The sequence below is a fragment of the Stenotrophomonas sp. Nf1 genome (assembly GCF_003028475.1).
Lineage (GTDB): Bacteria > Pseudomonadota > Gammaproteobacteria > Xanthomonadales > Xanthomonadaceae > Stenotrophomonas.
Map to the genome: position 1 here is coordinate 282,740 of NZ_PYTV01000003.1, position 113,574 is coordinate 396,313.

The 113,574-nt window shown below is 68.2% G+C and carries 105 protein-coding genes and 1 tRNA gene (2 of these 106 only partly in view); 53 read left to right on the forward strand and 53 right to left on the reverse strand.

Annotation, left to right across the window (positions count from 1 at the left end):
* From C9412_RS07850 to C9412_RS07875, 5 genes are all read left to right on the forward strand, one after another.
* Positions 1–1,583 carry the 3' portion of an alkaline phosphatase gene (locus tag C9412_RS07850; protein WP_107231108.1) on the forward strand. It extends 124 nt beyond the left edge of the window, so only the last 1,583 of its 1,707 coding nucleotides appear in the window; its start codon lies beyond the left edge, outside the window; it ends in the stop codon at positions 1,581–1,583.
* Positions 1,580–2,125 (forward strand): WG repeat-containing protein, encoded by a 546-nt coding sequence (locus tag C9412_RS07855; protein WP_107231109.1) that lies wholly within the window; start codon positions 1,580–1,582, stop codon positions 2,123–2,125. Before C9412_RS07850 ends, C9412_RS07855 begins: the two co-directional genes overlap by 4 nt.
* Before the next feature lie 542 nt (positions 2,126–2,667).
* Positions 2,668–3,954 (forward strand): tRNA lysidine(34) synthetase TilS, encoded by a 1,287-nt coding sequence (gene tilS, locus C9412_RS07865; protein ID WP_258190107.1) that lies wholly within the window; start codon positions 2,668–2,670, stop codon positions 3,952–3,954.
* Between the two features lie 36 nt (positions 3,955–3,990).
* Positions 3,991–4,251, forward strand: coding sequence for an exodeoxyribonuclease VII small subunit (locus C9412_RS07870; RefSeq protein ID WP_006381978.1), 261 nt, complete (start codon positions 3,991–3,993; stop codon positions 4,249–4,251).
* Positions 4,241–5,119 (forward strand): farnesyl diphosphate synthase, encoded by an 879-nt coding sequence (locus C9412_RS07875; protein ID WP_107231111.1) that lies wholly within the window; start codon positions 4,241–4,243, stop codon positions 5,117–5,119. Before C9412_RS07870 ends, C9412_RS07875 begins: the two co-directional genes overlap by 11 nt.
* Before the next feature lie 77 nt (positions 5,120–5,196).
* On the opposite strand, the gene C9412_RS07880 is transcribed toward C9412_RS07875, so the two are convergent.
* Positions 5,197–5,568, reverse strand: a complete 372-nt coding sequence (locus C9412_RS07880) for a DUF4870 domain-containing protein (protein ID WP_040007321.1) — start codon at positions 5,566–5,568, stop codon at positions 5,197–5,199.
* An 87-nt stretch (positions 5,569–5,655) separates the two neighbouring features.
* Complete coding sequence (gene pmbA / locus C9412_RS07885; protein ID WP_107231112.1) at positions 5,656–7,023, reverse strand: metalloprotease PmbA; 1,368 nt, start codon at positions 7,021–7,023, stop codon at positions 5,656–5,658.
* Between the two features lie 68 nt (positions 7,024–7,091).
* On the opposite strand from pmbA, the gene yjgA reads away from it, so the two are divergent.
* On the forward strand, positions 7,092–7,679 hold the full coding sequence (gene yjgA / locus C9412_RS07890) for a ribosome biogenesis factor YjgA (RefSeq protein WP_107231113.1): 588 nt from the start codon (positions 7,092–7,094) through the stop codon (positions 7,677–7,679).
* Positions 7,680–7,720: 41 nt separating this feature from the next.
* On the opposite strand, the gene tldD is transcribed toward yjgA, so the two are convergent.
* Genes tldD through C9412_RS07910 form a run of 4 tightly spaced genes read right to left on the reverse strand, consistent with a single transcriptional unit; the run spans position 7,721 to position 15,209 of the window.
* The gene (gene tldD, locus C9412_RS07895; RefSeq protein ID WP_107231114.1) at positions 7,721–9,166 is read right to left on the reverse strand and encodes a metalloprotease TldD; all 1,446 of its coding nucleotides are present in this window, start codon (positions 9,164–9,166) and stop codon (positions 7,721–7,723) included.
* 57 nt (positions 9,167–9,223) lie between these two features.
* Complete coding sequence (locus C9412_RS07900; RefSeq protein ID WP_107231115.1) at positions 9,224–13,090, reverse strand: YhdP family protein; 3,867 nt, start codon at positions 13,088–13,090, stop codon at positions 9,224–9,226.
* Positions 13,091–13,120: 30 nt separating this feature from the next.
* Positions 13,121–14,608, reverse strand: a complete 1,488-nt coding sequence (gene rng / locus C9412_RS07905) for a ribonuclease G (RefSeq protein ID WP_107231116.1) — start codon at positions 14,606–14,608, stop codon at positions 13,121–13,123.
* Positions 14,601–15,209: a Maf family nucleotide pyrophosphatase gene (locus tag C9412_RS07910; protein WP_107231117.1), complete on the reverse strand. Its 609-nt coding sequence runs from the start codon at positions 15,207–15,209 to the stop codon at positions 14,601–14,603. The genes rng and C9412_RS07910 overlap by 8 nt, the downstream gene beginning before the upstream one ends.
* 129 nt (positions 15,210–15,338) lie before the next feature.
* Between C9412_RS07910 and C9412_RS07915 the strand changes: the two genes are divergently transcribed.
* From C9412_RS07915 to C9412_RS07930, 4 genes are all read left to right on the forward strand, one after another.
* On the forward strand, positions 15,339–16,076 hold the full coding sequence (locus C9412_RS07915) for an SIMPL domain-containing protein (RefSeq protein WP_107231118.1): 738 nt from the start codon (positions 15,339–15,341) through the stop codon (positions 16,074–16,076).
* Positions 16,077–16,293: 217 nt separating this feature from the next.
* Positions 16,294–16,944 carry an energy transducer TonB gene (locus C9412_RS07920; protein WP_107231119.1) on the forward strand — a complete coding sequence of 217 codons (651 nt, stop codon included), beginning with the start codon at positions 16,294–16,296 and terminating at the stop codon, positions 16,942–16,944.
* 190 nt (positions 16,945–17,134) lie between these two features.
* Positions 17,135–19,930 carry a TonB-dependent receptor gene (locus C9412_RS07925; protein ID WP_107231120.1) on the forward strand — a complete coding sequence of 932 codons (2,796 nt, stop codon included), beginning with the start codon at positions 17,135–17,137 and terminating at the stop codon, positions 19,928–19,930.
* A 106-nt stretch (positions 19,931–20,036) separates the two neighbouring features.
* Positions 20,037–21,458: a basic amino acid/polyamine antiporter gene (locus tag C9412_RS07930; RefSeq protein ID WP_107231121.1), complete on the forward strand. Its 1,422-nt coding sequence runs from the start codon at positions 20,037–20,039 to the stop codon at positions 21,456–21,458.
* A 50-nt stretch (positions 21,459–21,508) separates the two neighbouring features.
* Here C9412_RS07930 and C9412_RS07935 read toward each other — a convergent pair whose 3' ends face one another.
* The 9 genes from C9412_RS07935 to C9412_RS07975 form a co-directional block, all read right to left on the reverse strand.
* Positions 21,509–22,474, reverse strand: coding sequence for an alpha/beta hydrolase (locus C9412_RS07935; RefSeq protein WP_107231264.1), 966 nt, complete (start codon positions 22,472–22,474; stop codon positions 21,509–21,511).
* A gap of 141 nt (positions 22,475–22,615) precedes the next feature.
* A tRNA-Asn gene (locus C9412_RS07940) sits at positions 22,616–22,692 on the reverse strand.
* A gap of 22 nt (positions 22,693–22,714) precedes the next feature.
* On the reverse strand, positions 22,715–23,185 hold the full coding sequence (rlmH, locus tag C9412_RS07945) for a 23S rRNA (pseudouridine(1915)-N(3))-methyltransferase RlmH (protein ID WP_005418108.1): 471 nt from the start codon (positions 23,183–23,185) through the stop codon (positions 22,715–22,717).
* A 64-nt stretch (positions 23,186–23,249) separates the two neighbouring features.
* Complete coding sequence (rsfS, locus tag C9412_RS07950; protein ID WP_107231122.1) at positions 23,250–23,663, reverse strand: ribosome silencing factor; 414 nt, start codon at positions 23,661–23,663, stop codon at positions 23,250–23,252.
* Between the two features lie 58 nt (positions 23,664–23,721).
* Complete coding sequence (gene nadD, locus C9412_RS07955) at positions 23,722–24,387, reverse strand: nicotinate-nucleotide adenylyltransferase (protein ID WP_107231123.1); 666 nt, start codon at positions 24,385–24,387, stop codon at positions 23,722–23,724.
* 3 nt (positions 24,388–24,390) lie between these two features.
* Positions 24,391–25,428 carry a DNA polymerase III subunit delta gene (holA, locus tag C9412_RS07960; RefSeq protein ID WP_107231124.1) on the reverse strand — a complete coding sequence of 346 codons (1,038 nt, stop codon included), beginning with the start codon at positions 25,426–25,428 and terminating at the stop codon, positions 24,391–24,393.
* A 12-nt stretch (positions 25,429–25,440) separates the two neighbouring features.
* The gene (gene lptE / locus C9412_RS07965; protein WP_107231125.1) at positions 25,441–26,025 is read right to left on the reverse strand and encodes an LPS assembly lipoprotein LptE; all 585 of its coding nucleotides are present in this window, start codon (positions 26,023–26,025) and stop codon (positions 25,441–25,443) included.
* 136 nt (positions 26,026–26,161) lie between these two features.
* Positions 26,162–28,804, reverse strand: coding sequence for a leucine--tRNA ligase (gene leuS, locus C9412_RS07970; protein ID WP_107231265.1), 2,643 nt, complete (start codon positions 28,802–28,804; stop codon positions 26,162–26,164).
* Positions 28,805–28,909: 105 nt separating this feature from the next.
* Entirely contained in the window at positions 28,910–29,512 is a 603-nt protein-coding gene (locus C9412_RS07975; RefSeq protein WP_107231126.1) for a DUF998 domain-containing protein, read from the reverse strand.
* A 124-nt stretch (positions 29,513–29,636) separates the two neighbouring features.
* Between C9412_RS07975 and trxA the strand changes: the two genes are divergently transcribed.
* The 3 genes from trxA (at position 29,637) to C9412_RS07990 (ending at position 33,921) form a co-directional block, all read left to right on the forward strand.
* The gene (gene trxA / locus C9412_RS07980) at positions 29,637–30,494 is read left to right on the forward strand and encodes a thioredoxin (RefSeq protein ID WP_107231127.1); all 858 of its coding nucleotides are present in this window, start codon (positions 29,637–29,639) and stop codon (positions 30,492–30,494) included.
* A gap of 107 nt (positions 30,495–30,601) precedes the next feature.
* Positions 30,602–32,302 carry a FecR domain-containing protein gene (locus tag C9412_RS07985; protein ID WP_107231128.1) on the forward strand — a complete coding sequence of 567 codons (1,701 nt, stop codon included), beginning with the start codon at positions 30,602–30,604 and terminating at the stop codon, positions 32,300–32,302.
* Positions 32,299–33,921, forward strand: coding sequence for a CHASE2 domain-containing protein (locus C9412_RS07990; RefSeq protein WP_107231129.1), 1,623 nt, complete (start codon positions 32,299–32,301; stop codon positions 33,919–33,921). The genes C9412_RS07985 and C9412_RS07990 overlap by 4 nt, the downstream gene beginning before the upstream one ends.
* An 85-nt stretch (positions 33,922–34,006) precedes the next feature.
* Here the strand turns inward: C9412_RS07990 and C9412_RS07995 are convergent, their stop codons facing one another.
* Positions 34,007–34,423, reverse strand: a complete 417-nt coding sequence (locus C9412_RS07995) for a transposase (RefSeq protein ID WP_308811147.1) — start codon at positions 34,421–34,423, stop codon at positions 34,007–34,009.
* Positions 34,424–34,645: 222 nt separating this feature from the next.
* Here C9412_RS07995 and C9412_RS08000 point away from each other — a divergent pair, with 222 nt between their 5' ends.
* Positions 34,646–35,098, forward strand: a complete 453-nt coding sequence (locus C9412_RS08000; protein WP_107231131.1) for a DUF4442 domain-containing protein — start codon at positions 34,646–34,648, stop codon at positions 35,096–35,098.
* Positions 35,099–35,144: 46 nt separating this feature from the next.
* A complete protein-coding gene (locus C9412_RS08005; protein ID WP_107231132.1) occupies positions 35,145–35,861 on the forward strand; it encodes a hypothetical protein in 717 nt (238 codons plus the stop codon).
* Positions 35,862–35,869: 8 nt separating this feature from the next.
* Here the strand turns inward: C9412_RS08005 and C9412_RS08010 are convergent, their stop codons facing one another.
* On the reverse strand, positions 35,870–37,183 hold the full coding sequence (locus tag C9412_RS08010; RefSeq protein WP_107231133.1) for a hypothetical protein: 1,314 nt from the start codon (positions 37,181–37,183) through the stop codon (positions 35,870–35,872).
* Between the two features lie 76 nt (positions 37,184–37,259).
* Here C9412_RS08010 and C9412_RS08015 point away from each other — a divergent pair, with 76 nt between their 5' ends.
* From C9412_RS08015 to rnfB, 9 genes are all read left to right on the forward strand, one after another.
* The gene (locus tag C9412_RS08015) at positions 37,260–37,943 is read left to right on the forward strand and encodes a DUF502 domain-containing protein (protein WP_107231134.1); all 684 of its coding nucleotides are present in this window, start codon (positions 37,260–37,262) and stop codon (positions 37,941–37,943) included.
* Positions 37,940–38,725 carry a queuosine precursor transporter gene (locus tag C9412_RS08020; protein ID WP_107231135.1) on the forward strand — a complete coding sequence of 262 codons (786 nt, stop codon included), beginning with the start codon at positions 37,940–37,942 and terminating at the stop codon, positions 38,723–38,725. Before C9412_RS08015 ends, C9412_RS08020 begins: the two co-directional genes overlap by 4 nt.
* A gap of 94 nt (positions 38,726–38,819) precedes the next feature.
* Positions 38,820–40,760, forward strand: coding sequence for a DUF885 family protein (locus C9412_RS08025; protein WP_107231136.1), 1,941 nt, complete (start codon positions 38,820–38,822; stop codon positions 40,758–40,760).
* A gap of 16 nt (positions 40,761–40,776) precedes the next feature.
* Positions 40,777–41,847 carry a serine hydrolase domain-containing protein gene (locus tag C9412_RS08030; protein WP_107231137.1) on the forward strand — a complete coding sequence of 357 codons (1,071 nt, stop codon included), beginning with the start codon at positions 40,777–40,779 and terminating at the stop codon, positions 41,845–41,847.
* Complete coding sequence (locus tag C9412_RS08035) at positions 41,844–42,248, forward strand: VOC family protein (protein WP_107231138.1); 405 nt, start codon at positions 41,844–41,846, stop codon at positions 42,246–42,248. The genes C9412_RS08030 and C9412_RS08035 overlap by 4 nt, the downstream gene beginning before the upstream one ends.
* 411 nt (positions 42,249–42,659) lie before the next feature.
* Entirely contained in the window at positions 42,660–43,103 is a 444-nt protein-coding gene (locus tag C9412_RS08040) for a DUF2147 domain-containing protein (RefSeq protein WP_107231139.1), read from the forward strand.
* A gap of 103 nt (positions 43,104–43,206) precedes the next feature.
* Positions 43,207–45,288, forward strand: a complete 2,082-nt coding sequence (gene metG / locus C9412_RS08045) for a methionine--tRNA ligase (protein ID WP_107231140.1) — start codon at positions 43,207–43,209, stop codon at positions 45,286–45,288.
* Positions 45,289–45,358: 70 nt separating this feature from the next.
* Complete coding sequence (locus C9412_RS08050; RefSeq protein ID WP_107231141.1) at positions 45,359–45,949, forward strand: HAD family hydrolase; 591 nt, start codon at positions 45,359–45,361, stop codon at positions 45,947–45,949.
* A gap of 25 nt (positions 45,950–45,974) precedes the next feature.
* A complete protein-coding gene (gene rnfB / locus C9412_RS08055; protein ID WP_107231142.1) occupies positions 45,975–46,388 on the forward strand; it encodes an Rnf electron transport complex subunit RnfB in 414 nt (137 codons plus the stop codon).
* Between the two features lie 96 nt (positions 46,389–46,484).
* On the opposite strand, the gene C9412_RS08060 is transcribed toward rnfB, so the two are convergent.
* Entirely contained in the window at positions 46,485–46,832 is a 348-nt protein-coding gene (locus C9412_RS08060) for a RidA family protein (RefSeq protein WP_049426796.1), read from the reverse strand.
* A gap of 192 nt (positions 46,833–47,024) precedes the next feature.
* On the opposite strand from C9412_RS08060, the gene mprF reads away from it, so the two are divergent.
* On the forward strand, positions 47,025–49,589 hold the full coding sequence (mprF, locus tag C9412_RS08065; protein WP_107231143.1) for a bifunctional lysylphosphatidylglycerol flippase/synthetase MprF: 2,565 nt from the start codon (positions 47,025–47,027) through the stop codon (positions 49,587–49,589).
* 125 nt (positions 49,590–49,714) lie between these two features.
* On the opposite strand, the gene C9412_RS08070 is transcribed toward mprF, so the two are convergent.
* From C9412_RS08070 to C9412_RS08085, 4 genes are all read right to left on the reverse strand, one after another.
* Positions 49,715–51,061, reverse strand: coding sequence for an AcvB/VirJ family lysyl-phosphatidylglycerol hydrolase (locus tag C9412_RS08070; protein ID WP_308811146.1), 1,347 nt, complete (start codon positions 51,059–51,061; stop codon positions 49,715–49,717).
* Between the two features lie 78 nt (positions 51,062–51,139).
* On the reverse strand, positions 51,140–51,757 hold the full coding sequence (locus tag C9412_RS08075; protein WP_107231145.1) for a DUF998 domain-containing protein: 618 nt from the start codon (positions 51,755–51,757) through the stop codon (positions 51,140–51,142).
* Positions 51,754–51,942 (reverse strand): oxidoreductase-like domain-containing protein, encoded by a 189-nt coding sequence (locus C9412_RS08080; RefSeq protein ID WP_107231146.1) that lies wholly within the window; start codon positions 51,940–51,942, stop codon positions 51,754–51,756. The genes C9412_RS08075 and C9412_RS08080 overlap by 4 nt, the downstream gene beginning before the upstream one ends.
* Before the next feature lie 35 nt (positions 51,943–51,977).
* Positions 51,978–52,580 (reverse strand): hypothetical protein, encoded by a 603-nt coding sequence (locus C9412_RS08085; protein WP_107231147.1) that lies wholly within the window; start codon positions 52,578–52,580, stop codon positions 51,978–51,980.
* A gap of 229 nt (positions 52,581–52,809) precedes the next feature.
* On the opposite strand from C9412_RS08085, the gene C9412_RS08090 reads away from it, so the two are divergent.
* Positions 52,810–53,952 (forward strand): transglutaminase domain-containing protein, encoded by a 1,143-nt coding sequence (locus tag C9412_RS08090; RefSeq protein WP_107231148.1) that lies wholly within the window; start codon positions 52,810–52,812, stop codon positions 53,950–53,952.
* Between the two features lie 6 nt (positions 53,953–53,958).
* On the opposite strand, the gene C9412_RS08095 is transcribed toward C9412_RS08090, so the two are convergent.
* Entirely contained in the window at positions 53,959–54,294 is a 336-nt protein-coding gene (locus tag C9412_RS08095) for a zinc ribbon domain-containing protein YjdM (protein WP_107231149.1), read from the reverse strand.
* Between the two features lie 179 nt (positions 54,295–54,473).
* Between C9412_RS08095 and C9412_RS08100 the strand changes: the two genes are divergently transcribed.
* The 3 genes from C9412_RS08100 (at position 54,474) to C9412_RS08110 (ending at position 56,552) form a co-directional block, all read left to right on the forward strand.
* The gene (locus C9412_RS08100) at positions 54,474–55,835 is read left to right on the forward strand and encodes an Hsp70 family protein (protein WP_107231150.1); all 1,362 of its coding nucleotides are present in this window, start codon (positions 54,474–54,476) and stop codon (positions 55,833–55,835) included.
* Positions 55,836–56,064: 229 nt separating this feature from the next.
* Positions 56,065–56,358: a YkgJ family cysteine cluster protein gene (locus tag C9412_RS08105; protein ID WP_107231266.1), complete on the forward strand. Its 294-nt coding sequence runs from the start codon at positions 56,065–56,067 to the stop codon at positions 56,356–56,358.
* Positions 56,359–56,369: 11 nt separating this feature from the next.
* Entirely contained in the window at positions 56,370–56,552 is a 183-nt protein-coding gene (locus C9412_RS08110) for a hypothetical protein (RefSeq protein WP_005410566.1), read from the forward strand.
* A gap of 49 nt (positions 56,553–56,601) precedes the next feature.
* Here C9412_RS08110 and C9412_RS08115 read toward each other — a convergent pair whose 3' ends face one another.
* From C9412_RS08115 to C9412_RS08125, 3 genes are read right to left on the reverse strand one after another with little or no spacing between them, the layout of a single operon-like run.
* Positions 56,602–57,483 carry a DUF4097 family beta strand repeat-containing protein gene (locus tag C9412_RS08115; RefSeq protein WP_107231151.1) on the reverse strand — a complete coding sequence of 294 codons (882 nt, stop codon included), beginning with the start codon at positions 57,481–57,483 and terminating at the stop codon, positions 56,602–56,604.
* Between the two features lie 11 nt (positions 57,484–57,494).
* Positions 57,495–58,028 carry a hypothetical protein gene (locus C9412_RS08120; protein WP_107231152.1) on the reverse strand — a complete coding sequence of 178 codons (534 nt, stop codon included), beginning with the start codon at positions 58,026–58,028 and terminating at the stop codon, positions 57,495–57,497.
* On the reverse strand, positions 58,025–58,603 hold the full coding sequence (locus tag C9412_RS08125) for a sigma-70 family RNA polymerase sigma factor (RefSeq protein WP_032965935.1): 579 nt from the start codon (positions 58,601–58,603) through the stop codon (positions 58,025–58,027). The genes C9412_RS08120 and C9412_RS08125 overlap by 4 nt, the downstream gene beginning before the upstream one ends.
* A 125-nt stretch (positions 58,604–58,728) precedes the next feature.
* Here C9412_RS08125 and C9412_RS08130 point away from each other — a divergent pair, with 125 nt between their 5' ends.
* Both C9412_RS08130 and C9412_RS08135 read left to right on the forward strand, forming a co-directional pair.
* Positions 58,729–58,908, forward strand: coding sequence for a hypothetical protein (locus C9412_RS08130; RefSeq protein ID WP_057497409.1), 180 nt, complete (start codon positions 58,729–58,731; stop codon positions 58,906–58,908).
* A gap of 37 nt (positions 58,909–58,945) precedes the next feature.
* On the forward strand, positions 58,946–59,539 hold the full coding sequence (locus tag C9412_RS08135; RefSeq protein ID WP_107231153.1) for a mechanosensitive ion channel family protein: 594 nt from the start codon (positions 58,946–58,948) through the stop codon (positions 59,537–59,539).
* 530 nt (positions 59,540–60,069) lie between these two features.
* Here C9412_RS08135 and C9412_RS08145 read toward each other — a convergent pair.
* Together C9412_RS08145 and C9412_RS08150 are read right to left on the reverse strand one after the other, a co-directional pair.
* Positions 60,070–60,336: a DksA/TraR family C4-type zinc finger protein gene (locus tag C9412_RS08145; RefSeq protein WP_107231154.1), complete on the reverse strand. Its 267-nt coding sequence runs from the start codon at positions 60,334–60,336 to the stop codon at positions 60,070–60,072.
* A 106-nt stretch (positions 60,337–60,442) separates the two neighbouring features.
* A complete protein-coding gene (locus C9412_RS08150) occupies positions 60,443–61,000 on the reverse strand; it encodes a DUF2058 domain-containing protein (protein WP_107231155.1) in 558 nt (185 codons plus the stop codon).
* Between the two features lie 61 nt (positions 61,001–61,061).
* Between C9412_RS08150 and C9412_RS08155 the strand changes: the two genes are divergently transcribed.
* The 3 genes from C9412_RS08155 to C9412_RS08165 all read left to right on the forward strand — a co-directional run bounded on the left by C9412_RS08155 (position 61,062) and on the right by C9412_RS08165 (position 64,027).
* Entirely contained in the window at positions 61,062–61,562 is a 501-nt protein-coding gene (locus tag C9412_RS08155; protein WP_107231156.1) for a M48 family metallopeptidase, read from the forward strand.
* Positions 61,563–61,609: 47 nt separating this feature from the next.
* Entirely contained in the window at positions 61,610–62,308 is a 699-nt protein-coding gene (locus C9412_RS08160) for an RNA pseudouridine synthase (RefSeq protein WP_107231157.1), read from the forward strand.
* Positions 62,309–62,437: 129 nt separating this feature from the next.
* A complete protein-coding gene (locus tag C9412_RS08165) occupies positions 62,438–64,027 on the forward strand; it encodes a phospholipase D family protein (protein ID WP_107231158.1) in 1,590 nt (529 codons plus the stop codon).
* Between the two features lie 3 nt (positions 64,028–64,030).
* Here C9412_RS08165 and C9412_RS08170 read toward each other — a convergent pair whose 3' ends face one another.
* Complete coding sequence (locus tag C9412_RS08170) at positions 64,031–65,107, reverse strand: HDOD domain-containing protein (RefSeq protein ID WP_107231159.1); 1,077 nt, start codon at positions 65,105–65,107, stop codon at positions 64,031–64,033.
* Positions 65,108–65,384: 277 nt separating this feature from the next.
* Here C9412_RS08170 and C9412_RS08175 point away from each other — a divergent pair, with 277 nt between their 5' ends.
* Positions 65,385–66,482 (forward strand): Glu/Leu/Phe/Val dehydrogenase dimerization domain-containing protein, encoded by a 1,098-nt coding sequence (locus C9412_RS08175; protein ID WP_107231160.1) that lies wholly within the window; start codon positions 65,385–65,387, stop codon positions 66,480–66,482.
* Between the two features lie 44 nt (positions 66,483–66,526).
* Here C9412_RS08175 and C9412_RS08180 read toward each other — a convergent pair whose 3' ends face one another.
* Complete coding sequence (locus tag C9412_RS08180; RefSeq protein WP_107231161.1) at positions 66,527–69,373, reverse strand: autotransporter serine protease; 2,847 nt, start codon at positions 69,371–69,373, stop codon at positions 66,527–66,529.
* 182 nt (positions 69,374–69,555) lie between these two features.
* On the opposite strand from C9412_RS08180, the gene C9412_RS08185 reads away from it, so the two are divergent.
* The 3 genes from C9412_RS08185 (at position 69,556) to C9412_RS08195 (ending at position 71,729) form a co-directional block, all read left to right on the forward strand.
* Complete coding sequence (locus tag C9412_RS08185; RefSeq protein WP_107231162.1) at positions 69,556–70,731, forward strand: thiolase family protein; 1,176 nt, start codon at positions 69,556–69,558, stop codon at positions 70,729–70,731.
* A 122-nt stretch (positions 70,732–70,853) separates the two neighbouring features.
* Positions 70,854–71,195 (forward strand): hypothetical protein, encoded by a 342-nt coding sequence (locus C9412_RS08190; protein ID WP_004153024.1) that lies wholly within the window; start codon positions 70,854–70,856, stop codon positions 71,193–71,195.
* A gap of 123 nt (positions 71,196–71,318) precedes the next feature.
* A complete protein-coding gene (locus C9412_RS08195) occupies positions 71,319–71,729 on the forward strand; it encodes a hypothetical protein (protein ID WP_107231163.1) in 411 nt (136 codons plus the stop codon).
* A 286-nt stretch (positions 71,730–72,015) separates the two neighbouring features.
* On the opposite strand, the gene C9412_RS08200 is transcribed toward C9412_RS08195, so the two are convergent.
* Positions 72,016–73,653, reverse strand: a complete 1,638-nt coding sequence (locus C9412_RS08200) for an acyl-CoA dehydrogenase family protein (protein ID WP_107231164.1) — start codon at positions 73,651–73,653, stop codon at positions 72,016–72,018.
* 113 nt (positions 73,654–73,766) lie between these two features.
* Between C9412_RS08200 and C9412_RS08205 the strand changes: the two genes are divergently transcribed.
* From C9412_RS08205 to pdeM, 4 genes are read left to right on the forward strand one after another with little or no spacing between them, the layout of a single operon-like run.
* A complete protein-coding gene (locus C9412_RS08205) occupies positions 73,767–74,765 on the forward strand; it encodes a ligase-associated DNA damage response exonuclease (RefSeq protein ID WP_107231165.1) in 999 nt (332 codons plus the stop codon).
* Positions 74,762–76,369 carry an ATP-dependent DNA ligase gene (locus C9412_RS08210; RefSeq protein WP_107231166.1) on the forward strand — a complete coding sequence of 536 codons (1,608 nt, stop codon included), beginning with the start codon at positions 74,762–74,764 and terminating at the stop codon, positions 76,367–76,369. Before C9412_RS08205 ends, C9412_RS08210 begins: the two co-directional genes overlap by 4 nt.
* A complete protein-coding gene (locus C9412_RS08215; RefSeq protein ID WP_107231167.1) occupies positions 76,366–78,825 on the forward strand; it encodes a ligase-associated DNA damage response DEXH box helicase in 2,460 nt (819 codons plus the stop codon). Before C9412_RS08210 ends, C9412_RS08215 begins: the two co-directional genes overlap by 4 nt.
* Entirely contained in the window at positions 78,815–79,456 is a 642-nt protein-coding gene (gene pdeM, locus C9412_RS08220) for a ligase-associated DNA damage response endonuclease PdeM (RefSeq protein ID WP_107231267.1), read from the forward strand. The genes C9412_RS08215 and pdeM overlap by 11 nt, the downstream gene beginning before the upstream one ends.
* Before the next feature lies 1 nt (position 79,457).
* Here pdeM and C9412_RS08225 read toward each other — a convergent pair whose 3' ends face one another.
* The 9 genes from C9412_RS08225 to rlmD all read right to left on the reverse strand — a co-directional run bounded on the left by C9412_RS08225 (position 79,458) and on the right by rlmD (position 86,817).
* The gene (locus C9412_RS08225; protein ID WP_107231168.1) at positions 79,458–79,727 is read right to left on the reverse strand and encodes a hypothetical protein; all 270 of its coding nucleotides are present in this window, start codon (positions 79,725–79,727) and stop codon (positions 79,458–79,460) included.
* Positions 79,728–79,909: 182 nt separating this feature from the next.
* On the reverse strand, positions 79,910–81,178 hold the full coding sequence (locus C9412_RS08230) for an NAD(P)/FAD-dependent oxidoreductase (RefSeq protein WP_107231169.1): 1,269 nt from the start codon (positions 81,176–81,178) through the stop codon (positions 79,910–79,912).
* A 129-nt stretch (positions 81,179–81,307) separates the two neighbouring features.
* Positions 81,308–81,514 carry a cold-shock protein gene (locus tag C9412_RS08235; protein ID WP_005410590.1) on the reverse strand — a complete coding sequence of 69 codons (207 nt, stop codon included), beginning with the start codon at positions 81,512–81,514 and terminating at the stop codon, positions 81,308–81,310.
* A gap of 88 nt (positions 81,515–81,602) precedes the next feature.
* On the reverse strand, positions 81,603–82,349 hold the full coding sequence (locus C9412_RS08240) for an S-methyl-5'-thioinosine phosphorylase (protein WP_049430529.1): 747 nt from the start codon (positions 82,347–82,349) through the stop codon (positions 81,603–81,605).
* A gap of 81 nt (positions 82,350–82,430) precedes the next feature.
* Positions 82,431–82,985, reverse strand: a complete 555-nt coding sequence (locus C9412_RS08245; RefSeq protein ID WP_005410592.1) for a hypoxanthine-guanine phosphoribosyltransferase — start codon at positions 82,983–82,985, stop codon at positions 82,431–82,433.
* A complete protein-coding gene (gene nagZ / locus C9412_RS08250; protein ID WP_107231170.1) occupies positions 82,985–83,992 on the reverse strand; it encodes a beta-N-acetylhexosaminidase in 1,008 nt (335 codons plus the stop codon). The genes C9412_RS08245 and nagZ overlap by 1 nt, the downstream gene beginning before the upstream one ends.
* 162 nt (positions 83,993–84,154) lie before the next feature.
* Positions 84,155–84,850 carry a DsbA family oxidoreductase gene (locus tag C9412_RS08255; protein ID WP_107231171.1) on the reverse strand — a complete coding sequence of 232 codons (696 nt, stop codon included), beginning with the start codon at positions 84,848–84,850 and terminating at the stop codon, positions 84,155–84,157.
* A 113-nt stretch (positions 84,851–84,963) separates the two neighbouring features.
* Positions 84,964–85,449 (reverse strand): CYTH domain-containing protein, encoded by a 486-nt coding sequence (locus C9412_RS08260; RefSeq protein WP_107231268.1) that lies wholly within the window; start codon positions 85,447–85,449, stop codon positions 84,964–84,966.
* A gap of 33 nt (positions 85,450–85,482) precedes the next feature.
* On the reverse strand, positions 85,483–86,817 hold the full coding sequence (gene rlmD, locus C9412_RS08265; RefSeq protein WP_107231172.1) for a 23S rRNA (uracil(1939)-C(5))-methyltransferase RlmD: 1,335 nt from the start codon (positions 86,815–86,817) through the stop codon (positions 85,483–85,485).
* Positions 86,818–86,944: 127 nt separating this feature from the next.
* Here rlmD and C9412_RS08270 point away from each other — a divergent pair, with 127 nt between their 5' ends.
* Complete coding sequence (locus C9412_RS08270) at positions 86,945–87,673, forward strand: response regulator (protein WP_107231269.1); 729 nt, start codon at positions 86,945–86,947, stop codon at positions 87,671–87,673.
* 546 nt (positions 87,674–88,219) lie between these two features.
* Here the strand turns inward: C9412_RS08270 and recO are convergent.
* The 9 genes from recO to rpoE form a co-directional block, all read right to left on the reverse strand.
* Positions 88,220–88,939 carry a DNA repair protein RecO gene (gene recO, locus C9412_RS08275; protein WP_107231173.1) on the reverse strand — a complete coding sequence of 240 codons (720 nt, stop codon included), beginning with the start codon at positions 88,937–88,939 and terminating at the stop codon, positions 88,220–88,222.
* An 18-nt stretch (positions 88,940–88,957) separates the two neighbouring features.
* Complete coding sequence (gene era, locus C9412_RS08280) at positions 88,958–89,854, reverse strand: GTPase Era (protein ID WP_005410599.1); 897 nt, start codon at positions 89,852–89,854, stop codon at positions 88,958–88,960.
* Entirely contained in the window at positions 89,851–90,531 is a 681-nt protein-coding gene (rnc, locus tag C9412_RS08285; RefSeq protein ID WP_057498570.1) for a ribonuclease III, read from the reverse strand. The genes era and rnc overlap by 4 nt, the downstream gene beginning before the upstream one ends.
* Positions 90,521–90,904 (reverse strand): DUF4845 domain-containing protein, encoded by a 384-nt coding sequence (locus C9412_RS08290; protein WP_107231174.1) that lies wholly within the window; start codon positions 90,902–90,904, stop codon positions 90,521–90,523. The genes rnc and C9412_RS08290 overlap by 11 nt, the downstream gene beginning before the upstream one ends.
* Positions 90,905–90,956: 52 nt before the next feature.
* Positions 90,957–91,751: a signal peptidase I gene (gene lepB, locus C9412_RS08295; RefSeq protein WP_057498572.1), complete on the reverse strand. Its 795-nt coding sequence runs from the start codon at positions 91,749–91,751 to the stop codon at positions 90,957–90,959.
* 54 nt (positions 91,752–91,805) lie between these two features.
* Complete coding sequence (gene lepA / locus C9412_RS08300) at positions 91,806–93,599, reverse strand: translation elongation factor 4 (RefSeq protein WP_074899507.1); 1,794 nt, start codon at positions 93,597–93,599, stop codon at positions 91,806–91,808.
* Positions 93,600–93,779: 180 nt separating this feature from the next.
* Complete coding sequence (locus C9412_RS08305; protein WP_107231176.1) at positions 93,780–95,312, reverse strand: DegQ family serine endoprotease; 1,533 nt, start codon at positions 95,310–95,312, stop codon at positions 93,780–93,782.
* Positions 95,313–95,386: 74 nt separating this feature from the next.
* Positions 95,387–96,268, reverse strand: coding sequence for a sigma-E factor negative regulatory protein (locus C9412_RS08310; RefSeq protein ID WP_107231177.1), 882 nt, complete (start codon positions 96,266–96,268; stop codon positions 95,387–95,389).
* Entirely contained in the window at positions 96,265–96,885 is a 621-nt protein-coding gene (gene rpoE / locus C9412_RS08315) for an RNA polymerase sigma factor RpoE (protein ID WP_005418256.1), read from the reverse strand. Before rpoE ends, C9412_RS08310 begins: the two co-directional genes overlap by 4 nt.
* A gap of 235 nt (positions 96,886–97,120) precedes the next feature.
* On the opposite strand from rpoE, the gene C9412_RS08320 reads away from it, so the two are divergent.
* The 4 genes from C9412_RS08320 to C9412_RS08335 all read left to right on the forward strand — a co-directional run bounded on the left by C9412_RS08320 (position 97,121) and on the right by C9412_RS08335 (position 102,302).
* Complete coding sequence (locus C9412_RS08320) at positions 97,121–99,184, forward strand: 3-hydroxyacyl-CoA dehydrogenase NAD-binding domain-containing protein (RefSeq protein WP_107231178.1); 2,064 nt, start codon at positions 97,121–97,123, stop codon at positions 99,182–99,184.
* Positions 99,185–99,941: 757 nt separating this feature from the next.
* On the forward strand, positions 99,942–100,805 hold the full coding sequence (locus C9412_RS08325) for a pirin family protein (protein ID WP_107231179.1): 864 nt from the start codon (positions 99,942–99,944) through the stop codon (positions 100,803–100,805).
* Positions 100,806–100,925: 120 nt separating this feature from the next.
* Positions 100,926–101,645: an aquaporin Z gene (aqpZ, locus tag C9412_RS08330; protein WP_107231180.1), complete on the forward strand. Its 720-nt coding sequence runs from the start codon at positions 100,926–100,928 to the stop codon at positions 101,643–101,645.
* 198 nt (positions 101,646–101,843) lie between these two features.
* Positions 101,844–102,302 (forward strand): hypothetical protein, encoded by a 459-nt coding sequence (locus C9412_RS08335; protein ID WP_107231181.1) that lies wholly within the window; start codon positions 101,844–101,846, stop codon positions 102,300–102,302.
* Between the two features lie 116 nt (positions 102,303–102,418).
* On the opposite strand, the gene C9412_RS08340 is transcribed toward C9412_RS08335, so the two are convergent.
* The gene (locus C9412_RS08340; protein ID WP_107231182.1) at positions 102,419–103,270 is read right to left on the reverse strand and encodes a pirin family protein; all 852 of its coding nucleotides are present in this window, start codon (positions 103,268–103,270) and stop codon (positions 102,419–102,421) included.
* A gap of 260 nt (positions 103,271–103,530) precedes the next feature.
* Here C9412_RS08340 and C9412_RS08350 point away from each other — a divergent pair, with 260 nt between their 5' ends.
* Both C9412_RS08350 and C9412_RS08355 read left to right on the forward strand, forming a co-directional pair.
* Positions 103,531–105,612 carry a carbon starvation CstA family protein gene (locus tag C9412_RS08350; protein WP_107231184.1) on the forward strand — a complete coding sequence of 694 codons (2,082 nt, stop codon included), beginning with the start codon at positions 103,531–103,533 and terminating at the stop codon, positions 105,610–105,612.
* On the forward strand, positions 105,612–105,836 hold the full coding sequence (locus tag C9412_RS08355; protein ID WP_049467479.1) for a CstA-like transporter-associated (seleno)protein: 225 nt from the start codon (positions 105,612–105,614) through the stop codon (positions 105,834–105,836). Before C9412_RS08350 ends, C9412_RS08355 begins: the two co-directional genes overlap by 1 nt.
* A 135-nt stretch (positions 105,837–105,971) precedes the next feature.
* Here C9412_RS08355 and C9412_RS08360 read toward each other — a convergent pair whose 3' ends face one another.
* On the reverse strand, positions 105,972–107,222 hold the full coding sequence (locus C9412_RS08360; RefSeq protein ID WP_107231185.1) for a DUF819 family protein: 1,251 nt from the start codon (positions 107,220–107,222) through the stop codon (positions 105,972–105,974).
* 126 nt (positions 107,223–107,348) lie between these two features.
* Between C9412_RS08360 and C9412_RS08365 the strand changes: the two genes are divergently transcribed.
* Complete coding sequence (locus C9412_RS08365; protein WP_107231186.1) at positions 107,349–107,738, forward strand: VOC family protein; 390 nt, start codon at positions 107,349–107,351, stop codon at positions 107,736–107,738.
* A gap of 99 nt (positions 107,739–107,837) precedes the next feature.
* Here the strand turns inward: C9412_RS08365 and C9412_RS08370 are convergent, their stop codons facing one another.
* Both C9412_RS08370 and C9412_RS08375 read right to left on the reverse strand, forming a co-directional pair.
* Positions 107,838–109,124: a HAMP domain-containing sensor histidine kinase gene (locus C9412_RS08370; protein ID WP_107231187.1), complete on the reverse strand. Its 1,287-nt coding sequence runs from the start codon at positions 109,122–109,124 to the stop codon at positions 107,838–107,840.
* Positions 109,111–109,824: a response regulator transcription factor gene (locus C9412_RS08375; RefSeq protein ID WP_107231188.1), complete on the reverse strand. Its 714-nt coding sequence runs from the start codon at positions 109,822–109,824 to the stop codon at positions 109,111–109,113. The genes C9412_RS08370 and C9412_RS08375 overlap by 14 nt, the downstream gene beginning before the upstream one ends.
* A 131-nt stretch (positions 109,825–109,955) precedes the next feature.
* On the opposite strand from C9412_RS08375, the gene C9412_RS08380 reads away from it, so the two are divergent.
* The 3 genes from C9412_RS08380 to C9412_RS08390 form a co-directional block, all read left to right on the forward strand.
* Entirely contained in the window at positions 109,956–111,659 is a 1,704-nt protein-coding gene (locus C9412_RS08380; protein WP_107231189.1) for a glycosyltransferase family 39 protein, read from the forward strand.
* A gap of 111 nt (positions 111,660–111,770) precedes the next feature.
* Entirely contained in the window at positions 111,771–112,538 is a 768-nt protein-coding gene (locus C9412_RS08385; protein WP_107231190.1) for a phosphatase PAP2 family protein, read from the forward strand.
* On the forward strand, positions 112,535–113,574 hold the 5' portion of the coding sequence (locus C9412_RS08390; RefSeq protein ID WP_107231191.1) for a phosphoethanolamine--lipid A transferase. 610 nt of this gene lie beyond the right edge of the window; the window shows 1,040 of its 1,650 coding nt (coding positions 1–1,040); the start codon lies at positions 112,535–112,537; the stop codon falls past the right edge of the window. The genes C9412_RS08385 and C9412_RS08390 overlap by 4 nt, the downstream gene beginning before the upstream one ends.

Here is a 113,574-nt window from a genome sequence, read left to right on the forward strand (position 1 = left end):
CGGCCGGCGAGACACCGCAGTGGTGGTACCGCAGCGGCGCCGCCCAGGCAGCGGCCAATGGTGCGATGGCCGGCAAGGCCAAAAACGTCATCCTGTTCCTCGGTGACGGCATGAGTCTGACCACCGTGGCCGCCTCGCGCATCTACGAAGGCCAGCGCAAGGGCGGCTCAGGCGAAGAGAACCTGCTGTCCTGGGAGCGCTTCCCGGCCACGGCGTTCAGCAAGACCTACAACACCGATTCGCAGACGCCGGACTCGGCCGGCACCATGACCGCCATCACCACCGGCGTGAAGACCCACATGGGCGCGATCGGCGTCAGCGCCGGCAGCCGCACCGACTGTGCCGACAGCCTGTCCAAGGGCCTGCTGACCTGGCTGCAGCTGGCCGACAGTGCCGGCCTGGCCACCGGCGTGGTGTCCACCGCACGCCTGACCCACGCCACTCCGGCGGCGACGTATGCGCACTCGCCCGAACGCAACTGGGAAAACGACACCGACCTGACCGACGCGGCCAAGGCCGCCGGCTGCAAGGACATCGCCCAGCAGCTGCTGTCGACCTCGCGTTATGGCCGCGGCCCGCTGGTCGCCCTCGGTGGCGGCCGCGGTGAGTTCACCACCGTGGAAGAGCGCGATCCGGAGTACGACGACAAGGTCGGCCAGCGTCTGGACGGCCGCAGCCTGGTGCAGGAATGGCAGCAGGCCCATCCGCAGGGCGCCTATGTGTGGAACAGCAAGCAGCTGGCGGCCGCGGCCAACGCGCCGGCCATCCTCGGCCTGTTCGAGCCGGACCACATGCGCTACGAATACGAGCGCCCGCAGGATCCGGGTGGCGAGCCGAGTCTGGCCGAACTGACCGCCGCGGCCATCAAGAACCTGGCCCAGCACAAGGAAGGCTATGTGCTGATGATCGAAGGCGCGCGCATCGACCACGCCAACCACAGTGGCAACGCCTACCGTGCGCTGACCGAAACCGTGGCGCTGTCCGATGCGGTGCGCGTGGCCAACGAACTGACCTCGGCCGATGACACGCTGATCATCGTCACCGCAGACCATTCGCACACGTTGAACTTCGTCGGCTACCCGGCGCGCGGCAACCCGATCCTGGGCAAGGTGAAGGACAAGGGCGGCGAAGACGGCGCCGGCAAGCTCGACTACGCGCTGGACGGCAGCGGCCAGCCCTATACCACCCTGACCTACGCCAACGGCCCGGGCCACACCGGCGCCAGCAACCAGCAGCCGGCCGGCCCCAAGCGCTACCCGCACAACCCGAGCAGCTTCGAACCGGCCAATGGCCGCCCGAACCTGCGCGAGGTCGACACCGAGCACCCGGACTACATGCAGGAAGCGCTGGTGCCGATGAAGTCCGAGTCGCACGGTGGCGAGGACGTCGGCATCTGGGCGCGTGGCCCGGGCAGCAAGGCGATCCGCGGCACGTTGGAACAGAACGCGATCTACCACATGATCGTGCAGGCCACCCCGGCACTGCGCGAGCGCCTGTGCCAGGCCGGCACCTGCGACGACAAGGGCGTGCCGGTGCAGCTGCCGGCACCGACCGCATTCGAGCGCAAGGCCGAAGCCAAGTGATCCTGCGGCAGGCCCGCCCTGCCTCTGCCAGCGGCCGCCTCGCGCGGCCGCTGGTCCTGCTAGGCCTGCTGGCCAGCGCCAGCGCGTTGGCGCAGGGACCGGCGTGCAAGCTGCTCACCGACGAACACGGGTTGTGGCCACTGCCCAACTGCGAGGTGGTCGATCACCGGCCGAAGATCCAGCCGGACACGCTGAAGGACCTGAACTTTGATGACCACGGCCTGGCCGTGGTGTACGCCGACCAGGGCTTCCATTACGTCGACCGCAGCGGCCGCAGCCTGCCGGTGCTGACCTGGGACAACGGCCCGGAAACGCCGGAGGAAGGCCTGCTGCGCGGGCGCGTGGGCAACCGCGTGGGCTACTTCGATCTGACATTCCGTCAGGTGGTACCGGGCACCTTCGATTTCGCCTGGCCGTTCCGCGACGGCGTGGCCGAGGTCTGCAACGGCTGCCGTCGCGGCACGCCGGATGGCGATGGCCATACACCGATGGAAGGCGGCGAGTGGTTCAGGATCGACCGCGCGGGCCGTCGGGTGAAGTAGGGGTTTCGGCAGGGCTGCGCCCTGCACCTGCTACGAGCAACAGCAACAGCCAAAGCGGCTCTGGTTTTCTGTGAGTTGGGCGGGGCGGTGTGGGTGGGCAGGACACGCCGTAAACCCATCCATGGGGGCTCGATGGCGCCATCCATGGCGCCAACGGTCCTGCCCACCCACACCGCCCCACCCCTGACAGATTTCCGGTGACGGCTGGACCATCCACGCTTTGCGTGGATCAGATCTGTGAGAGATCGAATTGAATCCGGGGTCAGATCCGTTTTCCGCAGGAAAACGGATCTGACCCCATCGGCATTTCCGACAGCTCACAGGAAACTGTCGAAGGCGGGGTGGGTCCGGTTGCGGGAGTGTCCGCGGCATGGATGCCGCGGCCAAGCCCCCAAGGACGGGTTTACGGCGTCTCCCGCAACCGGACCCACCCCGCCAACCTTCAGGAAACCAGCTTCTGCCGTTGCTGTTGCTGTTGCTCTGGCTCGTAGCGGGTGCAGGGCGCAGCCCTGCCAAGTAAACCCCACCCTATACTTGCCGCCGTGACCGCCTTCCCTGCCCTCGTTCCGCTGGATGCGCCACTGCTGGTGGGCTACAGCGGCGGTGTCGACTCGACCGTGCTGCTGCACTGGCTGTGGCGCTGCGCCCAGGCCTCTGCCACGCCGCTGCGCGCGGTGCACGTGCACCACGGCCTGCAACCGGCAGCCGATGACTGGGTGCGGCATTGCCAGCAGCAGTGCGCAGCGCTGGGCGTCGAACTGGCCGTGCACCGCGTGCAGGTTGATCTGCACCCTGGCCTCGGCCTGGAGGGCGCGGCGCGCCAGGCCCGGCGCGCGGCGTTCGCCGCCGAACTGCGCGACGGCGAAACACTGGCGCTGGCACAGCACCAGGACGACCAGGCCGAGACCTTCCTGTTGCGTGCACTGCGAGGTTCCGGCGTCGATGGCCTTGCCGCGATGGCCGAGCACAGTCAGCTCGGTGCACACCGCCTGTGGCGCCCGCTGCTGCATGCACCGCGCAGCGCGCTGCTCGACTACGCCCGGCAGCACGCGCTGTGCTGGATCGAAGACCCCAGCAACAGCGAAGACCACGCCGATCGCAACTTCCTGCGCCTGCACGTACTGCCGCTGCTGCGCCAGCGATGGCCGCATGCCGCTGCGGCATTGGCCGGCAGCGCGACGCACTGCTGGCAGACCCGCGAACTGCTGGACGAAGAAGACGCCGAACTGATCGCACACCTGGAAGTCGCACCGCGTGTGCTGTCGCTGCAACTGCTGCGCCAGGTGTCGCCGGGCCGTGCCGCGCGCGTGCTGCGCGCCTGGGTGCTCGGCCACGGCGCCCCGCCGCTGCCGGCCACGGTGCTGCAGCAGGCGCTGGAGCAGCTGCTGCCGGCAGCCAATGACCGTCAGGCACAGGTACGCTGGCACGACCATGCGATCCGGCAATGGCGCGACCATGCCTATCTGCTGCCTGCGCGGCTGCCGGCTCTGCCCGCCGACTGGCAGGTCACATGGGATGGCCGCGCGCCATTGCCGCTGCCCGACGGCGGCCAGCTGCGCCTGCGGGGTGCCAGTGCTTTCGAGCAGCCGCTGCAGGTCCGTGCGCGGGTGGGTGGCGAGCGCATCCTGCGGCCCGGCCGCCAGCATGCCCATGCGCTGAAGGACTGCCTGCAACGCGAGCACCTCGCGCCGTGGCGGCGCGCGCAGCTGCCACTGCTGTTTGCGGACGGGCAACTGCTGGCCGCCGCCGATGTGGTCATCAGCGCGCCCTTGCAGGCATGGCTGCTGGCCCGGGACGCGCAGCTGCAGTGGCGTCCCGGCGGTTGGTGAATTGACCCCCGCGCGCAGCCCGTCCACACTTGCCGCATGGCCAAGAAGTCCCCCGAAAACGCCTCCCCGGTCGCCCAGTTCGAGCAGTCGCTTGAATCGCTGGAGCAGCTGGTGGAGCAGATGGAAACCGGCGAGCTGAGCCTGGAAGCTTCGCTCAGTGCTTACGAACGTGGCGTCGGCCTGTACCGGCAGTGCCAGCAGGCGCTGGAGCAGGCGGAACTGCGCGTGCGCCTGCTCAGCGATCCGGCCCAGCCGGAAACGGCCGAGCCCTTCGATCCGCCCAGCCATGACGGCTGAGCTGCTGTTCGCGCGCTGGCGCGACCGGATCGAAAGCCAGCTCGACGCCGCCCTGCCCTCACCCGCCGAAGCGCCGCAGCGCCTGCACCAGGCCATGCGCTATTCGGTGCTCGGTGGCGGCAAGCGCATGCGCCCGCTGCTGGTGTACGCCAGCGGCCAGCTGTTCGGCGCGCAGGCCGAAACCCTGGATGCGGCAGCGATGGCGGTCGAACTGATCCACGCCTATTCGCTGGTGCATGACGATCTGCCGGCGATGGACGACGACGCACTGCGCCGTGGCAAGCCGACCACGCACATCGCCTTTGACGAAGCCACGGCGATCCTCGCCGGCGACGCGCTGCAGACCCGCGCCTTCGGCCTGCTGGCCGATGCACCGCTGCCGGCCACCCTGCGCGTGGCCTGCCTGCAGACCCTGGCGCATGCGTCCGGTGCGTCCGGCATGTGCGGCGGGCAGGCCCTGGATATCGACGCCACCGGCCAGCAGCAGACGCTGGCGGCACTGACCCGCATGCACGCGCTCAAGACCGGTGCGCTGATCCGCGCGGCGGTGCGCATGGGCGCGCTGTGCGGCCAGGCCCACGAGCCGCAGCTGGCCCAGCTGGATCATTTCGCCGACGCGCTCGGGCTGGCGTTCCAGGTGCGCGACGACATCCTCGATGTCGAAGCCAGTTCCGAACAGCTGGGCAAGACCGCCGGCAAGGACCAGGCACAGGACAAGAGCACCTTCCCCGCGCTGCTCGGCATGGACGGCGCCAAGGCGCAGCTGCGTGAACTGGCTGCGCGCATGCAGTCCAGCCTGGCCGGCTACGGCGAAGAGGCCGATGCGCTGCGCGCGCTGGCGACGCTGGCGGTGGAACGCGATCACTGATCGCAGCCACGCTGCGCGCTCGCCAACAAAAAACGCCCGGCAGTGCCGGGCGTTTTCAGTTCCACATGCGGACGGTCTTACTTGACCAGGCGCAGCGCGAACGGATAGCGGTAGGCTTCGCCGTTGTTGGCCTTCACCGCCGCGATGATGCAGAACACCAGGTTCAGGATGCCGACGATCGGCGCCAGGATGCCGCCGATGATCACGATGGTCAGCACGATGCAGATCAGCATCGCGATGGTGATGGTGATCTGGAAGTTCAGCGCTTCCTTGGCCTGGTCGGTGACGAAGGCCTTGCTGGCATCATCCTTGTTGATCAGCCAGATGATCAGCGGGCCGATGAACCAGGTGAAGATGCCCAGCAGGTGGGCAGCCAGGGCCATGGTGCGCTGGTCGGCCGGCGCATTGGTGGTGGCCGGCGGCGGCGGGACGTTATCGAATTCACTCACGACAAAACTCCTTTTCATTGGGTGGTCTTGACCCACCAGCACCAGGCTGATTGCGTCAGGCGGGGATAGCTTACGCCATCAACGCCATCAATCATTACCGGCGATCGTCATTCGTCCAACCAGGATCGAGCCGGTCCGGATGTGCGAGCGGGGGTCGACGTCACTGCCAACCGCCTCGATGCTGCTGAACATCTCGCGCAGATTGCCGGCGATGGTGATGCCGTCCACCGGGTACTGGATCTCGCCGTTCTCGACACGGAAGCCGCCGGCACCGCGCGAATAGTCGCCGGTCACCCCGTTCACGCCCTGCCCCATCAGCTCGGTCACCAGCAGTCCGCTGCCCATCCGGGCGGCGATCTCGTGCAGCGAGCCGGCATTGGCCGCCAGCTGCAGGTTGTGCACGCCGCCGGCATTGGCGGTGGTCTGCAGGCCCAGCTTGCGCGCCGAGTAACTGCCCAGCACGTAGCGCTGCAGCACGCCGTCACGGACCAGCGCCGAGGCGCGGGTGGCCACGCCATCACCATCGAAGGCCGCCGAACGCAGGCCACGGCGCAGGTGCGGCAGTTCGTCGATCTGCATCCACTCGGGGAACAGGCGCTGGCCGACGCTGTCCAGCAGGAAGCTGGCCTGGCGGTACAGCGCGCCGCCGGACACGGCCGTCAGCAGGTGTCCCACCAGGCTGCGCGCCACTTCCGGGGCAAACAGCACCGGCATGCTGCCGGTCGCCAGCGAGCGCGGCTGCAGGCGGGCCACGGTGCGCTCGGCGGCCTGGCGCCCGACCCGGCCCACCTCCTCCAGGTCCTCGCGGGCCAGCGCGCTGGTGTACCAGCCGTCGCGCTGCATGCCATCCCCCTGGCCGGCGATCAGCGCACAGCCGATCGAATGATGGGTGCCGCGCTCGCGGCCGATGAAGCCATGCGAATTGGCGTACACCGACAGGCTCTGCATGCTCGACACCGAGGCGCCGTCGGAGTTGCGGATCTGCGCGTCGGCCTCGCGCCCGGCGTTCTCGCACGCCAGCGCCAGGTCCACCGCCTCATCGGCCTGCAGCGCCCATGGGTGCCAACTGTCCAGTTCCGGGAAGTGGGTGGCCATCAATGCGGCCTCGGCCAGGCCGGCGGCGGGGTCGTCCTCGGTATGCCGGGCGATCGCACAGGCCTGCTCGACGGTGGCCGCCAGGCTGCTCTCGTTCAGGTCGCCGGTGCTGGCACTGCCCTTGCGCTGGCCGAAATAGACGGTCACGGCGATACCGCGGTCGCGGGTGGACTGCACGGTCTCCACCTCACCCAGGCGGACGTTGACATCCAGGCCGCGGTCCTCGCTGCAGCTGACTTCGGCCTGGCTGGCGCCCAGCGCGCGGGCGCGGTCGAGCAGCTGCTGGGAAAGGTCGGCCAGCCGTTCCAGGCGGGCCGGGCTGTCGTCACCGACGGCGACTTCAGGGGCGATCACGTTCAATGCTTTATCCTGTGCAGGTTGGGCCCGGCATCACGCCGGGCGACTTTTTTTGAAAGCAGGTGTGGACGATGCGCGGACGCGACGAAGAAACCGGTGAATTCCTTGACAAGAGCCGCAAGCAGAAGCGCGGCGAAGCCCTGGAAGTACTGGCCCTGGGTGAGAAGCTGGTGTCGCTGACCCCGGCCCAGCTGGCGCGCCTGCCGATTCCGGAGGACCTGCTGCCGCACATCGCCGAGTGCAAGCGGATCACCGCGCATATCGCCCACAAGCGGCAGCTGGCGTTCCTGGCCAAGCACATGCGCCGCGAGGACGAGGCCACGCTGGAGGCGATCCGCGATGCGCTGGACGCCAACAGTGAAACCGGCCGCCGCGAGGTGGCGATGATGCACCGCGTGGAAGACTGGCGCGAGCGCCTGCTGGCCGACGGTGACACGGCGCTGGCCGCGCTGCTGGACGACTACCCGCAGGCCGACCGCCAGCAGCTGCGTACGCTGGTACGCAACGCCCAGGCCGAGAAGGCGAAGAACAAGCCACCGCGCGCCTACCGCGAGATCTACCAGGTGCTGCGCGGGCTGATGCTGCCGGCCGCGCTGGGCCTGAAGACGGCCGGCGACGACGACGCCGACGACACGGTCGACGACGCCGACACGGACTGAGTCCGTGTCGGCCAGGGCGCGGGCCGCGGCCATGGCCCGGCTCAGGCCTGGGTACCGCCGACGGTGATGCCTTCGATCAACAGCGAGGGCTGGCCGACACCGACGGGCACGCTCTGCCCGTCCTTGCCACAGACGCCCACGCCCTCATCGAGGGCGAGGTCGTTGCCGATCATGCGCACCTTCTGCATGGTTTCCGGGCCGTTGCCGATCAGCGTCGCGCCTTTCACCGGCGCGGTGATGCGGCCATCCTCGATCAGGTAGGCCTCGGTGGCCGAGAACACGTACTTGCCGCTGGTGATGTCGACCTGGCCGCCACCGAAGTTCACGGCGTACAGGCCCTTCTTCACCGAACGGATCATCTCCTGCGGATCGTGCTGGCCGGCGCGCATGTAGGTGTTGGTCATGCGCGGCATGGTCAGGTGCGCGAAGGATTCACGACGTGCGTTGCCGGTGGGCGCCATGCCCATCAACCGCGCATTGAGGCTGTCCTGCATGTAGCCGACCAGGATGCCGTCCTCGATCAACGTGGTGCACTGGGTCGGATGGCCTTCATCGTCGATGTTCAACGAGCCGCGGCGCCCGTCGAGGGTGCCGTCGTCGACGATGGTCACCCCCGGCGCCGCCACGCGTTCGCCGATGCGCCCGGCATAGACGCTGGTGCCCTTGCGGTTGAAATCGCCTTCCAGGCCATGGCCGACGGCTTCGTGCAGCAGCACGCCGGGCCAGCCCGGGCCCAGCACCACCGGCATCACCCCGGCCGGGGCCGGCACGGCGTCCAGATTCACCAGCGCCTGGCGCAGCGCCTCGCGGGCCAGCGCTTCGGGGCGGCCGCCGGCGAACAGTTCGTCGTAGCCGAAGCGGCCACCGCCACCGGAGTAGCCGGACTCGCGGCGCCCGTTGTGCTCGACGATCACCTGCACGTTCAAGCGCACCAGCGGGCGCACATCGGCACCCAGCACGCCATCGCTGCGGGCGATCAGCACGGTGTCGACGCCGCCGGACAGGCTGACCATCACCTGCTTCACCCGCGGATCGGCGGCACGCAGGTAACCGTCCAGGCGCTTGAGCACCTCGACCTTGGCCTCGTTGCCGATGCCGTCGATCGGGTCCAGCGCCGGGTACAGCGCGCGCGCGGTGCCGCGCAGCAGCGAGCGACCCGACTGGGCCCCGCCTTCGCGCGAGATCGCACGTGCCGACTGCGCCGCCGTCAGCAATGCGTCGGCGTGGATGTCATCGGAATAGGCAAAACCGGTCTTCTCACCGGCGATGGCGCGTACGCCCACGCCCTGCTCGATGGAATGGGCGCCGTCCTTGACGATGCCGTCTTCCACGCTCCAGCTCTCGCGCCGGGCGTGCTGGAAATAGAGGTCGCCGAAGTCGACACCCGGGCCGAGCAACTGGCCGAAGGCGCGCTCCAGGCCGGCGGTATCCAGGCCGCCGGGGCGCAGCAGGCGGTCTTGGGCAAGCGTCAGGGCGATATCAGTCATGGTCTCGATCTGGGGATGCGGGGGCGCTCAGGCAACCCCGTGGACGGAAGGCCGGGCTCAGCGTGAGCGCGGCAGGTCGGTGACGGTGGGCGGAATGGCCGGTGCCGGCGCCGGTACCGGCGCTGGCGGGGTCTTGTCGCGGCTGCGTTCGATCACTTCCACCTTCGGCTCCTTCCATGGACCGGTCACCTTGTAGGTACGGGCGCCAATCTCGCCCAACGGTTTGGACAATACCGCATTGGTGGCCGCGCCGAGCGCCGCCCCCACCGGGCCACCGGCCACCGCGCCGACCACGGTCAGCAGATTGCCGGCGCGCGGATTGACGTCGATGGTCTGGTCGAACTGCTGGTTGCGCAGGTCGGCCTGGCCGCGGATGGTGATGTTCGCCGCCGGGCCTTCGATCAGCACCTTGTCGGTGCGCGCCATGCCCTGGCCGAACTGCATGCGGCCGTCGATCTGGTTGAACGCGAAGCCCTTGGAGAAGAAGTCGCGGAAGTCGAACATCAGGCGGCGCGGCAGCTGGGTGACGCTCAGCAGGCCCAGGACGCGGCCGGCCCCCGGTTCCAGCTCCAGCAGCTGGCCGTTGCGCGCATGCAGGTCCAGGCTGCCCTGCAGATTGGCCAGCTGGAAGTCCGACGGGCCGCCACTCCAGGCGGCCTGCAGCTGCGCCTGGCCGGAACCCCCGCGCAACTGGCCACCATAGTCGAGGTTCTGCATCAGCCCGCCCAGGTCTTCACTGCGCACCTGCGCGGTCAGTTCGGTGCGGGCACCGCCGCTGCGGCCCAGCCAGCGGCCGCTGATGTCGATTTCCTGGTCCGGCGCACGGAAGCGCAGCTCGTCCACGTTCAGGCCGTTGGCCAGCGGGCGCGTGCGCAGCACCGCCTGGCCCAGCACCACCTTGCCGAACTTCAGGTCGGCGATGTCCAGCGCGAACGGTGGCAGCTTTGCCGGGTCCATGTCATTGGCACCGGCCTGCACCCGCGCCGGTGCCGGCGTCGCCCCCGGTGCCCCCGGTGCCGCCGGCAGCGACTGCCAGTGCACGCGGTCGAGCTGGCCACTGATGGTGCCGCCTTCGGCGTTGGGCACGGTCAGGCGGCCAGCCAGCGAAGGGCCATCCAGGCGCACGTCCAGCGCCTGCGCGCCCGGGCGCAGCTGCAAGCGGGTCTGCTCGAACACCCCGCCGATCAGCTTCAGCTGGCCGACCTGCACGTCCACTGCGCGCAGCGGCATCGCATCATCGTCGCTGCCGCCGCGTGCCAGGCCGATCCACTCCAGTGCGTCCAGGGTCGGGCTGCGGCCATTGACCGTCAGCCCGCTCGGCGGCGGCTCGCGGTCGACACGGTCGCTGCCGAGCGTGACCTGTACGCCGGTCTGGTTGTTGTGGCTGCGCGCGGCCAGGGCCAGGCGCTGGCCGAACGCCACGTCGATGCGGCCGGCGCCCATCGGCAGCTGCGCGGCTACCGTAGTCGCCAGCGGCTCGGTGGCCGGCTTGTCCAGTGGTGCCGGCAGGTCCAGGCGGGTCCCGATCAGATCCGAACTCAACCGCAGTTCGCTGGGCGGGGACGGCGCCCCCGGCGCCACCTTGGGCAGGTTCACCGCGATGGTCCACGCCGAGGTGCCGTTGATATAGGGCTTGAGCCAGGCCATTTCCGGCGCGCGGTCGATCAGCACCCCGGCATCGAGATGGGCCGACAGCTGCGATTCGAAGGCCAGCCTGCTGTCACGCACGTAGCCACCGGCACGCAGGCTCAGGCGGCCGTCCTGGCCGAGATGCCGCACCGACAGTTCCTCGGCATCGAAACCGCCATTGCTGTAGCGCGCCTGCCCGTGCATGTTGTCGAAGGCCAGCTGGAAGCGCTTGTCGACCAGCTTCACGCCGGCCAGATCGACCGTGCCCTGCAGATGGCCGCCCCCTTCATCGTGGTGCAGCGGCTGCAGCAGATCGAACGTCACGTGCGCAGGGCCGGCAGCGCTGAGATTGTCCAGGGTGTCGCCGTAGTCCTTGTGCAACGGGCTTTGCCGCAGCATCGCCAGCAGCCTGCCGGCCTCGCTCTGCGCGTCGGCGCGCACATACAGGGGCTGCTGGCCGAAGTCGGCAATGCCCGCTTCGAAGGTCTGCACCGCCACCCCGGCCAGATCACCGCGTCCGCGCATGTCGAAGCCGGGGCCGATGAAGGCGATATCGGCATCGACCTGGCTCATCAACGGCCAGTCGTGCTGGAAGCGGATCTCACCCTGGGTGATGTGGCCGGTGGCCTCGAAGCGGCCATCGTGGTTGTCGAACGGCCAGTCGTCCAGGTCACCGGTGACCAGGCCGACACCGCCGCGTACCTGGCCGCCGGCCAGCGCCATGTCCAGCCAGTCGGTAGCGCCCTTGCTCATCTTGGAATGGATCCAGAAGCGCTTGGCCGCGGTCATCGGCACGTCGTCCAGCTTGGCCGCCAGCTGCAGCCACGGCCGCGTGCCATCGCCCTGGAACCAGACCCCACCGCGCACATCGGCGGCGTAGTCGGTGCCTTCCACGCGCATCGCCGGCGTTCCGATGCGCCAGCCGCCGCCTTCGTCGCGCCAGCCCACCACCTGCCCCGCCAGGTACAGGTCGTGGCGTACGCCAAAGCCCGTTGGCCAATCGAACTGCAGCTGGCGCTGCGGTTGCAGCTGCAGGCTGAAACCGTTGGCATCGCCCTCGAAACGGCCGCCCAGGCCGCGCACGCCCGGGGAACCGCCCACGCTGGCAAAGCCCAGCGACTGCAGTTCGCCCTGCGCCCACAACGGGCCGTCACGTTCGCCGGCCAGCTGCAGCTCAGCCACCTCCAGCTGTGGCCGGGACAGGAACAGCCAGCGACGCAGGTCCGCCGGCAGGCGATCGCTCAGGGCCAGGCCACGCAACGCGGTCCCCGCCTGTGCCGCCGCGGCGCTCACCCGCAGCTGCCTGCCCACCTGCACCTGCAGGCCATCGAGCCGCTGCTCGCCCTCGTCCGTGGTCAGGCGCAGGCGCGGCACCTGCAATGCCCAGCCCTCGGCCTGGCGCTGCCAGCGCAGTCGCGCCTGCACGCGCTGCAGCTGCAGCTGCGGGGCCGCCACGCCGGGCATCGCAGCGCCCTGCACACGCACTTCGCGCAGGTCCGAGTCGGTGGTCAGCGCCACTGGCACGAAGTCGCGCAGGGTCAGCCACAGGTTCAATTCGCCCTTGCCTTCGCGCAGGCGCACGCCGCCGGCCGCCAGCAGTGGCGACCAGGCATGGAAATCAACAGGATCGGCACCCAGCCAGGCCTGGCCGTTGCCGTGGCGGCGGTCCACGTCCAGCACCGCGGTCAGCGGCAGGGCGTCCGCCTGCGCCCACGCACGCACGCCCACCCGCAGGCGGTCGCCATTGACCCGCAGGCGCAGGTCGATGCGCGGCAAAGTGGCATCGATGCCCAGCTGCGGCGCGTGCACACCCAGGCGGCCCTCGATCACCTGCAGTTCGCCGAGCCGGCGCAGTGCATCCAGCGGGTCACCCCCGCTGCTGGACTGCGGCAGCCCACGCACCGACCAGCGACCGTCCTGGCCCTGTTGCAGGTCCAACGCCAGGCCACGCAGGCGCAGCTCGGTCAGCGAACGCCCGGGCAGCAGCCCGCTGTACATCGACACCAGCACCTCGGCCTCGCCGATCGCCAGGCCCTGGCCGGCGCCGATGCGCAGGCCCTTCAGCTGCAGCAGCGGGCCGCGCCGGGTCCAGGCGGTCTGCAGCTGGTCAAAACGCACCGGCTGGCCGGCACGCTCGCTCAGCCAGGCGGCAATCGTCTCGGGATGACGCTCGGCCAGCGGCAACAGCTGGCTGAGCGTGCCCACCAGCAGTGCAAGCCCAACCAGGCCCACCGCACAGGCGGCAATGAAATGACGGCGGATCCTTCGCAGTCGCAGGCGCGGTGGCGCGCTCATCGGCCACCGCCGGCCTGCAGCCGGCGAGGATCAGAGCAGAACGACATCGAACTGCTCCTGCAGGTACTGCTCGTCCGCCTGGAAGCGGATGCTCTTGCCGAGGAATTCCTCCAGCTCGGCCACCGCCGAGGACTCCTCGTCGGTGATGCGCGCGACCACCTTGCTCGAAGCGATCACCAGCAGGCGCGCCGCATCGAACTGGCGCACCGCACGGGTGATCTCGCGGAAGATCTCGTAGGTGACCGTCTCGGTGGTCTTGATGCTGCCACGGCCACTGCACTGCGGGCAGGTTTCCGACAGCTGGCGCTCCAGGCTTTCGACCGTGCGCTTGCGCGTCATCTCCACCAGGCCCAACGGCGAGAAGTCATAGACCGTGGTCTTGGCATGGTCGCGGGCCAGCGCCTTTTCCAGGGTGCGCAGCACCTGGCGGCGATGCTCGGCATCGTCCATGTCGATGAAGTCGATGATGATGATGCCGCCCAGATTGCGCAGGCGCAGCTGGCGGGCCACCGCCTGTGCCGCTTCCAGGTTGGTGCGGAACACCGTCTCTTCCAGATTGCGCTGGCCGAGGAATGAACCGGTGTTCACATCGATAGTGGTCATCGCCTCGGTCTGGTCGATCACCAGGTAGCCGCCGGACTTCAGCGGGACCTGCTTGTCCAGCGCGCGGCCGATCTCGTCTTCCACGCCGAACATGTCGAAGATCGGGCGGTCGCCGGAATACAGCTCGATCTTCTCGGCCAGTACCGGCATGTACTTGGCAACGAAGGCCTGCAGCTGGGCGAAGGTTTCCTTCGAGTCCACCTTCACCTTGTCCACGTCCTTGCGGATCAGGTCGCGCACCGAACGCAGCGGCAGGCTCAGGTCTTCATAGATGATGCTGCACGGCGGCGCTTCGCGGCCGCGGCGCTCGACCACGTTCCACACCCGCGACAGGTAGGCGATGTCCTCGGCGATGGCCTCGGCCGGCTGGCCTTCGGCATTGGTGCGCACGATGTAGCCGTAGCCACCGTGCTGGGCCGACAGTTCGGTCACCAGCGCCTTCAGCCGCGCGCGTTCGGTTTCATCCTCGATGCGCGCCGACACCCCCACCACCTTCGACTGCGGCAGCAGCACCATGTAGCGCGAGGGAATGCTGATCTGCGTGGTCAGCCGCGCGCCCTTGGTGCCGATCGGATCCTTCACCACCTGCACCACGATGTCCTGGCCGTCGCGCAGCAGCTCGACGATTGGCACGCTGGCCGGCGGCGGCAGGGTGGTGTTCTCGGTATCGGCACTGGCCACCGGTGCCGGACGCACCACATCGTTGGCGTGCAGGAACGCCGCGCGTTCCAGCCCGACTTCGACGAAGGCCGCCTGCATGCCGGGCATGACCCGCTGCACCTTGCCCCGGTAGATGTTGCCGACCACGCCACGGCGCCAGCCGCGCTCGATGTGCAGTTCCTGCAGCATGCCATTTTCGATCACCGCGACCCGGGTCTCGCGCGGGGTCACATTGACCAGGATTTCTTCAGACATCGGCAGCCTCCCTGGCGGCATCGGCAGTAGGAGCCGGCACGCCGCAACGTGCCAGCAGACGATCGGTGTGCAGCAGCGGCAGCCCCATCACACCGGAGTAGCTGCCGGAAAGGTGTTCGATCCAACGCTCGGCCCCGCCCTGGATGGCGTAGGCGCCGGCCTTGTCCAGCGGTTCGCCGGTGGCCACGTAGGCGGCGATGTCGGCCGCAGCGATCGGGGCGAAGGTCACCTCGGAAATGACCAGCTCGGTGTCCTCGCCGTCGGCGCCGACCACCACCACGGCCGTCATCACCTGGTGGGTACGCCCGGCCAGGCGTGCCAGCATCGCGCGCGCATCGGCCGCATCGGCCGGCTTGCCGAACACTTCACCGTCCAGCACCACTTCGGTGTCCGAGCCCAGCACCCGCGCCTGCGGGTCGTCAGCCCGCACCCGCGCCAGCCCGGCACGCGCCTTGTCGGCGGCGACCCGGCAGACATAGTGTTCGGCGCTTTCAGTCGCCGCGCGCTGCTCGACGACCTCCAGGTCCAGGGCCTGGAAGGGGCGTCCGAGTCGGGCCAGCAGCTGGTTGCGTCGGGGGGAGCGGGAAGCAAGATAGAGCATCGGCACAGCATAACCTGAGGCCGCCACCTGAATCGTCGGCAACCCGTTCCGGAATGCGTTCAACCCCGCACGGGCTCACAGCGCGTTCATCGCTACGACACCACCCTCACCGCACAACAAGGAGATCCCATGCGCCTGACCGCCACCCCGCTGCTGCTTGCCCTGTCCCTCGCCCTTGGAACCTCGATGACCGCCCATGCCGCTCCGTCGTCGCCGTCGATCGCCGCCCCGGCCGAAGGCACCCTGCTGAACGTCTCGGCCAACGCCGAAGCCACCCGCGTGCCGGACGTGGCCACCCTGTCGGCCGGCGTGGTCACCCAGGCCGCCGACGGCAACAGCGCGATGCGCCAGAACGCCCAGCAGATGGACAAGGTGCTGGCTGCGATCAAGGCCGCCGGCATCGCCGAGCGCGACGTGCAGACCAGCGGCGTCAGCCTCAACCCGCAGTATCGCTACACCGACAACGAAGCGCCGAAGATCACCGGCTACCAGGCCAGCAACACGGTCAGCCTGAAGGTGCGTGACATCGCCAAGCTCGGCAAGGTGCTCGATGCGCTGGCCGCGCAGGGCGCCAACCAGATCAATGGCCCCAGCTTCGAGATCGACCAGCCCGAACCGGTGTATGACGAAGCCCGCCTGGCCGCGCTGAAGAAGGCCCAGGCCCGTGCCCAGACCTATGCCAAGTCGCTGGGCCTGCAGGTGCGCCGCATCGTCAGCATCTCCGAGAATGCCGGCGGCGGTTACCGCCCGATGCCGATGATGCGCACGATGGCCGCCGGCGCGGCGATGGACAAGGCCACCCCGGTTGCCCCGGGCGAATCCACCGTCTCGGTCAATCTGGATGTGGTGTTCGAACTGGGGCGCTGATCGCGTTCTGGTCTGTAGACAGAGGCGGGTCCCGCAGCGGGCCCGCCTTTTTTCATGCCTGTCGGCGGCGCTGGCTGAAGGCCAGCCCAACGATTCCGACCCTGCCTCTAGGCAGTAGCCATTGCGCCGCGCTACTGATGCACTGCCAGCCGCGTGCGGCAACCCCGCCACGGGCCCTGGTGCGTTGAGGACTTCGTCACTGGCATGGAGGTGGACCATGGTTCGTACGTATCCCGTTGCATCCGCGCATTTCGACCCCGCCCGCGTTGCCGCCTGGAGCGCGGCCATCGCCCTGCATCTGCTCGCATTCCTGTTGCTGCTGATCCCGGCCACCTACCAGGCCATCACTGCGCTGCCGCGCGACAACACCACGGTACGGCTGATCCCCAGGGAACTGCCGCCGCCGCCCGCGCCGCCCACCGCGCCGGAACACGTGGACGTGGTGCCGAAGCAGCAGACGGTGCCAAGGGAAACCACGCCGCTGCCGCCGCCGACCGCCACGCTGGAGGAAGCGCAGGGCATCGTCGCCCCCGCCGCCGAATCCGCGCCGGTGCCGCCGGCGCCGACCATCGACCGTTCCACTCCCATGCCCGGCGCCCAGCTGCAGTACCTCAGCGCCCCGCCGCCGGCCTACCCGATCCAGGCCCTGCGCAATCACGAGCAGGGCACGGTGCTGCTGCGGGTGGAGGTGGACGACCGCGGCCAGCCGGTCGCGGTGAGCATCGAGCGCAGCAGTGGTTCGCGCACGCTCGACCAGGCCGCCCGCCAGCAGGTGCTGCGGCACTGGCGTTTTGAGCCTGCCCTGCGTGACGGCGCAGCGGTTCCGGCCATCGGCCTGGTGCCGGTGCAGTTCTCCCTGCCCGACTGACCCGGTGGCCGGCCCGGCAGGATCCGGGCCGGCCCCCGACAGCAAGCGCGGCGGGTCTTTCCCGTCCAGATGTTACTGATTAAGCAAAATTTCACGGCGTCGTCACTCGCTGGAAACCTAGATTGGCGCGTCCCGGTACTGATCCGGCGACAGCCCTCAACGCTACGGTTTTCCAGTTAGGAGAGAAGCTGTGAAACACCCGATCCAACGGCCCGCCAGCCGCCGCCGCACCACCCTGGCATCGTCCATCACCCACATCCTCACCGGCGGCGCCCTGCTGCTGGTCGGCGCCGTCGCTTCCTCCTCCGCCTTCGCGCAGGAAAAAGCCACCAACCTCGACCGCATCACCGTCACCGGCTCCAACATTCCGCGTACCAACACCGAGACGCCGTCCCCGGTGCAGGTGGTGAGCCGCCAGGAAATCGACCGCAGTGGCAAGACCACGCTGGCCGAGTACCTGCAGACGATCACCGCCGATGGCGCCGGCTCCATTCCCAAGACCTTCGGCAACGGCTTCGCCGGTGGCGGCGCCGGCATCTCGCTGCGCGGCCTCGGTGCCGGCTCGACGCTGGTGCTGTTGAATGGCCGCCGCATGGCGACCTACGGCCTGGCCGACGACGGCCAGAAGGTGTTCACCGACCTCAGCACCATTCCGCTCGATGCCGTCGAGCGCGTGGAAGTGCTGAAGGACGGCGCCTCGGCGATCTACGGCTCCGACGCCATCGCCGGCGTGGTCAACATCATCCTGCGCACCGACTTCGAAGGTGCGATCCTGCGCGCGTCCTACGGCCTGTCCGGCGACAGCGACGGCGACACCAAGAAGGCCACCCTGACCGCCGGTACCGGTGACCTGTCCAAGGATGGCTGGAACGCATTCTTCAGCCTGGATGTCGGCAAGTCCGACGCGATCAAGATCAGCGACCGCAAGAACCGCAAGTGGATCGGCACCGGCGACACGCGCCAGTGGGGCTATGACGCCACCGACGCGCAGTTCCTCGGCGGCGCCTACCTCAGCGGCCGCACCAACGGCGGCGTCGGCCCCAACGGCTCGGTGTTCAATAATGATGCGCCGTCGCCGCACCTGGTCGCCCTGCCGGGCTGCGCCAACCTGAGCACCATCCCGGGCCAGACCGAAGCCTCTTCGGCGGCGCAGGGCTGCCTGTGGGATCCGGCGCAGCAGTATCGCGACCTGACCCCGGAAGAGAAGTACATCAACGTGTTCGGCCGCGCCACGTTCGCCTTTGGCGAAGGCGGCGAGATCTACACCGAGATCGGCTACTCGAAGAAGGAAACCATCTTCAGCAATACCCCTTCCGGCGTGTCCGGTGGCTGGGGCTTCCCCGGCGGCCCGAAGAACGCCAGCAGTGGTGACGGCGCGACGATGCTCTATGCCGGGCATCCGGACAACCCGCTGCCGTATGCGGCGCGCCTGCGCTACAGCGCGTGGGACGTCGGCCCGCGCGTGACCGACAACACCAACGAGTTCAACCGCTTCCTGGTTGGCGCCAAGGGCAACTGGGGCGACTGGAGCTACGACACCGCCTACCTGCATTCGGGCACCGACCTGGTCAACAAGCGCACCGGCTTCCTGCGTTACAGCTCGGTGCTGTGCGCGCTGGGCAACCCGAACTGCGCCGGCGGCACCTGGCGCATCGGCGACAACGCCAACCTGAACTCGCAGGCGCTGTACGACTACATCTCGCCGACCATCAGCGCGCGCGCCAAGTCCAGCCTGGACATGTTCGACTTCACCGTGTCGCGCAGCCTGGCCGACCTCAAGGGTGGCCCGCTGGGCCTGGCCATCGGTACCGAGTGGCGCAAGACCAGCAACAGCCTGACCCCGCAGACCTACACCGACCAGGGTGACATCATCGGCCTGGGTTACTCGGCCTACGACGGCACCCAGAACGTGTACGCCGGCTACGTCGAGTTGTCCGCGCCGGTGCTGGAACAGCTGGAACTGTCCGGCGCAGTGCGTTACGACAAGTACGAAAGTGGTGAAGGCAAGGCCACGCCGAAGCTGGGCGTGAAGTGGACCCCGGCCGACTGGATCGCACTGCGCGCCAGCTACGCCGAAGGCTTCCGCGCGCCGAACCCGGCCGAGAACGGTGACGGTGGCCTGGCCGCCTTCTCCAACGCCCGCGATCCGGTGCGTTGCGCCATCAGTGCCGACGAGTGCACCCCGCGCTCGATCGCGATCATCACCCGCCCGAACAAGGACCTGAAGCCGGAAGAGTCCAAGAGCTACTCGGTGGGCCTGGTGCTGCAGCCGACCTCGACCACCTCGATGACCGTCGATGCCTGGCAGATCAAGCGCACCAACGAGATCGTGCAGGGCAACACTGCAGCCGCCATCCTCGCCGGCAACGTGCTGCGTGACTCCAACAACATCGGTGGCGTGCCCAATTCCGGCAGCATCCTGGCCGTCAACACCGGCTACGTGAATGCCAGCTCGTCGCGGGTCCGCGGTATCGATACCGATATCCGCCAGACCTTCGATATGGGCCCGGGCCAGCTGGAGCTGGACCTGCAGTGGAGCCACATCCTGAAGTTCGAGCGCACCGAAGGCGGTGAGACCGTTGACTATGCCGGCACGCACGGCAACTGCGACGTGACCAACTGCATCGGTACGCCGAAGGACAAGATCAACTTCGGCACCACCTGGAAGCAGGGTGCGTGGAGCGTGAGCGGTGTTGCCAACTACATCAGCAAGATGGACAACACCGACAAGCGTGGCGGCGACTACCAGGCGTTCTATGAGGATGGCACGCCGGTGACGAAGATCTCTTCGTTCACCACCTTCGATCTGTCCGGCCGCTGGAACATCACCGACGCCTTCGAGCTCAATGCCTCGGTGGCCAACGTGTTCGACCGCATCGCACCGCTCGATCCGACCACCTACGGCGGCGTGAACTACAACCCGATGCACTTCTCCGGTGCACTGGGCCGTTACTTCACCGTGGGCGCCAAGTACACCTTCCGCTGATCCATCGCGGCGCGTCACCTGCACAGGCCCGGGTTCATCCCCGGGCCTGTGCTTTTGTACACACGCGGCAACAGCGATGATGCAGTCCCTGACCGGAGCTCCGCCCATGCCCGCTTCCACCCAACGTCTCGGCCTGGCCGCACTGACCGCATTGGTGGTGGGTTCGATGGTCGGTGCGGGCATCTTCTCGCTGCCACAGAACGTGGCCCGCAGTGCCGGCCCGGCGGCCGCGATGATCGGGTGGGCGCTGAGCGGTGCGGGCATGCTGATGCTGGCCTTCGTGTTCCAGGCCCTGGCCAACCGCCGTCCGGACCTGGACACCGGCATCTATGCCTACGCCCGTGAGGGCTTTGGCAACTACATCGGCTTTTCCGCGGCCTGGGGCTACTGGGTCGCTTCGGTGCTGGGCAACGCCAGCTTCTTCGTGCTGATCTTCAGCGGGCTGGGCCATTTCCTGCCGATCTTCGGCGAAGGCAACACGACCGCTGCGGTAGCTGCGTCGTCGGTGTTGCTGTGGACCGTACATCTGCTGGTGCTGCGTGGCCTGCGCACCGCTGCCATCATCAATGGCCTGGTGACCGTGGCCAAGCTGCTGCCGATCGCGCTGTTCCTGGTGCTGGCCGCCGGCGCGTTCCGCATGGAAGTATTCCGTGCCGATTTCTTCGGCACGCCTGCACTCGGCGACCTTGGCCAGCAACTGCGCGGCATGATGCTGGTCACCGTGTGGGTGTTCATCGGCATCGAAGGCGCCAGCATCTATTCGCGGCGCGCGGCGCGCCGCGCCGACGTCGGCCGTGCCACGGTGATCGGCTTCCTCGGCGTCTGGCTGCTGCTGGTCCTGGTCAGCCTGCTGTCGATGGGCGTGCTGTCGCAGGCCGAACTGGCCGGGCTGCCCAACCCGTCGATGGCCTACGTGCTGCGCGCCATCGTCGGCGAATGGGGCGCGACGGTAATCATCGCCGGTTCGATCATTTCGGTGCTGGGCGCGCTGCTGGCCTGGGTACTGCTGTGTGCCGAAGTGCTGTATGCCGCCGCCGGCGACGGCACCATGCCGGCCTTCCTGGGACGCGAGAATGCGCGCGGCGTGCCTGCCAATGCGTTGTGGCTGAGCAACGGGCTGATCCAGCTGTTCCTGCTGCTGGTGCTGTTCAATGCGGGAAGCTATACCGGTCTGGTGCTGCTGGCCGCTTCGATGAGCCTGGTGCCCTATTTCCTGTCCGCCGCCTTCGCCGTGCAGTTGGCCTGGCGCGGGCAGGCCTACGCCGGTGAGCCGGGCGTGCGTTGGCGCAATTTCGTGGTTGCGCTGCTGGCCAGCGCCTATGCGCTGTGGCTGGTGTATGCCGGCGGCCTGGACAACCTGCTGCTGTCGGTGCTGCTGTACGTCCCCGGCGTCGTACTGTTCGCGCTGACCCGGCGCCAGCGCGGCGAGCCGGTGTTCACGCGCTGGGAGGGGGTGTTGTTCGGCGCCATCGTGCTGGTGGCGATCGCCACGCTGGTGGCATTCTGGAAGGGGCAGCTGACGCTGTAGAGCCGAGCCCACGCTCGGCTGACTGCGCGAAGCCGAGCATGGGCTCGGCTCTACAGCGGTCGTTCCGGCAGCATGCCGATGTCCCGCATCCAGCGCTCGGCCAGCTGCGGCCATGCCGCGACCGGTGCATCCTTCAGGCGCAGGCCGAAAGCGTGGCCGCCGCGGGCGAACAGGTGCATTTCCACCGGCACACCTTCATCGATCAATGCCTGGTAGTAGGCCAGTGATTCGCGCACGTCATCGGTCGGGTCGTCGCTGGCCTGCACGATGAAGGTCGGCGGCACCGCCGCATCCACGACGATGTCCTTGACCAGCGACAGCCCCTTGCCATGCCCGGCCCACAGGTGCCCGGAATACATCACCATGGCGAAATCGGGGCGGCTGGGCTGTGCATCGGCGGCATCCAGCGGCGCGTAGCTGCGCTGCGCATGCGTGCTCAGTCCTGCCACCACGTGACCACCGGCGGAAAAGCCGATCACCCCGACCTGCTTCGGATTGATTGACCAGCGCTGCGCCTGCGCGCGCAGCAGGCCCATGGCACGCTGTGCATCCTGCAGGGCCATCGGCACCTTCGGAATGTCGCGGCAGTTGCATTCAGGATCCCAGTTCGGGCCGGACGCGGGCACGCGGTACTTCAGCAATGCGCAGGTGACGCCCTGCGCGGTCAGCCAGTCGCAGATCTCGCTGCCTTCCAGGTCCATCGCCAGCACCCGGTAGCCTCCGCCGGGCACCACCATTACCGCGGTGCCATTGGGCGGCCCCTTCGGCGCAAACACGGTGAGGGTCGGCACGGCCACGTTCTGCAGCATCATCCAGCGTTCGCCGCTGGCGTTGGAGGTCACCTCGCTGATCTGCTCGGGGCCCTTCAGTTTCGGCGGCGCCATCACCCTGCCCTGCGGCCACAGCGGAAACTCGGTGGTGCCCTGCGGAGGATGCCAGGTGGGAGGTGCCGCATTCGCCGCGGCGAACGGCAGCAGTACAAGCAGCAGAGAGCCCGTGGACAGCAGTGCGCGCACGATCAACTTCCGTGGTTGGAGCAGCAGATTGTAGAGTCGAGCTTGCTCGACTGTCGTGACCTGTCAGCAGCGCAGTCGAGCGAGCTCGACTCTACGTGGCACAAAAAAAAACCTGCATCTCGCGATGCAGGTTTCTCAAGGTGGCGCCCGAAGTTGGACTCGAACCAACGACCCCCTGATTAACAGTCAAGTGCTCTAACCGGCTGAGCTATTCGGGCAGACGACTAGTATAACCACTCTTCACGCGCGATGGTAGGGGTGATTGGCAATCATTGCGGCGGCCCGGTACAGCTGCTCAGCCACCACCAGCCGCACCAGCATGTGCGGCAGCGTCAACGGCCCGATCGACCACTTCTCATCGGCCAATGCGGAGACTTCCGGCGAATGCCCTTCCGGGCCGCCAATCAGGAACGCCAGGTCCCTGCCCTGCCCACGCCAATGCTCCAGGCGCTGCGCCAGCTGTTCGGAACTGAGCTGGCGGCCCGGCACGTCCAGCGCGACCACGTAGGCATTCTTCGGCAGTGCGGCGATCACCCGCTTGCCTTCGTCTTCGGTGGCGCGGCGTGGATCGCGGCCCTTGCCACGCAGGCCAGGCTCGATTTCCACCAGTTCGAACGGCAGCCAGTGCGACAGCCGCTTCTGGTACTCGGCAAACCCCTGCGCGACCCAGCTGGGCGCGCGTTCACCGGTGGCGATCAGGCGGGCTTTCATCAAGGGATCTCCAAAACGTCGACGGCGCCATCGGCGCCGTCGAAGGGATGCAGCAACGTGCGGCTCAGGCCACTTCGTCGTCGTCGCGGGACGGCGGCTGGTCGCCGACGGTCCACAGGCGCTCGAGGGCGTAGAACTCGCGCACGCGCGGCAGCATCACATGGACGATCACGTCACCGAGGTCGACCAGCACCCACTCGGCTTCGCGCTCGCCTTCAACACCCAGCGGCATCACGTCGAGGTTCTTGGCGAAGCGCACGACTTCATCGGCGATCGACTTGACGTGGCGGGTCGAGGTGCCCGAAACGACGATCATGTAATCGGCAACGCTGGACCGGCCGCGTACATCGATCTCGACCAGGTCCTTGGCCTTGAGGTCTTCGGTAGCTTGGCGGACGCTGGCCAGCAGTTCCGGCACGGACGGCGGCGGGCTGGGCAGATCGACCTTGATGGTCTGGGGCTGGGTCTGGTTGCTCAAAGTGGATCGACTCGATAAACGTGGGGGCGATTATACGGGCAAGCCGGGGCGGCGGCATTCACGGCGTTGCCGGGCGGTACAGGCCGTGGGCGGCCACGTAGTCGGCCACGGCGGGGGGCAGCAGCGCGCGCCAGGGCCCAGCGGCGGCGATCTGCGCGCGTGCGGCGCTGGCCGATTCCTCGCGCAGCGGATGGTGCAGGCGCAGGATCCGTCCGGCCGGGCTGGCGAACAAGGCCTGTTCATTGTCGGTCCAACGGCCGTCCAGGGCGCGGCCGAGCTCACCGTCGATCGCCCCCTGCAGCGGGCTGCCGGGACGCTCGGCCACCACGAAATGGGCCAGCCCGAACAGCGCTTCCCATTCGTGCCAGCGCGACAGGCCCAGCAGGCTGTCGGCACCGACCAGCCAGGCCAGGGGCCGGCTCGGGCCAAGCTCGCCACGCAGTTCGCGCAGCGTGTCGACGGTATACGACGGGCGTCCGGGAAAGCGCTGCGCGCGATCCAGCTCATGCCGGTCCAGCAGCAGTCCGGGTTCATCGCCGATGGCCAGCGACAACATGGTGCAGCGTTGTTCGGCCGTGGCGCCGGGGGCGGCGCGATGCGGCGGGTCGGCGGCCGGCAGCAGGCGCACCGCCACCTGCAGTTCGTCGCGGGCGGCACGGGCAATGGCAAGGTGCCCCAGGTGCACCGGATCGAAGGTGCCCCCGTAATAGATCCGCAGGCTCACGACTCAGGCCCGCGCCAGCAGGCGCACCGCACGCGGCTCGGCCACGGCCACCAGCAGGCGCTCCAGCGCCAGCCAGGCATCGCCATCGGCGCGCCCCTTGGCGATGCGGTCGACCAGCCCGGCTTCGGCCACGAAGCGCTCCCAGCGCTTGCCTTCCGGATGCCGCTGCAGCGCACGCTTGTACGGCGCCTGCCGCGATTCCCAGATGCCACGCGATTTCATCTCGGCGGCCAGGTTGCCGCCACGCGCCTGCACCCGCGCCAGGCCGGCCCCGGCCAGCAGTTCACGGATCACCATCGGCATCAGCGCAGCCACCGCTTCGCCCTCGCCACGCAGGCCGGCCAGCATGCGCAGCACCGCCGGCGGCTGGCCCGAGAACGTGGCTTCCAGCAGCCGGAACACGTCATAGCGGGCCGCATCGGCCACCAGCGACTCCATCCGCTCCACGTCCAACGGCTGACCATCGGCCAGCAGCGCCAGCTTGTCGATTTCCTGGGCCGCGGCCAGCAGATTGCCTTCCACCCGCTCGGCCAGGCGCTGCACCGCGGCCGGGTCGGCACGCAGGCCCTTGCCACGCAGGCGGCGCTCGATCCAGTCCGGCAGCTCGTGCGGCTTGATCGCCCACGCCACCGACAGCACGCCGATACGGGCGACCGCTTCGGCCCACTTGCCCTGGTGGGCCTTGCTCCATTCGTTGGCGGTGATCATCAGCACCACGTCCGGCGCCGGGTCGGCGCAGAACCGGCTGATCACTTCGGCGCCGTCCTTGCCGGGCTTGCCGCTGGGCAGGCGCACCTCGACCAGGCGGCGGGCGCTGAACAGGCTGGGTGCATTGAAACTGGCGTCGAGCTGGTTCCAGTCGAAATCGCGCCCATCGGCGTCGAACACCTCGCGCTCGCCGATGCCGGCGGCGCGTGCCCGCGCGCGGATGGCGTCGGCCGCCTCCAGCACGCGCAGGGTTTCCGGCCCTGCAATCAGGTACACCGGCGCCAACGCGGTATCAGCGCCCTGGCTGGCCAGCTGCTCCGGACGCAGTTCCATCGTCGCTACAGCTCAGTGCTTGACCGCAGCGGCCGGATCGGCCGGCACCGCCGGTTCAACCGGGGTGGCCTTCGGCGCGGTCAGGCTGCCGCCCTTTTCGAGTTCACCGCGCACCACGCTGTCGATGCGGCGGATGATCGAGGCGGACATTTCCCGGCGCAGTTCATCGGCCAGGATTTCGCGTTCGGTGGTGGTACCGGTGGCGTCGGTCGGCGGCGACACGTAGTCACGCGACAGTTCGATCACCTGCTGCGGCACCAGTTCGCTGCCATCCTCGCGGCGGAAGATGAAGATCACGGCGTAACGCAGGCTGTATTCCTGTGCGCGGCCCTGTGAGTCGATGGCGATCGGCAGATCGCCCCAGCGCTCGGACAGCACCTGCAGCTGGGTGCTGGGGCCAGTGGTGTCCTCATCGGCCAGGCGCGCGCCGGAGGCCAGCAGGCTGCGGTTGAGCAGCTTGACCAGTTCACTGTACGGGGCGGTCGATACCACCTTCACCGGGGCGGTGTCGGTCGGCAGCATCAGCTTGTTGCGCAGATGGAAGCCGCAGCCGGCGAGGCCGAGGACAAGAACGAGGGCAAGCAGGATTCGGGTCATGGAGACAGTCTGGCGGAGCCGGGCGATCACGGCAACACACAGCCTGCCCGAAGCCGCGTGAATGCAGGGCCATCAACCACCGGGCCCGCACCGGGAAAACGCACCGGCCACCGTACGGATGGCCGGTGCGGGTACATCAGGCGGCGACGATGTTCACGATCTTGCCCGGCACGATGATGATCTTGCGCACGGTCAGGCCTTCCATGAACTTGGCCGCATTCGGCTCGGCCAGGGCAAGCGCTTCAACCTGCTCGCGCGCGGCGTCGGCGGCGACCTCGATGGTGCCGCGCAGCTTGCCGTTGACCTGCACCGCCAGGGTGAGCGCATCGCGCACCAGCGCGCCGCTGTCGGCCTGCGGGAACGGCTGGTCTTCCAGCAGCGTCTCGCCATGGCCCAGCACCTGCCACAGGGCGTGGCTGGCATGCGGGGTGATCGGGTTGAGCAGCAGCACGATGGCCTGCAGCGCTTCCTGACGCACCGCGCGGCCCTGTGCACTGCCGTCCTCGAACTTGGCCAGCGCGTTCATCAGCTCCATCACCGCGGCAATGGCGGTGTTGAAGCTGTGGCGGCGGCCGTAGTCGTCGCCGACCTTGCCGATGGTCTCGTGGGTCTTGCGGCGCAGCGCCTTCTGGTTGGCGTCCAGCGCGGCCACGTCCAGCGCCGGGGCGGCGCCATCGGCCGCGTGCTTCTGCACCTGGGCCCACAGGCGGCGCAGGAAGCGGGCCATGCCGTCCACGCCGGCCTCGTTCCACTCCAGCGACTGTTCCGGCGGCGCTGCGAACATCGAGAACAGGCGCACGGTGTCGGCACCGTACTTGTCGACCATCGCCTGCGGGTCAACACCATTGTTCTTAGACTTGGACATCTTCTCGGTGCCACCGACCACCACCGGCTGGCCGTCGGCGATCAGGGTGGCGCCGGTGATGCGGCCGCGCTCATCGCGCTGCACTTCCACGTCGGCCGGGTTGATCCAGTCCTTGGAGCCATCCGGGTTCGGGCGGTAGTAGGTTTCGGCGATCACCATGCCCTGGCACAGCAGGTTGCGTGCCGGTTCGTTGCTGTCCACCATCCGCGCGTCGCGCAGCAGCTTGTGGTAGAAGCGGAAATACATCAGGTGCAGGATCGCGTGCTCGATGCCGCCGATGTACTGGTCGACCGGCAGCCAGTAGTTGCCGCGCTTGTCGACCGCATCGCGGGCACCCGGCGAGGTGTAGCGCGCGTAGTACCAGCTCGACTCCATGAAGGTGTCGAAGGTGTCGGTCTCGCGCTCGGCCGCGCCGCCGCAGTCCGGGCAGGTGGTCTTGCGCCATTCCGGGTCGGTCTTGATCGGCGAACCGGTGCCCGAGAACGCCACGTCCTCCGGCAGCACCACCGGCAGCTGTTCTTCCGGCACCGGCACCGCGCCGCACTTGGCGCAGTAGATCACCGGGATCGGGCAGCCCCAGTAGCGCTGGCGGCTCACGCCCCAGTCGCGCAGGCGGTAGTTGACGCGGCGCTGGCCCTGAGCCTTGCGCTCGAAACGTTCGGCCAGGGCTTCGAAGGCGCCCTGGAAGTCCAGGCCATCGAACTCGGCCGAGTTGACCAGTTCGGTCTGGCGGCTCTTGTCGCTGTACCAGTCCTGCCAGCGCGCACCGTCCCAGGTGCGCTCGTCGTCGTTGCGCGGGTCCTTCAGCGCGATCACCTGCACAATCGGCAGGCCGTACTTGTTGGCCACTTCGTTGTCGCGCTGGTCATGGCCGGGAACGGCCATCACCGCACCGGTGCCATAGCCCATCAGCACGAAGTTGGCGACCCACACCGGCACCTTCTCGCCGGTGACCGGATGGATGGCGCGCAGGCCGGTATCCATGCCGCGCTTTTCCTGGGTTTCCAGCTCGGCCTCGGACACGCCGCCCTGCTTCATTTCCGACAGCAGCGCCGCCAGCTCCGGGTTGTTCTTCGCCGCGTGCAGCGCCAGCGGATGCTCGGCGGCGATCGACACGAAGGTCACGCCCATCACGGTGTCCGGGCGGGTGGTGAACACGCGCAGCGGATCCAGCACGCCGCCATCGACGTCACGCACGTCGAACTGGATTTCCAGGCCTTCGGAGCGGCCGATCCAGTTGCGCTGCATGGTCTTGACCGAATCGGGCCAGCCGTCCAGTTCATCCAGGCCGTCCAGCAGTTCCTGGGCATAGTCGGTGATGCGCAGGAACCACTGCGGGATCTCGCGCTTCTCCACCAGCGCGCCGGAGCGCCAGCCACGGCCGTCGATGACCTGCTCGTTGGCCAGCACGGTCTGGTCGACCGGGTCCCAGTTCACCACTGCGTTGCGGCGGTAGGCCAGGCCCTTGCGCATCAGGCGGGTGAACATGCGCTGCTCGTGGACGTAGTAGTCCGGGCGGCAGGTGGCGAACTCGCGCGACCAGTCCACCGCATAGCCCATGGCCTTGAACTGGCCACGCATGTGCTCGATGTTCTTGTAGGTCCACGCCGCCGGGGCGGTCTTGTTCTTGATCGCGGCGTTTTCCGCCGGCAGGCCGAACGCGTCCCAGCCCATCGGCTGCAGCACGTTGTGGCCGGTCATGCGCTTGTAGCGGCTGATCACGTCGCCGATCGTGTAGTTGCGCACGTGGCCCATGTGCAATGCACCGGACGGGTACGGAAGCATCGACAGGCAGTAGTACTTCGGCTTGTCCGAGGTCTCGTCGACTTCGAAGGCGCGGGTGGCATCCCAGAACTGCTGGGCGGCGGATTCAACCTGCTGCGGGTCGTAGGCGTTGGTTTCAGCGCTGGTCATGGAACACGCGGATGCGGCGGCAAAGCGGTACAGCGTACCGCAGTGCGGCATGGGGCTCCAATCCCGGCCGCGCGCCGCCGCCGTCGCCGTCGCCCGCCGTCCGTCTCAGCGTGGTCGCGACAGCGGCAGCGCCACCGCCAGCCACAGCGCCCAGCAGGCGAAGGCCAGGCGCTGTGCCAGGGGCGCCGGCACCTGGCCCTGCAGGGCAAAGGCGGCCACTGCCGCCAGCACGCCGCAGGCCACCGCCAGCCCGCCCTGGGCACGGCCATGCGCCTGGCGCAGGTTGAACATGCCCAGCAGCAGGGTGCCGGCGACGAAGCCCAGTACCCAGATCATCCAGGCGCTGGCGTGCAGCTGGCTGGCTGGCCCGTGCAGGTCGTCCACATCCAGCGGCAGCAGGCCCATCGCGGCGAATGCGAGCCCGGCCAGCAGCAGCATCTGGCTGCCGACCCGCGGCGCCCAGCCGGCCGTGGCCGGCAGCCGGCGGCGCAGGCACTCGGCCACCACCGCCGCCAGCAGGCCCGGCAGCACGAAGCCCAGCAGGTTGAAGGCCAGCGCGTGCGGCACGCCGTGTGCGCCCAGCAGGGCCACCGGGTGGCGGGCCTGCGCATAGCCATCCAGGCCGGCGCCGAAGCCCAGCACCGCCAGCACGAACAGCAGCGCGGCCATCAGGCCCGACAGGCGCAGCAGCGGGGACAGAAACGACATGCAGACTCCGGGAACAGCGGCGGCGGGAAAGGCGCATTGTCAGGCATTTGCCGCAGTCCGGGTTGAGACCGGCAGCGATCGTCACCATAGAATCGGTCTCCAGATGCCAATCGATGCCTCCCCCATGACCGAGACGACCTACGTATTCGACGCCACCACTGCGACCTTCGAGGCCGAAGTCCTGCAGAAGTCGCTGCAGACGCCGGTGCTGGTCGACTTCTGGGCCACCTGGTGCGGCCCGTGCAAGACCCTGGGCCCGATGCTGGAAAAGCTGGCCGCCGAGTACAACGGCGCCTTCGAGCTGGCCAAGGTCGATGTCGACAAGGAACAGCAGATCGCCGCCGCCTTCCAGATCCGCTCGGTGCCCACCGTGTTCCTGGTCAAGGGCGGCCAGCTGGTGGACGGCTTCCCCGGCGCCATCCCGGAAGGCCAGCTGCGTGAGTTCCTGGCCCAGCACGGCATCGTGCCGGCCGACGTCGGTGACACCGCTGCCGAGGACGAGGCGCCGCTGGACCCGCAGGCGCAGGTGGACGTGCTGCGCGCCCAGATCGCTGCCGAACCGGACAAGGACGAACTGAAACTCGACCTGGCGCTGGCGCTGCTGCAGATCGGCGGGGTCGACGAAGCCGGCACCCTGATCGACAGCCTCCCGGCCAACCTGGCCACCGACGACCGCGCCGTGCGCGCCCGCGCCCGCCTGGCGTTCGCCGCTGCACTGAAGGATGCGCCGGCCGCCGACGTGCTGGAGGCGCGCATCGCCGCCGACGGCCAGGATCTCAAGGCCCGCCACCTGCGTGGCGTGCAGCTGCTGCTCGGCGGCCATGACGAGGCCGCCCTGGCGCAGTTCCTGGAAATGCTGCGGATCGACCGTGGCTTCGAGGACGGGTTGCCGCGCAAGGCGCTGATCGACGCTTTCAATGTGATCTCCGACGAGGACCTGGTCGGCCAGTACCGACGCCGGATGGCCTCCCTGCTGTTCTGAACGGGAACCCGCTTCGTTCAGAATCCCTGCACTGAGCACGGGCAATAATGCGCGCGATGGCGGCCATGCGGCCGCCACGATCCGTTCGGGGGGATGAGGTCGGGGCCATGAGGTCTTGCAGCTGCACCCCCGCTTTGCCGGGATTGCAAACTGTGACCTTCGTCCGCTCGCTGTCGTTCGCCATGCGCTTCAAGGGCGCCCTGCTGTGCCTCCTGCTTCTGCTGCCGGCCGTCGCCGGCGCCCAGGACTGGAATTACCGGGTCCGTCCCGGCGATACCCTGTGGGACCTCGGCGGGCTGTACCTGAAACCCTCTGTGCGCTGGCAGCAGCTGCAGCAGCACAACCGCATCGACAATCCCTACCAGCTGCCACCGGGCCAGCTGCTGCGCTTCCCGATCCGCTGGCTGCGCACCGAGCCGGCGCCGGCGCGGGTGCTGTCGGTGCGTGGCACGGTCGAGCTGGCCGGTGCCGATGGCAGCGCGACACGCGCGATCCGCGCCGGCGAGCAGCTGCATATCGGTGACACCGTGGCCACTGAAGGCGACTCCAGCGTCACCCTCGAATTTGCCGATGCCTCGCGCCTGCAGCTGCGTGAATACTCGCGCCTGCGCCTGGACCAGCTCAGCCGCTACGGCCACACCGGCATGGTCGATACCCGCCTGCGCCTGCAGCAGGGCCGGGCCAGCAACCGGGTGACCCCGGCCCGCGGCCCCGCCTCGCGCTACATCATCGATGCCCCCACCGCGACCAGCAGCGTGCGCGGCACCGTGTTCCGGGTCAGTGCCGGCGACAGCGGCCAGATCGCGGCCACCGAAGTCCTGCAGGGCAAGGTGCAGGTTGGCAACCCCCATGGCCAGCGCATGGTCCAGCCGGGGCAGGCCAGCCGCAGCGGCAGCGCCGATGCGGCGCCGGAGGACGTCTCCGCCCTGCTGCCGGCGCCACAGCTGCGCAGCGATGAACTGCGCCTGGCACCGTTGCCGACGCTGCTGGCCTGGGAGCCGGTCAGCGGCGCCGCGCACTACCGTGTCGAAGTGGTGCAGGCGGCGACGCCGGAAATCCTGCTGTTTGCCGCCACTACCCGCGACACCCGGCTGGCGATCGGCGACCTGCCGCCCGGCCAGCTGCGCATCCTGCTGCGCGCTGTCGATGTACAGGGCGTGGAAGGCCTTGACGCCAGCGCCGATTTCGAACTCAGCGATCAGCCCGCGCCGCCGATCACGCTGTCCCCGCTGCACGGGCAGACCGTCAACAGCGACCGCCCGCGTTTCCGCTGGACCCAGGCCCCCGGCGCGCGCAGCAGCGTGCTGCAGATCGCCGCCGAGCCGACCTTCCTGCAGCCGCTGCAGGAGCAGGCCAGCCAGGGCACCGACCTGCGCCTGGCGCAACCGCTGCCGCCGGGCCAGTACTTCTGGCGGGTGGCCTCGCGCGATGGCAATGGCCACCAGGGCCGCTTCGGCCAGGCACTGCCGCTGCAGCTGAGCAACGAACCAGTCGATCCCGCCCTGCAGCCGCCGCACGCCGCACACGGCGAACTGACCCTGCGCTGGCAGGCCGGCAGCGACGGCCAGCGCTACCGCGTGCAGGTCGACCGCCGCGGCGATTTCAAGGCACCGCTGGTGGACGAAACCGTGCTCGAACCGCAGGTCAGCTTCAAGCGCCCGTGGCGCGGCACGCTGCATGTGCGCGTGCAGTACATCGATGATGACGGCCACGCCGGCGAGTTCTCCCCGGCACAGCAGGTCACCCTGCCCTGCCGCCTGTGCTACGGCGCCGGCGGTGGCGCCCTGCTGCTCTGGTTGTTGTTGTGAGGCGCTCGCCGCTGCCCTGGCCGAAACGGATCGTGCTGGCGCTGCTGGCCGGCGTGCTGACCGCGCTGGCCAGCCAGGGCCAATGGCTGTGGCGCCAGGACGAAGCGGCCTACGATGCACTGGTCGGCAGCTGGGACTACCGTCCCGACCCCAGCGTGCTGATCGTGGCCATCGACGAAGGCAGCCTGCAGCGCATCGGCCAGTGGCCCTGGCCGCGCTCGGTGCATGCACGCCTGCTGGACCGGCTGACCGACGCCGGCGCAGAGCGCGTCGCGCTGGACCTGATGCTGTCCGAGCCGGACCGTCGCGACAGCCGTCAGGATGATCAGCTGGCAGCGGCAATCCGTCGCAATGGCCGGGTGGTGCTGCCGGTGCTGGCAGCGCCGGCGGCCGGCGACCGCATGGCCGAGGAAATGCTGCCGATCCCGCAGATCGCAGCCAGCGCTGCGGCAATCGGCCACACCGATGTTGAAATGGATGGCGACGGCGTCGCCCGCGGCGTGTACCTGCATGCGGGCATCGGCCGAGCGCACTGGCCGGCGCTGGGCCTGGCCCTGGCCGGCCTGCCAGCGGACGCGGTGCGCGGCCTGCCCGACCCAGAACCGTCGCTGGATTCCCCTTATCAGTGGCGACGCGACGACTACGTGCGCGTGCGCTACGCCGGTCCGCCGGAACGGCTGCCGCAGGTGTCCTATGCCGATGTGCTCGACGGTCACGTCGACATGGCGATGTTGCACGGCCGCCGCATCGTGGTCGGCATGACCGCCAGCGGCATCGCCCCGCGCCTGCTGACCCCGACCACCCGCGAATTCTGGATGAGTGGCAGCGAGTACCAGGCCAACATCACTTCGATGCTGTTGCAGCACAAGCAGATTGACGTGATGTCGCCGGCCTGGCAGCACGCCATCAGCGGCGTGCTGGCAGCGCTGTGCGTGATCCTGCTAGGCCTGCGCCTGCCCTGGCTGGTGGCGCTGTGCTCGCTGCCGGCCGCACCTTTGCTGAGCTGGCTGATGCTGCGTGCCACCGATCTGTGGTGGGCGCCGGCCAGCGCGACGCTCGGCATCGTGCTGGTGCTGCTGGTCTGGGCGATCTGGCGGATCTCGGCCTGGCACCGCCAGGCCAACCGCGATGCCCTGACCGGGCTGGGCAACCGGCTGCGCTTCGAGCAGTCGCTGCAGCAGGAGTGCGATGCTGCGCGACGCAGCGGCAAGCCGCTCAGCCTGGCACTGATCGATGTCGATCATTTCAAGCGCCACAACGATCGTCACGGCCATCAGGTCGGAGACCGCGTGCTGCGCGATGTCGCGCGGCTGATCGGTGCGCATGCCCGGCGCCCACGCGACATGGCCGCGCGCTACGGCGGCGACGAGTTCGCGCTGGTGCTGCCAGATACGCCCGCCGCCGGAGCGCAGCAGGTGATCGAGGACCTGATCGATTGCGTGCGTGCGCTGCCGGCCTCGGGCACAGGCAACGACGACCAGGTCACGCTGACCGTCGGCGTGTTTACCCGCATCCCCGACAGTGAGCTGCAACCCCATCACTTCGTCGAGGGCGCCGACACCGCCCTCTACCAGGCCAAGGCCAATGGCCGCGACGGGTTCGTGATCGACGGCGCATGACCGGCGCCGAAGGCCATCGGCCACGCCCGTCGGACGTAGAGTCGAGCTTGCTCGACTGCGCCAACTGCGCAAACCGCATCACCGCTCATTCAAGCGGCCAGCGGCACCACGCAAAGGGATACTCCCCCAGGCATGACGCCAGACCGGCCCGCACTGGGTTGGCCATCACATACATCGCCTGTCGCCGGACATCCTCTTCGCTGCGAACCAGGTGATCGTAATAGCCTCGCTGCCACACGGCCCGATGTTCCCCGCACCGCGCATTCACGGCGATGGCTACCCTGGACTTGAGCGACTGCACGCAGCGCGCGAGGGTTCCGGCACGCAACTGCATCACCCAATGCAGATGATCGGGCATGATCATCCAGGCGAAAGATCGACTGATTCCGCTCCTGTCACTGTCACGCAGCCCCGCGATCAGCGCGTTCGCGCAGCGCACATCGGTAAAGGTGAGTCGGCGCCCAGCCGTGACGCTGGTGATGACATAGATGTTCCCGATCACGGAACACCGACCACGAAGCAGGGCTGGACTTGGCATGTGTAAAGCATCGCGCGGGCGCCGAGCATTGCCCATCAGCAAACCCTGAAATATCCCTCCGACTGCGCCAACACCAAAAGCCGTCGAGCAAGCTCGACGCTACATGCCCTGCCCGGTCGCCCCGGGGTGCAACATACGCATGCGAATGGTTAGACTGGAGCCCTCGCCCCGCGCCTCCGGATCCATATGAAAGCCAGCACGTTCCGCTTCGGCCTCAATCTCTGGCCGCCGTTCCTGTTCACCGGCATCCATGTCACCCGCATCACGCCGGACTATCGGCAGATCGACGTGGAACTGCGCCTGCGGCCCTGGAACCGCAATTACGTCGGCACGCATTTCGGCGGCAGCCTGTTCGCAATGACCGATCCGTTCTGGATGCTCGGCCTCATGCATACCCTGGGGCGCGACTACTATGTGTGGGACCGCGCCGGCGCGATCGACTTCCTCAAGCCCGGCCGCGGCACCGTCCGCACCTCGTTCCGCATCGACGACGCGCTGCTGGACGAGCTGCGCGCCGAGGCGGCCAGCGGTGAGAAAGTGCTGCGCTGGTTCAGCAACGACGTGGTCGATGAAAGCGGCGAGGTGGTTGCCCAGGTGCGCAAGCAGGTCTACCTGCGCCTGAAACCGCACGCGCGCTGACCGCCGCGCGGGCGCTATCCTCTGCTGCCTTGCCATGGAGGCTCCGATGCGCCGTTACGCCCTTGCCGCACTGCTGGTTGCGCTGCCCTGCGCAGCGCACGCCCTGGATCTACCGCCAGCGCAGTACCCGGTGCTGCCGGCACAGGCCGCCGACGCGGCCGGATTCGTGCCCACTGGCTGGACCCTGGAATCGAGCAGCGAGGGCGATCTTAACCAGGACGGCCGCGCGGACCTGGTGCTGGTGCTGCGCCAGCAGGACCCGCGCAACGTCATCGAGCACGATGGCTTCGGTCCCTCACCCTACGACAGCAACCCGCGCATCCTCGCCATCGCCTGGTCGCGTCCGTCCGGCTACGTGCTTGCGGCGCAGGACCACCAGCTGATTCCACGCCCGGACAACCCGGTGATGAGCGACCCGCTTGAAGACGGTGGCGTCAGCATCCAGCGCGGCACGCTGAAGGTAGCGTTGTTCTCTTTCTCCAGCGCAGGCAGCTGGTCGATGGGCACCACCGCGTTCACCTTCCGCTGGCAGGACGGTGCCTTCGTGCTGATCGGCTACGACCAGGATTCGGTGATGCGCAACTCTGGCCAGACCACATCGCTGAGCGTGAATTTTTCCACGCGCAAGGTGAAGCGGATCGAAGGCAGCATCGAGGACGACAAGGAACAGGTGCACTGGGAGCCACTGCGCGGCCGCCAACGCTGGACGCTGCAGACCGTCGGCAACGGCTGGAGCTTCGATCCGATGGTCGCCGGCCGCTGAGCCCGGCCTCAGTCAGCGGCGACGGTTGAACCCGCGTCCGCCAGCAGCGGAACCGACAACCACGCCGCTTCGTCCGCGCTGCGCGCCGGCGCGCGTCGCGGCACCTGCAGGCGTCGGCCATCGGCCGACAGCTGCGGCGCCCGGGTCGGCGAGCGCAACTGCGCAGGCAACCGCGGCAAAGCATCCAGCGCATCGCCTGCCTGCTGCCGCAACCAACGTTGTGCCAACAGCAATCGCAGCATCGCAGCGGCGTCCTGTGTGCGTGACGCATAGGCCGGATAGGCCGGCGCGGCGATCTCGGTCAGCACGCAGCCCAGCATGTTCGACAGGCAACCGAAGTCACGCTGTGGCGGTGCCGGCAGCGGCAACGGTCGATCCGCATCCAGCGCGGCCGTCGCCGCCGCACCGCAGGCCCAGCCGAGGTTGCCGGCCACGCGCGCCAGGGTGCTGCTGCGATCCAGCACCAGCACGCCGCCGAATTCCCCCGCCGAGGTCTCGATGGCGGTCCGGCTCATCGCATACTCGCCCTGCATCGCCCGGCACAGGCTCTGTTCTTCGGCGCGCATCGGCTGCATCGCCCGCTCGCACTGCGCGGGCAGCGGATAGTCAGCCGGAAGCTCGACCAGCATGTCCGCCAGCAGCTGTGCATTGGCCTGCACCAGGCTGGCGCCGAGGATGCTCTCGACCAGGTAGCTGCCACCGGGCAGCAGCCGGCGTCCCAGTTGCAGCCCCTGGCAGCTGCCCCGCAAGGCCCCGTCGATGTCACCCTGCACATAGGCCAGCGCGTGGGCGCTGGTGGCGTCCACCACCAGGCCATAGGTCGGCAACGGGACGAGGATGCCATCACCCTTGGGCGGGAATGGCGACGCGAAATGATCCGCCTCGGCCAGCTGGTCCAGGCGCGCGTGCAGCTGCTGGTGCCCGGCATGCGCGTCGATGAAGCGCTGCGGATCGGCACGCACCTGGGCCAGGCAGTTGCCGGCCGTCGGCCCGCAGCTGGCGCCCGGGCGCGGACGCAGCCCGTCATGCAGTGCGGTCAGGTGAGGCTGCGCGCCGGTCTCACCGCGCGGATCGGCATCCCAACGCCGCGCGTCCTCTGCCAGCGCCCGCTCGCGCTGGCCCGCATCCAGCCCGTCAAACGGCAGCGTCCACAACAGTGCGTAACCGTTGTGGCCATGCGCCGGCAACCGCGCCTCCAGCCGCTGCTGCGCCTGCACCCTCGATTCGGGCACCGGCCACAGGCGCGAGGCGCACCACACCACGATGACCATCACCAGCAGGGCGGCCCCGGCCCAGCCCAGTGCGCGCAGGATCTTCAACACAGCGTCCCTTCCATGTGTCATGGCTACCTTCGACATTCCAGCGTAATCGACCGGCGCTGGCCGCTACAATGCGCCCATGTCGCTCGAAGCCCCCGCCCTGGTTCCCCGCCCCTCCCTGCAGCGCCTGTTCCTGACCGGCCTGCTGACCCTGCTGCCGATCTGGCTGACCTGGGTCGTGGTCAAGTTCGTGTTCGTGCTGCTGTCGGGCATTTCCAGCCCGCTGGTGGTGCCGCTGTCGGAACAGATCGCGACCAGCTTCCCGCATTACCTCGGCTGGGTCCGCGCCGAATGGATCCAGGACACCATCGCCCTGCTGGCCACCCTGCTGGTGATCCTGGCGGTGGGCGTGGCCAGTCGCCGCGTGCTCGGCCAGCGCCTGCTGCGCTGGGTCGGCGCGGTCATCAAGCGCATTCCGCTGGCCAGCATCATCTACGACAGCGCCAAGAAGCTGCTGGACATGCTGCAGACCGAACCGGGCAGCACCCAGCGTGTGGTGCTGATCGACTTCCCGCACCGCGACATGAAGTCGGTCGGCCTGGTCACCCGCGTCATCAAGGAACACGGCACTGATCGTGAGCTGGCGGCGGTGTACGTGCCGACCACGCCAAACCCGACCTCCGGCTATCTGGAAATCGTGCCGGTGGAGCTGCTGACGCCAACTGACTGGACCGTCGACCAGGCCATGAGCTTCATCATTTCCGGTGGCGCGGTGGCACCGTCCAGCGTGCCGTTCACCCGCGCCGGCGAACGCAGCCAATGATCCCCGCCCCGATCGAGCGCCCGCTGCAGGATCGCGCGGTCCTGCTGTTCATCGTGCTGGCCGCGTTCTTCTGCGGCAACGCGGTGCTGGCCGAGCTGATCGGGGTGAAGATCTTCGCGCTGGAAGACACCCTGGGCATCGACCCGCTGAACTGGAACCTGTTCGGCCAGACCGGCTCGCTCAGCTTCACCGCCGGCACCCTGCTGTGGCCGGTGGTGTTCATCATGACCGACACCATCAACGAGTTCTTCGGCAAGCGCGGCGTGCGCTTCATCTCGTGGCTGGCGGTGGTGCTGATCGCCTACGGCTTCCTGTTCGCCTTCGCGGCGATCTCGCTGGCGCCGGCCAGCTGGTGGGTCACCTCGATGGACCACCATGGCGTGCCGGATTACCAGGCCGCGTTCGCGGCGGTGTTCGGCCAGGGCATGTGGACCATCGGCGGTTCACTGGTGGCCTTCCTGCTCGGCCAGCTGATCGACGTGGCGGTGTTCCATCGCATCCGCCAGGCCACCGGCGAACGCCACGTGTGGCTGCGCGCCACCGGTTCGACCGCGGTCTCGCAGGTGGTGGACAGCTTCGTGGTGATCTGGATCGCCTTCGTGCTGGGCCCGCAGCAGTGGCCGACGTCGTTGTTCCTGGCGGTCAGCAGCGTCAACTACCTCTACAAGATGGGCTTTGCGATCGCCCTCATTCCCTTGCTGTACCTGATGCGGCGCGCGATCACACGCTATCTGGGGGCCGACCGCGCCGCCGCGCTGCGTGCCGCTGCGTCGGCTGACTGAAGGCCCAGCAGCGGTAACCTGACTGCGCCTTCACGCTGGCCGTACGCGATCGGATCGTGCAAGCTCCACGGTCTGTGTTCCACGGAAGCTCCTGATGCCGCATCCCACCCGCGTCCTGGCCGCCGCCATCGCCGCGTTGTTCCTGTTCAGTGCCGTGCCGTCGGCCGAAGCAGCGAAGAAGAAGGCCAGCCGCCCTGCCGCCGCGCAGACCCGCCAGGCGGCCAAGCCCAAGGCCAAGCCCGCCCGCGCCACCGCGCCCGCCCGTGGCAGCAGCGCGCGCCGCGCCGCCGCGCGTCCGGTCGCCCCGGCCCGCGCCGTACCCAAGCAGGTGCAGCTGGAACGCCTGTATGACGAGTACTGGGATGCCTCGATGCGGTTGAACCCGCTGCAGGCCACGTTCCAGGGCGAAGCGCGCTACAACGATCAGCTGCCCAACATCCTGTCGGCCGCCTGGCGCCAGCAGTCGCATGACTTCACCACGCAATGGCTGGGCAAGGTCGAGAAGGTCGGCAGTGACGGCCTGCAGGGCCAGGATCTGCTCAGCTACGAGATCTTCGTGCGCGATGCGCGCGCCTCGCTGGCGGCCGAGCGCTACCCGAGCTGGATGATGCCGATCAGCCAGTACTACAACATCGGCAGCATCATGGCGATCCTCGGTGCCGGTGCCGGCGCGCAGCCGTTCAACACGGTGCAGGACTACGACACCTGGTCGCGCCGTTCGCTGGGTATTCCCGAGCTGTTCGACCAGGCCATCGACAACATGCGCCAGGGCATGAAGGCCGGCGTCGTGCAGCCGCGCGACCTGATGGAAAAGGTTCTGCCGCAGCTGGATGCGGTGATCAAGCCAACCGCCGAAGAGAGCATCTTCTGGTCGCCGATCCGCACCATGCCCACGACCATCGCGGCCGAAGACAAGGCGCGCATCAGCGCCGAGTACAAGCGCATGATCGAACTGCGCATCATGCCGGCCTACCGGGCCCTGCGCGGTTTCATCGCCACCGAATATCTGCCCGCCACGCGCGCCAGCAGCGGCCTGGGCGCACTGCCCGATGGCCAGGCCTGGTATGCCAACCTGATCGTGCAGACCACCGCCAGCGACCAGACCGCCGCACAGCTGCACGCACTGGGCGAGCAGCGCGTGCAGGAACTGCAGGCGCAGATCGCTGCGGTGATGAAGGATGCCAAGCTGCGTGGCACGCCGGCCAAGCTGCTGCGCAGCATGCGCAACGACCGCCAGTTCCAGTACAGCGATGCCAGCGCACTGATCAACCGCTACCGCCAGGTGCAGCAACAGGTCAACGCGCGCCTGCCGCAGGTGCTCGATACGCTGCCCAGGTCCGCACTGGAGGTGCGTGCGGTGGAACCGGAGCGTGCATTGACCGCCGCCGCTGCCGCCTACCAGCCGTCGCCGGCGGGGCAGCCGGGCGTGCTCTACATCAACACCCGCGACCTGCCCAGCCGCAAACGCTGGAACGTGCCGGTGCAGTACCTGCATGAAGCGATCCCCGGCCACCATGTACAGCTGGGCCTGCAGCAGGAACTGGCCAAGCTGCCACGCTTCCGCCGCCTGGGCGGCGATCTTGCGTTCGTCGAAGGCTGGGGCCTGTACGCCGAAACGCTGGGCGAGGACCTGGGCGTCTACACCGATCCCTATGACCGCATCGGTTACCTGTACTCGCGCCTGCTGCGCGCCGCGCGCGTAGTGGCCGACACCGGCGTCAATGCCCAGGGCTGGAGCAAGCAGCAGGCGGTGGCCTACCTGCAGAAGACCGTGGACATGAGCAGCGATGATGCCAACGCCGAAGTCGAGCGGATCATGGCCCAGCCCGGCCAGGCGCTGTCCAACGTGGCCGGCCTGACCACCATCGTCGCCCTGCGCGACAAGGCCAGGGCCCGCCAGGGTGCCGCCTTCGATCTGCGCCGCTTCCATGCCGAACTGCTGAAGGACGGCTCGATGCCGCTGGATGTGCTGGACCGCAAGATGGAACGCTGGATGGCCGAGCCAGCCAGCGCCGCGACCGCCCCATCCCCCTGATCCTGCCGGAGCCGCCATGCGCCCTGCCCTCGCCCTGCTCACCGCCGTGCTGGGCCTGCTGCCCCTGGCGGGCGCCGCCGCTCCGGTGCTGACCCCACCGGATGCGGGCATTGACGGCCTGATGCAGGCCTACGACGGCCAGGTGCCTGGCGCCGCCGTGCTGGTGCTGCACAACGGGCAAGCGGTGTTCCGCCGCGGCTACGGCCTGGCGGTGCTGGAAGACGGCACGGCGGTGACGCCGGCCAGCAATTTCCGGCTGGCCTCGGTCAGCAAGCAGTTCACCGCCGCGGCGGTGCTGCTGCTGGTCGAGGATGGCAGGCTCGGGCTGGACCAGACCGCGCGGCAGTGGCTGCCCGAACTGCCGCCGGCCACTGCAGCCATCACCCTGCGCCAGCTGCTCTCGCACACCAGCGGCCTGCTCGACTACGAAGACCTGATGGACCCGGCCGATACGCGCCAGGTGCACGACGCCGACGTGCTGGCCCTGCTCTCACGCCAGGACCGCCTGAACTTCGCGCCCGGCACCCAGTACCGCTACAGCAACAGCGGCTACGCGCTGCTGGCACTGATCGTCGGCCGCGCTTCCGGCCAGGATTTCGCCACCTTCCTGCAGCAGCGCATCTTCGTTCCGCTGGGCATGGCCCACACCGTGGCCCACCAGGACGGCGTCGATACGGTGGCCGCGCGCGCCTACGGCTACAGCCTGATCGACGGCCGCTGGCAGCGCACCGACCAGAGCACCACCAGCGCCGTGCTCGGCGATGGTGGGCTCTATTCCTCGCTCGATGACCTGGCCCGCTGGGATGCCGCGCTGTACGACGAGCGCCTGTTGTCGAAGGCCTCGCGCGATGCGATGTTCAGCCCGGCCACCCGTACCCCGGAACGCGACGTACCGCATTACGGTTTCGGCTGGCGCCTGCTGGGACCGGTGCAATGGCACAGCGGCGAGAGCATCGGCTTCCGCAACGTGATCGTGCGCCATCCGCAAAAGCACCTGACCGTGATCGTGCTGACCAACCGCAACGACCCCGAACCCTATCCGCTGGCGCAGAAGATCGCCCAGCGCTGGCTGGATACCCTGCAATGACTGCCGCCCCCGACACCCTGCTGGGTTTCCACCACGCTGCGCTGATCTGCAGCGACTACGCACGCTCGAAGGACTTCTACGTGCGCATCCTCGGCCTGCGCGTGCTGGCCGAGAACCACCGCGCCGCGCGCGATTCTTGGAAACTGGACCTGGCCCTGCCCGATGGCGGCCAGCTGGAACTGTTCTCCTTCCCCTCGCCACCGCCGCGGCCCAGCCGCCCGGAGGCCCAGGGCCTGCGCCACCTCGCGTTCCGGGTGGCTGCGCTGGAGCCGTTCATCCGGCGTCTGGCGGAGCACGGCGTGGACTGCGAACCGATCCGCGTGGACGAATACACCGGCCGCCGCTTCACCTTCTTCGCCGACCCCGACGGCCTGCCGCTGGAGCTGTACGAAGCCGGTTGAGGCCCTCGGGGTCAGATCCCTTTTCCGAGGGAAAAGGATCTGACCCCATCGCCACCACCGGAAGCGTCATCCCGGAAGCGTCATCCACGCATGGCGTGGATCTACTGTGTCGACCAGGGTCGACACCTACCAACAGCACACGGGACCTGTCGAAGGCGGGGTGGGGCCGGTTGCGGGGGCGTGAGCCGCATGGATGCGGCGACCGAGCTTACATGGATGTACTTGCAGCGCCCCCGCAAACGGCCCCACCCCGCCATCCCACGGAATCCCGTTGCTGTTGCTGTTGCCGGCCAGCGGCCGGCACCACCGTGGATGCAGGGCGCAGCCCTGCCCCCTTTCCCATACTCCGCCGAATGGGTATACAGTCGGCGTGTACCGGCATCGTGCCGGAATGAACCCTGGGAGGGGACCATGCGCAAGACCTTCAAGACCCTGCTGCTGGCGCTGCCGCTGTGCCTGGCCGCACTTTCGGCACAGGCCTCCGACAGCCCGGCCGGCCGCTGGAAGACCATCGACGACAAGACCGGCAAGGTGAAGTCGATCGTCGAAATCACCCAGGCCGCCAACGGTTCGCTGTCCGGCAAGGTGCTGGACGTGCTGCAGTCGGACAAGGGTCCCAACCCGGTCTGCGACGGCTGCGAGGGCGCCAACAAGAACAAGCCGGTGAAGGGCATGACCATCCTCTGGAGCCTGAAGCCCGACGGCGCCAGCAAGTGGGCCGGCGGCCAGATCCTCGACCCGGCCACCGGCAAGGTCTACAAATCCAAGATGGAACTGCAGCCCGGCGGCAACAAGCTGGACGTGGCCGGCTGCATCGCCTTCATCTGCCGCACCCAGACCTGGATCCGCGACTAAGCCCGGGCGGCCCGCGCAATCCCCTCGTGACCCGGCCCCGGCCGGGTCACCTCGTTGCGGGCATGCGATACTCTGCGGTTCCCCTCGGCTTCACCCCGCGACCATGACCCGTACCGCGCTCGTCACCACCGCCCTGCCCTACGCCAACGGCCCGCTCCACCTGGGCCACCTGGTCGGCTACATCCAGGCCGACATCTGGGTGCGTGCGCGGCGAATGAGTGGCGGCACCGCCTGGTTCGTCTGCGCCGACGATACCCACGGCACGCCGATCATGCTGGCGGCCGAGAAGGCCGGGGTCACCCCGGAAACCTTCATCGCCAACATCCAGGCCAGCCACGAGCGTGACTTCGCCGCCTTCGGCGTCGCCTTCGACCACTACGACTCGACCAACTCGGCGGCCAACAAGGCGCTGACCGAGCAGTTCTACCTGAAGCTGGAAGCGGCCGGCCATATCAGCCGCCGTTCGGTGGCGCAGTTCTACGACCCGGCCAAGGGCATGTTCCTGCCCGACCGCTACGTCAAGGGCATCTGCCCGAACTGCGGCAGCCCCGACCAGTACGGCGACAACTGCGAAGTGTGCGGTGCCACCTATGCGCCGACCGACCTGAAGGAGCCGCGTTCGGTCATTTCCGGTGCCACACCGGAAATGCGCGATTCGGAGCACTTCTTCTTCGAGGTGGGCCACTTCGATGCGTTCCTGCGCGAATGGCTGGCCGGCGACGTGGCGCTGCCGGGCGTGAAGGCCAAGCTCGGTGAGTGGCTCAATGCCGAAGGTGGCCTGCGCGCGTGGGACATCTCGCGCGATGCGCCGTACTTCGGCTTCCAGATTCCCGGCCAGCCGGGCAAGTACTTCTATGTCTGGCTGGACGCGCCGATCGGCTACCTGTCCAGCTTCCAGACCCTGTGCGGCAAGCTGGGCGAAGACTTCGACGCGCACCTGCGCGCCGGCACCAGCACCGAACTGCACCACTTCATCGGCAAGGACATCGTCAACTTCCACGGCCTGTTCTGGCCGGCGGTGCTGCACGGCACCGGCCATCGCGCGCCGACCCGCCTGCACGTGAACGGTTATCTGACCGTGGACGGCGCCAAGATGAGCAAGTCGCGCGGCACCTTCGTGATGGCCCGTACCTTCCTCGATGCCGGGCTGGAACCGGAAGCGCTGCGCTACTACTACGCGGCCAAGTCCGGCGGCGGCGTCGACGATCTCGACCTGAACCTGGGTGACTTCATCGCCCGCGTCAACGCCGACCTGGTCGGCAAGTTCGTCAACCTGGCCAGCCGTTGCGCCGGCTTCATCAGCAAGCGTTTCGACGGCCAGCTGGCCGCGCAGCTGCCCGATGCGGCGCAATACCAGCGCTTCGTCGACGGACTGGCGCCGATCCGCGAAGCCTACGAGCGCAATGACCCGGCCGCGGCGATCCGCCTGACCATGACCCTGGCCGACGAAGCCAACCGCTACATCGACGACGTCAAGCCGTGGGTGATCGCCAAGCAGGACGGCGCCGACGCGCAGCTGCAGGCGGTGTGCAGCCAGGGCCTGAACCTGTTCCGCGTGCTGGTGACCGCGCTGAAGCCGGTGCTGCCGACCACCGCTGCGCAGGCCGAGGCCTTCCTGGCCGCGCCGGTGAACGACTGGACCGAGCTGGCACAGCCGCTGCTGGGCCACCGCATCACCGAGTACACCCCACTGTTCACCCGTATCGACCCGAAGAAGATTGACGCCATGATCGACGCCTCCAAGGACACCCTGCAGCCAGCCGCCGCTGCCACTCCCGCCGCCAAGACCGAAGCGGTCAAGCCGGCCGCACCGGCACCGGCCAAGGACGACGCCAGCAGCGCCGACGCGCCGGCCTACATCGGCATCGATGATTTCGCCAAGCTCGACCTGCGCATCGGCAAGGTGCTGGTGTGCGAGTTCGTGGAAGGCTCGGACAAGCTGCTGCGCTTCGAACTGGATGCCGGCGAGCTGGGCAAGCGCCAGATCTTCTCCGGCATCCGCGGCAGCTACGGCGAGCCGGAGCAGCTGGTCGGTCGCAGCGTGGTGTTCATCGCCAACCTGGCCCCGCGCAAGATGCGCTTCGGCCTGAGCGAAGGCATGATCCTGTCGGCCGGTTTCGACGGCGGCGCGCTGGCGCTGCTGGACGCCGACAGCGGTGCACAGCCGGGCATGCCGGTCCGCTGATGCCCACTGCGGGCGTGGTCACCGGCCGCGCCCGCCGGCACCGGAACGCACTGCGATGGGAGGCAACGCAATGGAACTGGCGCTGTTCGACTTCGACCACACCGTGACCACCTGCGATACCTATGGCCGTTTCCTGCGCCGCGTGGCCACCGCCGAACAGCTGGCGCAGGCGTGGTGGAAGGTCGGCCCGTGGCTGCTGGCGTACAAGCTGAAGCTGATCTCGGCCGAACGCATCCGCGCGCGCGTCACCCGCCTGACCTTCAGCGACCGCCACAGCGACGACATCGCCACGCTGGCCACCGGCTTTTCGCGTGAGTTCCTGCCCGAGGTGGTGCGCCCGGAAATGCTGGAGCAGATCCGCTGGCACAAGGAACAGCAGCACACGGTGGTGATCGTGTCCGGCTCGCTGGACCTGTACCTGCGGCCGTGGTGCGAGCAGCTGGGCCTGCAGTTGATCTGCAACCGCCTGGAAAGCCAGGACGGCCGCCTGACCGGTCGTTACGCCGGTGGCGACTGTGGCCCGCGCAAGGTCGAGCACATCCGTCGCCAGTTCGACCTGTCGCGCTACGTGCGCATCCATGCCTACGGCGACAGTTCCGAAGACAAGCCGATGCTGGCGCTGGCCCACGAGCGCTGGTTCCGCGGCAAACCCCTGAAGTGACCCCAACGCGCAGCCTTCGCCACGCATGAGCCTGATCCCGCCCCTGACCGAACGCCTCGACCGCCTGCTGCCGCAGACCCAATGCGGGCAGTGCGGCTACGACGGCTGCCGCCCGTACGCTCAGGCGATGGCGCGGGGCGAGGCCACGGTGGACCGCTGCCCGCCGGGCGGCGATGCCGGTGCGCGTGCACTGGCTCAGGTGCTGGGCGTGCCGGCGCTGCCGTATGACCGTTCGCGCGGCGAGCACAAGGCGCCGCAGGTGGCGCTGATCGTGGAAGCCGACTGCATCGGCTGCACCAAGTGCATCCAGGCCTGCCCGGTGGACGCCATCGTCGGCGGTGCCAAGTACATGCACAAGGTGATTGCCGATCTGTGCACCGGCTGCGAGCTGTGCATCCCGCCGTGCCCGGTGGACTGCATCGAGATGCTGCCCCTGTAAGGGGTCAGAGCCCTTTCCTGCGGAAAGGGATCCGACCCCGCGGCACAGAAGGGTCAGAGCCCTTTTCGCAGAAAAGGGCTCTGACCCTAAACAGGGTTACGGCACCGCCGCCGTCACTACGATCTCAACCTTCCATTCGGCATGGGCCAGCTTGGCCTCGACCGTGGCACGGGCCGGGGTCGCGCCTTCCACCACCCACTCATCCCACGCTTTGTTCATGCCGTCGAAGTCGGCCATGTCGGCCAGGAACACTTCGGCGCGCAGCACGTGCTGGCGATCGCTGGCCACCAGCGCCAGCAGCTTGTCGATCTCGGCCAGCACCTGCCGGGTCTGCCCGGTGATGTCCTGGCTGGTGTCCTCCGGAATCTGTCCGGAGAGGTAGGCGACCTTGTTGTACACGGTCATTTCGGACATGCGCGGTCCGACGTCGTAACGCTCCATCATGGGCGTGGCTCCTGCGGGTGATCAGGCCTGCATTGTCCTCCAAACCGGTCAACGGTGGGTGCAGGACACCCCTGCACACGCGGTCACTACCCGCTTCCGACAGCGCTGCTGGTCAAATGCCGAAGACAGGCGCACGATGCGCCACGCCTGCATTGACACTGCCCTCGCCCTCCCTGACGCACGCTTGCGCCGATGACCGAAACCACCGACCCCGCCACCGCTCCCTCCACCCCGGCATGGAAGCGGGTCCTGACCATCGTCGTCCCGCTGCTGATCCTCGCCCTGGCGCTGCACGGCCTGGCCAACGAGTTCGACGAGAATGGCTACCGTGCCATCCGCCACGCCTTCCACCAGCTCAGCGGCACGCAGATCGCGCTCACCGTGGTGCTGGGCCTGGCCAGCTACGCCTGCCTGATCGGCTTCGATGCCATCGGCCTGCGCCGCAGCGGCATCCGCGTGCATCCGGCGCGCATCGGCATCACCGCGTTCCTGGCGCACACCCTGGGCCAGACCGTGGGCTTTGCTGCACTGACCGGTGGCGCGGTGCGCCTGCGCGGCTATCGCACGGCCGGCCTGGACCTGGCGCAGATCGGCCAGGTGGTGCTGATGAGCACGCTGGGCTTCGTGTTCGGTGCGTGGCTGCTGATCAGCGTGGCACTGTGCATGGAACCGGCGGCGGCGGCGCTGGCACTGCCGTTGGATCCCGATGCGGTGCGCGTGGTCGGCATCGTCGCCCTGCTCGCCTACGCGGCCACCCTGCTGCTGGTGGGGCGCGAGGGACGCCAGTTCAGCGTGTTCGGCCATGCGTTGTGGCTGCCCGACCGCCGCACCATGATCGGCGTCACCGTGCTGAGCGTCATCGAACTGGTGCTGGCCAGCGCCGCGTTCTACGTGCTGCTGCCCGATTCGACTCCGACCGGCCTGCCCGGCTTCGTCGGCCTTTACCTGGTCGCGGTGCTGGCCGGCCTGGTGTCGACCGTGCCGGCCGGCCTGGGCGTGTTCGAATGGAGCCTGCTCAAGCTGCTGCCGCAGGTGGCGCCGGCGGCGGTGCTGGCGGCCGCGCTGATCTACCGCGTCACCTATTACGTGCTGCCGCTGCTGCTGGCCACCCTGCTGGCGCTGGCACCGGCCCTGCGCCAACCGCTGCAGGCCAGCGCCGGCGCCACCCGTGCGGGTTGGAACGCGCTTCGCCCCTGGTTGCCGCAGATCATCGCGCTGGCGGTGTTCAGTGTCGGCGCCGCGCTGGTCATCGACGGCACCCTGCCGACCCCACGCCGCCACCTGCTCAACGCGTCGCTGCCGATCCTGGAAACCTCGCACCTGATCGGCAGCCTCAGCGGCGTCGCCCTGCTGCTGATCGGCCAGGGCCTGGCCCGGCGCAGCCACGCAGCGTGGATGCTGGCGATGGCGGTGTGCGTGATCACGCCGCTGCCGCTGTGGCTGCGTGGCGGCCAACCGCTGATCGCAGTCTCGGCACTGCTGGTGGCGATGGCGCTGTGGGCCGCGCGCCGCGAGTTCTACCGCCAGGGCGCGCTGCTGGACGAAGCCTGGTCCTGGCCCTGGCTGCGCAACCTTGGCCTGGTGCTGGTGGCAGTCACCTGGCTGCTGTTCTTCACCTACAGCCATGTCGAATACCAGAACGAGCTGTGGTGGCAGTTCGCGCTGTCCGGCAACGCACCGCGCGCGTTGCGTGCGCTGCTGGTGGTGGCCATTGCGCTGGTGATGTTCGGCCTGGCGCGGCTGCTGCACAGCACGCGCAGCCCGTTGCCCGCCGCCGATGAGGCCACGTTGCAGGCGCTGGCACCGGTGCTGGCCGGCGCCACCGATACCCAGGCCTGCCTGGTGCTGACCGCCGACAAGGCGGTGCTGCGCGATGATGCCAGGCAGGGCTTTGTGATGATGCAGCGTTATGGCGGCTCGCTGATCGCGATGGGCGATCCGGTCGGACCGCCGGAGGTCGCGCGCGCGTTGATCTGGCGTTTCCGCGAGGAAGCCGATCGGCTTGGCCTGCGCCCGGTGTTCTACCAGGTGGGCGAAACCTACTGGCAGACCTATCTCGACCTCGGCCTGGGCCTGGTCAAGCTGGGCGAGGAAGCGATGGTGCCGCTGCACGACTTCGGCCTGGAAGGCCGCGAGCGCGCCGACCTGCGCCAGGCCTGGAACCGCGGCAAGCGCAGCGGGCTGTCGTTCCGGGTAGCGCCTACCGAAGAGATCCCCAGTCTGTTGCCGCGCCTGCACGCGATCTCCAACGCATGGCTGGAAGACAAGGCCGGCGACGAGAAGGGCTTCTCGCTGGGCAGCTACGACCCGGACTACCTGGTGCGCTTCCCGGTGGCCCTGGTCGAGGCCGAAGGCCAGATCGTCGCGTTCGCCAACCTGTGGCAGGCACCGGCCGGTGCCGAGTTGTCGGTGGACCTGATGCGCCACGTCAACGAAGCACCGAAGGGCACGATGGACTTCCTGTTCATCGAGCTGTTCCTGTGGGGGCGCGCGCAGGGCTATGCGCGTTTCTCGCTGGGCATGGCGCCGTTGTCCGGGCTGGCCCAGCATCGCCTGGCCGGGCGCTGGAACCGCCTGGCCGGCCTGCTGGCGCGGCACGGCGAACGCTTCTATGGGTTCAGTGGGCTGCGTCGCTTCAAGTCCAAGTTCGATCCGCAGTGGCGGCCGCGCTACCTCGCCGCGCCGGGCGGCATGCATCTGCCGGCGGCGCTGCTGGATGCCACGCGGTTGATCTCGCTGGATCCGCGGCGGAACTGACGCGCCGCTTGTCGCCGGGCATGGCCCGGCGCTACCGGCTCGCTCTGGTGGGTGTCGACCTTGGTCGACAGCCACATCCCGTGGTGTTCAACATCCGTCGAGCATGGCTCGACGCTACACGAGCGTCAGGCGCCGCCCTTCAGGATCACCTCGGCCAGGCGGTCGTAATCGCCGCCGAAGTGGTGATCGCCGGGCAGCTTCACCTTCTTCACCCCGTCATTGGCCGGCAGATCCGGGCAGAGTGCGTCGTCATCCTTGTCGCCATACACGCACAAGGTCTTTGCCGCCGGCAGCCTGGCCACTTCCGGTGCGATCGGCAGGCCGTCGCCGCCGCCGCCCAGCCAGTTGCTGACGTGGAATTCGAAGTCGGCCTTCTTGCCCACCGACAGCAGCACGATGCGCTCCAGCGCCTCACGGGAAGCGGGATCGAGCTGGTTGATCGTCGCCGGCAACACATCGGCGCCCTGCGAGAAGCCGATCAGCATCACCTTGTCGCGCCGCCACTGCTGCCGGTAGTGATCGATGATCTTCTGCAGGTCGGCGGCAAATCCCTTCGGGGTGCGCTCGCTCCAGAAGTAGCGCAGCGAATCGATGCCGACCACGGCCACGCCATGTTCGTTCAGCGAGGACGCCACTTCCTTGTCCAGCCCGGCCCAGCCGCCGTCGCCGGACACGAATACCGCCAGCGTGTCGCCATTGCCGGTCGCCGGCATTTCCACCACCGGCAGTCCTTTCAGAGCGGCCGGTGGCGGCGCCAGGCTGACCCCGGCCTGCGCACCGAGTACGCGTGCGGCGGCCACCAGGCCCGGTGACGCATCGCCATGGGCGCTGCGCTTGAACTCACGCGCCATCGCTACCTGCTGCACGAAGCGGCTGGCTTCACCCACCTTGCAGCCGTGGTCGCCCGCAGCGCTCAGCCACGGGAAATTCAACTCGGCAGGCTGCAACGTGTTGTGCTTCACGCCGTCGCCGCAGACCATGCGCTCGTGGCTGTGGTCCGGGCAGAAGCCGGTGGTCACCAGGCCGGCAAACACCTGGGTGTCGGCCTGCGCGGCCAGGGTGTAGGCCATCTCGGCGCCTTCGCCGTCACCGCCTACCAGCGGCAGGTGATAGCCGGGCAGATGCAGTGACGCCTGCAGCCAGCGCGAGAAATTCTCCACATCACCGGCGCCGAACGAACAGGTCGGGTCGCCTTCGCGCTTGAGCACGCCACGCAGGTGCGCGATATCCACCGCAGCCACCAGTGCGCCGTCGGCGCGAAGGGCTTCGATGGGCAGGCGACTGGTATCTCCGCCGGCGCTGGGTTCATGGAACCAGATCACCACGCGCTGCGGCGTGCCGGCCGGCATGTGCACCGGAATCTGGTCGAAACGCCCGTGGCTGAACTGCTGAACGCTGCCTGCTGCCATCGCCGGCAGCGCAGCCAGCGCCAGTACCACACCCATTGCCCTGCCCAGCCCTGCACGCTTCATGTCGCATCCCCGATGGAATGCGCACACGATACGCCGCCGCCGCGTGCACAGCACGTACCGGTGCAGGCCGTTGAGGCTTCAGTGGGCCGCAGCGCGGCGGCTGCGCCGGTACAACGTCAACGCCAGGTACAGCAGCCAGCCCACGATCACCGCGATCACTGCCTTCTGCCCCAGCCCGCGCGGCGGCCCGGCACGCCACAGCACGTGCAGCCAGAGCAGCACGAAGGCCAGCCAGGCCCAGCCCCAGAGCAGGCCGGCCGCGGTCTTCCAGCCGGGCTCGCGGCGCAGGTACCAGGCCTGCAGCAGCATGCCGACGCTGGCACACAGGAACGCCGTGTTGGCCGCCAGGCCATGGATGAAGGGCGCCAGCAGCGGGGTCGCCTCGGGCAACCAGCTGTCACCGATGGCGACGGTGGCCAGGCCCAGCGCGGAAACGGTGAACAGCAGGGGTGCGGCGGCGCTGCGGCGTGGGCCGACGCTGGCGCGATACAGCGCAATGCCGAGGACCGCGATGGCCAGCGCCAGCAGGCAGTATGCCGCGCGCAACGCCAGCCCCCACGGGCCATGCAGGTAGAGGCTGAGCGTGGCCCGTACCCAGTCCAGGTCGGTGCGCGCGAACTGGGTCCACACCGCGGTAGCCACGAACACCAGCAGGGCCACCAGTGCCAGCAGCGCTGCCGGGCGCGCACGGCTCATGGCGCGGCCTCCGGATGTCGTGCCTGCCATTCCGCCAGCGCCTTGCGGTAGCGCTGCAGTTCGTCGGCATACAGATCCAGCACGCACAGCGGGCAGCCGCTGCCACAGCATTCGTTGGGACCTGGCTCTTCCGGCGGCAGCGGACGGGGATCGGGATCGGGAACAGACACGGCGGCACGCAGCATGGGGGGGGAAACAGGCGCCAGTGTAACGGCCCGGCTCAGCCGCCCAGCTGGCGGCGCAGGTTTTCGCGGGCCGCCGCATCCAGGCGCTGGTGGAAGAAGTCGCTGAGGAAGATGCGCGGCGTACGCAACAGCCCCTGCAGGAAGCGGCGGCGCCCGGCACGGTACAGGAAGCCGGGCACCACGCCTTTGTACTCCTCGGCAACGCCACGGTCGTAGGCGCTGAACACCGGTTCGGGCGCGGCCAGGATCGCCATGTCGCAATCCAGGAACAGCGCCGCTTCGGCATCGACATCGTCGGGCCCCAGTTCGCCGTGGCGGGCGGTCAACAGGATCAGCTGCTCCACCCGCGCGGCATCGACGCCGGCCAGTTCCGGTGCCTGCGCGATCGTGAGCAGCGCCAGCTGCGCCGAACGGGCCTCGTTGTCCTTGCGCCCGGCCTGGTAGATCGCATCGTGGTAGAGCACGGCCAGATAGACCTCGGCCGGTTGCTGCCAACCGGGGCCGTCAGCCACCTCCTGGCAGTGCTGCAACACGGCGCGCACGTGGCCGAAGTGATGGTAGGCCCGTGGCGGCGTTGCATAACTGTCCTGCAATGCCTGCCACTGCGCCGGGGCAAGTGCCAGCGGTGAGAAGTCCATGGCCGGATCATCCCGCCTGCGCGGGCCCCGGGCAAGCTGGCGAGTTTTTCACCATGCACTCACAACGCTTGCCACGCGTGGCCCTGGTACGGTTGTCCACAGCTTTGTCGAGTGCTGGTCCACATCCGCTGTGGATGAACGCGCGCGCCGACCAACGGTCGCTGCACCCGTGCAGCGGCGGGTCTACACTCGCCACAGGCGGGAGCGCCCGCCGCTGCCGGGAGCCGTCATGTACCGTCCTGCCGCCCGATTCCTGGTCATGGTGCTGGCCGCGCTGGCCGCAGCGCCCGCCTTCGCACTGGATGCCCCGGCCGCGGCCTCCCCCACCCGCAGCGCCGCAGTGGTCATTCCACCGCCATCGCAGGTCTCGGAGATTCCGCCGGCCATGCGCGAGATGCTGCGCATCCAGGTGATCAGTCGTGGTTTCTCGCGCGAGCAGCGCCTGCAGGGGCTGGTCGAGATGATCTTCGACCGCCATGGACTGGACCTGCAGTACGACGCCGATGCCACCCTCACCGTCGCCGAAATCTGGCAGCAGCGCCGTGCCAACTGCCTGGCGTTCACGCTGATGTTCGTGGCCCTGGCACGCGAAGCCGGCATCCAGGCGCGCGTGCAGGAAGTCGGCCAGGTGGTGTCGTGGTACCAGGACCAGGATCAGGGGTTTGTCTACAGCGTCGGCCACGTCAATGCCGGGGTCGGCTTCGGCGGTCGCTTCGCCACCGTCGACCTGGATCGCAACGTGCTGTACGACCGTCGCGGCCCGCAGCCGATCAGCGCGTCGCGGGCACTGGCGCACTTCTACAACAACCGCGGCGCCGAGCGCATGGCCAGTGGTGATCTGGACGGCGCACGCGCGTTCTTCAACGCTGCGCTGGCGCAGGACAACACCTTCGCTGCCACCTGGAACAACCTGGGCGTGCTGGAAAACCGCAGTGGCGATACCGCTGCCGCACGCCGTGCGCTGGAAATGGCCCTGCACCTGGACGGGCGCCAGGATGCGGCACTGAGCAACGTCAGCGCGCTGTACCGCCGGCTGGGAATGGTGGTGCAGGCACAGGCGCTGGAACAGCGCCTGCGCTCGGTGCAGCGCGAGGATCCGTTCGCGCAGTACATGTTCGGCGCACAGGCCGAACGTGCCGGCCGGTTGGACGATGCGATCCGCTACTACCGGCAGGCCGTGCGCCTGTACGACACCGCCCATCAATTCCACTTCGGGCTGGCGCGGGTCTACTTCCTGTCCGGCCAGCTCGGGCGTGCCGATCGTGAACTGCTGCGCGCCCAGGAACTGGGCGGTGCGCAGCAGCAGGCGCGCTACCAGGCCAAGCTGGACAGCCTGGCCCGCTGGCGCGCGCAGCAGCAGGTGCGGCGCTGAAGGGGCTCAGGCCTTCTTGAGGAAGCAGGTCTTGAGCACCAGCCCCTTGATCTTGTCCGAGTTGCCTTCGATGTGTTCGGCATCGTCCTCGACCAGGCGGATGTTGCGGATCACTGTGCCCTGCTTGAGCGGGATCGAAGAGCCCTTCACCTTCAGGTCCTTGATCACGGTGACGGTGTCACCGGCCTGCAGCGTGTTGCCGTTGCTGTCACGCACGACCAGGCTCGAACCGGCGCCTTCCTCGGCGGTCCATTCGAAGCCGCAGTCGGCGCAGATCCACAGCGCGCCATCGGCGTAGGTGTTTTCAAGGGTGCACTGCGGGCAGGCGGGGACGGAAGACATCGGCAAGTACCTCAAAATGAATCAACAGCTGCCATTGTAACCGCCCGGCCCGCATGCCCATTTCCCGGGCGCGGTCCAGCGGCCCGCAGGCGCGGCCAGGAACGGGGCGGCGCTGGAACTTGCAGTCGGCAGCGAACTGCCGCAGAGTGCGCGGCCCCCGCCCGCCCCCGGAACGCCCCATGCGCCTCGGCATCGACTTCGGTACCAGCAACTCCGCCGCCGCCATCGTGCATGAGGGCAAGCTGTTGCCGATCCGTTTCGGCGACGCCGAGCAGTTCCGCACCAGCGTGTATTTCCCCGGCGTGGTGCCCGACCCGGACGACTTCCAGCTCGACGATGGGCAGGAACACCAGCTGCAGCAGATGATCGACAGCGCCGCCCGCGCAGCGCGTGCCGCCGGCCAGGAACGCACGCCGCAGGCGCTGCGCCGCGAAGCCCTGCGCGCCCTGCGCCGGGAATGGATGGAAGCGCGCGCCGGCAAGGAACGCAGCGCCAGCGACCTGCTGCAGAACGCCATCTACGGCGATGAGGCCCTGGAAGCCTATTTCGAGGAGCACGAAGGCAACCTCGTGCAGAGCCCGAAATCGATGCTCGGCTACAACCTGCACCCGCGTGCGAAGCAGACCATTACCGGCATCGCCGCGCACATCCTCGAACACATCCGCCTGACCGCCAGCGCCCAGCTCGGCCAGCCGCTGCGCGCGGCGCTGCTCGGCCGTCCGGTGCAGTTCCGCAGCTCGATCGGTGCGGCCGGCAACGACCAGGCGCTGGACATCCTGCGCGAAGCGGCCACCCAGGCTGGCTTCGACCACATCGACTTCCTCGAAGAACCCGCTGCGGCGGCCATGCATTACCACGCCGAAAGCCGCGAGCGGCACCAGGCGGTCATCGTCGACATCGGCGGCGGCACCACCGACATCGCCCACGCCGAAGTCGGCGGTGACGCGGCACCGCGCATCCACCGCGCTTGGGGTATCGCCCGCGGCGGTACCGATATCGATCTGGCGCTGAGCCTGTCCAGCTACATGCCGCTGTTCGGCCGCGGCATCACCCGCGTGCCCGCCCACCACTACGTGGAAGCGGCCACCGTGCAGGACATGACCCGCCAGCGCGATTTCCGCCAGCACAAGTACGATCATGTGGACGCACCATGGGGCGACCGCCTGCAGGCGCTGCAGGACACCGGCAACACCGCCCGCCTGTACCGCGACGTCGAGCGCGCCAAGATCGCCCTCAGCGCTGCCAGCGAACACCGCAGCACGCTGGACTACATCGCCCGCGACCTGCATGCCGACAGCAGCGCCGAGGGCCTGGCCACGGCCGCCCACGGCTACCTGGAGCAGATCCGCGAACTGCTGGCCCAGGTCCGCAGTGACATCGGTGGCGACCCGGATGCGGTGTTCCTGACCGGCGGCATGTCCCGCGCCGGCTACCTGCGCCAGGTTGTGGCGGCGGCCTTCCCGGGCGCCCGCGTGGTCCACGGCGAGCCCTCGCTGGGGGTGGTGCAGGGCCTGGCGCTGGCGGCAGCCAGCCAGGATTAACAAAACGTTACGCGACCTAAGTTACTCTTGGTCGGCTAGAACTCCGCTGCACCTTCCACCGGCCACGCCGGTGTGTGTCTACCGTGCAGCCCGGCCCGCCCTGCGGGCCTAGCGGCCATGCCTTCCTGGCTCGTTCATGGTCCGCGTACCACCGGAGCCGCCATCGAGACCCGCTTTGGGCACCCGCCAGGCCCCTGAGGCCTTACAACCTGACGCAGCACCTGCACCCATCGACTGCCGCCGTTGTGATGCGGTCTGTTGCCGGTTGCCCGTACTGCTGCAGAGCGGCGACCAGGTCCCGGGCCAGTTTCTCGCACGCGATGCGCACGGTCGTACCGTGATGGCGCGCAACGAGGAAGGCTGGTGCGCGGCGATCGATCCCTATCACCTGCGCTGCACGATCTATTCGCAGCGCCCGGCGATCTGCCGCCAGTTTGCGATGGGCGGCGATGACTGCCGCCGCGAGCGGCAGGACTACCTGCGCCAGGCCGATGCCTGGGCGCTTTCCTCCCCTTCCACCTGACAGGAGCAACCATGCCCCGCAAGGCAAAGACCCCCGCGAAGGCCAGCAACAGCATCCGCAGCGAACGCAAGGGCGCGGCCGCCAGCACCGTGGTCAGCAGTGATTCGATCGCTTCGGACCTGGCTGCGTTCCGCAAGGCCGGTGGCAAGATCGAAGTCCTCGGCACCACCTGGGCGCTGAAGAAAGCCAGCTGATCCCGCTCCGACCGCGGCGGCGCTGCCGCCGCGGCCTGCCCGGCCGCGCTCAGCGGTCCAGGCGAACCTGCACGCTGCCCGAATGCGACTGGATGCGGATGTCACCATCACCGCCGCCCAGCCGCGTATCCAGATGGCTGCCCGGGCCATAGCGCGGCCGCTCCACCTGGCCGGCGTCGCTGTTGATCGAACCGCTGAAGCTGTTCACCGACAGCTGTGCCGACACCGTGCGCGGCAGCCGCAGATTGACCGAGGCACTCACCGATTCGACGCTGATACGGCCCCCCGGCGCCAGTCGGGCCGCGGCCAGGTCGATGCTGCCCGACACCGTTTCCACCGCCAGCCGCTGCACGCGACCGGCGTCGACCTCGACCCGGCCAGACACCGTCTGCGCCCCGATATCACCCGACACGCCGCCCCCGGCCTCGATCCGGCCGCTGACGGTGTTCACGTCCAGCTTCGGCGTCTGCAACCGCGCATTGACGCTGCCGCTGACCGTATTGAGCTTGCTGTCGCCACTGCGCCCGGATGCGGACAGGCTGCCGCTGACCGTGTCGGCCTGCAGGCGACGCACCTCGATGCCCGCGATGTCCTGGCTGGCACTGACCGTGCTCAGCAGCAGTTCCACCGAACGCGGCACGTTCAGCACCAGCGTCGCCCCCCCATTGTTGTTGCGACGCGGGTACTCGATCTCCCAGCGCACACGGTTGGCACTCTTCTCCTGGCGTAGCTGCAGGCCGTCACTGAGCGTGCCGGTGAGCTGCACGTCATTGCGATCCCAGCCGCGCACGGTCACCTTGCCGGCCACGTTGCTCAGTTCAATGCGCCCTCCTGTGGCCAGGGTGTGGCGTTCGTCGATGCGGGTGTCGGCCAGCGCCACGGCAGGCACCAGCAGCAGCGCGACGCAGCAGGACATCAGGGTTCGGGTCATGTGGGGTCTCCTCAGGTCGTCAGGCCGGACTCGACGGCATAGGCCGCCTGCCGGGTCAGTTCCAGCCGCAGCGCATAGGTGCGCTTGAGCTGGCCAAGCAGGTGCGGGGCGCGCGGATCCTGCGCCAGCGCGGCGCGGATCTGTGCTGCACTTTCATCCAGTTCATGCAGCGCCGGCTGCCATTCCAGTGCACGCCCATCGGGCAGCGCTGCAACGGCCTGCTGGTACTGTTCGGTCATCGCCGCCGCCTGCAGCTGCAGGGGGGACGGCGCCGGCGCCTCCGGCGGCGCATGGCGCCACGGTGCCACCGCATACAGCGCCAGGCTGGCCGCCAGCGCAGCGCCCAACGGCAACCACACGCGGCGCGGCGAACGTCGCGGCAGCGCCACCACGTTGCCGGTGGTCACCGCAGCCGGCTGCGCTTGGCGCGGCGGCAGCCGGGCCGACAGGCGTGCCCAGCCATCGGCCGGCACATCGCGCTCGTTGGGCAGCGCGCGCAGCCGGGCCTGCAGGTCGGGGTCGGAATCGTGGTCGTGCGTACTCATGTCATGTCTCCCAGCCGTGCGCGCAACAGGCCGCGCGCACGATGCAACTGTGCTTTGGAACTGCCGACAGCCATCTGCAGCTGCTCGGCGATTTCCTGGTGTTTCCAGCCTTCGATATCGTGCAGTACCAGTACCGCACGCGCCCGTGGTGGCAGTGTCGACAATGCGCGCTCCAGGTCACGCTCGGTGCCCGCGCAGCGGTCATGCACCGCCAGTTCCTGCAGGCCGCCGTCGACATCCTCCAGACTGTCGTGGTCCTGCCCGGCGGCGCGACCGCGCAGTTCCATCAGTGCGGCGTTGACCCCCAGCCGATGCAGCCAGGTCGACAGGCTGCTCTCGAAACGGAACCCCGGCAGCGCCTTCCACGCCTGCAGGAAGGCTTCCTGCAATGCATCCTCGGCACGTGCCTGCTGGCCGCCACACAGCCGCCACAGCACGGCGAACACGCGTGGCGCGTGGCGCCGGTACAACAGTTCATAGGCGGCCGTATCGCCGGCGGCGGCCGCCCGCACCAAAGCGGGTTCATCGACGGCGTCGTTGGCGGCAGGCGGCGCGGGCATGGTGGTGTCGAGCATATCGCTTGGATGCGGCGGGCCGGGAAAAGGTTTAGAGCCGATCGCCGCGTGAAGCGATGCAACCTTTCCGCTGGTTGCTGCATCCATGGGAAGTCCCTGCTGAAAACCTCCTGTGGAGTCCTGACATGTCCAGCCCAACCTGCGCCGCCCTGCTGGTGATCGCCGCCTGCGTCGTGCTGCAGGCCCTGGGCCTGTCGCTGCATCTGCGCGCCGACGCCGGCCGCGCCTGCCTGCACCAGCATCGCCAGGCGCTGGTCTGCCTGGCCTGGACACCGATGGTCGAAACACCGGCACGCGGCGGGTAACATCGAGGGCCGTTATCGCCACCTGCTTGTCGCCCCCATGATGTTGTCGCTGAAGGATCACCTGCCACCCTGGACCCACCCGTGGCTGCATGACGTGGGTATCGCCGTGAAGATCCTGCTGACCCTGCTGGTGGCCTGGCTGCTGCGGGTGCTGGCCCGTCGCCTGATCCGACGCTTCGCCGAGCACTACACGCTGCCACCGGAAATGGTGATGGGCGCGCGCCGCATCATCAGCTTCGTGGTCTATTTCAGTGCCGTGCTGTACATCCTCAGCCTGCTCGGGGCATCGCCGTCAGTGCTGTGGACCGCCTTCACCGGTTTCGCCGCGGTGGGTGCGGTGGCTTTCTTCGCAGCCTGGAGCGTGCTGTCCAACATCTTCTGCACGCTGCTGATCTTCACCACCCGCCCGTTCCGCCTGCACGACTACATCGAGGTGCTGGAGAACGGCGAAAAGCCGGGCCTGAAGGGCCGGGTGATCGACGTCAACCTGATCTACACCACGCTGCAGGAGACCGGTGACGGCCACGAAGGCACGGTGCTTCAGTTGCCGAACAACCTGTTCTTCCAACGCACGGTGCGCCGCTGGCGCGACCCGGCGCAGGCCCCCGGCGGCATCCAGGGCGACGGCTGAGGGGGTTTTCTCTGCAGGGCTGCGCCCTGCACCTGTGGTAGTGCCGGCCGCTGGCCGGCAACAGCAACAGCGAGCATTCCGTGGGTTGGCGGGCTGGGTCCGGTTGAGGGGGACGCCGTAAATACGTCCATGTAGGCTCGGTCGCCGCATCCATGCGGCTCACGCCCCCTCAACCGGACCCACCCCGCCTTCGACAGTTTCCTGCGGTCTGTTGGACATGCCGATGGGGTCAGATCCGTTTTCCTGTGGAAAACGGATCTGACCCCGATTTACTTCGATATCTGACAGATTTCATCCACGCATGGCATGGATCCACCCGATCGCGGGGATCTGTCAGAGGTGGGGCGGTGTCGGAGTGCGGGGTGTCAGCCGCATGGATGCGGCTGCCAAGCCTACAAGGACGTACTTGCGGCGCCCCCGCACTCCGACACCGCCCCGCCACCCCACGGAACGCTCGCTGTTGCTGTTGCTGTTGCCGGCCAGCGGTCGGCACTACCGCAGGTGCAGGGCGCAGCCCTGCCGGACAACCCTTACCTCAGCTGGCTGTCCTTGCTGCCGCGGCGGTTGTAGCCGCTCTGGGCCTGTTCCGCTTCATCGTGTGCCTGCTGGCACGCCACGCACAGGCGCACGCCGGGCACGGCCTGACGCCGCGCCAACGGGATCGGCGCGTCGCATTCCTCACAGTGTTCCAGACCCGGGCCCTGGCGCAGCTGGCGCCGCGCACGGGCAATCGCATCGTCAACGGTGGCGTCGATCTGGTCCTGGACCGCGCCGTCTCCCGCCCAACCGGTGGCCATGGCCATCCTCCGCAGGTGTGTCGCCCGATATGGGGACGATACACTGCGCCGCAAATGGTAGCGCCGGGCCATGCCCGGCGGGCGTAGCGGCCGGTTCAGCCGCGCCTTACCAGACCAGGTCGTCGGGTACCTGGAACTGGGCGTAGTAGGCGTCGTCCTCGGCGTTGCCGGTGGAGATCTCGGCGCTCGAGCCCGGCTGGCCGTGGTCGACGATGATCGCCTCCGGGGCGCGCTCGCGCACCTTCTCGGCGGCGGCGCGCGGCAGCAGCGCGTAGCCGTCACCGTGGGCCACGATCACCAGCACACCCACCGACAGCGCCTTGCGCAGCTTGGGGTCGATCAGCAGGGTGCGGATCGCCGCGCCGTCGCTGAAGCGGTACTCGTCATCGCCCTTGTGAGGCACGGCGTGGGCACTGATGATCTGCCTGGCCTGCGCCTTCTGTTCAGCCTGGCGGGCCTGGGCGTTGCGCTCGGCCGCCAGCGTGCGGTCACGCTCGACCTTCTCGGCGCGCGCACGTTCAGCCTCGCGCTGGACCTCGGCCGACGCCGACTCGGCCTTGCCCTGGCGGGCCTTGGCCTGCTCGCGCGCGGCGGCGCTGGCCTGCGACTTCTTGGCCAGGCCGGCCTTGAGCAATTGTTCCTGCAGCGCGTTGGGCTTTGCCATGGTCGATGCGTACCGCGTGTAATCTGGATGCCCCATTCTACCGACGCCCCGCCGCCCCTGCATGGCAGTCCTGAAGTACCTCACCGGCTATCCCGAACCCCTGGTCGCCCAGGTCAGCGAACTGCTGGCACAGGGCAGGCTCGGCCCCTGGCTGCAGCAGCGCTACCCCGACCCGCACGAGGTGCGCAGCGACCGCCAGCTGTACGACTACACCCAGGACCTGAAGGATCGCTACCTGCGCAAATCGGTGCCGCTGAACAAGGTCTGCTACGACAACACGCTGGAGGTCATCAAGCACGCGCTGGGCACCCACACCGCCATTTCGCGCGTGCACGGCGGCCGCCTCAAGGCCAGCCGCGAAATCCGCATCGCCACCGTGTTCCGCCAGGCACCGGCCGCGTTCCTGCGCATGATCGTGGTGCATGAGCTGGCGCACCTGAAGGAAGCCGACCACAACAAGGCCTTCTACCAGCTGTGCCAGCACATGGAACCGGATTACCTGCAGCTGGAATTCGATACCCGCCTGTACCTGACCGAGCTGGCCAACCGCGGCCAGCGCTGACCCGCCGCAGCAGCTACACTGCGCGCCCCCTGCCCGACCTGCCCGCCATGGAACCGACCCGTCTCGACAAACACCTGTCCGCCCTGCTCGGGATCCCGCGCGGCGAGGCGCGGCGCTACATCGAGGGCGGCTGGGTTTCGGTCAACGGCGAGGTGGTGGAGCAACCGCAGCGGCCGGTGGATGACAGCGCGGTGATCGTGGTGGCCGACCAGGCCAGCGACGACAAGGCCGAACGGGTCAGCATGCTGCTGCACAAGCCGGCCGGCGTCGCCGCTGAAACCCTGTGCGCGCTGGTCAGCAGTGACAGCCGCAGCGAACTCGATGCCAGCGGCACCCGCCCATTGCAACGGCATTTCCATGGATTGCAGCTGGCCGCTGCGCTTCCAGCCAGCGACAGCGGGCTGGTGGTGGTCAGCCAGGATCCGGCGACGCTGGCGCACCTGCAGCGCAACCTGGGCCGCACCGAGCAGGAGTACCTGATTGAAGTGGCCGAAGGCGGCCCCGAGCGCGGGCCGTGGCTGCTGGCGCGCCTGCAGCACGAATCCGGCGGTGCCAAGGTCAGCTGGCAGAGCGAGCTGCGCCTGCGTTTTGCCGGCAAGGGGCTGACCGCCAAAGGCCTGCGCGTGGCGGTGACCGCTGCCGGCCTGCAGGTCATGGCGGTGCGTCGCCTGCGTATCGGCCGCGTGGCGCTGGGGCCGCTGCCGCCGGGACAGTGGCGATACCTGGGCAACGACGAGCGGTTCTGAGGCTCCGGGGTCAGAGCCCTTTCCTGTGGAAAGGGATCCGACCCCATGCGTGCCCCCCGCCGGGGTCGGATCCCTTGCCGCAGGCAAGGGCTCTGACCCCGGATTGATCCTGCAGACATTCCTCCATGCATGGCGTGGCTCTACCATCGGGGCATGAGCCTACCCAAGCCCCTGTGGCGACGCCTGCTGCGCATCGCCGCACTCCTCCTCGCCGCACTGTTGCTGCTGGTGTTGTCCGGCCTGCTGCTGGCCGACCATCTCACGCCGCAGGCGCAGGGCGCGCCCTCGCAGGTGCTGCCGTTGCAGCCGGCGCAGACCCACATCGACCGGGAGATCGTGCCGCTGCAGGAGGCCCATCCCGGAACATCCGGCGTGGCCTTCCTCAGCGATGGCATGGACGCGTTCGCCGCGCGCGCGATGATCACCGCACACGCCGGCCGCAGCCTGGACCTGCAGTACTACATCTGGCACGACGACCTGATCGGCCACCTGATGGCCAAGGCGCTGTATGACGCTGCCGAGCGCGGTGTGCGCGTGCGCATCCTGCTCGATGACATGAATGCCAAGAACAAGGACGCGCTGATGATGGCGCTCGATGCGCACCCCAACATCGAGATCCGCCTGTACAACCCGTTCCGCAACCGCAGCGGCATCGCCCGCACGCTGGAACTGGTGCAACGCGCCTTCAGCGTGAACCACCGCATGCACAACAAGAGCTGGATCGCCGATGGCCGCATCGCCATCGTCGGTGGCCGCAACATCGGCGAGGAATACTTCAGTGCGCGCGATGATGTGAACTTCCAGGACCTGGACCTGGTGGTGGCCGGGCCGGCCGTGCAGCAGGCCAACCAGATCTTCGACGACTACTGGAACAGCAGCGCGGCGATTCCGATTTCCGCACTGGCGTCCTACACCGATGCGCAGCTGCGGCAGCTGGTGCGTCAATCGGACCTGGATGCGATGCATGCCAAGGCCCAACCGTACCTGCAGCGCGTGGCAGCCTCGCGCCTGCTGCAGCGGCCCAGCCCGGAACCACTGCACTGGAGCGCCGATGTCCGCATCGCCTCCGATCCGCCGATGAAGCATCGCGACGATGATCGCCGCAGCTGGCTGGTCAGCACGCTGAGCGAGGAACTGCGCAGCACCCGCCGCAGCGCGCTGCTGATCTCGCCCTACTTCGTGCCCGGCGACGACGGCGTGCTTGCGCTGTCGACACTGGCCGCCACGGGCGCGCAGGTCGGTGTGGTCACCAATTCGCTGGCCGCCAACGATGTGGCCGCCGTGCATGGCGGTTACATGGGCTACCGCGTTCCACTGCTGCAGGCCGGGGTGCAGCTGTACGAACTGAAGGCGCACGGCCGTCCTGATACCAGCCTGTTCGGCAGCAGTGGCGCCAGCCTGCATACCAAGGCATTCGTGGTCGACGACCGGCGCGGCTTCGTCGGCTCGTTCAACCTCGACCCGCGCTCGGCCTACCTCAACACCGAGATGGGCGTGCTGTTCGATGATCCGGTACTCGGGGCGCAGCTGCGCGAGGAGTACCTGCGCCTGGCCAACCCCGCGCACAGCTGGTGGCTGGCCCTGGGCCACAACGACAGGCTGCGCTGGCTGGAACGGCAGCCGCCACCGCACTGGGTGGAGGCCGAACCCGGTGCCAGCCTCGGCAAGCGCTGGACCGCGCGGGTGATCAGCTGGCTGCCGGTGGAATCGCAGCTGTAGGTTTCAGGATGCCGGGGCGGCCTCTTCCTGCCCGGCCTCATCCAGCGTTTCGACGCTGCGCCCGTGCAGGCGCCGCCAGATCCAGCGCAGTGCATGCGGCGGGGCCGACGGCAGTTGCTCCAGCAGGGCCAGCATGCGGCTCTGGCTGGCGTGGCCATGGCGGCACAGCAGGCTGGCCGCTGCGGCGGCACTGGCCAGGCGCAGGCTGTCGGCCAGTGGTCCCTCGGCCTCCGGTGCCAGCGCCTGGTGCACCGGTTCGGGCAGCTCCCAGGCCGCAGCCACGCGTTGTGCCAGCGGCAACGACCATTGCTGCAGCAGCTGCAGGGCCAATGCCGGCTCCACGCTTTCGCCGCGCGCCTGTGCCTCCTGCAGCAGCTGGCGCATCACCAGTGCCGAACCCAACCCCTGCACCAGGCCCAGCCATTGCGCGGCGAATGCATCGCCGAAGGTGACCGTGCGCGCGTGGTCGGCGGCGGCGCGCGAGGCCAGCAGCGCGTGCTCCCAGATGATCGCGCTGAACTGCGGGAACACCTCGCACTGCACCTGCATCACCGGCTGTACCAGCACGGCGCTGATGATCTGGCGCACGCCTTCGGTGCCGACCAGGGTGACCGCCCGCTGCAGGCTCTCCACCGGGCGCTCGTGCACCTTGTAGGCCGGGCTGTTGGCGATGCGCAGCAGGTTGCCGGTCAACACCGGGTCCTGGCCGATGATCGCCGCCATCACCCGTGCAGACGCAGCGTCATCGTTGACGGTCTGGATCAGCTGCGGCAGCAGTTGTGGCCGGCGTGGCAACTGCCGGGCCGCCCAGTCGCGGGCCTGCAGCGCGCGCGCCACCGCATCGGCCAGCCCGGCGTTCTGCGCCGGCTCCGGCTCGCCGGCCAGCCGCGGGTACAGCGCCAGCGCGTGCAGGCCACGCTGCAGGTGCCCGGCGATCTCGCCCGCAGGCAAGGCCTCGCCCTGCAGGCTGGCCGCTGCGGCGGCCACCGCCTGTCGCGAAACGGCTGCCAGGCGCGACGGTGCGGCCCCGGTCGAACGCGCCAGCCAGCCGCGCAGGCGTCGCCACCACGCCACGGTCATCGCTGCCTGCCCTGTTGTTGTGGTGCCCTTGCCGTCACTGACCGCCTGCCTCTTCACGCCGATCCGGCCACCGGCCGTCGTCGCAGCATCGGCCGCACTTTCATCTTCTTTAACCGGACCGCCGCCGCTGTCGACGGCAAGCGCCGGGGGAATGGACTAGAATGGCGCCGCGCGACCCGTCCCCCTGCACCGACGACGTCGCTTTTTTTGTTTTGGGACCCTACCGTTCATTGGCCGTTCGCTGCAGTTCGCCGCTGTTCGTGCCATCGGAGACGCCATGCTATTCGAAACCCTCGCCACCACCGGCCACGAACAAGTGGTGTTCTGCCACAACCACGATGCCGGCCTGAAGGCGATCATCGCCATCCACAACACCACCCTGGGCCCGGCCCTGGGCGGCGTGCGCATGCGCCCCTACGCCAGTACCGACGAGGCGCTGGCCGACGTGCTGCGGCTGAGCCGGACGATGACCTACAAGAATGCGCTGGCCGGCCTCAACGTCGGTGGCGGCAAGGCGGTGATCATCGGCGACCCCAAGACCGACAAGACCGAAGTGCTGTTCCGCGCCTTCGGCCGCTATGTCGATTCGCTGGGCGGGCGCTACATCACCGCCGAGGACGTCGGCACCGACGTCAACGACATGGAGAACATCTACCTGGAGAGCCAGTTCGTGACCGGCGTGCACCAGGTCCATGGCGGCTCGGGTGATCCGGCACCGTTCACCGCCTACGGAGCGCTGCAGGCGCTGATGGCCTCGATGCGCTTCAAGTTCGGCCACGAGGAAGTGGGCAAGACCAGCATCGCCGTGCAGGGCCTGGGCCACATCGGCATGGAACTGGTGAAGCTGCTGCGCGACCGCGGCGCCAAGCTGTACGTGACCGACCTGGACAGCACCCTGGTCGATCGTGCGGTCAGCGATTTCGGCGCCGAAGCGGTCAAGCCTGATGAGATCCACGAAGTGAACGCCGACGTGTTCGCACCGTGTGCGCTGGAAGGCGCGATCAATGCCGACACCGTGCCGCGGATCAAGGCGAAGATCATCTGCGGCACCGCCAACAACCAGCTGTCGAGCCTGGACATCGGCGACCAGCTGCACGCACGCGGCATCCTGTATGCGCCGGACTATGCGGTCAACGCCGGTGGCGTGATGAACGTCTCGCTGGAAATCGACGGCTACAACCGCGAACGCGCGATGCGCCTGATCCGCAGCATCTATCACAACCTCACCCGCATCTTCGAACTGTCGCAGCGCGAGAACATCGCACCGCAGCGCGCCGCCGACCGCATCGCCGAAAGCCGCATCCTGTCCATCGGCAAGCTGAAGATGCCGTTGGGCCGCAGCACGCCGCGCCTGGGTAATCTGCGCGGCGGCTGAGGCTGAAGGCGTCGCGCCGGGCATCACCCGGCGCGACCGTTGCATCAGAACCCGGTGCTGTAGCGCAACGCGGCCTGGCGCGCGCCCTGGCCGCCGACGCGCTGGTCGAAGCCCACGCTCAGGCGGCCATTGCGGCCCCACCACGACTCCAGCGCCACGCCCAGCAGCGCACTGCCACGCGGCGCGTTGCTGCCTGCCAGCGGCGCCCAGGCATCGACGCCGACAAAGCTGGCCTGCCAATCGGCGTCACCGCCGTCCAGCCGTTGCTGCCACTCGGCATGTCCACGCAGCGTCCAGCGCCCCCAGCCACGCTCGCCACGGATGCCGGCCAGCATCTGGCTGCGCTGCACGCGGTTGGCATCACCGCGCAGACCAAAGCCGAATCCGCCCAGCTCGTTGAACGCATCGGTATCCACGCGCGTGGTGCTGGCCCCCAGATACGGTGTCATCGAAGCGCCGGCACGGCCCAGCCGATAACCGCTTTCCACGCTGGCGCTGCTGAAACGACCGCCATAACGCGCAGAGACCCCATAGGCGCCGGCGCCCAGCAGCAGCTGGCGATCCAGCGCGCGGGTGAACTGGCCGCTGCCGACCTGGGCCAGCGCATAGCCGCGCCCCAGGTTCCAGCCGGCATACAGCTGCGCCTGCGCCTGGCGATCACGCCCACGATCACCGCCGAAGTGGCTGCCGCCGTTGCTGCGGGTCTCGCCGAAGGCCACGCCCATCAGGCCGTTGCTGCCCAGCGGCAGGTCCTGGCCGGCCATCCAGCCACGGCTGTCGGCACTGTTGCCGGCGAAACTGCCCTGCCCGGCTTCGCCCAGCGCGCTCTGCCAGCTGCCGCGCAGCTGCGGCGTGGCCTGCACGCGATCGAAGCGCTCGGCAATCGCGCGCCGCGACATGTCGATGCTGTCGAACGTGGCGGCCTCGGCGCGCGCATGCGCCTGCCCGGACAGGCTTTGCAGGCTGGCCGCCAGGCCCTCACGACCGCCACCGGTCCATTGCAGCGCACCGGCGGCCGCACCGAACGGCGTCGCCTGCAGGCCGCTGTTGCCATCAAGCGTAGTGAACGCGCTGTCCAGCCGCTGCGCGGCGGCCTGCGCCGTGGCCCCCAGCCCGGAGGCGGCGGCGGTGACACTGACCCGGGTCAGGTTCAACCAGGCGTTGGTGCTGTCATAGCCATAGCTGGTCTGCAGCAACGACAGACCCTGCAGCCCACTGGAAGTGGCTGCGGTGCTGAACGTACCTGACAGCCCGCCCGCCGCATGGATCAGGTCCTGCCGGCTGCCGTCCTGCGGCACATAGCCGGATACAAAACCATGCACGCGCACGCCGCCATCGATCGCCGCCGTGCCGGTGACCTGCAGCGCGCTGGCGCCGAGCGCGATCATCAGCTGCGCGCCGGCCTGCTGGGTGTAGTTGCCCTCGATGGTGCCGGTGGTGTTGCCGGTGGTCAGGAACACGCTGCTGCCATTGACCACGTTGCCGACCACGCGCGGCGTGCCGCCGTTGAACTGCAGGCCGGTGGAATCCGGGTCAGGCTGTCCAAGGATGGTCACGTTGGAGCGGATCACACCGCCATCGCGCAGCGACAGGATGCCGCGTTCGATGCGGGTGGCGCCGGTGTAGCCATTGTTGCCGCTCAGGACCAGCGTTCCGCCGCCGCGCTTGACCAGGCCACCGCTGCCGACGATGCCGTTGCTCCACACCGTCCCGGTCGAGGCGGTGTCCACGTCGGCCACCACGTCGCCCCAGTCGAAGCGGCCGGGGCCGTTGATCGCACGGCCGATGTCCAGCAGGCCATACCCGAACACCGGATCGACACCGGCCGCGCCGATGTCCTTGGCTGTGCCCAGCAGGGTCTGCCGCACCAGGTTGTTGTCGAAGTACGGGAAGCGCTGCCAGACCAGTGCGGCCGCGCCGGACACCAGCGGCGCCGCGAACGAGGTGCCGTAGTCCCAGTAGTAGGAGCCGCCCGAGGCATCGGGATAGACCGCACTGCCCGGTGCTGCCAGGCAATAGCGTGCCGCCTGCCCGCAGGCATTGGCGTAGCTGGCCAGGGAGCCGGGCGAATACGGATCCACCGCGGTCGCCACCAGCCAGCCCCGCTCCAGGTCGGCTGCCGGCAGCGAACCGGCCACGCCCTGCTGGCTGGGCAGTGCGGCCAGGCTGCTCGGTTCGCTGCGGCCGTCGTTGCCGGCAGCAAATACCACCAGTCCACCGTGGTTGATCACGAACGGGCGGTACTCGGCGGCCACCTGCGCGGTGGTCGGCAGGTCGGTCCAGTACAGGCCGCCCCACGAATTGTTCATCACCTTCACGTTGTAGTTGATCAGGTCCTGGTGGACCTGGGCCACGCCCAGCGGGCCGCTGAACGCGTTGCCCTTGCCGCTGCCGTCATCGGCCGGCGGCTTGTCGGAGATGATCCGTGCCGAAACGATCTGCGCCCCCGGCGCGATGCCGCCCGGCCACGAACCGACGGCGGTACCTGCGGCCAGACTGGCCACTGCGGTGCCGTGGCCGACCACGTCATCGACGCCGAGATTGTTGCGGGCCGGGTCGATGTAGTTGAGGTTGCCGATCACCCGGCCGTTCAATGCAGCGGCGTTGCGCTGCACGCCCGAGTCGACGATGCCGATGCGCACGCCCTGGCCGGTCAGGCCAGCCGCCTGTGCCGGCCGTGCATTGGTCACTGCCAGATGCGCGTCGAAGGTGGGCTCCTGCGGCTTGGCCGGCGCCGGGGGTGTCGGCGTGGGCGTGGTCGGTGGCGTCGGCGTGGTCGGCGGTGGGTCGACGCGTACATTGCTGCCGCCGCCCCCGCCACCTCCACAGGCCGTGAGCGCCATCGTCAGCGCGGTTGCCAGGACAGTCTTGACCGTTGTCGTGCGTTCCATCGAATCCTTCCCATGAACGTTGGCCTGCCTTCATCCCGGCAGGTAACCGGCGCTGCCCAGCGGCAGCCCTCCCCGACCCTCTATACTTGGGCCGACCCCCACGCAGTCTGCCGGGAAACCAGGGCGCTTCCAACGTCCGCGGTCTCCTTTCCGAACTTTGCTTACGCATCAACGAGATTGCCATGTCCAACATCGTCATCGCCGCCGCCAAGCGCACCGCCATCGGCTCCTTCCTCGGCCAGTTCACCGGCGTGCCGACCCCCACCCTCGGCGCGGCCGCCATCGCTGCGGCCCTGGAACAGTCGGGTGTTCCTGCCGGCGACGTTTCTGAAGTCCTCATGGGTTGCGTGCTGCCGGCCAACCTCGGCCAGGCGCCCGCCCGCCAGGCCGCGATCGCCGCCGGCATTCCGCTGTCGGCCGGTGCCACCACGCTCAACAAGGTGTGCGGCTCGGGCATGAAGACCATCATGCTCGGCCATGACCTGATCAAGGCCGGTTCGGCCAGCATCGTGGTCGCCGGCGGCATGGAATCGATGTCCAACGCCCCGCACATGCTGCCGAATTCGCGCACCGGCAACCGCTTCGGCAACTTCCAGGCGGTCGACCACATGGCCCACGACGGCCTGGTCAATGCCTACGACGGCAAGGCGATGGGCGAATTCGCCGAATGCGCGGTGGACAAGTACCAGTTCACCCGCGAGGAACAGGACGCCTACGCCATCGAGTCGGTCAAGCGCGCACAGGCCGCGCAGGCCAATGGGGCCTTCGCCGACGAGATCGTCGCGGTGAAGGTGGCCACCCGCAAGGGTGAGGTCGAGTTCGCCACCGACGAACAGCCCGGTCGTTCGGACATCGCCAAGATCCCGACCCTGCGTCCGGCGTTCAAGAAGGATGGCAGCGTGACGGCCGCCAGCTCCTCCAGCATTTCCGACGGCGCCGCCGCCGTGGTGCTGCTGACCGAGGAAGACGCCGCTGCGCGTGGCATCAACCCGCTGGCGCGGATCGTCGGCCATGCCACCCACTCGCAGGAACCGGAGTGGTTCACCACCGCCCCGATCGGCGCGATCCACGCGCTGCTGGCCAAGACCGGCTGGTCGCTGGAGCAGATCGATCTGTTCGAAATCAACGAAGCATTCGCCGTGGTCGCCATGGCGCCGATGCGCGAGCTGGGCATCCCGCATGACAAGCTCAACGTGAATGGCGGTGCCTGCGCACTGGGCCATCCGATCGGTGCGTCCGGTGCCCGTCTGGTGGTGACCCTGGTCAACGCCCTGCGCACGCGCGGTGGCAAGCGCGGCATTGCCACCTTGTGCATCGGTGGCGGCGAAGCGACGGCAATCGCCATCGAATTGATTTGAAAAGATTTAACGATGATTTCGCAAAAATGAATGCGGGATCGCTTGACACCCAATCTTGGCTTGTCATCATGTTGTCGGCGCGCAGTTGCGCGTTGCCTAATCTAACGACGAGGATTCACACAATGAGCATCAACAAGCTGCTGGTCGCGATGTCCCTGGCTCTGGCCCTGGCCGCCTGCTCGAAGCAGGAAGCTGCCCAGGACGCCGCTGCTTCGGCCAACGAAGCCGCCACCGAAGCCCAGGCTGCTGCCGACCAGGCCGCCGCTGCCGGCGCCCAGACCGCCGACGCTGCCCAGCAGGCCGCTGACACCGCCGCCACCGCTGCTGACGCTTCGGTCGACGCCGCTGCCCAGGCTGGCGCTGCTGCCACCGACGCTGCTGCCGGCGCTGCTGCCGACGCTGCCAAGGCTGCCGAAGGCACCGCCGAGAAGGCCAAGGACGCTGCTGAAGAAGCCAAGAAGTAATCACTTCTTTCTTCACGCTGTTCTGGAAAAGCCGCTGGTTCGCCAGCGGCTTTTTCTTTGCCCGGTCTTCACAACGGCATGAATAGGCTGGCGTCCCCATCCATTGCAGCAGCGGAGACCGCCATGAAGATTCGTCCGATCACCACCACCGTGCTGGCCGCCTCCCTGCTGCTGGCCCTGGCCGCCTGCAAGGGCCCGGAAGCCGAACAGGCCAAGCAGGACGCGCAGCAGGCCGCCGACAGCGCCGGTGCCGCCGCCCGCGACGCCGTGGACAAGGCCGCCGCCGCCACCCGCGACGCCGCCGACAAGACCGCAGCCGCCTCTGAACAGGCCGCCGCCGATACCCAGCAGGCCCTGGACAAGGCCGCTGATGCCACGGCCAATGCCGCCGACAAGGCCAAGGACGCAGCGACCGATGCCGCCGCGCACGCCAGCGACGCCACCGCCAACGCCGCGCAGAAGGTTGCCGACAAGGCGCGCGATGTCGCAAACGACGCGAAGGCGAATGCCGCCAAGGAAGAAGCCAAGCACTAAGCCCTACCGGCAGCCGGGCATGGGCCGGCGCTACAGGAAAAGCCGCGGCACCGCCGCGGCTTTTCTGCTTTTCGCTCCCTGCTTTTTCTGTTGATTCCGTGCTGGACGCGCGGAAAGTGTCCGCGGCCGCGCGGGTGGGTTGCGCAGGGGCGTGAGCCGCATGGATGCGGCGACCGAGCTTACATGGACGTACTTGCAGCGCCCCCTGCGCAACCCACCCGCGCGGCCCGCTCACAACGCAGACTCCGCAGCGCCCACCACGAGGGGCTCCGCCGTTGGCCGCCCGCTACGGCAGCGCGCGCGCCAGCATCGCCGCCAGATCCACCCCCGCCGGCAGCGTCCCGAACGCCAGCCCATGCTCACCGTGCAGCCGGCTGCGCACGAACGCCTCGGCCATCGGGCTGCGCGCGCGCAGCAGCAACGCCGCCTGCAACAGCAGCGCGGTGCGCTCGCAGAAGATCCGCGCCTGCGATTCTTCCGGCGGCGGTGCCGCTGCCCAGCGCTGCAAGGCCGCTGCATAACGCGCATCCCGGTCGGCCACCGCCGCCAGCTCACCGCGCAATGCCGCCAGCGCCTCCGGCTCGCGCGACAGCGTGCGCAGCACGTCCAGGCACTGGATGTTGCCGCTGCCCTCCCAGATCGAGTTCAACGGTGCCTGCCGGTACAGCCGCGGCAACATCGACTCCTCCACATAACCGGCGCCGCCCAGGCATTCCTGCGCTTCGTTGACGAACACCGCCGCACGCTTGCACACCCAGTACTTGCCCAGCGCGGTCCCCAGCCGCGCCAGCGCTGCTTCATTGGCATCCACGCCGGCACGGTCGACCGCACGGGCGATGCGCATCGCCAGCACCGTGGCCGCTTCAGACTCCAGCGCCAGATCGGCCAGCACGTTGGCCATCAGCGCATGTTCCACCAGCAGCTTGCCGAAGGTGCGGCGGTGCCGCGCATGGTGCAGCGCCTGCGCCAGCGCCATGCGCATCTCTGCCGCTGCGCCGAGCATGCAGTCCAGGCGGGTCATCATCACCATGCCGATGATGGTGGCCACGCCGCGTCCTTCCTCGCCCACCCGCCATGCCTGCGCCCCGCAGAACTCGACCTCGCTGGAGGCGTTGGCCCAGTCGCCCAGCTTGTCCTTCAGCCGCATCAGCCGGAACGCGTTGCGGTCGCCATCGGCGAGCCGGCGTGGCATCAGCAGGCAGGTCATTCCCGCTGGCGCCTGCGCCAGCACCAGGAAGCCATCACACATGGGGGCAGAGAAGAACCATTTGTGCCCCACCAGGCGATAGCGCTCGCCGTCGATCGGCTCGGCACGCGTGCTGTTGGCGCGAACGTCCGAGCCGCCCTGCTTTTCGGTCATGCCCATGCCCAGGGTGATGCCGGCCTTGTCCGCCACCGGCACGTCGCGCGGGTCATACACCGGCGCGGCGGCCTTGCGCGCCCAGTCGGCCAGGTGCGGCTGCGACTGCAGCACCGCCACCGCCGCATGGGTCATGGTCAACGGGCAGCTGGTGCCGGCCTCGGCCTGATGGTGCAGGTAGCTCAGCGCCGCGCGCGCAACATGCGCGCCAGGCTGCGGCTCGTGCCAGGACAGCCCGGCCACGCCATGCGTCTTCGCCGCGTCCATCAACTGGTGATAGGCCGGGTGGAACTCCACGCTGTCGATGCGATGGCCCTGCGCGTCATGCGTGCGCAGGCGCGGACGGTCACGGTTGGCATCGAAGCCCAGGGTGTACAGCTCATCGCCGGCCAGCGCACCGTACACGCCCAGTCGTGGCGAGAAATGCGCGGCGCCCTCGCGCTGCACCGCGTCCATCAGCGCCACGTCGTCGGTCCACAGCTGGTGGCCGGCGAACGGCGGTGGCTGGTTCAGCACCACATGGGTTTCAAACGGAGCAACGCTGCTGAAACTGGGTCCACTCATCCGGTCCGTCCTGGTGGCAACAGAGGCGCGTTGCGATTGTGCCGCATCGCCCGCCAAGCCCGCGTTCAGGCCGGTTCTCACCCCGTGCACGAGGGCGCGGCCACAGTGGTGGCATGACAGGCAACGACGATCTGGTGGTGCTGCGCCCGGAGGGGCTCTACTGCGCCGCCGGCGATTTCCATATCGATCCCTGGCGGCCGGTGCCGCGCGCGATCATCACCCACGGCCACGGCGATCACGCCCGCCCGGGCATGGGCGAGTATCACTGCAGCCAGGGCAGCCTGCCGATCCTGCGCTGGCGGCTGGGCGATGTGCAGGTGCACAGCCATGCCGACGGGGTGGCCTTCGGCATGGGCCGGGTGCAGGTGTCGCTGCATCCTGCCGGCCATGTGCTGGGCTCGTCGCAGGTGCGCATCGATGACGGCGAGCAGGTCTGGGTGGCCTCCGGCGATTACAAGCGCCAGCCCGACCCGACCTGCACGCCGTTCGAAGTGGTGCCCTGCGATACCTTCATCACCGAGGCGACGTTCGCGTTGCCGATCTACCGCTGGCCGGACACCGCCACGGTGGCCGCCGAGATCGTGGCCTGGCGCCGCGAATGCGCGCAGCGCGGCGAAGCGGCCATCCTGCTGTGCTACGCGCTGGGCAAGGCGCAGCGGGTACTGGCCGAGCTGCTGCCGCTGGATGACCGGCCCGCCTGGCTGCATGGCGCCATCGCCAATGGCGTGGCGGTCTACCGGCAGGCCGGCGTGCCGATGCTGGAAACGCTGGCCGTGGCCGAACAGGGACGACAGCCCGATGCCGCCGGCCAGCTGATCCTGGCCCCGCCGTCGGCGGCCGGGACGCCCTGGATGCGCCGTTTCGGCCGCCATCAGCTGGGATTCGCCTCGGGCTGGATGCAGCTGCGTGGCAATCGCCGGCGTCGCAATGTCGATCGCGGTTTCGTCATTTCCGACCACGCCGACTGGCCCGCGCTGCTGCACACTATCGAGCAGACGCGCGCCTCGCGGGTGATCGCCACCCATGGCAATACCGATGCGCTGATTCCCTTCCTGCGCGAGCGCGGCATCGCCGCCGAAGCCTTCCGCACCGATTTCGGGAGCGAGGAATGAAGGCCTTCGCCGCGCTCTACCAGCGCCTGGACCGCAGCACGGCCACCCTGGACAAGCGTGCCGCGCTGGTCGACTACTTCCGCCACGCCCGCGCGCATGACGCTGCATGGGCGCTGTACCTGCTCAGCGGTGGCAAGGTGGGTGGCGCACGCCGCAGGATCGCCGCCAGTGGCGAGCTGCGCAGCTGGATCGCCGAAGAATCCGGTCTGCCCGCCTGGCTGGTGGAAGACAGCTATGCCCAGGTCGGCGACCTGGCCGAAACACTGACCCTGCTGCTGGATGATCCATTGCATCCCGCCGCCGACCGGCCGTTGTCGGACTGGATCGAACAGCACCTGCTGGCCGTGGCCAACCACCCGGAGGCAGCGCGCCGCGCGGCGGTCGTCGCCGGCTGGCAGCAGTTGCGCAGCGGCGAGCGCCTGGTGTTCAACAAGCTGCTGACCGGCGCCCTGCGCGTGGGTGTCTCGCAGCGGCTGGTGCAGCAGGCACTGGCCGAATGGTCCGGCCTGGACATCGCACGCATCGCCCAGCGCATGCTCGGTGCGTGGGTACCCTCGCCCGGCCTGCTGGCGCAGCTGTTGTCGGCCGACGAACTGCCGCAGGATCGGCAGCAGCCCTACCCGTTCTTCCTGGCCTCGCCGATGGAGGGCGAAACGGGCGAACGGCTCGGTCCGATCGAAGACTGGCTGCTGGAGTGGAAATGGGATGGCATCCGTCTGCAGCTGCTGCGCCGGCGCGGCGAAGTGGCGCTATGGTCGCGCGGCGAGGAACGCCTCGATGGCCGCTTTCCCGAGATCGAGCAGGCTGCCTTGGCGCTGCCCGAGGGCTGCGTGCTGGATGGCGAGCTGCTGGCCTGGGATGAAACCGGCGACCTGCCGCGTGCCTTCACCGCATTGCAGACCCGCATCCAGCGCCGCAAACCCGGCGCGACGACGCTACGCAACACGCCGGTGCGCGTACTCGCCTACGACCTGCTTGAACAGGACGGCGAAGATCTGCGCGCACTGCCGCTGCAGCAACGGCGTGCACGGTTGGCCGAGCTGATCGGCGCGCTGGATGACAGGCGCATCCAGATCTCGCCGGAGGTTGCTGCCGAGGGCTGGCGGCAGGCCGCCGCACTGCGCGATGGCGCGCGCGATCGCGGCGTCGAAGGGTTGATGCTCAAGCGCCGCGCCTCCGTCTATCAATCAGGGCGACGACGCGGCGACTGGTGGAAGTGGAAGGTCGATCCCCTCACCATCGATGCGGTGCTGCTGTACGCGCAGGCCGGGCATGGACGGCGCAGCACGCTGTACACCGACTACACCTTCGGGGTGTGGGACGGCGACACGCTGGTGCCGGTGGCCAAGGCCTATTCGGGGTTGGACGACAAGGAAATCCTCGCGCTCGACCGCTGGATCCGCGCCAATACGCGCGAACGCTTCGGCCCAGTGCGCAGCGTGCGTGCCGAACAGGTGTTCGAACTGGGTTTCGAGGCGGTCAACCGCAGTGCGCGGCACAAGTCGGGCATTGCCGTGCGGTTTCCGCGCATCCTGCGCTGGCGCCACGACAAGCCGGCCAGCGAAGCCGACCGGCTGACCGCCCTGCAGGCGCTGGCGCGATGACGCGCAGCCAGGCGCTGCGCCGGCTGGAAGACTGGTTCGCGGCACGCGGCTGGCGCTCGCTGCCGTTCCAGCGCGCGATGTGGCGGCACTACCTGGCCGGTGAGTCCGGGCTGTTGCACACGCCCACCGGCAGCGGCAAGACCCTGGCCATGTTCGGCGGTCCGCTGCTGCAGGCGATGATCGATCCGCTGCCGGCACCGCGCCGTGCCAGTGCGGTGCGGCCGCTGCAGGTGCTGTGGGTGACGCCGTTGCGCGCACTTGCCAGCGACACCGCCCGTGCGCTGCAGACGGTGATCGATGGCCTGGGACTGGGCTGGCGGGTCGGCCTGCGCAGTGCTGATGCCAGCAACCGCGAGCGACGGCAGGCGCGCGAGGGCCGCGTCGACGTGCTGGTGACCACGCCCGAATCGCTGGCGCTGCTGCTGAGTTATCCCGACACGCTGCCACGCATGCGCCAGCTGCGCTGCGTGGTGGTGGACGAATGGCACGAGCTGCTGGGCAACAAGCGCGGCGTGCTGTTGCAGTTGAATCTGGCGGTGCTGCGCGATGCTGCGCCTTCGCTGCAGCTGTGGGGATTGTCGGCGACGCTGGGCAACCTGGCGCAGGCCCGCGAGGTGCTGCTGCCCGACAGGCCGGACGCTCCCATCGTGCAGGGCGTCCGTTCGCGCCCGATCACCGTGCGCAGCCTGCTGCCGGCGCCCGGCGAACGCTTTCCGTGGGCCGGCCACCTCGGGCTGGCGCAGCTGCCACGCGTGCTGGATGCGCTGATGGCCACACGCAGCAGCCTGCTGTTCACCAACACCCGCGCGCAGGCCGAGCTGTGGCACCAGGCGCTGGCGGCGGTATGGCCGGAGGACGCCGATACGCTGGCGCTGCATCACGGCTCGCTGGACCCGGCGCTGCGCCAGCAGGTGGAAGAGGGCCTGCGCGCCGGTACGCTGCGCTGCGTGGTGGCGACCTCCAGCCTCGACCTCGGCGTGGATTTCCCCGAGGTTGAACAGGTACTGCAGCTGGGCAGCCCGAAAGGGGTGGCGCGCCTGCGCCAGCGCGCCGGGCGTGCACGTCATCGCCCTGGTGCCAGCGGCTCCATCCTGTGCGTCCCCAGCCATGCACTGGAACTGGCCGAATATGCGGCCGTGCGCCGTGCACTGCGTGAAGGCGTGGTCGAAGCACGCCGGCCGCCCACGCTGTCGCTGGATGTGCTGGCCCAGCATGCGGTAAGCCGCGCATTGGCCGGTGGCTTCGACAGCCAGACACTGCTCGCCCAGGTGCGACGTACCCATGCCTTCGCCGCGCTGGGCGACGCGCAGTGGCAGGCCGTGCTGGAGTTCATCGTGCAGGGTGGGCAGGCGCTGGCGCAGTACCCGGACTTCCACAAGGTCGTGCGCGATGCCGATGGCAGCTACCGCATGCATGATCGCCGCCAGGCGCTGCGGCACCGCTTGTCGATCGGCACCATCAGCAGCGATGGCAGCGTGCGCGTGCAGTTCCTGCGCGGCGGCGGGCTCGGTGCAGTGGAGGAACAGTTCGCCAGCCGCCTGCGCCGGGGTGATCGCTTCCAGTTCGCCGGGCGCCTGCTGGAGCTGGTGCAGCTGCGTGACTTGACCGCCTTCGTGCGGCTGGCGCGCGGACGCGGTGACGGCGTCGTGCCACGCTGGCAGGGTGGACAGCTGCCGCTGTCGATGGCCCTGGGCCGCGAACTGGAAGCGGTATTGTCCGGTGCCGATGACAGCGCCGAATCGCGCTGGCTGTCGCCGCTGCTGGCACTGCAGGCGCAGTTGTCGGCACGCCCCGGTGCGGATCATCTGCTGGTGGAAGACGTGAGGCGTCGCGACGGCCAGTTCCTGTTCGTCTATCCCTTTGCCGGCCGCCACGTGCACGAGGCATTGGCGGCGCTGCTGGCGCTGCGTTGCACCCGCCGACAGCGCAACAGCATCGGCTATGCGGTGAACGATCATGGTCTGGTGCTGGCACCGGCGCAGGCCATCGAACTCGAGCTGCCGCAGTGGCGCGCCTTGTTCAGCCGTGAACAACTGCTCGACGACCTGCGTGCGGCGGTGAATCTGGGCGAGCTGGCACGCCGCCAGTTCCGCGGCATCGCGCGTGTGGCCGGCCTGCTGGTTCCCAGCCTGCCCGGCGGCATGCCACGTTCGCTGCGCCAGCTGCAGGCCTCGGCGGGATTGCTCCATGACGTGCTGCGCGAGCACGACCCGGGCCATCTTCTGCTGGCACTGGCCGAGCGCGAAGTGCTGCACGACAGCCTGGACCTGCCGGGCCTGCAGCAGGTACTGGATCGGATCGGTACCCAGGCACTGTCGCTGCAGCAGCCGGCATCACTCACGCCGCTGGGTTTTCCGCTGTGGGCCGAGCGCCTGCGCGGGCAGTTCAGCAACGAAGACTGGCGCACCCGCGTGCAGCGTGCCGCGCAGCAGCTGGAGCACCGCCATGGTCGATGAGCATCTGCTGCCGCTTGCCGGCGAGCCCATGCGCTTGCTCGGCAGCCGCGCCCTGTATTGGCCGGCACGACAGGCGTTGCTGATCGCCGACCTGCACCTGGGCAAGGCCGATGTGTTCCGTCGTGCCGGCATCGCACTGCCCAGCGGCGGCACCGTTGACGACCTTCAGCGCCTGCAGGCGTTGCTCGATGCACATGCCTGCCGCGAACTGTGGATCCTCGGCGACATCCTGCACGGGCCGGCGCATCGCGCGGCGTGGTACCAGCACTGGCAGGGCTGGCGCGAACGCAATGCGGGGCTGGAGGTGCATGTCGTGCGTGGCAACCACGACCGGCACCTCGCCCACGCACAGCTGCAGGTCCGGATCCATGACGATGTTCCGCTCGGGCCCTTCCTGCTGCGCCATGAACCTGTGGCCGATCCGGCAAGGCATGTGATTGCAGGACATCTGCACCCGCAGATCGCGCTGCCCGCGTTGCGGCGGCGCTTTCCCGCGTTCTGGCTGCGCGAGGGGATGACGATCCTGCCCGCCTTCTCCACCTTCACCGCCGGAATCGTGCCGGTCCCCGCCCCTGGCGAGCAGATGATCGCCTGCGTGGAGGGCGGGCTGGTGGCACTGCCGACGCGCTGAATCAGGCCGGGCGCACGCCCAGCTGCGGCATCAACTGGAAATCGGCGGTGTCATCATCGCGCCGCCGTGGCAGTGCCCGGATCGCGGCGAGCATGTCCTGCGCACAGCTGCGGATGCGCGCGTGGTGCTCCGGCGATGCATGGCTGATCAGGCTGCCGACATGGAACTCGAACACGTCTTCCAGTACGTCGGGCTGGTCTTCGTGCAGCATCTGCAGCAGACCGCGCAGCTTGCAGATTTCCGAATCCAGCTCCTCGACCGCGAACAACATGGCGTCCTCCTCTTTCAACATCACGCGGCACGTCCGGGCCGCAACAGGCCGCAACGGCGGTGCCGCCCGGGCCACGCGCGATGTTGATCACGGAAAGGAAAACGGGCGACGCGACTGTCGCGTGCTCACTTCTTTTCGCATAACCGCAGTGATGCAACCGTTAATTCACGTGACGGATTGCTTCACGCACGTGCTGTTGCGGCGATGACTGCAGGCGCCTGCTCGCGGCAGGCCATCGCAGTGATGAAAGCCGGATCCAGCGCCAGCGAACCGAACCAGCCATGCTGGGTGCCGCTGAGCACACGCAGCATGTGGCCACGACCGCCCGGCAGCTTTCCCATCGGCCCCAGCAGCACATCACGCGCCTTCGCCCAGGCGTCGCGCTCGGACTGGAACAGCGGCGTGAGCCAACGGCTCCAGCGCTGGTACACCGCCACGTGCGCGCGCCGCTGCGCCTGGTAGGCCTGCAATGCTTCGGCGCCCGCGCCGTGCCTGCGCAGCGCATCGCGCAGCGCCACGGCATCCAGCAGCGCCATGTTCACACCCTGCCCCAGCTGCGGGCTCATTGCATGGGCGGCATCACCGGCCAGCACCATGCGACCCTGATGCCAACGCGTCATCGCCGCATCGCGGTAGACCGCGCGCGCCAGCTGGCCGGTCTCGCGCAGATGCGCGAAGCGGGCGCTGGCCTGCGGCCACAGCGCGTGCAGCTCGTCCAGCCACGGCGCCATGCCATCGGCCTGCCAACGCTCGAAGTCGCTGCGCGGCAGGCTCCAGAAGAAGCTCAGTCGCGGCGTGTCGTCGCCGGGCCGGGTGCCGACCGGCAGCAGCCCGATCATCTTGCGCGCGGCCACGTAGCGCTGCCGCAGTTCCTGCATGTGTGGCCAGTCTTCGGCCGGCAGCAGGCACCACAGCGCGCCCCACGGATACACACGGTCCAGCGCAGTGCCACCGCCAAGGGTGCCGCGCAGGGTCGAGGCTGCGCCGTCGGCGGCCACCACCAGATCGAACGGGCCGTGCAGGCGACCTTCGCTGTCGCGCACGCGGCCCTGCGCGCTGTCCACATCGACGATGGTGGTGCCGGCGTGCAGCTGGCCGGCACCGCCACGTGCGTCGTCCAGCAGCGAGAACAGGGCACCGCGCTGCATGCCCAGGCCATGCAGCCGTGCGTCCAGGCCGTCATAGCGCATGTCCATCACCGCACGTTCGCACGGCGTGTCGCCGTACAGGCGGTGCACCGGTGCGGCATGCGCGCGCACTGCGTCGAGCAGGCCCATCTGCCACAGCACCTGCAGGCCGCTGGGCTGCAGCAGGAAGCCGGCGCCGACCGGCCCCGGCGTCGGCACCCGTTCGAAGATCTCCACCTGGTGACCGTCACGGGTGAGCAGGATGGCCAATGCCTGGCCGGCGGTGCCGTAGCCGATCACGGCGATGCGCAGTCGTTCCGTCATGCCCGCATTGTGCCCGAGGCGGGTTGCGAATGGAGAAGGGAGGCCGCGCACGGCATCCACGCATGGCGCGGATCTACTGCGCAAAAAAAACCCCGCCGAAGCGGGGTTTTCAACGCACTGTCGAGTGGATCACTCGGCCGGCGTGATGTTCGAAGCCTGGGCACCCTTCGGGCCCTGGGTCACGTCATAGGTGACACGCTGGCCTTCCTGCAGGCTGCGGAAGCCCTTGGAGTTGATGGCGGAGAAGTGCGCGAACACGTCGGCGCTGCCATCCTCCGGCGAGATGAAGCCAAATCCCTTGGCGTCGTTGAACCACTTGACGGTACCGTTCGGCATGGTGATGCGAGACCTTATGCAATGAATGGGTGGTGTACGCTGAACCCGCGCACAAGCTGAGTATGCAAAGCTTGCTCGGGGAAGACAATCACCCCCGTGCCAATTCGCCCACCAGTTCCGGAAGTCCGTTGCTGGCGGCCTGCACATTGGCCAGCACTTCGGCCATCGTGATCTCCTCGCCATCCCCGCAGCCGGCGGCCCAGTTGGCGATGATCGCCAGGCAGGCGTAATCCAGGCCCAGCTCCCGTGCCAGCGCGGCTTCGGGCATGCCGGTCATGCCCACCAGGTCACAGCCGTCGCGGCGCATGCGGGCGATTTCAGCGATGGTTTCCAGGCGCGGGCCCTGGGTGGCGCCGTAGCAGCCACCGTCATGGACCGTGACACCGGTCACTTTGGCCGCCGCCAGGATCTTGCTGCGCAGCATCGGCGTGTACGGATGGCCGAAATCGACGTGAACCACGTCGGTGCCCTCTTCTTCACAGATCGTGCTGATACGGCCCCAGGTGTAGTCGATGATCTGGTCCGGGCAGGCCAGCACGCGCGGGCCAAAGTGTTCGGTGATGCCGCCCACGGTGTTCAACGCCAGCACCCGCTGCGCGCCCAGCTGCTGCAGCGCGGCCAGGTTGGCGCGGTAGTTGATCTTGTGCGGCGGCAGCGAGTGGCCTTCACCATGGCGCGCCAGGAACGCCACGCGGTGGCCAAGCAGCGTGCCCACCCGCACCGGGCCGGACGGACGGCCGAAACGGGTGTCGACCTCGTGGGTCTGCACGTCGTCGAGCTTGGCCAGGTTGTAGACACCGGTACCGCCGATCACGGCCAGGGCGATCTGTTGCATTCGAAGCACTCCATGAAAAGACGAACGCCGGCACCCGAGGATGCCGGCGGTGGAAGCGGTGCGCCGCGGGCGGCCGCGCCGTTATTCCTTCATTGCGTAGATGGCCGGCACGCAGCGCAGGGTTTCGTTGACGTCCATGCCGAAGCCGAACACGTAACGATCCGGCAGTTCGATGCCGGCGTAGTCGGCGGTCACGTCCGGCAGCGCGCGATCGTGCTTCTTCACCGTCATCGCGGCGATGCGCACGTCGGTCGCGCCCTGCTCCAGGCACCAGGTGCGCACGCCCTGCAGGGTGTAGCCCTCGTCCAGGATGTCGTCGACCAGCAGCACGCGGCGGCCGAACAGCGAGGTGGCCGGCTTGTGCTTCCAGACCAGATCGCCACCGGTGGTTTCACCGCGGTAGCGGGTGGCGTGCAGGTAATCGAACTGCACGTCCTGGCCGCGCGCGCCCAGTTCCAGCGCCAGCTGGCCGGCGAACGGCAGTGCGCCGTGCATGATCGACAGGAACAGCGGCACCTCGCCCTTGTAATCGCGCGCGATGGCGTCGGCGATACCGGCGATGGCCTTGTCGATGGTGGGGCGGTCGACCAGCAGGTCAGCCTGGGCCAGGGCCTGGGAAATGGTGAGGTTGGGCATCAGACGGTTCTTCCAAGGGTTTCAAGCAGACGGGATTGGGTGTCGCCATGGCGGGCATCGGCCAACAGGCCATCCCAGCCAAGCGCGCCGCGGCCGATCAGGCCCAGCAGCGCAGCAGTATTGAGGGAGCGCCCCTGCACCGCGTGCAGGGCTTCATCGACCAGCTCGGGGTGGCAGACCAGCACCACGTCGCAGCCGGCGTCCAGGTGCGCGTGCACGCGCGCGGGCACACCGCCGGCGCTGTGCGAGGCGGCCATGCCGATGTCGTCGGAGAACACCACGCCACGGAAGCCGAGCTCGCCACGCAGGATGTCCTGGATCCAGCGCGGCGAATAGCCGGCCGGCTCCGGCGCCACCTGCGGGTAGATCACGTGCGCCATCATCACCGCGTCGGCACCGGCGGCGATGCCGGCCTGGAACGGCACCAGGTCCTGCGCACGCAGTTCGTCCAGCGCGCGCGGATCGATCGCAGTATCGACGTGGGTATCTTCCAGCACGGTGCCGTGGCCGGGGAAATGCTTGAGGGTGGCGGCCATGCCGACCGCGTGCATGCCACGCACGTAGGCGGCGGTGAAGGCGGCCACCACGTGCGGGTCTTCACTGAAGGCACGGTTGCCGATGGCGCGATTGCCGCGGCCCAGATCGACCACCGGCGCGAAGCTCAGGTCCACGCCGCTGGCTCGCACCTCGCTGGCCATCAGCCAGGCGTGCTGCTCGGCCATGGCCAACGCCTGCTGCGGATCGGTGGCGTACATCGCGCCGATCTCCTGCAGCGGCGGCAGCGCGCTGTAGCCCTCGCGGAAGCGCTGCACGCGGCCGCCTTCCTGGTCCACGCAGATCAGCTGCGGGCGCGGCGCAGCGGCGCGGATGGCCGCGCTCAGATCGGTCACCTGCTGGCGCGAAGCAAAGTTGCGCGTGAACAGCACCACCCCGGCCACGGCATCGTGCTGCAGCCAGTCGCGTTCCTGGGCGGTCAGTTCGGTGCCGGCAACGCCGATCAGCAGCATGGTCGATCTCCACAACGCGCGCCCTCATGGCGCAGTGCCGCATTGTCGCAGAACCGGCCGACAGGCGCAGTGGTCAAGCTAAAAGGGAAGCGTGGGGTCAGAGCCGCAGCGCGGATCTGACCCCGGGGTCGGATCCCCGCAGGGGCTCTGACCGCGATCTGCTCAGACCTTGCAGCCGTCCGCGCCGCAGGCCTCGTCGCCGTCGGCCGAAGCGGCCGGGGCGGCCTGCTCGGCGGCGATCTGGCGCAGGGCGTTGGCGAACGCCTCGGGCGGCTGTGCCCCGGAAATGGCCCATTTCCCATCGATGACGAAGGTCGGTACCGAGGAAATGCCCAGCGCATGGGCCTGCGCCAGCCTGGCCTCCACTTCGGCCAGGCCGCGGTCTGAGGCCAGCATCTGCGCGATCTCGCCCGCGTCCAGACCGCCGGCCACGCCGGCCTTGATCAGCACCGCCGGGTCAGCCAGGTTCTGGCCCTGCTCGAAGTGGGCGCGGAACAACGCCTCGCCGACCGCCTCCTGCACCCCATGCTCCCCGGCCAGCCACAGCACCCGATGGGCCGGCAGCGTGGTCACCCGCACCTGGCCCTGGCTGAAGTCCATCGGCAGGCCTTCGGCACGCGCGGTGGTCTGGGTCTGGCTGAGGATCTGCTCGGTACGCTCTGCGCCACCGAACTTGCGCACATAGGCCTCACGCAGCGGAACCGGAGTGGCGTCCGCATCGGGATCCAGCTGGAACGGCTGCCAGTGGATGTCCAGATCAGGCGCGTCGGCGCCCAGCAACTGCACGCCCTGCTGGAAACGATGCTTGCCGATCCAGCACCAGGGACAGACCACGTCGGAATAGATGTCGATTCTCATCCCCCCGACATGGGGCCCGCCCCTGCCGAAAAAAGGGGACGGAGGGGATTAAGTCGCTTTCCGCACAGGTGGGGTGAATGCGACTTAATCCCCTCCGTCCCCTTTTCAGGGGTTCACCACTGTGAATAGGGGTGACTGGCGAGGGCGACGTTGTAGTAGCGGGCGTCGTCGGTCACTTCGGCGCCCACCCAGTCCGGCAGGTCGATGGCCTGGTCGGCGCTGTCCAGTTCGACCTCGGCCACCACCAGGCCGGCGTTGCCGCCCAGGAACTCGTCCACTTCCCAGGTCAGCCCGGCGTGCTCGACCAGATGCCGGCGCTTGTCGATCAGGCCGCCCACGCACAGCGCCAGCAGCGCGCGCGCGTCCTCGACCGGGATCGGGTAGTCGAACTCCTGGCGGGTATGGCCGATGGTGCGCGACTTCAGGTTCAGCGCGGCGTGGTCACCCTCGATGCGCACCCGCACCGAGGCGTTCTGGGTGCCGCGATCCAGCGCGCCCATGTCGTTGATGTAGCCCTGCGCCATCGGGATCACCCGGTGCGCGGCGGCACGCCAGTCGTCACTGCTGACGAGGAATTTGCGTTCGATTTCGATGCCCATCGCGCCATTATGCGCGATGGGCATGACAGGCGATCAGCGCTTCTCGAACACCGCGATGCTTTCCACATGCGCGGTATGCGGGAACATGTCCATCGCACCGGCACTGACCAGGGTGAAGCCCTGCTCGTTGACCAGGTAACCGGCATCACGTGCCAGCGAACCCGGGTGGCAGCTGACGTAGACGATGCGCTTGAACTGCTTCAGCGGCAGCTGTTGCAGCACTTCGATCGCGCCCGAGCGCGGCGGGTCCAGCAGCAGCTTGTCAAAGCCCTGGCGCATCCACGCGGTGCTGCGCTGGTCCTGGGTCAGGTCGGCGCTGAAGAACTGCGCATTGGCCAGGCCGTTGCGCTCGGCATTCTCGCGGGCACGCGCCACCAGCCCGGCGTCGCCTTCCACACCCACCACTTCACGCACACGGCGCGCCAGCGGCAGGGTGAAGTTGCCCAGGCCGCAGAACAGGTCCAGCACGCGCTCGTCCTCACCCGGCTCCAGCAGGTCCAGGGCGTGGGCGATCATCTTCTCGTTGAGCTTGGCGTTGACCTGGATGAAGTCCAGAGGACGGAACGCCAGTTCCACATCCCACGGCGCCAGCCGGAACGACAGCGGCACGCCCTGCCCGTCCAGCGGCTGCACGGTATCCACGCCGCCGGACTGCAGGTAGATCACGAAACCATGCTGCTGGCCAAAGGCCGCCCAGGCGGCGCGGTCGGCCTCGCTGAGCGGCTGCAGGTGGCGCACGGTCAGCACCACGGCCTGATCGCCGGCGATGAACTCGATCTGCGGAATGTCGCGCTTGCCATCGAGCGATTCGATGAACAGGGACAGCGCCTCGACCTTGGTGCCGATTTCCGGAATCACCGTCAGGCACTGGCTGAGGTCGGCCACGAAACGAGGATCCTGTTCACGGAAGCCGACCAGGGTCTTGTCCTTCTTTTCGACCCGGCGCACCGAGAAGCGGCCCTTGCGGCGGTAGCCCCAGCTCTCGCCGACCAGCGGCGGCAACACGGCGCCCGGCTTCACATGGCCGATCCGCGCCAGGTTGTCCATCAGCACGCGCTGCTTGGCGACGATCTGCTGGTCTTCGTCCAGATGCTGCAGCACGCAGCCGGCGCAGGTGCCGAAGTGCGGGCACTTCGGGGTCACGCGCTGCGGCGAGGCCTGCAGCACCTTGACGGTGCGGGCCTCGTCGAAATGGCGGCTGCGGGCCGTCTGTTCAGCCATCACCACCTCGCCCGGCAGGGCGCCGCTGACGAAGGTGACCTTGCCGCCCTCGCCTTCACGGCGGGCAACGCCACGACCATCATGGCTGAGGTCGAGGATCTCGGTCTGGAACGGGGTACGGTCGATGCGGGAGCGGGATCGGGCCACGTGGCAACAGGCTGCGGGCAAAAATGGGGGCGTATTGTCGCAGATCCTGACCGGCAGGGTCCGAAGCCGCTTGCGCCCGTGGCCGCCGTGCTTGATGATTGAGCCAGCTGACATGGAGGCAGCCCTGATGCAGATGACCCCGCGGGCCAGCCGGCCCCGCTTCCTGCTTGTCGAGGACGACATCATCAGCCGCGGTTTTTTCAAAGCGGCGTTGGAAACGTTACCGGCGGACGTGGATACCGCAGATTCGCTGGCCAGCGCGCTGGCCAGTGCCGAACCGGGCGCCCACGATCTGTGGCTGATCGACGTCAATCTGCCCGATGGCAATGGCGCCCAGCTGCTGCGCGAACTGCGCCGTTCACATCCGGACACCCCCGCGCTGGCGCATACCGCCGACGGCGATACCTCCATTCACGCGCGCCTGCGCGAGGCCGGTTTCAGTGACACGCTGGTCAAGCCGCTCGGCCGCGACCAGCTGCTGAAGGCGGTGCGTCGGGCGCTGGTCAACAGCCCGGCGGGCATCTTCGTGGCCCAGGCACCAGCGGCCGTCGAGCTGCAGGTGGAGGACTGGGATGAAACCGCGGCCCTGGCCGCGCTCAATGGCCAGCGCAACCACCTGATCGCGCTGCGCGAGCTGTTCCTGGCCGAACTGCCGGGCGTCCGCGATGCGGTTGAGCAGGCCGTGGACCAGCATGACGAACGCCAACTGCGCAGCCAGCTGCACCGGCTGCAGGCCAGTTGTGGCTTCGTCGGGGCGGCACGGCTGGGGCGTGCCGTGCGTCAACTGCATCACGCGCCGGAGTCGGGGCAGGCCCAGGCTGGGTTCCGGGCGGCGGTGGCAGCGCTGCTGCACTGAGGGGTGTTCGGCAGGGCTGCGCCCTGCACCTGCAGAGGCTTTCAAGCCAGGCAACGTCAAAGGCCAGAGCGGGAGCGGCTCTGGCTTTCTGCTTGTTGGGCGGGGCGGTGTGGATTGGCAGGACACGCCGTAAACCCGTCCCTGGGGGCTCGATGGCGCCATCCATGGCGCCAACGGTCCTGCCAACCCACACCGCCCCACCCCCGACAGATTCCCGGTGACGGCTGGTAGATCCACGCCATGCGTGGATGAATCTCTGTCAGATATCGAAATTCAAACTGGGGTCAGATCCGTTTTCCTTCGGAAAACGGATCTGACCCCGTCGGCATGTCCAACAGCTCGCAAGAATCTGTCGAAGGCGGGGTGGGTCCGGTTGCGGGAGTGTCCGCGGCATGGATGCCGCGGCCAAGCCCCCAAGGACGGGTTTACGGCGTCTCCCGCAACCGGACCCACCCTGCCTACCCACGGATAACCAGCTTTTGCTTTTGACGTTGACGTTGCCGTTGATTCGGCAGGTGCAGGGCTGCAAGCCCTGCCGAACACCCCCTACCGTCGGGGAGCCAGCTGCTCCAGCAGTTCCCAGGACTTCAGGCCCTTGGCTCCCAGATGATGGGCCAGCACCCGCCGCATCGGCAGGCGCAGGCTGGCCAGATCGGCCGCGCCAGGCTCTTCATCGGCGGCCAGCGCCAGCAGCGCCGAACCCGTTGCAGCCGCCCGGCGCTCACCGCCGCGCTCGCTCAGCAACCGTTGCGCGCCTTCCTGCGGGTCCAGTTCATAGCGCGCCGCCGGATCGATCGGCTGGCCGTCGCTGGCGCTGTCCAGCTCGAAGCCCAGGCCCAGCGCGGACAGCAGTTCACGCTCGAAGCGACGCAGCGTCCAGGCCAGGCCGGCCCCCACCGCCAGGCGCGCGCGCGCCTCGCCATAGGCCAGGTACAACTCCGGCAGCGGGTCCTGGCGCGGTGCCAGGCGCAGGGTCAGTTCACTCAGATAGAAGCCGGCCAGCATGGCCTGGCCGACCAGCCGCGGCGCCGCATCCAGCGCCTCGGCAGCGCGCAGCTGCGCCAGTTCACCACGCTGCTGCGCACTGAAACGGATCCATTGCAGCGGCTGCAGGGCAGCACGCAGCACCTGCCCTTTCGCGGTGGACACACCGCGCGCCAGCAGGCCGATGCGGCCATGCTGCGCGCTCAATACCTCCACCAGCAGGCTGGTCTCGCGGTAGGCCCGTGCGTGCAGCACGAACCCGCTGTCGTCCTCGATCAGCATCGAAGCGACTGCACCGGCTTACTCGTAACCGAAGGCCTTCAGTGCGGCCTCGTCGTCGGACCAGCCTTCACGCACGCGCACCCAGGTTTCCAGGAACACCTTGGCCCCGAACAGACGCTCCATCTGCAGGCGCGACTTGGCGCCGATCTCCTTCAGGCGGGCGCCGCCCTTGCCGATCACGATGGCCTTCTGGCCTTCGCGTTCGACCCAGATCACCGCACCGATGCGCAGCAGGTTGCCGTCCTCGGTGAAGCGCTCGATCTCCACGGTGGTGGCGTACGGCAGTTCTTCGCCGAGCTGGCGCATCAGCTGCTCGCGCACCAGCTCACCGGCCAGGAAACGCTGGCTGCGGTCGGTGATCTCGTCTTCACCGAACATCGGCGGCGCTTCCGGCAGCAGCTTCAGCACATCGCGCACCAGCGCCTCCAGACCATTGCGCTTCTGCGCCGAGATCGGATGCACGGCGGCGAAATCGCGGCCTTCGGTCACCTGCTGCAGGAACGGCAGCAGCGCGCCCTTTTCCTTCAGGCGGTCGATCTTGTTGACCACCAGCACCACCGGGATGCCGGCGTCGCGCAGCACGTTGAAGGCCAGGCTGTCCTCTTCGTCCCAGCGGCCGGCTTCGATCACCAGCAGGCCGGCGTCGACGCCTTCCAGCGAGCCGCGCGCGGCGCGGTTCATCACCCGGTTCATCGCCCGCTTCTGCACCTTGTGCAGGCCGGGGGTGTCGACCAGCACCAGCTGGCCTTCCGGGTAGGTGGCGATGCCCAGCAGGCGATGACGCGTGGTCTGCGGGCGGTTGGAAACGATGCTGACCTTGGCGCCGACCAGTGCATTGGTCAGGGTCGACTTGCCCACGTTCGGGCGGCCGATGACGGCCACGCTGCCGCAGTGATGGGGAGTTTGTTCGCTCACTTGGAATCCAGTTGTTCAAGGACGGCCGCAGCCGCCTGTTGTTCGGCAATCCGCCGCGAGGCGCCTTCGCCCTCGATGCTGGCGGCGGGGTCGGCTACGTTGCAGCGTACCCGGAAGTGCTTGGCGTGGTCGTCACCGGATTCTGACACCAGTTCATACTGCGGCAACGCCTTCTGTCGGGCCTGCAGCCATTCCTGCAGGCGGGTCTTGGGGTCCTTCTCCGGCCGGCCGGTGGCCGGCAGCGCGTCCATCGAGGCACTGAACCAGGGCAGCACCACTGCCCGGCAGGTCTCGAAGCCGGCATCCAGATAGATCGCGGCCACCACCGCTTCCACCGCATCGGCCAGGATCGAATCACGGCGATGGCCGCCGGATTTCATCTCGCCCGCGCCCAGGATCAGCCGATCACCCAGTTCCAGGGTGCGGGCGATCACCGCCAGCGCGCCTTCACGCACCAGCTCGGCGCGGGCGCGGGTCATCGCGCCTTCGTCGGCCTTCGGCCAGCGCTGGTACAGGGCCTGGGCCACCATCATGTTGACGATGCTGTCGCCCAGGAATTCCAGCCGCTCGTTGTGCGGCGCACCGGCACTGCGATGGGTCAACGCCTGCTTCAGCAGCGCCGGGTCGCGGAAGGGATGACCGATCAGGTCGCCACGTTGGAAAGGTTTATTCGGCACCGCTTCGGGTCAGGTCCTGGGTTGAATCGAATTTGCCAACCACATCGAGGTTGCCGACCAGCGGACGGCGCACTTCGTAGTTGACCTTGAGGGTCCAGCCATTGTCGCGCCGATCGAACTTCACATTGGCCGGCTTCACGTTGTCCGAGTAGTTGATGTACAGGCGCTTGAAGAACAGCTCCTGGATCCGCGCCGGCTCCATGCTGCCCACGCCCGGCTCGTTGGCCAGGCTCTTCATCGCCGAGCGCACCGCGTAGTACTCCTGGTACATCGGGAACAGCTTCATGCCGATGTAGAGGAAGAAGCCGACCACGATCAGGACGATCAGGAACGAGGTCAGGGTCATGCCACGCTGCGTGTTCATCGTCTTCATTGCGTTCTCCCCAGATACGCGTTGGATGTGAAAATACTCGGTTGACGCCCGCTCAGTTGATGCTCGAGCCGATCCGCGACGGCTCGAAGCCATCCTTGCAGAACCAGCCCTGGCAGTTCAGCCAGATCAGGAACGCCTTGCCGCGCAGGTTCTCTTCCGGCAGCAGGCCCCAGAATCGGCCGTCGTCGCTGTTGTCGCGATTGTCGCCCATCACCAGGTACTTGCCGGCCGGCACGGTCCACTGGCCCTGGCCGCGCGGGTAATCGGTCTCCAGCACGGTGTGGGTGCGGCCCGGCAGGTGCTCGACCAGCAGGTTGGCGCCCTCGCCCTGGCCCTTGTGGCCGGCGTAGATGCCCTTGTTGTCGTACTTCAGCGGCTCGCCGTTGAGGACCACACCGTCGCCCTCGAAGACCACGGTATCACCGGGCACGCCGATGACGCGCTTGATGAAGTTCTCGCCCTTGGCCGGGTCGTTGTCGCCGTGGCCGGGGAAGTGGAACACCACCACGTCGCCCCGCGAGGGCTCGCCGAACGGCACGATCTTGGTGTTGCTGATCGGCAGGCGCAGGCCGTAGGAGAACTTGTTGACCAGGATGAAATCGCCGATCAGCAGGTTCGGCATCATCGAGCTGGACGGGATCTTGTACGGCTCGGCGATGAAGCTGCGCACGATCAGCACGATCGCCAGCACCGGGAAGAAGGCGCGCGAGTAGTCCACCAGCACCGGCTCGGAATCGAGCAGGCCGGCGCGCTGGGCGCGGCGCTTGGCCAGGTACAGCTTGTCGGCAAGCAGGATCAGGCCCGAGGCCAGGGTCAGCACGACCAGGAGGATCTCAAACAGTTTCATTCAGGGTCCTTTGCAACGTCACCAGACGACCGGCCGCGCAGGGCCGGTGCGGGCTTACTTGTTGTCCATCTGCAGCACGGCCAGGAACGCTTCCTGCGGAATCTCCACGCGGCCGACCTGCTTCATGCGCTTCTTGCCTTCCTTCTGCTTTTCCAGAAGCTTTTTCTTGCGCGAAACGTCGCCACCATAGCACTTGGCCAGCACGTTCTTGCGCATGGCCTTGACCGTGGTGCGGGCGATGATCTGCGAGCCGACGGCGGCCTGGATGGCCACGTCGAACATCTGGCGTGGGATCAGGTCCTTCATCTTCTCGCACAGTTCGCGGCCGCGACGGTCGGCGTGGCTGCGGTGCACGATCAGCGACAGCGCGTCGACCTTGTCGCCGTTGATCAGCACATCCACGCGCACGAACGGGCCGGCGTCGAAACGCACGAAGTGGTAGTCCAGCGAGGCATAGCCACGGCTGACCGACTTCAGCTTGTCGAAGAAGTCCAGCACCACTTCGGCCATCGGCAGCTCGTAGCTGATCTGCACCTGGCTGCCCAGGTAGTTGATGCCGATCTGGCTGCCGCGCTTTTCCTCGCACAGCTTGATGATGTTGCCGATGTACTCCTCGGGGGTGAGCACGTTGGCACGGATGATCGGCTCGCGGATCTCCTCGACCTGGTTCACTGCCGGCAGCTTGGCCGGGTTGTCCATGTTGATGATCGAGCCGTCGGTCTTCAGGACCTCGTAGACCACCGTGGGCGCGGTGCTGATCAGGTCCAGATTGTATTCGCGCTCCAGGCGCTCCTGCACGATTTCCATGTGCAGCATGCCGAGGAAGCCGCAGCGGAAGCCGAAGCCCATGGCTTCGGAGCTTTCCGGCTCGAAACGCAGCGCGGCGTCGTTCAGGCGCAGCTTGTCCAGCGCTTCGCGCAGGTCCGGGTAGTCCTCGGCATCGACCGGGAACAGGCCGGCGAACACGCGCGGCTGCATTTCCTGGAAGCCCGGCAGCGGCTTCGGTGCCGGGTCGCCAGCCAGGGTCAGGGTGTCGCCGACCGGGGCGCCGTGCACGTCCTTGATGCTGGCCGTCACCCAGCCCACTTCACCGGCCCGCAGTGCCGGCAGCACTTTGCGCTTCGGCGTGAACACGCCGACGTTGTCGACCTGATGGTTGCGGCCGGTGGACATCACCTGCAGCTTGTCGCCGGCTTTGATCTCGCCCTGCATCACGCGCACCAGCGAGACCACGCCCAGGTAGTTGTCGAACCAGGAGTCGATGATCAGCGCCTGCAGCTTGTCGGTATCGCGCGGCTGCGGCGGCGGAATGCGGTGCACGATCGCTTCCAGCACGTCCTGCACGTTCAGGCCGGTCTTGGCACTGACCGGCACCGCGTCGGCGGCGTCGATGCCGATCACGGCCTCGATCTCGGCCTTGGCGCGCTCGATATCGGCGGTGGGCAGGTCGATCTTGTTGATCACCGGCACCACTTCCAGGCCCTGTTCGACGGCGGTGTAGCAGTTGGCCACCGACTGCGCTTCCACGCCCTGGGCGGCATCGACCACCAGCAGCGCGCCTTCACAGGCGGCCAGCGAACGGCTGACCTCATAGGAGAAGTCGACGTGGCCGGGGGTGTCGATGAAGTTCAGATGGTAGGTCTGCCCATCCTTGGCCAGGTACGGCAACGACACCGACTGCGCCTTGATCGTGATGCCGCGCTCGCGCTCGATCGGGTTGGAGTCGAGCACCTGCGCTTCCATCTCGCGGGCCTGCAGGCCACCACAAAGCTGGATGATGCGGTCGGCCAGCGTGGACTTGCCGTGGTCGACATGGGCGATGATGGAGAAGTTGCGGATGTTCCGCATCGAATCAGAAGACATAGGTGGCGGCGGCGCGCGGCGTCGTCAGGGTAACGGTCGATTATCGCATGCCCGGCGCCCCGCCGCGAAAACGGCCTCATCGGGCCGGGCCCGGAATGGCCGAAGCCCCGCCAGGGGCGGGGCTTCGGGGGCACCACGGGGCCGCCCCGGCGGCCCGTGCCGGCCTTACTGGCCGGCCTTCACCGCCACGAAGGCGCTGTTGCCGTTGCCGGTACGCACCAGCAGCATCACCACATCGTCCTTCCTGAAGCTGGACAGCGCGCGGTTGAGGGCGTCCACGCTGCCGACCGGGGTGCGGCCGACCTGCAGGATCACCATGCCCGGAGACAGGCCGGCGTCACGCGCCGCCTGGCCCTTGACCCCGGTGATGCGCACGCCTTCGTTGCCGTCCAGACCGAACTGCTTGCGCTGCGGCGCGGTCAGCTCGCTGACGTCCAGGCCCAGCAGGGCCACCGCACCGGTCTGCGGCGCGGCATCGGCATTGGCCGTCGCCGGACCACGCGCGTTGCCCGGGCCGTCTTCGCTCAGCGCGGTCAGGGTCGCCCCCAGTTCACGCGGCTTGCCGTCGCGGTAGACGACCAGGTTCACCTTGCTGCCCGGCGCCATCGCACCGATCAGCGGCGGCAGGTCGGACCAGCTGTTGACCGCGCTGCCGTTGACCGAGCGGATGACATCGCCCACCTGCACGCCGGCCTTGGCCGCCGCACTGCCCGGCACGATCTGGTTGACCAGCGCACCACGGCTGTCCGGCAGGCCCAGGCCCTGCGCCTTCAGCGAATCGATCGGTTCGACCACCGCGCCGAGCTGGCCACGGGTAACCTTGCCGCTCTTCTTGATCTGCTCGACCGCGCTCATCGCCAGGTCGATCGGGATCGCAAAGCTGATGCCCATATAGCCGCCGGACGCGGAGAAGATCTGCGAATTGATGCCGACCACCTCACCGCGGGTGTTCAGCAGCGGGCCACCGGAGTTGCCCTGGTTGATCGCCACGTCGGTCTGGATGAACGGCACGTAGCGCTGGTCGGCGCCCCCGGTGCTGCGGCCCAGCGCGCTGACGATGCCGGCGGTGACCGAGTGGTCGAGGCCGAACGGCGAGCCGATCGCGACAACCCACTGACCCGGCTTGAGCGTGTTGGAATCGCCCACGCGCACGGTCGGCAGGTTCTTGCCGTCGATCTTCAGCAGGGCGACGTCGTACTGCTGGTCACTGCCCACCACCTTGGCGGTGAACTCGCGGCTGTCGCCCAGCTTGACCTTCACATCGCTGGCGTCGGCCACGACGTGGTAGTTGGTCAGCACGTAGCCATCGGGCGAAATGATGAAGCCCGAGCCCATGCCACGGCCCTTGATGCTGGGGCCGCCATCCTGCCCACCCGGGCCCTGCCCCGGCATCGGGAAGTCCGGCCCGAAGAAGCGGCGGAAGAACTCCGGCATGTCATCGTCGCCCATCGGGCCACGCGCGGCCTGGCGGTTGTTGCGGACGATGGTGGTGTCGACGTTGACCACGCCCGGCCCGACCTGTTCGACAAGGTTGGTGAAATCGGGCAGGCCGCTGACCAGCGGCTGTGCCGGCGCCCTGGGCGCGGCGGCCGGCGCAGGCTGGGCCGGGGCGGCAGGCGCCGGGGCCTGTGCGCAGGCCATCAGGGGAAGGGTCAGGGCCAGCAGGCCGATCGCCTGCGTGCGGAGTCGGGGAGTCATCGGACGGCAACCTCCGGGTCGGATGGAAAGAGGAATACGGGCCCCGCCGACGGCGGGGCGTGAAGGCGCCCGGCTCAGTCGCGCGGGCGCGGCGGCACCGGCAGGTCATCCTGCAGGCGCGGCTCGAACGGGTAGAACGCAGCGCCTCCGGCGTGGGCCGGGAAGCTGGCGTTGAGCGCGCCGCCTGCGGCCGGGGCCAGGCTGGAGCGCGGCCACGGCCGGGCCTGCAGCCCACTGACCTCACCGAACGGCAGGTTGCGGTTGGCACTGGCGGGCACGGTCGGGGTCAACGGCGCCTGCGCGGCGGCGATGGCGCGTTGCGGCACGTCGTCGCGCTGGGCAGCACGGGCGGCCTGCTGGCTGCGGGTCGCACTGGCCCGACGGGTCTCCTGGCGGCGACCGGCAGCGGCCATCGCCACGGCCGGCGCGGCCGCCACGGCCATCGCCGCAGTATCCACCGAGGCTTCGGTAACCGTGGTCGGGTTGGCCGGTGCCGGCGGCAGTTCGGCCTGGCTGGCGATCACCTGCGGGGCCAGTGGCTCGCCGGGGGCGGCTTCATTGAGCTTCTCGGCGCCCATGAACAGGGCCACCGCGGCCACCGATGCCGCCAATGCGGCACCGCCACCCCAGGCCCGCCAGCCACTGCGGCGCACCTGCCGGCGCGGCTCGGCCTGCGGGGCGGGTTCGCTGGCAATGGCGGCGGCGACGGCAGCACTGAAGCCGGCGGGCGCCAGCACCGAGGCCTGCCCGCGCATCACATCGCCCAGCAGCTGCCAGCGTTCCTGGCAGCCGGCCAGCTCGGGGTCGTGCTCCATCCGGCGCAGCAGGAAGCGCGCTTCATCGGCGCCCAGCTCGCCATCGACCAGGGCCGACAGCTGCTCGCGGTGGCGCTGGTCCAGACGCTGCCCGGCCGGTGATTGATGGTTCTGCGATTCGTTGAACGGTTTGCTGGTCATACGCGGCTCTTCTCACGGGTGGCGCTGCCGATGTCCAACAGCGGCCGGAGTTCGGTGTCGATCGCCTCGCGCGCCCGGAAGATCCGTGAACGCACGGTGCCGATCGGGCACCCCATCTTCTGCGCGATATCCTCGTAGCTCAGGCCTTCCACCTCGCGCAGGGTGATCGCTGACCGGAGTTCTTCCGGCAGCGCGTTGACGGCCTTCATCACCGTCTGTTCCAGCTCCTGGCGCATCAACTCGCGTTCGGGCGTGTCGGTGTCGCGCAGGCGCGTACCGCTGTCGAACTGTTCGGCATCGCCGATGTCGATGTCATCGGTCGGCGGCCGTCGATTGTGTGAAGCCAGGTAGTTTTTGGCGGTATTCACGGCGATTCGATGCAACCAGGTTGAGAACTGGGCATCGCCACGGAAACTTCCGATCGCGCGGTAGGCGCGGATGAAAGTGTCCTGGGCGACGTCCTGACATTCACTCCAGTCGGCGATGTAGCGACCGACAAGGGCCACCACGCGATGCTGGTACTTGCGCACCAGAACATCGAACGCGGCGCTCTCGCCGTGCTGCACGCGCCGGACCAGCTCCAGGTCCAGCTCCTGTGGTGTATCAACCTCGGCCATGAGGGGCCGCACTCCTGTCAGCCCAACCGACGTCGGGCAATGAGACTGCCAATCCCGGGAAAAGTTCAGTCGCCGATCACCTGGCGCCGCACCAGCTTTTAACCACCGTTCCGTTAACGTCCCGGTCCACGGCCATGGATCCGGGGTCGCCACTTCCCTGCTATTGGGATTTGACGCGGGGGAAACAACCTCTGGATCATAGCTGCTTCTCCATACACAACCGGATGGAACGTCCATGCTCTCAGGCTTCGATGGTCTCCGCTTCAGCCACTGGCACCCCGAGATCCGCGACGACGGCGTGGTGGTTCTCTCCCTGGATCGTCAGGACAGCAGCGTCAACGCAATGTCGCAGGATGTGCTGCTGGAACTGGGGGACCTGCTGGAACGCATCGCGCTGGACCCGCCCAGGGGCGTGGTGATCCAGTCGCTGAAGAAGGCCGGCTTCATTGCCGGCGCCGACCTGAAGGAGTTCCAGGAGTTCGACCGCCGCGGTACCGTCAACGACGCCATCCGCCGTGGCCAGTCGACCTACCAGAAGCTGGCCGAGCTGCCCTGCCCGACCGTGGCCGCCATTCACGGCCACTGCCTGGGCGGCGGTACCGAGCTGGCGCTGGCCTGCCGTTACCGGGTCGCCTCCAATGACAGCAGTACCCGCATCGGCCTGCCCGAAACCCAGCTGGGCATCTTCCCGGGTTGGGGCGGCAGCGCGCGCCTGCCGCAGCTGGTGGGCGCACCGGCGGCGATGGACCTGATGCTGACCGGCCGAACCCTGTCCGCCTCGGCCGCGCGTGGCATCGGCCTGGTGGACAAGGTGGTGGCACCGGCGGTGGTGCTCGACACCGCCGTGGCACTGGCCCTGTCCGGCACCACCCGCCCGTTCAAGCAGCGCGCGACGGCCTGGGCGACCAACACCTGGCTGGCGCGCACGCTGCTGGCGCCGCAGATGGTCAAGCAGGTGGCGCGCAAGGCGAAGAAGGACCAGTACCCGGCGCCGTACGCACTGATCAGCACCTGGCAGCGCAGCGGCGGCAAGCCGATCCAGGCCCGCCTGGATGCCGAGCGGCGTGCGGTGGTGAAGCTGGCCAGCACGCCGACCGCGCGCAACCTGATCCGCATCTTCTTCCTCACCGAGCGCCTGAAGGGCCTGGGCGGCGGTGATTCGGGCATCCGCCACGTGCACGTGGTCGGCGCCGGCGTGATGGGCGGCGACATCGCCGCCTGGGCCGCCTACAAGGGCTTCGAGGTGACCCTGCAGGACCGCGAGCAGCGCTTCATCGACCCGGCCATGGAACGCGCCCAGGCGCTGTTCGCCAAGAAGGTGCGCGATGAGGCCAAGCGCCCGGCGGTGGCCGCACGCCTGCGTGCCGACCTGGAAGGCAACGGCGTGGCCGAGGCCGACCTGGTGATCGAAGCGATCATCGAGAACCCGGAAGCCAAGCGTGCGCTGTACCAGACGCTGGAACCGAAGATGAAGGTGGACGCACTGCTGACCACCAACACCTCGTCGATTCCGCTGGTGGAACTGCGTGACCACATCCAGCGCCCGGCGCAGTTCGCCGGCCTGCACTACTTCAACCCGGTGGCACAGATGCCGCTGGTGGAAATCATCCACCACGACGGCATGGCGCCGGAGACCGAGCGACGCCTGGCCGCGTTCTGCAAGGCGCTGGGCAAGTTCCCGGTACCGGTGGCCGGCAGCCCCGGCTTCCTGGTCAACCGCGTGCTGTTCCCGTACATGCTGGAGGCCGCCACCGCCTACGCCGAAGGCATTCCGGGCCCGGTGATCGACAAGGCGGCGGTGAAGTTCGGCATGCCGATGGGGCCGATCGAACTGATCGATACCGTGGGCCTGGACGTGGCTGCCGGCGTCGGCCGCGAGCTGGCGCCGTTCCTGGGCCTGCAGATTCCGGCTGCGCTGCAGACGGTGGAACCGGACAAGCGCGGCAAGAAGGATGGCCAGGGCATCTACACCTGGGAGAACGGCAAGCCGAAGAAGCCGGACGTGGCCCGCGACTACCAGGCCCCGGCCGATCTGGAGGATCGCCTGATCCTGCCGCTGCTGAACGAAGCGGTGGCCTGCCTGCACGAAGGCGTGGTGGCCGATGCGGACCTGCTGGATGCCGGCGTGATCTTCGGCACCGGCTTTGCCCCGTTCCGTGGCGGCCCGATCCAGCACATCCGTGCGGTCGGTGCCGACGCCATCGTCGAACGACTGAAGGCGCTGCAGCAGCGCCACGGCGACCGCTTCGCCCCGCGCCCGGGCTGGGACAACCCGACCCTGCGCGAACCGGTGGTGTGAGTTCATCGGCCGGGCCTGCGGCCCGGCACCCGCGGTAGTGCCGGCCGCTGGCCGGCAACCTCAAAAGCCAGAGCCCAAGCGGCTCTGGCTTTTCTGTTTGTTGGGCGGGGCGATGTGGGCAGGCAGGACACGCCGTAAACCCATTCATGGGGGCTCGATGGCGCCATCCATGGCGCCAACGGTCCTGCCTGCCCACACCGCCCCACCCCTGACAGATTTCCGTTGACGGTGGGTCAACTGCGATTCCGGTGGGGATCGCTACGGACTGGTGGCTTGCTACCTTGGTTGCCACCAAGAGCGAAGCGAATGGCGTTTGATGTTGAGGGACGCCAGTCGAGCAAGCTCGACTCTACGGAAGCAAGGGTCTGGTAGATCCACGCCATGCGTGGATGCGAGCGAAGCAACCGGCGTTTGATGTTGATTTTCTTTTTTCTTCTCCGTGGCTGGACGCACACGGAAACTGTCAGAGGCCGGGCGGGGTGGGTTCGCGGGGGTGTCCGCGGCATGGATGCCGCGGCCAAGCCTCCAGGGACGGATTCACGGCGTCCCCCGCGAACCCACCCCGCCCGGCAAGGCGCAAGTCGACTGACAGTCGACTCTACCGACCGCACAGCCACGAGGGGCTGCGCCGTTGGCTGGCACCTCACCGTCGAGCAAGCTCGACGCTACGGAACAGGCTGTTACCCATACGGGGAATGTCCCCGTCACAGCTGCATGCGATGCTGATCACCTGATCCCTGCCAGCGAGAACGCCCGCATGACCACCATCATCGCCCCGCGCGTGCACGATATCGGCGGCCTGGAAGTCCGTCGCGCCGTCCCCACCCTGCAGGCCCGCAGCATCGGCTCGTTCGTGTTCGTCGACCAGATGGGCCCGGCCCTGATGCACCCCGGTACGGCCATCGACGTGCGCCCGCATCCGCATATCGGCCTGGCCACCGTCACCTACCTGTGGTCCGGTGCGATCGGCCACCGAGATACGCTCGGCTCGGACCAGGTGATCCGCCCCGGCGATGTGAACTGGATGACCGCCGGCCGTGGCATCGCCCATTCCGAACGCACCCCGCAACCGGACCGCAATCACGACAACCCGATCCACGGCATGCAGACCTGGGTCGCGCTGCCGAAATCGCATGAAGAGATCGAACCGGCGTTCTATCACCACGCCGCTGCCACCCTGCCCGAGCAGCGCCGCAATGGCGCGTGGCTGCGGGTGATCGCCGGCCGTGCCTATGGCGAGGAATCGCCGGTGAAGGTGTTCGCCGACACCCTCAACGTGGCGATCGACCTCGACCCGGATGCGGAGATCGACATCGACAACGGCCATCGCGAGCGTGCGCTGTACATCCTCGAAGGCCAGGCGCAGCTGGATGGCGTGGATGTGCCCGCCCAGCATCTGATCATTCCCGAAGCCGGCGCGGTCGGCCGCCTGCGCGCGAAGACGCCGGTGAAGGCGATGCTGTTCGGCGGCGAGCCGCTGGATGGCCCGCGTCACCTGTGGTGGAACTTCGTGTCCAGCTCGAAAGAGCGCATCGAGCAGGCCAAGCACGACTGGGAAGCCGGCCGCTTCGGCACCATCCCCGGCGACGACAAGGAGTTCATCCCGCTGCCGCAGTACTGAACATCGCGTGTTGCACACATCCGAAGGTGTATCCCTGCACCCGGCGTTGACGCTACAGTCACCCGCTGATCACTGAAATGTGACATAAATCACACTTTCACCGTCAAAGGAGTGCAACACATGAGCATGGGTAAACGCTTGTCCGCCGAGTTCCTCGGCACGTTCTGGCTGGTTCTGGGTGGTTGTGGCAGCGCGGTGCTGGCCGCCAAGTTCGGCGGTGACAGCAATCCCCTGGGTATTGGTTTTCTCGGCGTGGCGCTGGCCTTCGGTCTGACCGTGGTCACCGGCGCCTATGCGTTCGGCCATATCTCCGGCGCCCACTTCAACCCGGCGGTCAGCGTCGGCCTGTGGGCCGGCGGCCGCTTCCCCACCAAGGACCTGGTGCCGTACATCATTGCCCAGGTCGCCGGCGGCCTGCTGGCCGGCTTCATCCTGCTGCAGATCGCATCGGGGGCCAGTGGTTTTGCCATCGACGGCAGCCAGGCCGGCGCATTCGCCAGCAACGGCTATGGTGCCCTGTCGCCCGGTGGCTACAGCGTGGCGGCGGCCTTCCTGTGCGAAGTGGTGCTGATCGCAGTGTTCCTGATCGTGATCATGGGCGCCACCCATGGCAAGGCGCCGGCCGGCTTCGCACCGCTGGCCATCGGCCTGTCGCTGACCCTGATCCACCTGATCAGCATCCCGGTCACCAACACCTCGGTGAACCCGGCCCGCTCCACCGCCGTGGCCTTCTTCGCCGGCAGCGGCGCGGTCAGCCAGCTGTGGCTGTTCTGGGTCGCCCCGCTGCTGGGCGGCGCGATCGGCGGCATCATCTACAAGTGGATCGGCAACGACCGCTGATCTGCAACGGGACCGTTGCGGCCGACCCTCGGCCGCAATGGTTACGTCTGTAACCGCGAATTGTGCGATCGCTCACGTTCCGTTAAGGTTGAGTTGACCGCCCGTGCACATGCCGGGCGGGGCGGCATCCGGGGATGGGATGCCAAGGCCGCCGGTCACAGGGGGCCGAGCCAACCTACTCGTCACCTTGGGGGATGCATGAAGTTCGTGCCTGTCGTGTTGTCGAGCCTGCTGTTCGCTGCGGCCCAGGCCGCCGCACAGGCGCCCACCGAATGCCCTTCGCTGCCGGCCAGCAGCGGCCTGCAATGGCAGCAGCAGGCGCAGGCCGATTTCCTGGTCTGCCGCGCCGCCACCGCAGAGGGCCGTGAAGTACTGAGCCTGATGCTCAGCACACGTGACCCGGCCATCCCACTGAACCGTTCGCTGCGCCAGGAAAAAGGCAGCTTCGGCGGTGAATCGCTGTACTGGTATCAGCCCGATCTGGGCGGCCAGCAGCCGCCCGGCTACGCCGAGCGCCGCATCAGCGTGGTCAAGCTCGACAAAGGGCGTTACGCGCAGATTTCGCTGTATCCGGACAGCGCGCAGGAACTGGGCTCGCTGCAGCAGCTGGCGCAGGGCATGAGCCTGACCCCGTCGGCCGTGGCAGCCGGTCGCTGAAGGTGGCGGGGATGACTGCCTGGCAGCGTCCCCGCAGCCTCCAACACGCGGGACGTCCGCCGGGCATGGCCCGGCGCTACCGGTTTCTTTCGCCGGGCATGGCCCGGCGCAATCCCTCAGAACTTGCCTTCCTGGAAATCAACGAAGGCCTGCATCAGTTCCTGCCGCGTGTTCATCACGAACGGACCGTGCCGCATCACCGGCTCGCGCAACGGACGACCCGCCACCAGGATCAGCCTCGCACCTTCGCTGCCGGCCGACAGATGCAGCTGCTCGCCGCCGCCGAGCACCGCCAGCTCCTGGCGGGCGACATCGCGCGCGGCATCCTGCTCGCCCACCGTCAGTGCCCCTTCGAACACATAGGCGAACGCGTTGTGGCCGTCCGGCAACGGGTACGTCCAGGCGCGATCGGGCGCCAGGGTGATGTCCAGGTACAACGGGTCGGTGGCCGGCTGCACGATCGGCCCACGGGTACCGTCGACCGTGCCGGCGATCACCTTCACTTCCACGCCGGTTTCCGGCCGTACCACCGGAATGCGCTCGGGCGCGAATTCCTGGTACTTCGGGTCGGTCATTTTTTCCTTCGCCGGCAGGTTCACCCACAGCTGGAAACCGCGCATCTGCCCGCTTTCCTGCTCGGGCATCTCCGAATGCACCAAGCCGCGGCCGGCGGTCATCCACTGCACGCTGCCCGGGGTCAACAGCCCTTCGTTGCCGTGGTTGTCGCGATGGCGCATGCGCCCGTCGAGCATGTAGGTGACGGTCTCAAAGCCCCGGTGCGGATGTTCCGGGAAGCCGGCGATGTAGTCCTCGGCGCGGTCGGTGCCGAATTCGTCGAGCAGCAGGAACGGGTCCAGGTCGGGCAGCGTCGGGCCGCCGATGACACGGGTCAGGCGCACGCCGGCACCGTCGGAGGTGGGCATGCCACGGATGGTGCGCAGCACGCGCGCCGGTTCGGGAAGGCTCATGGCGACTCCTGTTGGATGGATGCCAGTGAAGATGGACGCCATACCGCGTCTGGCCAATGGACGGCGCCGCAACCGATTGTTCCATTGCCGGTGTTCGCCGCGCGTCATGTCCGGCGCACGCAGGGCGCAGGCCCGCACCGGCGCACACATCCACGCAACCTGCGTACGACCAAAGTACTACCGCAGAATGGTCCCGTGCACATTGACCCTGCCAGGGGCACGCGGGACTCTTTGCCTGTCTTTCCGGGAGAGAGCACCTCATGAAAGGGTTTTCCAAAATAGGCTGGGCCGCACTCGCGCTGCTCGGCGCGTTCTGTCTGGGCACCGTGGCCCTGCGCCGTGGCGAACACATCAATGCGCTGTGGATCGTCGTCGCCGCGGTGTCGTTGTATCTGGTGGCCTACCGCTTCTACAGCCTGTTCATCGCCAACAAGGTGATGCAGCTCGATCCGACCCGGGCCACCCCGGCGGTGATCAACAACGATGGCCTGGACTACGTGCCCACCAACAAGCACGTGCTGTTCGGCCACCACTTCGCCGCCATCGCCGGCGCTGGCCCGCTGGTCGGGCCGGTGCTGGCCGCGCAGATGGGCTACCTGCCCGGCCTGCTGTGGCTGGTGGTGGGCGTGGTGCTGGCCGGTGCGGTGCAGGACTTCGTGGTCCTGTTCCTGTCCAGCCGCCGCAACGGCCGCTCGCTGGGTGACCTGGTGCGCGAGGAGATGGGCCAGGTGCCCGGAACGATCGCTTTGTTCGGCGCATTCCTGATCATGATCATCATCCTGGCGGTGCTGGCGATGGTGGTGGTCAAGGCGCTGGCCGAAAGCCCGTGGGGCATGTTCACGGTGATCGCGACGATGCCCATCGCGATCCTGATGGGCGTGTACATGCGTTACATCCGCCCCGGCAAGATCGGCGAGATCTCGGTGGTCGGCCTGATCCTGCTGCTGGCTGCGATCTGGTACGGCGGCAAGGTCGCCGCCGATCCGGTGTGGGGCCCGGCGTTCACCTTCACCGGCACCCAGATCACCTGGATGCTGATCGGCTACGGCTTCGTCGCCTCGGTGCTGCCGGTGTGGCTGCTGCTGGCCCCGCGCGACTACCTGTCGACCTTCCTGAAGATCGGCACCATCATCGCCCTGGCGATCGGCATCCTGGTGGTGATGCCGGAACTGAAGATGCCGGCACTGACCCAGTTCGCCGCCAGCGGCGATGGCCCGGTGTGGAAGGGCGGCATGTTCCCGTTCCTGTTCATCACCATCGCCTGTGGTGCGGTGTCTGGTTTCCACGCATTGATTTCCTCGGGCACCACGCCGAAGCTGCTGGCCAATGAAGCGCACATGCGCTACATCGGCTACGGCGGCATGCTGATGGAATCGTTCGTGGCGGTGATGGCACTGGTGGCGGCCTCGATCATCGATCCGGGCATCTACTTCGCCATGAACAGCCCCGCCGCGGTGATCGGTGCCGATGCCGCATCGGCCGCGCACTACATCACCAACACCTGGGGCTTCACCATCACCCCCGAGCAGTTGACTGCAACGGCAGCGGCGATTGGTGAACCGACCATCCTGCATCGTGCCGGTGGTGCGCCCACGCTGGCGGTGGGCATCGCGCAGATCCTGCATGAAGCGATTCCCAGTGGCAGCGACGCGATGATGGCGTTCTGGTACCACTTCGCGATCCTGTTCGAAGCGCTGTTCATCCTGACTGCGGTGGACGCCGGTACCCGTGCCGGCCGCTTCATGCTGCAGGACCTGCTGGGCAACTTCGTGCCGGCGCTGAAGAAGACCGAATCGTGGACCGCCAACATCATCGGCACCGCCGGCTGCGTGGCGCTGTGGGGCTACCTGCTGTACACCGGCGTGGTTGACCCGTTCGGCGGCATCCAGACGCTGTGGCCGCTGTTCGGCATCTCCAACCAGATGCTGGCCGGCATCGCGTTGATGCTCGGTACCGTGGTGCTGTTCAAGATGAAGCGTGACCGCTACGCATGGGTGACGGCGGTGCCGGCCATCTGGCTGCTGATCTGCACCACCTACGCCGGCTTCATCAAGATCTTCGACAGCAACCCGGCGCAGGGCTTCCTGGCACAGGCGCACAAGTTCCAGGCCGCCATCGCCAGCGACACCATCACCGCACCGGCCAAGTCGGTGGCACAGATGCAGCAGATCGTGGTCAACGCCTACGTCAACACCGGCCTGACCGCGCTGTTCCTGCTGGTGGTGGCCTCGGTGCTGGTATATGCGATCAAGACCATCCTGGCCGCTCGCCGCAACCCGCAGCGCAGCGACCGCGAGACCCCGTACGTGGCGCTGAAGCCGCATGAAATGGTGGATCTGTGATGAGCACGCAACTGGTTCCCGTTGGACAGTACCAGGCGCACCGCCGCATCTGGCGGCGCCTGGTGCAGACCGCACGGCTGTGCTGTGGCATTCCTGATTACGACAACTATGTCCGGCACATGCTGGAGAAGCATCCGGATCAGGAGCCGATGGACTACAAGACGTTCTTCCGCGAGCGCCAGGAAGCGCGCTACGGCGGACGCAACGGCGGCCGCTGCTGTTGAGTCGGGCGTGTTGTAGATCCACACCGTGCGTGGATGGAATCTGCCAGCTATCGCATTGAGTCCGGGGTCAGCTCCGTTTCCTCCGGGAAACGGAGCTGACCCCTGTTTTTCGAGCGCCGCCATGGCGCCCCCCACTCAGCCGTTGGCCATCCACTTCAGGATCAGGCCGGTGACATAGGCCAGCCCGGTACCGGTGGCATAGCCCACCGTGCCGAGCAATACGCCCACCGGCGCCAGCGTCGGATGGAACGCCGCCGCCACCACCGGTGCCGACGCCGCCGCACCGATGTTGCCCTGCGAACCGATCGCGAAGAAGAACAGCGGTGCACGCAGCAGCTTGGCGACAATCCACAGCACCAGTACGTGGGTGGCCATCCAGATCGCACCAAGCAGGAACAGCCACGGCCGATCCAGCAGCGACAACAGATTCATCTGCATGCCGATGCAGGCGATCAGGAAGTACAGGAACACCGTGCCCAGCCGCGAGGCACCGGCCGCTTCCAGCTGCCGCGCACGGGTGAAGCTCAGGCCCAGACCCATCGCGGTGGACAGCAGGATCACCCACACGAACTGGCTGTCCAGGCTGAACTGGCTGGCCCAGCTGACGTTGGCCTTGAACCAGCCCGACAGTGGCGCGGCGATCGCATGCGCCAGTCCGACACCGCCCAGGGCCACACCGACGATGACCATCAGGTCGGTCATGCTGGGGATGCGTGCGTTCTGCGCCTCGTAGGCACTGATGCGCGCCTTCATCTCGTCGATGGCACGGGTATCGGCCCCGTTGCGGGTATCGATCTGCTGCGCGCGGTTGGCCAGGAACAGCAGGATCGCCATCCACAGGCTGGCGCAGGCCACGTCGACCACGGCGAACTGGCCGAACGTGGTCGCATCGGTACCGAACACTTCGCGCATCGCAACCATGTTGGCGCCGCCACCGATCCAGCTGCCGGCCAATGCGGCCATGCCGGCCCAGGTATCACCGGCCACGGTTTCCGGATGGATCAGCTTCATCAGCTGGAACGAGACAATGGCGCCGAGCATGATGCCGGCGGTACCGGCGCAGAACACGAGCAGCAGCTTCGGGCCGAGCTTGATGACCCCTTTGAGGTCGATCGACAGGGTCAGCAGGACCAGCGCGGCCGGCAGCAGCACGTCACGCGCGACAGGGTTGTAGAGCGAGGTGTTGTGGCCATCGATGACACCGGCGGTGTTGTAGATGGCCGGGATGAAGTAGCACAGCAGCAGCGCCGGCACCCAGGCGAAGATCTTCTTCAGCAGGGGGGTCGGGCCACTGGCAGCCCAGAAGATCAGGGCCAGGGTGGCGGCAATCAGGCCCAGGCCAACGATGTCGTTGCTGATCAGGGCAGTAGCGGGTTCGGTCGGCATGGGATCCTCTGTCGATCGAAAGAGCGGGAAAAAAAAGCGCCGCATAAAGCGGCGCACCTCGAGATTAACATTGTCTTCACGCCGGGTCATGCTGCAGTGCCGGCTGTCCTTCCTGGAGCCCGTCCCATGCAGCTTGGTGCCTTCTCGGTCAGTCTCTCGGTCAAAGACCTGCAGGCCTCCCGTGACTTCTACGAAGCCCTCGGGTTTTCGGTGACCGGTGGCGAGCCGGCGCAGAACTGGCTGGTGATGCGCAACAACGGCATCGTCATCGGCCTGTTCCAGGGCATGTTCGAGGGCAACCTGCTGACCTTCAACCCGGGCTGGGACCAGCACAAGCAGGAACTGCCCCAGTTCCAGGACGTGCGTGAACTGCAGGCCGAACTCGATGCCCGGGGCATCGAGCTGGCGGTGCGCACCGACCCTGACGGCCAGGGCACCGGGTATGTGCAGCTGGCCGATCCGGATGGCAATGTGATCCTGATCGACCAGCATGTGGCACGACCCAACGGGCAGTGACGCGTACGGCATGCCACCCCAGGTTGGCATCTACCGGTAGGCGTCGACCTTGGTCGACGGATGCCAACCAAAGTTGGCATCTACCGGGGCGACCCCGGGTCAGCCGGGGCGCGAAGCACCGAAGTCGAGGGTGGCGCGCGTGCCGCGCGGCTCGCAGGGGTCCAGCTGCAGGGTCCAGCCCAGGTGTTCGCACAGCCGCGCGATCAGGTCCAGGCCGATGCCGCCGCCACGGTCGGCGCGCTCGCCACGGGCCATCCGCGCGTGGATCGCGGCGATCTCCTCCGGGCTCATGCCATGCCCAGGATCCTGCAGGGTCAGCACCGCCGACGCGCTCAGCCGCAGCTCGATATGGCCACGCCCGCTGTTCTCGATGGCATTGCGCAGCAGGTTGCCGATGGCCGCCTGCACCACCGCCAGCGGCGCGACGATATCCACCGGCGCGGCGTCGATGCCGATGCTCAGGTCCTTGTCGCCGAGCAGGTGGCGATGGTCATCGACGATCTCCGGCAGCAGCTGGTCCAACGCGATGCGCTCGGCGCGCGCGGCCAGCCGCGCCGGATCACGTGCCAGCACCAGCAGCAGCTCGATCAGCTGCTCCACGCTCTGCGCGGTACGCAGCACCCGCTGCACCTGCTGGCGCGCGCGCTCGGGCAGGCCCGGCTGTTCCAGTGCCAGCTCGGCCGCACCGGTCATCACCGCGATCGGCGTGCGCAGTTCGTGGCTGGCGGTGCTGATGAACACCCGCTCGCGCTCGACAAACTGCTCGTTGCGATCCAGGTAGTCGTTCAGCGCATCGGCGATGGTATGCAGCTCGGAACTGCCGCGCGGATCGACCTCGATGCGCTGCCCCTGCACGCCCGGGCGCAGTGCACCAATGCGCTGCGCCAGCAGGCTCAACGGGCGCACCATGCGCTCCATGCCGAAGGACGCCATCAGCACGGTGACGAAGATCATGATCACCCCGGCCAGCATCACCCAGCGCGTGGCGAACTGCTCCAGATCATGGAAGTCGGAGATGTCCAGCGCCAGCGCGACGCGGCCCATGGACCGGGTCTCGCGCACCATCACCGCCGTCTCCCGCCCCTTGATCATCACCCCGTCGTGCAGCCCCGGATGCAGCGTGCGCAGGCTGTCAGGCAGGTTGACCGCATCGAAGCGGTACAGGCTGAGCGTGTCCGAATCCTGCCAGCGGTAGTGCGGCTCGTGCTCGACGTGCTCGACGATGCTGTCCAGCTCGGAATTGAGCAGCGCGCGCCAGGCCGCGTGCTCGGCATGCTCATGCACATAGTTGCCGACACTGAACACGGCCAGCGAAATCAGCGCCAGGTAGCCCAGCAACCACCACACCACGCGCCGATACAGCGGCCCCGGCTTACGCGCCTTCATCATCGTCCTTGCCGGCGGCGCCGGGGGGGGCCTCGGCCAGGCGATAGCCGACCCGCGGCAGGGTATGGATCAGCTTCTCGCCGAACGGACCGTCGACACTGCGGCGCAGCTCGTAGACATGCGAACGCAGCAGATCGCCGTCCGGCGGCTCGTCCCCCCACAGCGCGAATTCCAGCTGCTGGCGGGTGACCGCGCCGGGGCTGGCGCGCATCAGCACTTCCAGCAACTTGCGGCAGGCCGGGTACAAGTGCAGCACCTGGCCGCCCCGCTGGGCTTCCAGGGTTGCCAGGTCCAGCACCAGGTCGCCCACCTGCAGGCGCTTGCGCGGGTTGCGGCCCTGCGCGCGCAGCAGCAGCGCCTCCAGGCGTACTTCCAGTTCCGGCAGGGCGAACGGCTTGGTCAGATAGTCATCGGCGCCGGCGCGGAAACCGGCGATCTTGTCCGGCAGTTCGTCGCGCGCGGTGAGCATGATCACCGGCACCTCCGAGGCATGCTCGGCGCGCAGCCGGCGCAGCACCTCCGGGCCCTCCATGCGCGGCAGCATCCAGTCCAGGATCACCGCATCGTAGGGATGACTGCCGGCCAGGTGCAGGCCGGTGATGCCATCCGGGGCCACGTCCAGCACGTGCCCGCGCGACTCGAAATAGTCGAACAGGTTGGCCACCAGCTGGCGGTTGTCCTCGATCACCAACAGACGCATGCACGAAACATCCACGGAAGTTCGTACCATGGTAGCGCTGCGCATGTCGGAATGCGGTCGCCCTGCGCCGGTTCCGACGCCTTTCCTACCCCTGCCACGTCAGAGTGGCCGTTTTGCTCCCGGAGCCTGCCGTGCCCGTAGCCCTGCCCCACCGCTGGCGCCTGCCCCTGTTGTGGCTGCTGATCATCGCTGCGCTGGCAGCCGGTATCGGCCTGCGCCAACCGCAGCCGCCGGACGAGCCGCGCTTCGTGCTGGCCGCCCGCACCATGGTCGAAAGTGGCCAGTGGTTGCTGCCGCACCGGGGCATCGAGCTGTATGCGGAAAAGCCGCCGGTGTTCATGTGGCTGCAGGCGGCCGCCTACGAGGTGGTGGGCAGCTGGCAATGGTCGTTCCTGCTGCCCTCGCTGCTGGGCGCCCTGCTCAGCCTGTGGCTGGTATCGGACCTGGCACGCCGGCTGTGGTCGCCACGACACGCGGTCTATGCCCTGGCCGCGCTGTTCTGCACCCTGCAGTTCGGGCTGATGGCCAAGCGTGCGCAGATCGACATGGTGCTGGTGGGCATGACCACCGTGGCCCTGTGGGGCCTGTTGCGACACCTGTGCGAGCGTCGCAACCTGCCGGCCCTGTGGCTGGCCGGCTTCGCCGCCGGCCTCGGCACGGTCACCAAGGGCGTGGGCTTCCTGCCGCTGTTGATGGTGCTGCCGTGGCTCGGCTGGTGTCTGTACCAGCGCCGTCGCGGCTACACGGTGGAGGGCCCGCATCCGGCCACCCTGCTGTGGCTGATCCCGGCCTTCCTGCTGGGCGTAGGTGTGTGGCTGGCGCCGCTGGGCTGGGCCCTGCTGCACTCGCCCAGCGCCGAACTGCAGGCCTACGCGCATGAACTGTTGTTCAAGCAGACTGGCACCCGTTATGCCAACGCCTGGCACCACCGCCAACCGGCCTGGTACTACCTGCAGGTGATCCTCACGCTGTGGCTGCCTGGCAGCCTGCTGCTGCCGATGCTGTTCAAGCCCTGGTGGCGCCGCCTGCGCCGTGGCGACCGCCGCCAGTGGTTGCTGTTGGGCTGGGCGCTGCTGGTGCTGGTGTTCTTCAGCGCCAGCCCGGGCAAGCGTGAGGTGTACCTGCTGCCGATGCTGCCGGCGATGGCGCTGGCCGTGGCGCCGCTGCTGCCCGGCCTGCTGCGCCGGCTGTGCGTACGCCGCTACCTGTTCGGCTACAGCGTGATGCTGATGCTGGCCACCGGCACGCTGGGCGTGATGCTGATGACCGAGCACCCCTGGGCGCTGGCGCAGCTGGAGCGGCGGGCGATGCCTGACACGCTGCTGCCGGTACTGGGCGATGGGCTGCTGACCTTCGCCATCGCCCTGGCCACCCTGATCGTCTGGCTGCGGGTGCGTCGTGCAGCGACGCTGGTGCTGCTGACCCACGGCCTGCTGTGGATGCTCTACGGCCTGGTGCTGATCCCGGCGCTGGACCCCTATGCCTCGGCCTCGGCGTTGATGCGCCGGGTCGGTGCGCGGATCGGCCCGGACGCCGAGTTGGCGCTGGTCGCCTGGCGTGAGCAGAACCTGCTGCAGGCCGACCGCCCGGCACGCGAGTTCGGTTTCAAGCGGCCCTGGGCCGAGCAATGGCACGACGCCGGCCCGTGGCTGGCCGAGGCGCCTGACAAGCGCTGGCTGCTGGTGCTGGATGATGCGATGAGCCCCTGCGTGGATCCGGCCAAGGTGATCGATATCGGTATTGCCAACAGGAATCGTTGGCAGCTGCTTCCCGGTACGGCCTGGGACGCGCAGTGCCACGCCGAACGGGCCGGTGCGAACGCCGAAGAAGACTGAACGTTGGCACGCGCCGGGCAATCCTTAACCCGGCGCGAACGCGTGTCCGACCCTTCTCCGACATGCCGGTGACGAGCATGGGCGCGGATTCCCGAACCGCCCCTGCCCAGCATGCCCGTCCGTCCCCTTGATTCGGTAGCGCCGCTTGCAACATCGCCACTGGCGTCAAAATTTGCCGTAACTCACCTCTGGCTGCCTGTCGCGATCGCCCTGCCGGTGTTTACCCTGCTGATGGGTTTCGGCGGCGACCAATGGGTGGCCGATCACCTGTTCCGCCTCGAAGGGGGCCGCTGGGCGCTGCAGGATGCGTGGCTCACCCGCACCATGGTGCACAAGGCCGGCAAATGGCTCAGCACCGCCGCCGCGCTGGTGGCGATCCTGCTGTGCTTCCACCACTGGCGCAAAGGACGTGATCGCACCCTGCGCTGGGCGCTGCTTTATGTCGTGATTGCCATGGCCCTGGGCACCGGCGTGATCTCCCTGCTGAAGTCGCTGGTGCCGATGGAATGCCCCTGGGACCTGCTGCGTTACGGCGGCCACCAGCCTTTCATCGGTCTGTTCACCGCACGTCCTGCCGGCATGGCGGCGCAGGCCTGTTTCCCGGCCGGCCATGCCAGTGCCGGCTACGCCTGGCTCTGCCTGTACTTCTTCGCGCTGCTGTGGCGGCCGTCCTGGCGCTGGGTCGGGCTGTGGATCGGCCTGAGCACCGGCCTGGTGTTCGGCATCAGTCAGCAGCTGCGGGGCGCCCATTTCCTTTCGCATGACGTTGCCACCGCGTTGATATGTTGGCTGCTGTCGCTGGGCCTGTACCTGATCGTAAAACGCGTCCTGATCCACCGTCAGCCGGACCGTCCTCACCGCCAGGAGGCAAACGCATGAGTGCATCGGTCCAACGCCCCGCCCGCCTTCCCGCATTGGCGGGCCTGCGCCGCTGGCGGCCGCAGCTTTCCACTGAGGCACTGATCGCGCTGACCAGCCTGTTCTTCGCGGTCGCCGGCAACGGGCTGTTCTGGCACAACGCCATGGCCAGCCATCCGGGCAGCCTGCGCTACGCACTGTCGCTGCTGCTGTTGCTGCTGGGCGCGCACGGCGTGCTGCTCGGCATCCTGGTCTGGCGCTGGAATGCCAAGGTGGTGATCAGCCTGTTGCTGCTGGTGACCGCGTTCGCCGCGCACTACATGAGCCGCTACCACATCTACCTGGATGCGGACATGCTGCGCAATGTGCTGGCGACCGACCCCAAGGAAAGCCGCGAGCTGATGACCGTGTCGCTGGTATGGCCGGTGTTGCTGCTGGCGGTGCTGCCGATGGCGGTGCTGTGGCGGGTGCAGCTGCGTCGACGCAGCTGGGGCCGTAGTCTGCTGTGGCGCCTCGGCTTCCTGGTGGTGGCAGCGGTGACCGCCGTGGGCGGCGCGCTGATCTCGTTCCAGGACGTCTCGGCGCTGATGCGCAACCAGCGCGAAGTGCGTTACCTGGCTACACCGGCCAACGTGCTGCTGGGCATGCCGCGCGCACTGCGTGGCGACAACCCGGTGCAGCGCGCGCCGAAGCTGCCGATCGGCACCGATGCCAAGGCCACCCCGCGTGCGCCGGCCAGCAAGCCGCGCCTGCTGGTGATCGTGATGGGCGAGACCGTGCGTGCGCAAAACTGGGGCCTCAATGGCGGCCGCAACACCACGCCGGAGCTGGCCCAGGCCAGTGTGATCAATTTCCCGGACATGCACTCGTGCGGCACCAGCACCGAGGTCTCGCTGCCGTGCCTGTTCTCACCGTGGGGCCGTCACGACTACGACGAGAAGAAGATCCGTGCGCACCAGTCGCTGCTGCACGTACTGAACCGCGCCGGCATCTCGCCGCTGTGGCGTGACAACCAGTCCGGCTGCAAGGGCGTGTGCGAGAACCTGGATTTCCAGTC

Excerpts from the sequence above, each read along its gene's own strand:
- C9412_RS08080 (WP_107231146.1), bottom strand. The coding sequence starts at position 51,942 with ATGCTGCGTGCCGCCGTGTCTGTTCCCGATCCCGATCCCCGTCCGCTG.
- C9412_RS08085 (WP_107231147.1), bottom strand. The coding sequence starts at position 52,580 with ATGGACTTCTCACCGCTGGCACTTGCCCCGGCGCAGTGGCAGGCATTG.
- C9412_RS08070 (WP_308811146.1), bottom strand. The coding sequence starts at position 51,061 with ATGAAGCGTGCAGGGCTGGGCAGGGCAATGGGTGTGGTACTGGCGCTG.
- C9412_RS08165 (WP_107231158.1), top strand. The coding sequence starts at position 62,438 with ATGGCGTGGCTCTACCATCGGGGCATGAGCCTACCCAAGCCCCTGTGG.
- C9412_RS07910 (WP_107231117.1), bottom strand. The coding sequence starts at position 15,209 with ATGCTCTATCTTGCTTCCCGCTCCCCCCGACGCAACCAGCTGCTGGCC.
- C9412_RS08155 (WP_107231156.1), top strand. The coding sequence starts at position 61,062 with ATGGCAGTCCTGAAGTACCTCACCGGCTATCCCGAACCCCTGGTCGCC.
- C9412_RS07930 (WP_107231121.1), top strand. The coding sequence starts at position 20,037 with ATGCCCGCTTCCACCCAACGTCTCGGCCTGGCCGCACTGACCGCATTG.
- C9412_RS08340 (WP_107231182.1), bottom strand. The coding sequence starts at position 103,270 with ATGAGCCTTCCCGAACCGGCGCGCGTGCTGCGCACCATCCGTGGCATG.
- C9412_RS08020 (WP_107231135.1), top strand. The coding sequence starts at position 37,940 with ATGATCCCCGCCCCGATCGAGCGCCCGCTGCAGGATCGCGCGGTCCTG.
- aqpZ (WP_107231180.1), top strand. The coding sequence starts at position 100,926 with ATGAGCATGGGTAAACGCTTGTCCGCCGAGTTCCTCGGCACGTTCTGG.
- metG (WP_107231140.1), top strand. The coding sequence starts at position 43,207 with ATGACCCGTACCGCGCTCGTCACCACCGCCCTGCCCTACGCCAACGGC.
- C9412_RS08135 (WP_107231153.1), top strand. The coding sequence starts at position 58,946 with ATGATGTTGTCGCTGAAGGATCACCTGCCACCCTGGACCCACCCGTGG.
- C9412_RS08040 (WP_107231139.1), top strand. The coding sequence starts at position 42,660 with ATGCGCAAGACCTTCAAGACCCTGCTGCTGGCGCTGCCGCTGTGCCTG.
- C9412_RS08100 (WP_107231150.1), top strand. The coding sequence starts at position 54,474 with ATGCGCCTCGGCATCGACTTCGGTACCAGCAACTCCGCCGCCGCCATC.
- C9412_RS08195 (WP_107231163.1), top strand. The coding sequence starts at position 71,319 with ATGAAGATTCGTCCGATCACCACCACCGTGCTGGCCGCCTCCCTGCTG.
- C9412_RS08175 (WP_107231160.1), top strand. The coding sequence starts at position 65,385 with ATGCTATTCGAAACCCTCGCCACCACCGGCCACGAACAAGTGGTGTTC.
- C9412_RS08160 (WP_107231157.1), top strand. The coding sequence starts at position 61,610 with ATGGAACCGACCCGTCTCGACAAACACCTGTCCGCCCTGCTCGGGATC.
- C9412_RS08245 (WP_005410592.1), bottom strand. The coding sequence starts at position 82,985 with ATGCCCAACCTCACCATTTCCCAGGCCCTGGCCCAGGCTGACCTGCTG.
- nagZ (WP_107231170.1), bottom strand. The coding sequence starts at position 83,992 with ATGCTGCTGATCGGCGTTGCCGGCACCGAACTGACCGCCCAGGAACGC.
- C9412_RS08025 (WP_107231136.1), top strand. The coding sequence starts at position 38,820 with ATGCCGCATCCCACCCGCGTCCTGGCCGCCGCCATCGCCGCGTTGTTC.
- C9412_RS07975 (WP_107231126.1), bottom strand. The coding sequence starts at position 29,512 with ATGTCGTTTCTGTCCCCGCTGCTGCGCCTGTCGGGCCTGATGGCCGCG.
- C9412_RS08385 (WP_107231190.1), top strand. The coding sequence starts at position 111,771 with ATGCCCGTCCGTCCCCTTGATTCGGTAGCGCCGCTTGCAACATCGCCA.
- C9412_RS08180 (WP_107231161.1), bottom strand. The coding sequence starts at position 69,373 with ATGGAACGCACGACAACGGTCAAGACTGTCCTGGCAACCGCGCTGACG.
- C9412_RS08290 (WP_107231174.1), bottom strand. The coding sequence starts at position 90,904 with ATGAAGACGATGAACACGCAGCGTGGCATGACCCTGACCTCGTTCCTG.
- C9412_RS08115 (WP_107231151.1), bottom strand. The coding sequence starts at position 57,483 with ATGACCCGAACCCTGATGTCCTGCTGCGTCGCGCTGCTGCTGGTGCCT.
- pdeM (WP_107231267.1), top strand. The coding sequence starts at position 78,815 with ATGGTCGATGAGCATCTGCTGCCGCTTGCCGGCGAGCCCATGCGCTTG.
- mprF (WP_107231143.1), top strand. The coding sequence starts at position 47,025 with ATGACCGAAACCACCGACCCCGCCACCGCTCCCTCCACCCCGGCATGG.
- C9412_RS07875 (WP_107231111.1), top strand. The coding sequence starts at position 4,241 with ATGACGGCTGAGCTGCTGTTCGCGCGCTGGCGCGACCGGATCGAAAGC.
- C9412_RS08210 (WP_107231166.1), top strand. The coding sequence starts at position 74,762 with ATGAAGGCCTTCGCCGCGCTCTACCAGCGCCTGGACCGCAGCACGGCC.
- C9412_RS08270 (WP_107231269.1), top strand. The coding sequence starts at position 86,945 with ATGCAGATGACCCCGCGGGCCAGCCGGCCCCGCTTCCTGCTTGTCGAG.
- C9412_RS08215 (WP_107231167.1), top strand. The coding sequence starts at position 76,366 with ATGACGCGCAGCCAGGCGCTGCGCCGGCTGGAAGACTGGTTCGCGGCA.
- tldD (WP_107231114.1), bottom strand. The coding sequence starts at position 9,166 with ATGACTGATATCGCCCTGACGCTTGCCCAAGACCGCCTGCTGCGCCCC.
- C9412_RS08145 (WP_107231154.1), bottom strand. The coding sequence starts at position 60,336 with ATGGCCACCGGTTGGGCGGGAGACGGCGCGGTCCAGGACCAGATCGAC.
- C9412_RS08075 (WP_107231145.1), bottom strand. The coding sequence starts at position 51,757 with ATGAGCCGTGCGCGCCCGGCAGCGCTGCTGGCACTGGTGGCCCTGCTG.
- C9412_RS08150 (WP_107231155.1), bottom strand. The coding sequence starts at position 61,000 with ATGGCAAAGCCCAACGCGCTGCAGGAACAATTGCTCAAGGCCGGCCTG.
- C9412_RS08355 (WP_049467479.1), top strand. The coding sequence starts at position 105,612 with ATGAGCACGCAACTGGTTCCCGTTGGACAGTACCAGGCGCACCGCCGC.
- C9412_RS08170 (WP_107231159.1), bottom strand. The coding sequence starts at position 65,107 with ATGACCGTGGCGTGGTGGCGACGCCTGCGCGGCTGGCTGGCGCGTTCG.
- C9412_RS08000 (WP_107231131.1), top strand. The coding sequence starts at position 34,646 with ATGAAAGCCAGCACGTTCCGCTTCGGCCTCAATCTCTGGCCGCCGTTC.
- C9412_RS07920 (WP_107231119.1), top strand. The coding sequence starts at position 16,294 with ATGGTTCGTACGTATCCCGTTGCATCCGCGCATTTCGACCCCGCCCGC.
- C9412_RS08310 (WP_107231177.1), bottom strand. The coding sequence starts at position 96,268 with ATGACCAGCAAACCGTTCAACGAATCGCAGAACCATCAATCACCGGCC.
- C9412_RS07915 (WP_107231118.1), top strand. The coding sequence starts at position 15,339 with ATGCGCCTGACCGCCACCCCGCTGCTGCTTGCCCTGTCCCTCGCCCTT.
- C9412_RS08050 (WP_107231141.1), top strand. The coding sequence starts at position 45,359 with ATGGAACTGGCGCTGTTCGACTTCGACCACACCGTGACCACCTGCGAT.
- C9412_RS07870 (WP_006381978.1), top strand. The coding sequence starts at position 3,991 with ATGGCCAAGAAGTCCCCCGAAAACGCCTCCCCGGTCGCCCAGTTCGAG.
- C9412_RS08120 (WP_107231152.1), bottom strand. The coding sequence starts at position 58,028 with ATGAGTACGCACGACCACGATTCCGACCCCGACCTGCAGGCCCGGCTG.
- C9412_RS08035 (WP_107231138.1), top strand. The coding sequence starts at position 41,844 with ATGACTGCCGCCCCCGACACCCTGCTGGGTTTCCACCACGCTGCGCTG.
- C9412_RS08125 (WP_032965935.1), bottom strand. The coding sequence starts at position 58,603 with ATGCTCGACACCACCATGCCCGCGCCGCCTGCCGCCAACGACGCCGTC.
- trxA (WP_107231127.1), top strand. The coding sequence starts at position 29,637 with ATGACCGAGACGACCTACGTATTCGACGCCACCACTGCGACCTTCGAG.
- C9412_RS08005 (WP_107231132.1), top strand. The coding sequence starts at position 35,145 with ATGCGCCGTTACGCCCTTGCCGCACTGCTGGTTGCGCTGCCCTGCGCA.
- rlmH (WP_005418108.1), bottom strand. The coding sequence starts at position 23,185 with ATGAAAGCCCGCCTGATCGCCACCGGTGAACGCGCGCCCAGCTGGGTC.
- C9412_RS08365 (WP_107231186.1), top strand. The coding sequence starts at position 107,349 with ATGCAGCTTGGTGCCTTCTCGGTCAGTCTCTCGGTCAAAGACCTGCAG.
- C9412_RS08260 (WP_107231268.1), bottom strand. The coding sequence starts at position 85,449 with ATGGGCATCGAAATCGAACGCAAATTCCTCGTCAGCAGTGACGACTGG.
- C9412_RS08090 (WP_107231148.1), top strand. The coding sequence starts at position 52,810 with ATGTACCGTCCTGCCGCCCGATTCCTGGTCATGGTGCTGGCCGCGCTG.
- C9412_RS08320 (WP_107231178.1), top strand. The coding sequence starts at position 97,121 with ATGCTCTCAGGCTTCGATGGTCTCCGCTTCAGCCACTGGCACCCCGAG.
- yjgA (WP_107231113.1), top strand. The coding sequence starts at position 7,092 with ATGCGCGGACGCGACGAAGAAACCGGTGAATTCCTTGACAAGAGCCGC.
- holA (WP_107231124.1), bottom strand. The coding sequence starts at position 25,428 with ATGGAACTGCGTCCGGAGCAGCTGGCCAGCCAGGGCGCTGATACCGCG.
- C9412_RS08060 (WP_049426796.1), bottom strand. The coding sequence starts at position 46,832 with ATGATGGAGCGTTACGACGTCGGACCGCGCATGTCCGAAATGACCGTG.
- C9412_RS08200 (WP_107231164.1), bottom strand. The coding sequence starts at position 73,653 with ATGAGTGGACCCAGTTTCAGCAGCGTTGCTCCGTTTGAAACCCATGTG.
- C9412_RS08190 (WP_004153024.1), top strand. The coding sequence starts at position 70,854 with ATGAGCATCAACAAGCTGCTGGTCGCGATGTCCCTGGCTCTGGCCCTG.
- C9412_RS08110 (WP_005410566.1), top strand. The coding sequence starts at position 56,370 with ATGCCCCGCAAGGCAAAGACCCCCGCGAAGGCCAGCAACAGCATCCGC.
- rnfB (WP_107231142.1), top strand. The coding sequence starts at position 45,975 with ATGAGCCTGATCCCGCCCCTGACCGAACGCCTCGACCGCCTGCTGCCG.
- C9412_RS08375 (WP_107231188.1), bottom strand. The coding sequence starts at position 109,824 with ATGCGTCTGTTGGTGATCGAGGACAACCGCCAGCTGGTGGCCAACCTG.
- C9412_RS08230 (WP_107231169.1), bottom strand. The coding sequence starts at position 81,178 with ATGACGGAACGACTGCGCATCGCCGTGATCGGCTACGGCACCGCCGGC.
- lepA (WP_074899507.1), bottom strand. The coding sequence starts at position 93,599 with ATGCGGAACATCCGCAACTTCTCCATCATCGCCCATGTCGACCACGGC.
- lepB (WP_057498572.1), bottom strand. The coding sequence starts at position 91,751 with ATGAAACTGTTTGAGATCCTCCTGGTCGTGCTGACCCTGGCCTCGGGC.
- rng (WP_107231116.1), bottom strand. The coding sequence starts at position 14,608 with ATGTCTGAAGAAATCCTGGTCAATGTGACCCCGCGCGAGACCCGGGTC.
- C9412_RS08225 (WP_107231168.1), bottom strand. The coding sequence starts at position 79,727 with ATGTTGTTCGCGGTCGAGGAGCTGGATTCGGAAATCTGCAAGCTGCGC.
- C9412_RS07985 (WP_107231128.1), top strand. The coding sequence starts at position 30,602 with ATGAGGTCTTGCAGCTGCACCCCCGCTTTGCCGGGATTGCAAACTGTG.
- C9412_RS08240 (WP_049430529.1), bottom strand. The coding sequence starts at position 82,349 with ATGCAACAGATCGCCCTGGCCGTGATCGGCGGTACCGGTGTCTACAAC.
- C9412_RS08360 (WP_107231185.1), bottom strand. The coding sequence starts at position 107,222 with ATGCCGACCGAACCCGCTACTGCCCTGATCAGCAACGACATCGTTGGC.
- lptE (WP_107231125.1), bottom strand. The coding sequence starts at position 26,025 with ATGACCCGAATCCTGCTTGCCCTCGTTCTTGTCCTCGGCCTCGCCGGC.
- C9412_RS08325 (WP_107231179.1), top strand. The coding sequence starts at position 99,942 with ATGACCACCATCATCGCCCCGCGCGTGCACGATATCGGCGGCCTGGAA.
- C9412_RS07900 (WP_107231115.1), bottom strand. The coding sequence starts at position 13,090 with ATGAGCGCGCCACCGCGCCTGCGACTGCGAAGGATCCGCCGTCATTTC.
- C9412_RS08335 (WP_107231181.1), top strand. The coding sequence starts at position 101,844 with ATGAAGTTCGTGCCTGTCGTGTTGTCGAGCCTGCTGTTCGCTGCGGCC.
- C9412_RS08015 (WP_107231134.1), top strand. The coding sequence starts at position 37,260 with ATGTCGCTCGAAGCCCCCGCCCTGGTTCCCCGCCCCTCCCTGCAGCGC.
- C9412_RS08370 (WP_107231187.1), bottom strand. The coding sequence starts at position 109,124 with ATGAAGGCGCGTAAGCCGGGGCCGCTGTATCGGCGCGTGGTGTGGTGG.
- C9412_RS08305 (WP_107231176.1), bottom strand. The coding sequence starts at position 95,312 with ATGACTCCCCGACTCCGCACGCAGGCGATCGGCCTGCTGGCCCTGACC.
- C9412_RS08030 (WP_107231137.1), top strand. The coding sequence starts at position 40,777 with ATGCGCCCTGCCCTCGCCCTGCTCACCGCCGTGCTGGGCCTGCTGCCC.
- recO (WP_107231173.1), bottom strand. The coding sequence starts at position 88,939 with ATGCTGATCGAGGACGACAGCGGGTTCGTGCTGCACGCACGGGCCTAC.
- C9412_RS08185 (WP_107231162.1), top strand. The coding sequence starts at position 69,556 with ATGTCCAACATCGTCATCGCCGCCGCCAAGCGCACCGCCATCGGCTCC.
- leuS (WP_107231265.1), bottom strand. The coding sequence starts at position 28,804 with ATGACCAGCGCTGAAACCAACGCCTACGACCCGCAGCAGGTTGAATCC.
- C9412_RS08255 (WP_107231171.1), bottom strand. The coding sequence starts at position 84,850 with ATGAGAATCGACATCTATTCCGACGTGGTCTGTCCCTGGTGCTGGATC.
- C9412_RS08235 (WP_005410590.1), bottom strand. The coding sequence starts at position 81,514 with ATGCCGAACGGTACCGTCAAGTGGTTCAACGACGCCAAGGGATTTGGC.
- C9412_RS08205 (WP_107231165.1), top strand. The coding sequence starts at position 73,767 with ATGACAGGCAACGACGATCTGGTGGTGCTGCGCCCGGAGGGGCTCTAC.
- C9412_RS08095 (WP_107231149.1), bottom strand. The coding sequence starts at position 54,294 with ATGTCTTCCGTCCCCGCCTGCCCGCAGTGCACCCTTGAAAACACCTAC.
- C9412_RS08350 (WP_107231184.1), top strand. The coding sequence starts at position 103,531 with ATGAAAGGGTTTTCCAAAATAGGCTGGGCCGCACTCGCGCTGCTCGGC.
- rpoE (WP_005418256.1), bottom strand. The coding sequence starts at position 96,885 with ATGGCCGAGGTTGATACACCACAGGAGCTGGACCTGGAGCTGGTCCGG.
- C9412_RS08130 (WP_057497409.1), top strand. The coding sequence starts at position 58,729 with ATGTCCAGCCCAACCTGCGCCGCCCTGCTGGTGATCGCCGCCTGCGTC.